The sequence below is a fragment of the Crossiella sp. CA198 genome (assembly GCF_052078295.1).
Taxonomy (GTDB): Bacteria; Actinomycetota; Actinomycetes; order Mycobacteriales; family Pseudonocardiaceae; genus Crossiella.
This window is the reverse complement of record NZ_JBQJIM010000008.1, coordinates 1-114,695: the sequence shown is the minus strand read 5'-3', so window position 1 is coordinate 114,695 and position 114,695 is coordinate 1. Positions and strand designations below refer to the sequence as shown.

General features: G+C 70.7%; 102 protein-coding genes and 2 tRNA genes (1 of these 104 running past the window's edge). 78 read left to right on the top strand and 26 right to left on the bottom strand.

Features of this window, described 5'->3' with window-relative positions; translation table 11 throughout:
* The 5 genes from yczR to ACTOWY_RS15180 all read left to right on the top strand — a co-directional run.
* Window positions 1–1,270: the 3' portion of a MocR-like transcription factor YczR gene (gene yczR, locus ACTOWY_RS15200; RefSeq protein ID WP_441310263.1), read on the top strand. Its footprint begins 215 nt before the window's first position; the window shows 1,270 of its 1,485 coding nt (coding positions 216–1,485); its start codon lies beyond the left edge, outside the window; its stop codon occupies window positions 1,268–1,270.
* Window positions 1,271–1,512: 242 nt separating this feature from the next.
* Window positions 1,513–3,150, top strand: a complete 1,638-nt coding sequence (cimA, locus tag ACTOWY_RS15195; protein WP_441310262.1) for a citramalate synthase — start codon at window positions 1,513–1,515, stop codon at window positions 3,148–3,150.
* 121 nt (window positions 3,151–3,271) lie between these two features.
* Complete coding sequence (locus tag ACTOWY_RS15190) at window positions 3,272–4,057, top strand: trypsin-like serine peptidase (protein WP_441310261.1); 786 nt, start codon at window positions 3,272–3,274, stop codon at window positions 4,055–4,057.
* A 79-nt stretch (window positions 4,058–4,136) separates the two neighbouring features.
* Window positions 4,137–4,841: a response regulator transcription factor gene (locus ACTOWY_RS15185; protein ID WP_441310260.1), complete on the top strand. Its 705-nt coding sequence runs from the start codon at window positions 4,137–4,139 to the stop codon at window positions 4,839–4,841.
* Between the two features lie 9 nt (window positions 4,842–4,850).
* Entirely contained in the window at window positions 4,851–5,633 is a 783-nt protein-coding gene (locus tag ACTOWY_RS15180; RefSeq protein WP_441310259.1) for a fumarylacetoacetate hydrolase family protein, read from the top strand.
* Window positions 5,634–5,786: 153 nt separating this feature from the next.
* Here ACTOWY_RS15180 and ACTOWY_RS15175 read toward each other — a convergent pair whose 3' ends face one another.
* Window positions 5,787–7,043, bottom strand: coding sequence for an FAD-dependent oxidoreductase (locus ACTOWY_RS15175; protein ID WP_441310258.1), 1,257 nt, complete (start codon window positions 7,041–7,043; stop codon window positions 5,787–5,789).
* A 69-nt stretch (window positions 7,044–7,112) separates the two neighbouring features.
* Here ACTOWY_RS15175 and gltX point away from each other — a divergent pair, with 69 nt between their 5' ends.
* From gltX to ACTOWY_RS15155, 4 genes are all read left to right on the top strand, one after another.
* Window positions 7,113–8,615: a glutamate--tRNA ligase gene (gltX, locus tag ACTOWY_RS15170; protein ID WP_441310257.1), complete on the top strand. Its 1,503-nt coding sequence runs from the start codon at window positions 7,113–7,115 to the stop codon at window positions 8,613–8,615.
* A 92-nt stretch (window positions 8,616–8,707) separates the two neighbouring features.
* Entirely contained in the window at window positions 8,708–9,457 is a 750-nt protein-coding gene (locus ACTOWY_RS15165) for an HAD family hydrolase (protein ID WP_312989307.1), read from the top strand.
* A 128-nt stretch (window positions 9,458–9,585) separates the two neighbouring features.
* A tRNA-Gln gene (locus ACTOWY_RS15160) sits at window positions 9,586–9,657 on the top strand.
* A 36-nt stretch (window positions 9,658–9,693) separates the two neighbouring features.
* Window positions 9,694–9,766, top strand: a tRNA-Glu gene (locus ACTOWY_RS15155).
* A gap of 406 nt (window positions 9,767–10,172) precedes the next feature.
* Here the strand turns inward: ACTOWY_RS15155 and ACTOWY_RS15150 are convergent.
* Window positions 10,173–10,874, bottom strand: a complete 702-nt coding sequence (locus ACTOWY_RS15150) for an IclR family transcriptional regulator (protein ID WP_185009215.1) — start codon at window positions 10,872–10,874, stop codon at window positions 10,173–10,175.
* Window positions 10,875–10,941: 67 nt separating this feature from the next.
* Here ACTOWY_RS15150 and leuC point away from each other — a divergent pair, with 67 nt between their 5' ends.
* From leuC to ACTOWY_RS15135, 3 genes are all read left to right on the top strand, one after another.
* The gene (gene leuC / locus ACTOWY_RS15145; RefSeq protein WP_441310256.1) at window positions 10,942–12,357 is read left to right on the top strand and encodes a 3-isopropylmalate dehydratase large subunit; all 1,416 of its coding nucleotides are present in this window, start codon (window positions 10,942–10,944) and stop codon (window positions 12,355–12,357) included.
* Between the two features lie 10 nt (window positions 12,358–12,367).
* On the top strand, window positions 12,368–12,970 hold the full coding sequence (leuD, locus tag ACTOWY_RS15140) for a 3-isopropylmalate dehydratase small subunit (protein ID WP_247760916.1): 603 nt from the start codon (window positions 12,368–12,370) through the stop codon (window positions 12,968–12,970).
* 234 nt (window positions 12,971–13,204) lie between these two features.
* The gene (locus ACTOWY_RS15135) at window positions 13,205–13,852 is read left to right on the top strand and encodes an HU family DNA-binding protein (protein ID WP_441310255.1); all 648 of its coding nucleotides are present in this window, start codon (window positions 13,205–13,207) and stop codon (window positions 13,850–13,852) included.
* 97 nt (window positions 13,853–13,949) lie between these two features.
* On the opposite strand, the gene ACTOWY_RS15130 is transcribed toward ACTOWY_RS15135, so the two are convergent.
* The 3 genes from ACTOWY_RS15130 to ACTOWY_RS15120 form a co-directional block, all read right to left on the bottom strand.
* Window positions 13,950–14,855: an NUDIX hydrolase gene (locus tag ACTOWY_RS15130; protein WP_441310472.1), complete on the bottom strand. Its 906-nt coding sequence runs from the start codon at window positions 14,853–14,855 to the stop codon at window positions 13,950–13,952.
* A gap of 5 nt (window positions 14,856–14,860) precedes the next feature.
* Entirely contained in the window at window positions 14,861–16,984 is a 2,124-nt protein-coding gene (locus ACTOWY_RS15125; RefSeq protein WP_441310471.1) for an RNA degradosome polyphosphate kinase, read from the bottom strand.
* A 584-nt stretch (window positions 16,985–17,568) separates the two neighbouring features.
* Window positions 17,569–17,781: a hypothetical protein gene (locus tag ACTOWY_RS15120; RefSeq protein WP_247760635.1), complete on the bottom strand. Its 213-nt coding sequence runs from the start codon at window positions 17,779–17,781 to the stop codon at window positions 17,569–17,571.
* A gap of 114 nt (window positions 17,782–17,895) precedes the next feature.
* Between ACTOWY_RS15120 and ACTOWY_RS15115 the strand changes: the two genes are divergently transcribed.
* The gene (locus ACTOWY_RS15115) at window positions 17,896–19,494 is read left to right on the top strand and encodes a hypothetical protein (protein ID WP_441310254.1); all 1,599 of its coding nucleotides are present in this window, start codon (window positions 17,896–17,898) and stop codon (window positions 19,492–19,494) included.
* A 172-nt stretch (window positions 19,495–19,666) separates the two neighbouring features.
* On the opposite strand, the gene cofC is transcribed toward ACTOWY_RS15115, so the two are convergent.
* Complete coding sequence (gene cofC / locus ACTOWY_RS15110; protein ID WP_441310253.1) at window positions 19,667–20,299, bottom strand: 2-phospho-L-lactate guanylyltransferase; 633 nt, start codon at window positions 20,297–20,299, stop codon at window positions 19,667–19,669.
* Between the two features lie 89 nt (window positions 20,300–20,388).
* Between cofC and ACTOWY_RS15105 the strand changes: the two genes are divergently transcribed.
* From ACTOWY_RS15105 to ACTOWY_RS15095, 3 genes are read left to right on the top strand one after another with little or no spacing between them, the layout of a single operon-like run.
* Entirely contained in the window at window positions 20,389–21,168 is a 780-nt protein-coding gene (locus tag ACTOWY_RS15105; RefSeq protein WP_441310252.1) for a lysophospholipid acyltransferase family protein, read from the top strand.
* Window positions 21,168–22,175 carry an NAD(P)H-dependent glycerol-3-phosphate dehydrogenase gene (locus ACTOWY_RS15100; RefSeq protein ID WP_441310251.1) on the top strand — a complete coding sequence of 336 codons (1,008 nt, stop codon included), beginning with the start codon at window positions 21,168–21,170 and terminating at the stop codon, window positions 22,173–22,175. Before ACTOWY_RS15105 ends, ACTOWY_RS15100 begins: the two co-directional genes overlap by 1 nt.
* A gap of 31 nt (window positions 22,176–22,206) precedes the next feature.
* Entirely contained in the window at window positions 22,207–23,334 is a 1,128-nt protein-coding gene (locus tag ACTOWY_RS15095; protein WP_441310250.1) for a cystathionine gamma-lyase, read from the top strand.
* Between the two features lie 18 nt (window positions 23,335–23,352).
* On the opposite strand, the gene ACTOWY_RS15090 is transcribed toward ACTOWY_RS15095, so the two are convergent.
* Complete coding sequence (locus ACTOWY_RS15090; protein WP_441310249.1) at window positions 23,353–24,012, bottom strand: type 1 glutamine amidotransferase domain-containing protein; 660 nt, start codon at window positions 24,010–24,012, stop codon at window positions 23,353–23,355.
* A 104-nt stretch (window positions 24,013–24,116) separates the two neighbouring features.
* Here ACTOWY_RS15090 and ACTOWY_RS15085 point away from each other — a divergent pair, with 104 nt between their 5' ends.
* Both ACTOWY_RS15085 and ACTOWY_RS15080 read left to right on the top strand, forming a co-directional pair.
* Window positions 24,117–25,025 carry a LysR family transcriptional regulator gene (locus ACTOWY_RS15085; RefSeq protein ID WP_441310248.1) on the top strand — a complete coding sequence of 303 codons (909 nt, stop codon included), beginning with the start codon at window positions 24,117–24,119 and terminating at the stop codon, window positions 25,023–25,025.
* Between the two features lie 219 nt (window positions 25,026–25,244).
* Window positions 25,245–25,724, top strand: a complete 480-nt coding sequence (locus ACTOWY_RS15080; protein WP_247760628.1) for a cysteine dioxygenase — start codon at window positions 25,245–25,247, stop codon at window positions 25,722–25,724.
* On the opposite strand, the gene ACTOWY_RS15075 is transcribed toward ACTOWY_RS15080, so the two are convergent.
* On the bottom strand, window positions 25,697–26,392 hold the full coding sequence (locus ACTOWY_RS15075) for a pyridoxamine 5'-phosphate oxidase family protein (protein ID WP_441310247.1): 696 nt from the start codon (window positions 26,390–26,392) through the stop codon (window positions 25,697–25,699). The two genes, ACTOWY_RS15080 and ACTOWY_RS15075, sit on opposite strands and share 28 nt — an antisense overlap.
* On the opposite strand from ACTOWY_RS15075, the gene ACTOWY_RS15070 reads away from it, so the two are divergent.
* Complete coding sequence (locus ACTOWY_RS15070; RefSeq protein WP_441310246.1) at window positions 26,391–27,830, top strand: aminotransferase-like domain-containing protein; 1,440 nt, start codon at window positions 26,391–26,393, stop codon at window positions 27,828–27,830. The genes ACTOWY_RS15075 and ACTOWY_RS15070 overlap by 2 nt on opposite strands.
* 142 nt (window positions 27,831–27,972) lie before the next feature.
* Complete coding sequence (locus ACTOWY_RS15065) at window positions 27,973–29,073, top strand: D-alanine--D-alanine ligase family protein (protein ID WP_247760625.1); 1,101 nt, start codon at window positions 27,973–27,975, stop codon at window positions 29,071–29,073.
* A 21-nt stretch (window positions 29,074–29,094) separates the two neighbouring features.
* On the opposite strand, the gene ACTOWY_RS15060 is transcribed toward ACTOWY_RS15065, so the two are convergent.
* Both ACTOWY_RS15060 and ACTOWY_RS15055 read right to left on the bottom strand, forming a co-directional pair.
* Entirely contained in the window at window positions 29,095–29,682 is a 588-nt protein-coding gene (locus ACTOWY_RS15060; RefSeq protein WP_441310245.1) for a DUF3515 domain-containing protein, read from the bottom strand.
* A gap of 76 nt (window positions 29,683–29,758) precedes the next feature.
* The gene (locus ACTOWY_RS15055) at window positions 29,759–29,995 is read right to left on the bottom strand and encodes an Lrp/AsnC family transcriptional regulator (RefSeq protein WP_185009185.1); all 237 of its coding nucleotides are present in this window, start codon (window positions 29,993–29,995) and stop codon (window positions 29,759–29,761) included.
* 96 nt (window positions 29,996–30,091) lie between these two features.
* Here ACTOWY_RS15055 and ACTOWY_RS15050 point away from each other — a divergent pair, with 96 nt between their 5' ends.
* From ACTOWY_RS15050 to ACTOWY_RS15030, 5 genes are all read left to right on the top strand, one after another.
* On the top strand, window positions 30,092–31,063 hold the full coding sequence (locus ACTOWY_RS15050) for a thiamine-phosphate kinase (protein ID WP_441310244.1): 972 nt from the start codon (window positions 30,092–30,094) through the stop codon (window positions 31,061–31,063).
* Between the two features lie 67 nt (window positions 31,064–31,130).
* Window positions 31,131–31,622 carry a GNAT family N-acetyltransferase gene (locus ACTOWY_RS15045; RefSeq protein WP_441310243.1) on the top strand — a complete coding sequence of 164 codons (492 nt, stop codon included), beginning with the start codon at window positions 31,131–31,133 and terminating at the stop codon, window positions 31,620–31,622.
* Window positions 31,623–31,637: 15 nt separating this feature from the next.
* Complete coding sequence (locus ACTOWY_RS15040) at window positions 31,638–32,159, top strand: gamma carbonic anhydrase family protein (protein ID WP_441310242.1); 522 nt, start codon at window positions 31,638–31,640, stop codon at window positions 32,157–32,159.
* Window positions 32,160–32,280: 121 nt separating this feature from the next.
* A complete protein-coding gene (locus ACTOWY_RS15035) occupies window positions 32,281–32,937 on the top strand; it encodes a hypothetical protein (protein ID WP_441310241.1) in 657 nt (218 codons plus the stop codon).
* 44 nt (window positions 32,938–32,981) lie between these two features.
* A complete protein-coding gene (locus ACTOWY_RS15030) occupies window positions 32,982–33,656 on the top strand; it encodes a uracil-DNA glycosylase (RefSeq protein WP_441310240.1) in 675 nt (224 codons plus the stop codon).
* A 607-nt stretch (window positions 33,657–34,263) separates the two neighbouring features.
* On the opposite strand, the gene rpmB is transcribed toward ACTOWY_RS15030, so the two are convergent.
* The gene (gene rpmB, locus ACTOWY_RS15025) at window positions 34,264–34,455 is read right to left on the bottom strand and encodes a 50S ribosomal protein L28 (RefSeq protein WP_185009173.1); all 192 of its coding nucleotides are present in this window, start codon (window positions 34,453–34,455) and stop codon (window positions 34,264–34,266) included.
* A 203-nt stretch (window positions 34,456–34,658) separates the two neighbouring features.
* Between rpmB and ACTOWY_RS15020 the strand changes: the two genes are divergently transcribed.
* A complete protein-coding gene (locus ACTOWY_RS15020) occupies window positions 34,659–36,257 on the top strand; it encodes a DAK2 domain-containing protein (RefSeq protein ID WP_441310470.1) in 1,599 nt (532 codons plus the stop codon).
* Window positions 36,258–36,285: 28 nt separating this feature from the next.
* The gene (gene recG / locus ACTOWY_RS15015) at window positions 36,286–38,496 is read left to right on the top strand and encodes an ATP-dependent DNA helicase RecG (protein ID WP_441310239.1); all 2,211 of its coding nucleotides are present in this window, start codon (window positions 36,286–36,288) and stop codon (window positions 38,494–38,496) included.
* On the opposite strand, the gene ACTOWY_RS15010 is transcribed toward recG, so the two are convergent.
* Complete coding sequence (locus ACTOWY_RS15010; protein WP_441310238.1) at window positions 38,493–38,963, bottom strand: hypothetical protein; 471 nt, start codon at window positions 38,961–38,963, stop codon at window positions 38,493–38,495. The two genes, recG and ACTOWY_RS15010, sit on opposite strands and share 4 nt — an antisense overlap.
* Window positions 38,964–39,198: 235 nt before the next feature.
* Here ACTOWY_RS15010 and ACTOWY_RS15005 point away from each other — a divergent pair, with 235 nt between their 5' ends.
* Window positions 39,199–42,576 (top strand): pyruvate carboxylase, encoded by a 3,378-nt coding sequence (locus ACTOWY_RS15005; RefSeq protein ID WP_441310237.1) that lies wholly within the window; start codon window positions 39,199–39,201, stop codon window positions 42,574–42,576.
* Between the two features lie 879 nt (window positions 42,577–43,455).
* Here ACTOWY_RS15005 and ACTOWY_RS15000 read toward each other — a convergent pair.
* Window positions 43,456–43,872, bottom strand: a complete 417-nt coding sequence (locus tag ACTOWY_RS15000) for a helix-turn-helix domain-containing transcriptional regulator (protein WP_441310236.1) — start codon at window positions 43,870–43,872, stop codon at window positions 43,456–43,458.
* Between the two features lie 81 nt (window positions 43,873–43,953).
* Between ACTOWY_RS15000 and rsmD the strand changes: the two genes are divergently transcribed.
* The 3 genes from rsmD to coaD all read left to right on the top strand — a co-directional run bounded on the left by rsmD (window position 43,954) and on the right by coaD (window position 46,731).
* Window positions 43,954–44,508: a 16S rRNA (guanine(966)-N(2))-methyltransferase RsmD gene (gene rsmD, locus ACTOWY_RS14995; RefSeq protein WP_441310235.1), complete on the top strand. Its 555-nt coding sequence runs from the start codon at window positions 43,954–43,956 to the stop codon at window positions 44,506–44,508.
* 240 nt (window positions 44,509–44,748) lie between these two features.
* Window positions 44,749–46,110: an RNA polymerase sigma factor gene (locus ACTOWY_RS14990; protein WP_441310234.1), complete on the top strand. Its 1,362-nt coding sequence runs from the start codon at window positions 44,749–44,751 to the stop codon at window positions 46,108–46,110.
* A 120-nt stretch (window positions 46,111–46,230) separates the two neighbouring features.
* On the top strand, window positions 46,231–46,731 hold the full coding sequence (gene coaD / locus ACTOWY_RS14985; protein ID WP_185009160.1) for a pantetheine-phosphate adenylyltransferase: 501 nt from the start codon (window positions 46,231–46,233) through the stop codon (window positions 46,729–46,731).
* Here the strand turns inward: coaD and ACTOWY_RS14980 are convergent.
* Entirely contained in the window at window positions 46,728–47,189 is a 462-nt protein-coding gene (locus ACTOWY_RS14980; RefSeq protein ID WP_441310233.1) for a GNAT family N-acetyltransferase, read from the bottom strand. The two genes, coaD and ACTOWY_RS14980, sit on opposite strands and share 4 nt — an antisense overlap.
* A gap of 74 nt (window positions 47,190–47,263) precedes the next feature.
* Here ACTOWY_RS14980 and ACTOWY_RS14975 point away from each other — a divergent pair, with 74 nt between their 5' ends.
* The 6 genes from ACTOWY_RS14975 to mutM all read left to right on the top strand — a co-directional run bounded on the left by ACTOWY_RS14975 (window position 47,264) and on the right by mutM (window position 51,319).
* Window positions 47,264–47,683, top strand: a complete 420-nt coding sequence (locus ACTOWY_RS14975; RefSeq protein WP_441310232.1) for a ribonuclease domain-containing protein — start codon at window positions 47,264–47,266, stop codon at window positions 47,681–47,683.
* A 108-nt stretch (window positions 47,684–47,791) separates the two neighbouring features.
* On the top strand, window positions 47,792–48,547 hold the full coding sequence (locus ACTOWY_RS14970; protein WP_247760609.1) for a DivIVA domain-containing protein: 756 nt from the start codon (window positions 47,792–47,794) through the stop codon (window positions 48,545–48,547).
* Window positions 48,548–48,629: 82 nt separating this feature from the next.
* Window positions 48,630–49,208, top strand: a complete 579-nt coding sequence (locus ACTOWY_RS14965) for a YceD family protein (RefSeq protein ID WP_441310231.1) — start codon at window positions 48,630–48,632, stop codon at window positions 49,206–49,208.
* A gap of 2 nt (window positions 49,209–49,210) precedes the next feature.
* Window positions 49,211–49,393, top strand: a complete 183-nt coding sequence (gene rpmF, locus ACTOWY_RS14960; RefSeq protein WP_185009150.1) for a 50S ribosomal protein L32 — start codon at window positions 49,211–49,213, stop codon at window positions 49,391–49,393.
* Window positions 49,394–49,407: 14 nt separating this feature from the next.
* The gene (rnc, locus tag ACTOWY_RS14955) at window positions 49,408–50,208 is read left to right on the top strand and encodes a ribonuclease III (protein ID WP_441310230.1); all 801 of its coding nucleotides are present in this window, start codon (window positions 49,408–49,410) and stop codon (window positions 50,206–50,208) included.
* Between the two features lie 241 nt (window positions 50,209–50,449).
* Window positions 50,450–51,319, top strand: a complete 870-nt coding sequence (gene mutM, locus ACTOWY_RS14950) for a bifunctional DNA-formamidopyrimidine glycosylase/DNA-(apurinic or apyrimidinic site) lyase (RefSeq protein WP_441310229.1) — start codon at window positions 50,450–50,452, stop codon at window positions 51,317–51,319.
* Window positions 51,320–51,474: 155 nt separating this feature from the next.
* Here the strand turns inward: mutM and ACTOWY_RS14945 are convergent, their stop codons facing one another.
* Window positions 51,475–51,801 (bottom strand): LysR family transcriptional regulator, encoded by a 327-nt coding sequence (locus ACTOWY_RS14945; RefSeq protein WP_086787003.1) that lies wholly within the window; start codon window positions 51,799–51,801, stop codon window positions 51,475–51,477.
* A gap of 259 nt (window positions 51,802–52,060) precedes the next feature.
* Window positions 52,061–53,899 (bottom strand): asparagine synthase (glutamine-hydrolyzing), encoded by a 1,839-nt coding sequence (gene asnB / locus ACTOWY_RS14940; protein ID WP_441310228.1) that lies wholly within the window; start codon window positions 53,897–53,899, stop codon window positions 52,061–52,063.
* 159 nt (window positions 53,900–54,058) lie between these two features.
* Between asnB and ACTOWY_RS14935 the strand changes: the two genes are divergently transcribed.
* From ACTOWY_RS14935 to ACTOWY_RS14905, 7 genes are read left to right on the top strand one after another with little or no spacing between them, the layout of a single operon-like run.
* Complete coding sequence (locus ACTOWY_RS14935; protein WP_441310227.1) at window positions 54,059–54,301, top strand: hypothetical protein; 243 nt, start codon at window positions 54,059–54,061, stop codon at window positions 54,299–54,301.
* Window positions 54,298–54,396 (top strand): K(+)-transporting ATPase subunit F, encoded by a 99-nt coding sequence (gene kdpF, locus ACTOWY_RS14930; RefSeq protein WP_185009142.1) that lies wholly within the window; start codon window positions 54,298–54,300, stop codon window positions 54,394–54,396. The genes ACTOWY_RS14935 and kdpF overlap by 4 nt, the downstream gene beginning before the upstream one ends.
* Window positions 54,396–56,054 carry a potassium-transporting ATPase subunit KdpA gene (gene kdpA / locus ACTOWY_RS14925; protein WP_441310226.1) on the top strand — a complete coding sequence of 553 codons (1,659 nt, stop codon included), beginning with the start codon at window positions 54,396–54,398 and terminating at the stop codon, window positions 56,052–56,054. Before kdpF ends, kdpA begins: the two co-directional genes overlap by 1 nt.
* Window positions 56,051–58,192, top strand: coding sequence for a potassium-transporting ATPase subunit KdpB (gene kdpB, locus ACTOWY_RS14920; RefSeq protein WP_441310225.1), 2,142 nt, complete (start codon window positions 56,051–56,053; stop codon window positions 58,190–58,192). The genes kdpA and kdpB overlap by 4 nt, the downstream gene beginning before the upstream one ends.
* An 11-nt stretch (window positions 58,193–58,203) precedes the next feature.
* Entirely contained in the window at window positions 58,204–58,815 is a 612-nt protein-coding gene (locus tag ACTOWY_RS14915) for a potassium-transporting ATPase subunit C (protein WP_441310469.1), read from the top strand.
* Window positions 58,816–58,853: 38 nt separating this feature from the next.
* Window positions 58,854–61,403: a DUF4118 domain-containing protein gene (locus tag ACTOWY_RS14910; RefSeq protein WP_441310224.1), complete on the top strand. Its 2,550-nt coding sequence runs from the start codon at window positions 58,854–58,856 to the stop codon at window positions 61,401–61,403.
* Window positions 61,400–62,080: a response regulator gene (locus tag ACTOWY_RS14905; protein WP_185009134.1), complete on the top strand. Its 681-nt coding sequence runs from the start codon at window positions 61,400–61,402 to the stop codon at window positions 62,078–62,080. Before ACTOWY_RS14910 ends, ACTOWY_RS14905 begins: the two co-directional genes overlap by 4 nt.
* 57 nt (window positions 62,081–62,137) lie before the next feature.
* Here the strand turns inward: ACTOWY_RS14905 and ACTOWY_RS14900 are convergent, their stop codons facing one another.
* A complete protein-coding gene (locus tag ACTOWY_RS14900) occupies window positions 62,138–62,692 on the bottom strand; it encodes a PIN domain-containing protein (RefSeq protein ID WP_441310223.1) in 555 nt (184 codons plus the stop codon).
* A gap of 1 nt (window position 62,693) precedes the next feature.
* Complete coding sequence (locus tag ACTOWY_RS14895; RefSeq protein WP_441310222.1) at window positions 62,694–63,152, bottom strand: helix-turn-helix domain-containing protein; 459 nt, start codon at window positions 63,150–63,152, stop codon at window positions 62,694–62,696.
* Between the two features lie 515 nt (window positions 63,153–63,667).
* On the opposite strand from ACTOWY_RS14895, the gene ACTOWY_RS14890 reads away from it, so the two are divergent.
* From ACTOWY_RS14890 to ACTOWY_RS14790, 21 genes are read left to right on the top strand one after another with little or no spacing between them, the layout of a single operon-like run.
* Window positions 63,668–65,560, top strand: coding sequence for a phage tail sheath family protein (locus ACTOWY_RS14890; protein ID WP_441310221.1), 1,893 nt, complete (start codon window positions 63,668–63,670; stop codon window positions 65,558–65,560).
* An 8-nt stretch (window positions 65,561–65,568) separates the two neighbouring features.
* A complete protein-coding gene (locus tag ACTOWY_RS14885; RefSeq protein WP_185009126.1) occupies window positions 65,569–66,093 on the top strand; it encodes a phage tail protein in 525 nt (174 codons plus the stop codon).
* Between the two features lie 4 nt (window positions 66,094–66,097).
* Window positions 66,098–66,817 carry a hypothetical protein gene (locus ACTOWY_RS14880; protein ID WP_441310220.1) on the top strand — a complete coding sequence of 240 codons (720 nt, stop codon included), beginning with the start codon at window positions 66,098–66,100 and terminating at the stop codon, window positions 66,815–66,817.
* Window positions 66,810–67,490 (top strand): hypothetical protein, encoded by a 681-nt coding sequence (locus tag ACTOWY_RS14875; protein WP_441310219.1) that lies wholly within the window; start codon window positions 66,810–66,812, stop codon window positions 67,488–67,490. The genes ACTOWY_RS14880 and ACTOWY_RS14875 overlap by 8 nt, the downstream gene beginning before the upstream one ends.
* On the top strand, window positions 67,487–68,707 hold the full coding sequence (locus ACTOWY_RS14870; RefSeq protein ID WP_441310218.1) for a DUF4255 domain-containing protein: 1,221 nt from the start codon (window positions 67,487–67,489) through the stop codon (window positions 68,705–68,707). The genes ACTOWY_RS14875 and ACTOWY_RS14870 overlap by 4 nt, the downstream gene beginning before the upstream one ends.
* A gap of 17 nt (window positions 68,708–68,724) precedes the next feature.
* The gene (locus tag ACTOWY_RS14865; protein WP_441310217.1) at window positions 68,725–70,617 is read left to right on the top strand and encodes an ATP-binding protein; all 1,893 of its coding nucleotides are present in this window, start codon (window positions 68,725–68,727) and stop codon (window positions 70,615–70,617) included.
* A complete protein-coding gene (locus ACTOWY_RS14860) occupies window positions 70,608–70,856 on the top strand; it encodes a hypothetical protein (protein WP_441310216.1) in 249 nt (82 codons plus the stop codon). Before ACTOWY_RS14865 ends, ACTOWY_RS14860 begins: the two co-directional genes overlap by 10 nt.
* Window positions 70,853–76,534 (top strand): eCIS core domain-containing protein, encoded by a 5,682-nt coding sequence (locus ACTOWY_RS14855; RefSeq protein WP_441310215.1) that lies wholly within the window; start codon window positions 70,853–70,855, stop codon window positions 76,532–76,534. Before ACTOWY_RS14860 ends, ACTOWY_RS14855 begins: the two co-directional genes overlap by 4 nt.
* 30 nt (window positions 76,535–76,564) lie before the next feature.
* Entirely contained in the window at window positions 76,565–77,335 is a 771-nt protein-coding gene (locus ACTOWY_RS14850; RefSeq protein ID WP_441310214.1) for a hypothetical protein, read from the top strand.
* Window positions 77,332–77,970 carry a hypothetical protein gene (locus tag ACTOWY_RS14845; protein ID WP_441310213.1) on the top strand — a complete coding sequence of 213 codons (639 nt, stop codon included), beginning with the start codon at window positions 77,332–77,334 and terminating at the stop codon, window positions 77,968–77,970. Before ACTOWY_RS14850 ends, ACTOWY_RS14845 begins: the two co-directional genes overlap by 4 nt.
* A gap of 14 nt (window positions 77,971–77,984) precedes the next feature.
* Window positions 77,985–78,329, top strand: a complete 345-nt coding sequence (locus ACTOWY_RS14840) for a LysM domain-containing protein (RefSeq protein ID WP_441310212.1) — start codon at window positions 77,985–77,987, stop codon at window positions 78,327–78,329.
* A gap of 2 nt (window positions 78,330–78,331) precedes the next feature.
* Entirely contained in the window at window positions 78,332–79,465 is a 1,134-nt protein-coding gene (locus tag ACTOWY_RS14835; RefSeq protein ID WP_441310211.1) for a hypothetical protein, read from the top strand.
* Window positions 79,466–79,484: 19 nt separating this feature from the next.
* Window positions 79,485–80,003, top strand: coding sequence for a phage baseplate assembly protein V (locus tag ACTOWY_RS14830; protein ID WP_441310210.1), 519 nt, complete (start codon window positions 79,485–79,487; stop codon window positions 80,001–80,003).
* Between the two features lie 14 nt (window positions 80,004–80,017).
* Complete coding sequence (locus ACTOWY_RS14825) at window positions 80,018–80,350, top strand: hypothetical protein (RefSeq protein ID WP_441310209.1); 333 nt, start codon at window positions 80,018–80,020, stop codon at window positions 80,348–80,350.
* A 1-nt stretch (window position 80,351) separates the two neighbouring features.
* On the top strand, window positions 80,352–80,777 hold the full coding sequence (locus tag ACTOWY_RS14820) for a GPW/gp25 family protein (protein WP_441310208.1): 426 nt from the start codon (window positions 80,352–80,354) through the stop codon (window positions 80,775–80,777).
* The gene (locus tag ACTOWY_RS14815; protein WP_441310207.1) at window positions 80,774–83,944 is read left to right on the top strand and encodes a putative baseplate assembly protein; all 3,171 of its coding nucleotides are present in this window, start codon (window positions 80,774–80,776) and stop codon (window positions 83,942–83,944) included. The genes ACTOWY_RS14820 and ACTOWY_RS14815 overlap by 4 nt, the downstream gene beginning before the upstream one ends.
* Window positions 83,941–87,675, top strand: coding sequence for a putative baseplate assembly protein (locus ACTOWY_RS14810; RefSeq protein WP_441310206.1), 3,735 nt, complete (start codon window positions 83,941–83,943; stop codon window positions 87,673–87,675). Before ACTOWY_RS14815 ends, ACTOWY_RS14810 begins: the two co-directional genes overlap by 4 nt.
* Window positions 87,675–89,804, top strand: coding sequence for a hypothetical protein (locus ACTOWY_RS14805; protein WP_441310205.1), 2,130 nt, complete (start codon window positions 87,675–87,677; stop codon window positions 89,802–89,804). The genes ACTOWY_RS14810 and ACTOWY_RS14805 overlap by 1 nt, the downstream gene beginning before the upstream one ends.
* Window positions 89,805–89,818: 14 nt before the next feature.
* Entirely contained in the window at window positions 89,819–91,195 is a 1,377-nt protein-coding gene (locus ACTOWY_RS14800; protein ID WP_441310204.1) for a DUF6519 domain-containing protein, read from the top strand.
* Window positions 91,196–91,212: 17 nt separating this feature from the next.
* A complete protein-coding gene (locus ACTOWY_RS14795; protein WP_441310203.1) occupies window positions 91,213–92,439 on the top strand; it encodes a hypothetical protein in 1,227 nt (408 codons plus the stop codon).
* A gap of 51 nt (window positions 92,440–92,490) precedes the next feature.
* Complete coding sequence (locus ACTOWY_RS14790) at window positions 92,491–92,769, top strand: type II toxin-antitoxin system Phd/YefM family antitoxin (RefSeq protein WP_441310202.1); 279 nt, start codon at window positions 92,491–92,493, stop codon at window positions 92,767–92,769.
* 57 nt (window positions 92,770–92,826) lie between these two features.
* Here ACTOWY_RS14790 and ACTOWY_RS14785 read toward each other — a convergent pair whose 3' ends face one another.
* On the bottom strand, window positions 92,827–93,021 hold the full coding sequence (locus tag ACTOWY_RS14785) for a hypothetical protein (protein ID WP_441310201.1): 195 nt from the start codon (window positions 93,019–93,021) through the stop codon (window positions 92,827–92,829).
* Window positions 93,022–93,189: 168 nt separating this feature from the next.
* Between ACTOWY_RS14785 and ACTOWY_RS14780 the strand changes: the two genes are divergently transcribed.
* Window positions 93,190–93,465 (top strand): hypothetical protein, encoded by a 276-nt coding sequence (locus ACTOWY_RS14780; RefSeq protein WP_441310200.1) that lies wholly within the window; start codon window positions 93,190–93,192, stop codon window positions 93,463–93,465.
* Between the two features lie 28 nt (window positions 93,466–93,493).
* On the opposite strand, the gene ACTOWY_RS14775 is transcribed toward ACTOWY_RS14780, so the two are convergent.
* Window positions 93,494–94,315: a CAP domain-containing protein gene (locus tag ACTOWY_RS14775; protein ID WP_441310199.1), complete on the bottom strand. Its 822-nt coding sequence runs from the start codon at window positions 94,313–94,315 to the stop codon at window positions 93,494–93,496.
* 57 nt (window positions 94,316–94,372) lie between these two features.
* Between ACTOWY_RS14775 and ACTOWY_RS14770 the strand changes: the two genes are divergently transcribed.
* From ACTOWY_RS14770 to ACTOWY_RS14740, 7 genes are all read left to right on the top strand, one after another.
* Window positions 94,373–94,660: an acylphosphatase gene (locus ACTOWY_RS14770; protein WP_441310198.1), complete on the top strand. Its 288-nt coding sequence runs from the start codon at window positions 94,373–94,375 to the stop codon at window positions 94,658–94,660.
* Between the two features lie 40 nt (window positions 94,661–94,700).
* The gene (locus ACTOWY_RS14765) at window positions 94,701–95,135 is read left to right on the top strand and encodes a winged helix-turn-helix transcriptional regulator (protein WP_441310197.1); all 435 of its coding nucleotides are present in this window, start codon (window positions 94,701–94,703) and stop codon (window positions 95,133–95,135) included.
* 99 nt (window positions 95,136–95,234) lie between these two features.
* Complete coding sequence (gene smc, locus ACTOWY_RS14760; protein ID WP_441310196.1) at window positions 95,235–98,903, top strand: chromosome segregation protein SMC; 3,669 nt, start codon at window positions 95,235–95,237, stop codon at window positions 98,901–98,903.
* 54 nt (window positions 98,904–98,957) lie between these two features.
* A complete protein-coding gene (locus ACTOWY_RS14755) occupies window positions 98,958–99,614 on the top strand; it encodes a hypothetical protein (RefSeq protein WP_441310195.1) in 657 nt (218 codons plus the stop codon).
* A 48-nt stretch (window positions 99,615–99,662) separates the two neighbouring features.
* Window positions 99,663–101,219, top strand: a complete 1,557-nt coding sequence (locus ACTOWY_RS14750; protein ID WP_441310194.1) for a phytoene desaturase family protein — start codon at window positions 99,663–99,665, stop codon at window positions 101,217–101,219.
* Between the two features lie 96 nt (window positions 101,220–101,315).
* Window positions 101,316–101,675, top strand: a complete 360-nt coding sequence (locus ACTOWY_RS14745) for an LppU/SCO3897 family protein (RefSeq protein WP_441310193.1) — start codon at window positions 101,316–101,318, stop codon at window positions 101,673–101,675.
* 82 nt (window positions 101,676–101,757) lie between these two features.
* Window positions 101,758–102,174 (top strand): LppU/SCO3897 family protein, encoded by a 417-nt coding sequence (locus tag ACTOWY_RS14740; RefSeq protein ID WP_441310192.1) that lies wholly within the window; start codon window positions 101,758–101,760, stop codon window positions 102,172–102,174.
* A 70-nt stretch (window positions 102,175–102,244) separates the two neighbouring features.
* Here the strand turns inward: ACTOWY_RS14740 and ACTOWY_RS14735 are convergent, their stop codons facing one another.
* The 3 genes from ACTOWY_RS14735 to ACTOWY_RS14725 all read right to left on the bottom strand — a co-directional run bounded on the left by ACTOWY_RS14735 (window position 102,245) and on the right by ACTOWY_RS14725 (window position 105,819).
* A complete protein-coding gene (locus tag ACTOWY_RS14735; protein WP_441310191.1) occupies window positions 102,245–103,765 on the bottom strand; it encodes a sodium:solute symporter in 1,521 nt (506 codons plus the stop codon).
* Between the two features lie 15 nt (window positions 103,766–103,780).
* Window positions 103,781–104,971 (bottom strand): anhydro-N-acetylmuramic acid kinase, encoded by a 1,191-nt coding sequence (locus ACTOWY_RS14730; protein WP_441310468.1) that lies wholly within the window; start codon window positions 104,969–104,971, stop codon window positions 103,781–103,783.
* 119 nt (window positions 104,972–105,090) lie between these two features.
* Window positions 105,091–105,819 carry a hypothetical protein gene (locus ACTOWY_RS14725; protein ID WP_441310190.1) on the bottom strand — a complete coding sequence of 243 codons (729 nt, stop codon included), beginning with the start codon at window positions 105,817–105,819 and terminating at the stop codon, window positions 105,091–105,093.
* Window positions 105,820–105,877: 58 nt separating this feature from the next.
* Between ACTOWY_RS14725 and ftsY the strand changes: the two genes are divergently transcribed.
* Window positions 105,878–107,194 (top strand): signal recognition particle-docking protein FtsY, encoded by a 1,317-nt coding sequence (gene ftsY, locus ACTOWY_RS14720; RefSeq protein ID WP_441310189.1) that lies wholly within the window; start codon window positions 105,878–105,880, stop codon window positions 107,192–107,194.
* Here the strand turns inward: ftsY and ACTOWY_RS14715 are convergent.
* Complete coding sequence (locus tag ACTOWY_RS14715; protein WP_441310188.1) at window positions 107,187–108,227, bottom strand: Gfo/Idh/MocA family protein; 1,041 nt, start codon at window positions 108,225–108,227, stop codon at window positions 107,187–107,189. The genes ftsY and ACTOWY_RS14715 overlap by 8 nt on opposite strands.
* A 59-nt stretch (window positions 108,228–108,286) precedes the next feature.
* On the opposite strand from ACTOWY_RS14715, the gene ACTOWY_RS14710 reads away from it, so the two are divergent.
* The 4 genes from ACTOWY_RS14710 (at window position 108,287) to ACTOWY_RS14695 (ending at window position 113,130) form a co-directional block, all read left to right on the top strand.
* On the top strand, window positions 108,287–108,916 hold the full coding sequence (locus tag ACTOWY_RS14710; RefSeq protein ID WP_441310187.1) for a TetR/AcrR family transcriptional regulator: 630 nt from the start codon (window positions 108,287–108,289) through the stop codon (window positions 108,914–108,916).
* 63 nt (window positions 108,917–108,979) lie between these two features.
* On the top strand, window positions 108,980–110,317 hold the full coding sequence (locus tag ACTOWY_RS14705; RefSeq protein ID WP_441310186.1) for an ammonium transporter: 1,338 nt from the start codon (window positions 108,980–108,982) through the stop codon (window positions 110,315–110,317).
* The gene (locus tag ACTOWY_RS14700; RefSeq protein ID WP_185009070.1) at window positions 110,314–110,652 is read left to right on the top strand and encodes a P-II family nitrogen regulator; all 339 of its coding nucleotides are present in this window, start codon (window positions 110,314–110,316) and stop codon (window positions 110,650–110,652) included. Before ACTOWY_RS14705 ends, ACTOWY_RS14700 begins: the two co-directional genes overlap by 4 nt.
* Before the next feature lie 96 nt (window positions 110,653–110,748).
* Window positions 110,749–113,130: a [protein-PII] uridylyltransferase gene (locus ACTOWY_RS14695; protein WP_441310185.1), complete on the top strand. Its 2,382-nt coding sequence runs from the start codon at window positions 110,749–110,751 to the stop codon at window positions 113,128–113,130.
* A gap of 13 nt (window positions 113,131–113,143) precedes the next feature.
* On the opposite strand, the gene ACTOWY_RS14690 is transcribed toward ACTOWY_RS14695, so the two are convergent.
* On the bottom strand, window positions 113,144–113,485 hold the full coding sequence (locus ACTOWY_RS14690) for a hypothetical protein (protein ID WP_441310184.1): 342 nt from the start codon (window positions 113,483–113,485) through the stop codon (window positions 113,144–113,146).
* A 74-nt stretch (window positions 113,486–113,559) separates the two neighbouring features.
* A complete protein-coding gene (locus ACTOWY_RS14685) occupies window positions 113,560–114,618 on the bottom strand; it encodes a tyrosine-type recombinase/integrase (RefSeq protein WP_441310183.1) in 1,059 nt (352 codons plus the stop codon).
* Window positions 114,619–114,695: the final 77 nt, after the last annotated feature.

Genomic DNA, 114,695 nt, shown 5'->3' with positions numbered 1-114,695 from the left:
CTATGACGATCTGCGCAGCGAGGGCTGGCTGGCCAGCCGCCGGGGCAGTGGTACCTGGGCAAGGCGGCCCGGTATCGACTACCCGGCGCCGGAGTCCAGGGCGGGCGCGCTCGGCCTCGGCCGCAGCGGCGCGGTGCCTGCCCCGCTCACCGGCGCGCACCTGCCCAACCCGCCGGACACCGTGGACCTGTCCACCGGCGCGCTGCCCGGCCTGCCGATGGTGGCCGAGATCGCCGCCACCCTGGGCGCGGCCGACTACGCCGGCCTGCTGGACCACCACGGCTACTTCGTCGGCGGCCTGCCCGAGCTGCGGGTGGCACTGGCCGGTCAGCTGGCCGGGCGCGGGGTGCCCGCGGTGGCCGAGGACGTCATCGTCACCAGCGGCTCGCAACAAGCGGTGGACATGCTGGCCCAGGGGCTGCTGCAACCGGGCGATGAGATCGTGCTGGAGGAGCCCACCTACCGCGGCGCGCTGGAGGCGTTCCGGGCCAGGGGCGCCAAGGTGCTCTCGGTGCCGGTGCGCACCGGGCGGCGCGGTCCCGGCGGGGTGGACATCGAGGTGCTGGAGCGGCTGCTGCAGTCCCGCCGCCCGAAACTGCTCTACCTGCTGCCCACCGCGCACAACCCGACCGGCGCCACCCTCGGTCTGGCCGACCGGCTGCGGGTGGTGCGCGCGGCCGCGGCCACCGGGGTGGCGGTGGTGGACGACGGGTCCACTGTGGACACCTCGCTGAGCTGGCCGCCGCCCGCGCCACTGGCCGCGGTGGCCGCCGAGCACGGCGTGCCCGCCACCGTGTTCTCCGTCGGCTCACTGTCCAAACTGTTCTGGGGCGGGCTGCGGGTCGGCTGGGTGCACGGGCCCTCGGAGCTGATCACGCGGCTGAGCCGGGTGAAGAACGCCGCCGATCTGGGCAGTTCGGTGCCTAGTCAGCTGCTCGGGCTGAAGTTGTTGCCGCACAGCGATCACGCCCGGCGGCTGCGGATGGGGCAGCTCTCCGCCGGGCTGGCCGCGGCCGAGGAGGCCGCGCGGGAGTACCTGCCCGGCTGGGAGTTCGCCCGGCCGCTGGGCGGGGCCGCGCTGTGGCTGCGCGCGCCCGGCCGGGACTCGGTGGCGCTGGCCGCGCGGGCGCGCAAGCACGGGGTGCTGGTGGTGCCGGGGCCCGCCTACTCCGCGGCCGAGGGCCTGCGGGAGTGGCTGCGGGTCGGTTACTCGGTGTCGCCGGAGCGGGTCAGGGAGGGAATCCGCAGGCTGGCTGTCGCCAACGACTGACCAGGGCTTGCGGCCGTGCTGTCCCGGGATCTGGGAGCACCCGTCCGTGTGCTGGATATTTGCCGCGGGTCTGTGGCAGCATCTTCGGCGTGACCTCACGTTTCGTGATCATTATTGACGAGCGCGCCGGGTAGTGCCTCTCCAGCACCCGGCGCGCAGACCTCTCGCATTCGCGGGGGGTCTTTTTGTTTGGCCTTCCGACTGTCGAAACCCGTAGTGCCTCCCGCCACATGGAGCCTTCCGTGACCCGCACCAGCCCGGCCGACACCCCGCTCGGCGACAGCTTCCACGTCTATGACACGACGCTGCGGGACGGCGCGCAGCGCGAGGGCATCACCTACTCGGCCACCGACAAGCTCGCGGTGGCCCGGTTGCTGGACTCGGTCGGGGTGGGCTTCATCGAGGGTGGCTGGCCGGGCGCGCTGCCCAAGGACACCGAGTTCTTCGCCAGGGCGGCGGCCGGTGAGCTGCGACTGCGGCACGCCGCGCTGGTCGCCTTCGGCGCCACCCGGCGGCCGGGCGCCAGGGCGGAGACCGATCCGCAGGTGCGCGCGCTGCTGGACTCGCAGGCGCCGGTGATCACGCTGGTGGCCAAGTCCGATCGCAGGCACATCGAACGCGCGCTGCGCACCAACGTGGCCGAGGCGGCCGCGATGGTCGCCGACACGGTGTCCTTCCTCACCGGGCAGGGCCGCCGGGTGTTCCTGGACGCCGAGCACTTCTTCGACGGCTACACCCACGACCCGGACTGCGCGCTGCGCGTGCTCGGCGCCGGGTTCGAGGCCGGCGCGGACGTCGTGGTGTTGTGCGACACCAACGGCGGCCAGCTCCCGCTGGGCATCGCCAAGACCGTCACCGAGGTGGTGGAGCGGACCGGGTTCCGGGTCGGCATCCACTGCCAGGACGACACCGCCTGCGCCGTGGGCAACAGCGTGGCCGCCGTGCAGGCGGGCGCCACCCACGTGCAGTGCACCGCGAACGGCTACGGCGAACGGGCGGGCAACGCCGACCTGTTCGCCGTGGTGGCAAACCTGGTGACCAAGCTGGACATGCCGGTGCTACCCACCGCTGCGCTGTCCGAGCTGACTCGCGTTTCCCATGCCCTGGCCGAGATCGCCAACATCGCACCCGACGCCCACCAGGCGTATGTCGGGACAGCGGCATTCGCTCACAAGGCGGGTCTGCACGCGAGCGCGATCAAGGTGGACCCGGATCTGTACAACCACATCGATCCGGCCACCGTCGGCAATGGCATGCGAGTCCTGGTCACCGAGATGGCCGGCCGGGCCAGTATCGAGCTCAAGGGAAAAGAGCTTGGACTGGACCTGGCCGGCCAGGGGGAAGCGGTCACCCGCACCGTGCGCAAGGTCAAGGAACTGGAGGCCCGCGGCTGGTCCTTCGAGGCCGCCGACGCCTCGCTGGAACTGCTGCTGCGCGGCGAGATGTCCACTCCGGACGGTCCACAGGAGACGGTCTCGCCGCCGTTCGTCCTTGACTCCTACCGGGTTGTGCTCGACCACCGCCCGGACGGCGTGGTGGTCTCCGAGGCCACGGTCAAGGTGCACGTCGGCGGTGAACGGGTGATCGCCACCGCCGAGGGCAACGGCCCGGTGCACGCCCTGGACGCCGCGCTGCGCAAGGCCCTGCTGCCGCACCTGCCCTGGCTGGCCTCGGTGCAACTCATCGACTACAAGGTGCGCATCCTCACCGAACAGCACGGCACGGACGCGGTGACCAGGGTGCTGGTGGCCTCCTCCGACGGTGCGGCCGAGTGGACCACGGTCGGCGTGCACGGCAACATCGTCGAGGCGAGCTGGCTGGCGCTCTGCGATGCGCTGGCACACAAGGCGATGCGCGTGGAGACGCTCACCACACACTGATGGCCTAGCGTTCTGCCTCAAAGGGAGAAGTCGAATCCCGTTGCGGGACAACGACTTCTCCCGTTGCTTAGCATTCGGCGGCGGCCCAGCGGGGCTGTCGCCGAGCTAGGGGAGAGCAAGAATGCGGATCGCACGGATCGTGCCGGTGCTGGCATTGCTGGCGGGGGTGGTGCTCACCGGTGGCACCGCGCAGGCGGCGCCCGCCGGGGTGGAGCGGCTGGCGAATTCGGCCGCGCCCACCGTCGCCGAGGGCCCGGCCGTCAAGGACGCCTGGTACTCCAAGACCAACGGCAAGCTGACCTACATCAATGGCAAGGGCGAGGAAGCCGGGTGTTCGGCTTCCTCGGTCAACAGCCCGAGCGGCCGGCTCGTGGTGACCGCGGGGCACTGCGTGTACCGGGCCTCCACCGGGGGCGCGTCCACCAACTTCGTCTACCACCCCGGGTTCCACCAGGGGGTGCGACTGCCCTCCTTCACCGTGGCCCTGGCCAAGGCCGCGCCGCAGTGGCGGGATGGCGGTGACTACCGGCACGACTACGCGTTCCTGGTGACGAACAACCAGCCGGACGGCAAGCGGCTGGTCGATGTGGCCGGTGCGCACGGGCTGATCATCAACAGCGGTCATCGCCTGCCCGTGCACGTGGCCGGCTACCCGTGGCGGTGGGACAACGGCGAGTCCCAGTGGTACTGCTGGGGCACCTCGGGCCGGGAGGTGGACACCAACCGGCACACGATGGGCTGTGACGGCAATGACGGCGCCAGCGGCGGTCCCTGGCTGCTCAACTACAAGCCCAACGGGCTCGGCGACGTGATCAGCGTGACCAGCACCAACCCGAACAAGATCAACCACGCGCCGTACTTCGGACCGGAGGCCAAGGCCCTGTACCTGTCCGTCGCGAATCTCTGAGCGCGGGGGCGCCGCACAGTCCACACAGGATTGTGCGGCGCGCTCGCTTTCCTGCCCCCGGTTGGTCGACACTGTCCGGATGACGGAGGGCGCGCGCATCCTGGTCGTCGACGACGAGCACTACCTGGCCGACCTGGCCGTCAACGCGTTGCGCCGGGCCGGGTTCCAGGCCGAGGTGGCCGGGACCGGCGGGGCGGCGCTGGCCATGGGGCTGAGCCGACGGCCCGATCTGCTCGTGCTCGACCTGCGGCTGGCCAAGGGGCCGGGTGGTTCGCTGGCCGATCAACTGTGCCGGTTCGGCTGCTCGATCCCGGTGCTGTTCCTGCTCGGCCGGGACGCCACCCAGCAGGACAAGATCACCGGGCTGTCCGTGCCCGGCGCGGACTACCTGGGCAAACCGTTCAGCCTGGGTGAGCTGGTGGCCCGTTGCCGGGCGGCGCTGCGGCGCAGCACCGGGGCCGGGTCGCCGCTGCTGAGCTGTGCGGGGCTGCACCTGGACGAGGACGCGCACCTGGTGCACCGGGACGAGACCAGGGTGGACCTGAGCCCGACCGAGTTCCGGCTGCTGCGGCACCTGCTGACGCACCAGAACCGGGTGCTGACCAAGCAGCACATCCTGGACCACGTGTGGGAGTACGACTACGCGGGCGAGGATTCGGTGGTGCCGACCTACATCAGCTACCTCCGCCGCAAGGTCGACGCCCGGCGCGAGCCGATGATCCACACCATCCCGCGCACCGGCTACGTGCTACGTCCCCCGACGCCTCCGGTGCCGCCGTCGTAGGGTGATCCGGTGCGTATCGCTCGTGTAGCCCACCCCGAGGGCATGGCCTTCGCCGCGATCGAGGGCGACCTCGACGGCCCGGCCGATCAGCTGACCGTGGCCGAGATCGCCGAACACCCCTTCGGCCAGGTCCAGTTCACCGGCAGGCGCTGGCCGCTGGCCGATGTCCGCCTGCTGGCGCCGATGCTGCCCAGCAAGGTCGTCTGCGTCGGCCGCAACTACGCCGACCACGCCAAGGAGATGGGCGGCGAGGCCCCGGCCAGCCCGATCATCTTCCTCAAGCCCTCCACCACGGTGATCGGCCCGAACGTGGCGATCAAGCTCCCGGCCAGCTCCGAGCGGGTCGACTTCGAGGGCGAGCTGGCCGTGGTCATCGGCCGCCCGTGCAAGGACGTCCCCGCGGCCAAGGCCAGGGAGGTCATCCTGGGCTACACCATCGCCAACGACGTCACCGCCCGCGACCAGCAAAAGGCCGACGGCGGCTTCGGCCGGGCCAAGAGCTACGACACCTTCTGCCCGCTGGGGCCGTGGGTGGAGACCGTGCTGGACGCGGCGGACGTGGAGATCAAGACCGAACTCGACGGCGAGGTCAAGCAGGACGGCCACACCGCGCAGATGGTGCACGACGTCCCGGCGCTGATCGAGTTCATCTCGCACATCATGACGCTGCTGCCCGGCGACGTGATCCTCACCGGCACCCCGGCCGGCGTGGGCCCGATGCGCCCCGGCCAGACCGTCGCGGTCTCCATCGAGGGCCTCGGCACCCTGGCCAACCCGGTCGCCGCCAGGTAACCGCCCACAACGGCCAACCCGGCGTACGACAACGGCCAACACTCGGTGCGCGGTGTCCGCTCGCGGAGTGTTGGCCGGTTTCGTACGGTGTGTTGGCCGTTATGGGCGGTGTGTTGGCCGTTCTTGTACGCCTGGTTGGCCGTTGTGGGCGGGTCAGCCGTGGGTGGTGGGGCGGCGGGCGAAGGTGGGGGCGTGTTCGGGGAGCGGGCCGATGCCGACCACGTAGGCCGGGATGCGCTGGAGGACCGGGAACCGTTGCAGCAGCGCGATCGGCTTGGGCACGCCGGTGCCAGGCTTGGCCTGGCCGCCGAGCACGCGGCCGAGCAGGCGCTTGTGCACGAAGCGCTGCAGGCCCTGGATCATGGCCGTGGGCAGCCAGCGGCGGCGCTGGACCCTGGCCAGGTCGGCGGGGCGGACCCGGCCGCGGCGCAGCGGGGTGGCGAGCAGGCGGGCGGCGGCCACCGCGTCCTGCACGGCCAGGTTGATGCCCACCCCGAACACCGGTGACATGGCGTGCGCGGCGTCGCCGATGCACAGCAGGCCGTCGGTGTGCCAGCGGCGCAACCGGTTCAGCCGGACGTCGAGCAGCTTCACCTCCTCCAGTGACTCCACCGTGTGCACCCGGTCGGCCAGCCAGGGGATCAGCGCGCTGATCCGCTCCCGGAATGCCTGCACGCCCTCGGCACGGACCTGGGCGTCCGAGCCCTTGCGGATCAGGTAGGCGGTCTGGAAGTACTCGCCCCGGTCGATCAGCACCGCCGCGTGGCCGGCGGTGAACCGGCCGATGCCGCCTGCCGGGTCCCCGTCCCGCCGGGGCAGCCGGAACCACCACACGTCCATCGGCACGCCGAACTCCCTGGTGCGCAGGCCGGCCGCGGCGCGGGCGATCGAGTTGCGGCCGTCGCAGGCCACGGTCAGCCCGGCCCGCAGCTCACCGCCGGTCCCGGTCTCCCGGTCGCGGTAGCGCACGCCGACGACCTTGCCGTTCTCCCTGATCAGGCCGGTGACCTCGGTGTTCATCCGCAGCTCGAACCCGGGTTCACGCTTGCCGGCGGCCGCGAGCAGGTCCAGGAAATCCCACTGCGGCACCAGCGCGATGTGCTGGTGGCCACCGGGCAGGTGGCGCAGGTCGCCGATGGGCACGATGCCGTCGGCCAGCTGCACCCGCAGCCGGTCCACCCGCCGTTGCGGCACCTTGGCGAACTCCTCGCCAAGGCCCAGCTCGTCCAGCAGCGTCAGCGTGGACGGGTGCACGGTGTCGCCGCGGAAGTCCCGCAGGAAGTCCCCGTGCTTCTCCAGCACCGTCACCGGCACCCCGGCGCGGGCCAGCAGCAGTCCCAGCACCATCCCGGCCGGTCCGCCGCCGATCACGACGCACCCCGTGGCGCCCAGGTCAGTCATGGTGATCATCCCCTTTTCAACGCTTGTTGAATAAGGCCAGCATCCTCCGGGGCAACCGGTTCGTCAACCACCGATCGGATGAGTAACCTCTCCGCCGTGAATGAGGTCCGCGTGCGCTTCTGTCCTTCCCCCACCGGCACCCCGCACGTGGGGTTGATCCGCACCGCGCTGTTCAACTGGGCCTACGCCCGCAACCAGGGCGGCAAGCTGGTCTTCCGCATCGAGGACACCGACGCCGCGCGGGACTCCGAGGAGTCCTACGAGGCCCTGCTGGACGCGCTGCGCTGGCTCGGGCTCGACTGGGACGAGGGCCCCGAGGTGGGCGGCCCGCACGCGCCGTACCGGCAGAGCCAGCGCCGGGAGATCTACCGCGAGGTGATCGCCAAGCTGGTGGCCGCAGGCGAGCTGTACGAGTCCTTCTCCAGCACGGAGGAGGTGGAGGCGCGGCACCGCGCGGCCGGGCGCGATCCCAAGCTGGGCTACGACAACTTCGACCGCGACCTCACCGAGGAGCAGAAGGCGGCCTACCGCGCGCAGGGCCGCGAGCCCGTGCTGCGGCTGCCGATGCCGGACGCGGACATCACCTTCACCGACCTGGTGCGCGGCGAGATCACCTTCCCGGCCGGGTCGATCCCGGACCAGGTGCTGGTGCGGGCCAACGGCGAGCCGCTGTACACGCTGGTGAACCCGGTCGACGACGCGCTGATGCGGATCACGCACGTGCTGCGTGGCGAGGACCTGCTGCCCTCGACCCCCCGGCAGATCGCGTTGTACGCGGCGCTGGAGCGGATCGGGGTGGCGCAGGGCACGCCGCGGTTCGGGCACCTGCCCTTCGTCATGGGCGAGGGCAACAAGAAGCTGTCCAAGCGGGACCCGTCCTCGAATTTGTTCCACCACAGGGACCGGGGTTTCCTGCCGGAGGGCCTGCTGAACTACCTCGCGCTGCTCGGCTGGTCCATCGCCGAGGACCGGGACGTCTTCACCATGGCCGAGATGATCGAGGCCTTCGACCTCGGCAAGGTCTCGGCCAACCCGGCCCGGTTCGACCTGAAGAAGGCCGAGGCGATCAACGGCAGCCACATGCGGCTGCTCGCGCCGGCGGATTTCCGGCAGCGGCTGGTGCCGTACCTGGTGCAGGCGGGCGTGCTGCCCGCGGAGCCGACCGCCGGGCAGCTTGAGCTGCTGGCAGGCGCGGCGCCGCTGGTGCAGGAGCGGGTCGGGTTGCTGGCCGAGGCGGCCGGGATGCTCGCGTTCCTGTTCGCGGGTGAGGACGAGTTCGCGGTTGAGCCGGAGTCGGCGGCCAAGGCGCTGGGCGCGGACGCCGAGCCGGTGCTGCGGGCCTCGATCGAGGCGCTGACGGGTGTGGCGGAGTGGCGGACCGAGGCGATCGAGGCGGCGTTGAAGGGCGCGCTGATCGACGGACTGGGCCTGAAACCGCGCAAGGCGTTCGCGCCGGTGCGGGTCGCGGTGAGCGGTCGCACTGTGTCACCGCCGCTGTACGAGTCCCTCGAACTGCTGGGCCGGGACCGCTCGCTCGGGCGGTTGGAGCGGGCGCTGGAGGCGGTCCCCACCGCGTCTTGATTACTCAGGATTACCACTTGACCGTGCCAGCCGGGCAAATGTCACCTCTTTAGCAGTCTCGAACACGGCTGGTACGCGTCTAACCTCACCGGGTGACATCCGCGTTAGCGTTCTCCGCTGCCCCGCAGAAGGTCGGCCAAATCCGAGCAGTGTGCTTCGACATCGACGACACACTGGTCGACTATGCGACTTCGGCCCGGCTCGGTTTGGCCGCGTTACTCGGTCACGACAACGGGTGGTCAGCCTGGGAACGCGCAACGGAATGTCAGTTGGCCCGCCTCATTGCCGGCGAGATCGACTACGACACCATGCGCAAGGAGCGATCGCGCACCTTCTTCGCCGATCTCGGTGAGTTCATCTCCGACTCAGAGGCAATTGCCCGCGAGGAACGCCGGGTGGCCGCGATGCGCCGCGCCTGGCGGCTCTTCGACGACGCCGGGCCGTGTCTGGAGTGGTTGCGCGGGGCCGGACTGCGGATGGCCGCGATCACGAATGCCAGCGGGGCCCTCCAACGGGTGAAGCTGGCGGACTGCGGGCTCGCCGAGTACTTCGAAGAGGTCGTCATCGCGGGCGAACTGGGCGTTGCCAAGCCCGATGAAGTGATCTTCCACACGACCTGCGCCGCACTTGGAATCGCTCCAGAGCAGGCGGTGCATGTGGGAGATCGGTTGGACCTGGACGCGGTCGGGGCCCGGGATGCCGGGATGTACGGGGTGTGGCTCGATCGGAGTGGGGATGGGGTTGTCGATCTTCCCGCGCGGGTGTCCGTGATCGGGTCCTTGGAACAGCTGCCGGAGCTGTTGGTGTGCGAGCTGGCGGAGGCCCCGCTGCGAGTGCGTTGAGCTGGGCAGAAGGGGTTCGCGGGGGGTCGATTAGGTATTCGCTGGGATCGTGGTCTAGTATTCATCTCAGCACGGCGGACAGCGACAGAGACTCCGGAACGGAGCCCCTGGGGTTGGCCATCGCGCGATGGGGTATGGTGTAATTGGCAGCACAACGGATTCTGATTCCGTTAGTCTAGGTTCGAGTCCTGGTACCCCAGCAGGAGGAAGCCTAGAAATAGGAATCCTCTGAGCTAGGCCCCGTCGTCTAGCGGCCTAGGACGCCGCCCTCTCAAGGCGGTAGCGCGGGTTCAAATCCCGTCGGGGCTACATCGGTGGAAGCGGTCTGATCCGGAAGAACTGGATCGGGCCGCTTTCGCATTTTAACCCGGGGGGCCGAGCCCCCCGGACCCCCACGTTGCGGTGGGTTTCGGAACCAGCGGGGTTCTATTGATTTCCATCATTGTTTGGGCCTAGCCCTTTGGGCTGGCCTCGCTAATTGTGATGGGTGCTCTTGTCGATCGTCTTGTCGATCGTCGCTCGTGGGCTCTCGGCCTGGGGGCCGAGTCGTTGTCTTGATGCTTGGTTGCAACCTGGGCGTGATGTGGGTCACGGACAAGGGGAGCCTCGCCTGCTACTGCGTAGCGGCTGGCTCCCCTTGGTGGCGTGTGTTGGGCGTTGTTGGGCGTCTGGTTGGCCGTTGAGGGCTTGTTGGGGCGCTCGGAGGGGTCTTGGGCTAGAGGCGGGACTGTAGGGCTTCTGCGGCGGCTAGGAGGTCTGCGGCCCAGCGGGCTCCGGGGCGGCGGCCGATTCTGTCTACTGGGCCGCTGACTGAGACCGCGGCTACTACCTGGCCGGTGCTGTCTCTTACGGGGGCGCTGACGCTGGCTACGCCTGGTTCGCGTTCTGCGACGCTTTGGGCCCAGCCTCGGCGTCTTACGTCCAGGAGGGTTCGTTCGCCGTAGACGGCGTCGGCCAGGACTGCGCGTTGGGTTGTTGGGTCGCTCCAGGCGGCTAGGACTTTGGCTCCGCTGCCGGCTGTCATGGGGAGGCGGGAGCCGATGGGGACGGTGTCTCGTAGGCCTGCGGGGGGCTCCGCGGAAGCTACGCAGACTCGTTGGGTTCCGTCTCGGCGGTAGAGCTGGACGCTTTCGCCGGTGATGTCTCGGAGTCTGGGCAGGACGGCTGAGGCCGCGTCCAGGAGGGGATCTGTTACGCCGCCTGCTAGTTCGGCCAGTGCGGTGCCTGGGCGCCAGCGGCCGTCGGGGCCGCGTTGCAGGAGGCGGTGGACTTCCAGGCCTACCGCGAGGCGGTGTGCCGTTGCCCTTGGCAGGCCTGTTCTTTGGCACAGCTCGGCCAGGCCGCAGGGGTCGGTTGCCACCGCGTGCAGCACTGCCACTGCCTTGTCGAGTACTCCGATGCCGCTATGCTGTCCCACGAGCCGATACTAACTTCCCGGTATTTGGGAAGTCCAGCGTTGTTTTCTTACCTCGAGCGGAGGAGCGATGGGACGCACGCTCGCGGAGAAGGTGTGGGACGCGCATGTTGTGCGTCGGGGCAGTGGGGCTGAGCCCGATCTGCTGTACATCGATCTCCACCTGGTGCATGAAGTGACCAGTCCGCAGGCCTTTGACGGCCTGCGGTTGGCGGGGAGACCGGTTCGGCGGCCGGATCTCACCATTGCCACTGAGGACCACAACGTGCCGACTGTGGACATCGACAAGCCGATCGCGGACCTGGTGTCGCGGACGCAGGTGGACACGCTTCGGAAGAACTGTCAGGAGTTCGGGGTCCGGCTCCACCCCATGGGGGACCTGGAGCAGGGCATCGTGCACGTGGTCGGGCCGCAGCTTGGGCTGACCCAGCCTGGGATGACGGTTGTCTGTGGGGACAGCCACACCTCTACGCATGGGGCTTTTGGGGCCTTGGCGTTCGGGATCGGGACTTCTGAGGTCGAGCATGTGCTCGCCACGCAGACGTTGCCGTTGCGGCCGTTCAAGACGATGGCGATCACGGTGGAGGGCGAACTCGCCGAGGGGGTCACGGCCAAGGACCTGATCCTGGCGGTGATCGCGCGGATCGGTACCGGTGGGGGGCAGGGGTATGTCCTGGAGTACCGGGGCAGCGCCATCACCACACTGTCCATGGAAGCCCGGATGACGGTGTGCAACATGTCGATCGAGGCCGGCGCGCGGGCCGGGATGATCGCCCCGGACGAGACCACGTTCGAGTACCTCAAGGGGCGGCCGCACGCCACCGAGGGCGCGGACTGGGACGCGGCGGTGGAGTACTGGAAGTCGTTGCGGACCGATGATGATGCGGTTTTTGACGAGGAGATCGTGCTCGACGCGGCTGAGTTGGCGCCGTTCGTGACGTGGGGGACCAACCCGGGGCAGGGGCTGCCGCTGTCGGCTTCTGTGCCGGATCCCGAGCTGATCGTGGATGAGGTCGAACGGACTACGGCGGAGAAGGCGTTGGCCTACATGGGGCTGACCGCAGGGCAGCCGTTGAAGGAGATCGGGGTGGACACCGTCTTCCTCGGCTCCTGTACGAACGGACGTATCGAGGACCTGCGTGCCGCCGCCGCCGTGCTCAAGGGGCGCAAGGTGGCCGAGGGCGTGCGGATGCTGGTGGTGCCGGGGTCGATGCGGGTGCGCGCGCAGGCCGAGGCCGAGGGGCTGCACACGGTCTTCAGCGCGGCGGGCGCGGAATGGCGGCAGGCCGGGTGCTCGATGTGCCTTGGCATGAACCCGGATCAGCTCAAGCCGGGGGAGCGGTCGGCCTCGACCTCCAACCGGAACTTCGAGGGACGGCAGGGCAAGGGCGGCCGGACGCACCTGGTGTCCCCGTTGGTGGCCGCGGCAACGGCCGTTACCGGTCACCTGTCCTCGCCGGCGGATCTGGCCGGAGAGGGGTTCTGACATGGGTGCGATGAAGCCGTTCACCACACACACGGGTGTCGGGGTGCCGCTGCGACGGTCCAACGTGGACACCGACCAGATCATCCCGGCGGTGTACCTGAAGCGGGTCACCCGGACCGGATTCGAGGACGGGCTCTTCGCCGCCTGGCGCAACGACCCCGAGTTCGTGCTCAACGCCGAGCCCTTCCGGAACGGCTCGGTCCTGGTGGCCGGACCCGACTTCGGCACCGGCTCCTCGCGGGAGCACGCGGTGTGGGCGCTGGGGGATTACGGGTTCCGGGCGGTGATCTCCTCCCGGTTCGCCGACATCTTCCGCGGCAACTCCGGCAAGCAGGGTTTGCTCGCCGCCCAGTGTGAGCAAAGCGACGTCGAGCAGCTCTGGAAGCTGCTGGAGGCCGAGCCGGGCACCGAGGTCACTGTGGACCTCGTGTCGAAGACGGTGCGAGCCAAGGAGTTCCAAGCCCCCTTCCAGGTCGACGACTACACCCGCTGGCGGCTGCTGGAGGGGCTCGACGACATCGGACTCACCCTGCGACACGCCGAAAGTGTTGATGCGTTCGAAAAATCGCGGCCGAGTTGGCTGCCGAGGACCCTTCCGGCCCGCAGCGGCTGAGAAATCCGCCTTCGCCGGACCTGAATCCCCTGGTGGGGAAGGGGATTCAGGTCCGGAAACGGTGGGCCCCGAACCCGCCCATTCCACCGCCCGGAGTACCTCGGACGGGCGGAACTCCGCGCGTCGCAATGGATTTTTGGGCGTGGCGCGTGGAAAGTATTGGCGCTTGGCCTTACCGTTGCCTTCTAGTCGGCCTGAGTTGTAGGGCCGTAAGCGTCCTGGGAGGGACTGAAGGTGAACAAGGCCCAGCTCATCGATGCGCTCGCCGAGCGTCTTGGCGACAAGAAGACCGCCGGCACCGCAGTCGACGGCATCGTCGACGTCATCGTCCGCGCTGTCCACAAGGGTGACAAGGTCACCATCACCGGCTTCGGTGTTTTCGAGAAGCGTGCCCGCGCGGCCCGCACCGCTCGTAACCCGCGTACCGGTGAGACCGTGAAGGTCAAGAAGACCAACGTCCCCGCATTCCGCGCCGGCACCACGTTCAAGAACGTGATCAGCGGCACCACCAAGCTGCCGAAGGCCGCCGCTGCCCCCAAGGCCGCCGCTGCCAAGGCCGCTGCCCCGAAGGCCGCTGCCGCGGCCAAGACCACCGCCACGCGTACCGCGCGGGCGACCGCCACCGCCACCAAGGCGCCGGCCACCAAGGCCGCCGCCAAGCCGGCGACCACCCGCAAGGCCGCGGCTGCCAAGCCCGCTGCCAAGGCTGCCGCCCCCAAGGCCGCCGCGGCTGCGAAGAAGCCGGCCGCCGCCAAGGCGACCACCGCCAAGGCTGCCGCCCCCAAGGCCGCCGCGGCGGCCAAGAAGCCGGCCGCTGCTGCGAAGAAGCCCGCAGCCGCCAAGGCGCCGGCCGCCAAGAAGCCGGCGGCTCGCAAGAAGTGAAGTCACGCCTGAGGCGGTCCTGACACCCAAGCCGCTTCGGGAAGACTGAGATAAGGCCCCGCCGGGACGCCGGCGGGGCCTTTCTTTGTGCCTGGACTCAGTCGCGGACCGGCGGCAGCGGGGTTTCGCAGTAGTCCGCGGCGAGCAGGGTCGGACTGGTCGAATCAGGGTCGAAGGTGAGGATCCAGGCACTGCCCTTGCGACTGGGGAACTCGGTCAGCGGCAGGCCCGCCTTGACCGCCAGCCGCTCGACCAATTCCGGGATCACCCCGCCCTGACTGGAGACCACCGCGGCCCCCTCGGCGGCGATGGCCAGGAACCGGCGCACCCCCGCGTCCGGGTCCGGCCAGAAGCCCTCCTCGGCCAGCAGCCATTCCTCGGTGACCGGCAGCCCGAGTCGCTCGGCCAATGGCTGCACGGTTTGCGCGCAACGCACCCTGGGAGCCGCGTAGAGGCGCTGCGGGGCGAAGGCTGGCAGCATCCGGCCCAGGCAACGCGCCTGGTGCGTGCCGGACGGTGTGAGCGGGCGCAGCTCGTCCGGCCCGTCCCACTTCCCCCGCTTGCCCGCCTTGGCGTGCCGGACCAGCAACACGGTGCGGGCGCGGGCGGGCAGCGCGCTGAAGGCGTCCAGCACCACCCGGTCGTGCTGGTAACTCAGTAGCGCGCGCGCCGTGTCCGCGCCCAGCCAGCGCAGTTCGTCGACTTCTTCGTTCGGCACGAAGTCGCCGCCGATGGCCTCGGCGGAGTAATAGGTGACTCTTTTCGGCCGCGTATTTCCGTCCTTAGTGGACACCTCGTAGTGCGCGGCAGGCAGCATCCGGCCGAGTACCGCGCGGTAGCCGGTTTCCTCGGCGATCTCCCGGACCGCGGTCTCGGTCAGCGTCTCGCCGGGGTCGCACTTGCCCTTGGGCAGCGACCAGTCGTCGTAGCGCGGGCGGTGCGCCACGGCCACTTCCACGCCTGCCGGACCTTGCCGCCACAGCGCGGCGCCCGCCGCGTGCAGAGTGCTCACGCCTTGGCCCCGTGCCTGCGCAGCATCTCCTCCTGGTGGTCCAGCACCCGGTTGCCCGCCTGCGGCGAAGGACTCCAGTGCCCGTTGGGTTCCAGCTCCCAGCAGCGGGTGGCCGGGTCCATGCAGGAGTCGAACATCACGTCCAGATCGTGGGTCAGCTTGGGATCGGCCACCCGGACCATCACCTCGATCCGGCGGTCCAGGTTGCGGTGCATCATGTCCGCGCTGCCGAACCAGTGCTCGTTGCCGCCGCGGAAGTGCACCACCCTGGAGTGCTCCAGGAAGCGGCCCAGGATCGAGCGCACGGTGATGTTCTCGCTCAGTCCTGGGACGCCTGGTTTGAGGGAGCAGATGCCGCGCACCACCACCTCGATCGGCACCCCGGCCTGGGAGGCGCGGTAGAAGGCGTCGATGACCTGTTCGTCCACCAGCGAGTTGACCTTCAGCCGGATCCCGGTCCGCTTGCCCTGCCGGGCCAGCGCGATCTCGGCCTCGACCCGCTCGATGATGCCGCGGCGCACGCCGTAGGGCGCGACCAGCAGGCTGCGATAGGTGTGCTGGCGGGAGTAGCCGGTGAGCACGTTGAACAGGTCGGTGAGGTCCTGGCCGATAGCGGGTTCGGCGGTGAGCAGGCCGATGTCCTCGTACAGCCGGGCGGTCTTGGGGTTGTAGTTGCCGGTGCCGATGTGGCAGTAGCGCCGGATGGTGGAGCCCTCCTGGCGCACCACCAGCGCGGTCTTGCAGTGCGTCTTGAGGCCCACCAGGCCGTAGACCACGTGCACGCCCGCGCGTTCCAGCTGCCGGGCCCACTTGATGTTGGCCTGCTCGTCGAAGCGGGCCTTCAGCTCCACCAGCGCCACGACCTGTTTGCCTGCCTCGGCCGCGTCGATGAGCGCGTCCACGATCGGCGAGTCACCGGAGGTGCGGTAGAGGGTCTGTTTGATGGCCAGCACGTGCGGGTCGGCCGCGGCCTGTTCGATGAAACGCTGCACGCTGGTGGAGAAGGAGTCATACGGGTGGTGCACCAGCACATCGCCCTCGCGCAGGGTGGCGAACACGCTCTTGGGCGTCTCCCCCTCGCTGAAGGCATGGTGCGTGGCTGGCACGAACGGCTTGTCCTTGAGTTCCGGGCGGGCCAGGCCGTAGAGCTGCCACAGGCAGGACAGGTCGAGCAGGCCGGGCACCTCGACCACGTCGTGCGGGTCCACCTCCAGCTCGCGCAGCAGGAGTTCGAGCATGTGCTCGCTCATCGTGTCGGCGACTTCCAGGCGCACCGGCGGGCCGAACCGGCGGCGGGCCAGTTCCCGTTCCAGGGCCTGCAGGAGGTCCTCGTCCCGGTCCTCCTCGACCTCGAGGTCGGCGTTGCGGGTCACCCGGAACACGTGGTGCTCCAGCACGTCCATGCCCGCGAACAGATCGGTGAGGTGGGCCGAGATGAGTTCTTCCAGCGGCAGATAGGTCGCGGTGTCGGCGTCCCGGTCGAGTTCGACCCTGACCAGCCTCGGCACGTTGTCCGGCACCTTGACCCTGGCGAAGCGTTCCTGGCCGCCCTCGGGATCCCGCACGGTGACGGCGAGGTTGAGGGAGAGCCCGGAGATGTAGGGGAAGGGGTGCGCCGGGTCGACCGCGAGCGGGGTCAGCACCGGGAAGATGTGGTCGCTGAAGTAGTTGGTCAGCCGCAGCCGGTCCGGGTCGTCCAGGTCGTCCCAGGCCACGATGCGCACCTGGTACTTCTCCAGTTCGGGCTGGATCTGGTCCAGGAAGGTGCGCGAGTGCAGCTCGACCAGGTCCTGCGCGCGGGTGGAGATGCGGGCGAGTTGTTCCCGAGGGGACAGGCCGTCGGCGCTGCGCACGGACAGCCCGGTCTCCTCGCGGCGCTTCAGCCCGGCCACCCGGACCATGTAGAACTCGTCCAGGTTCGAGGCGAAGATGGCCAGGAACTTGGCCCGCTCCAGCAACGGTTCGGAGACGTCCTCGGCCAGTGCGAGCACTCTGGCGTTGAAGTCCAGCCAGGAGAGTTCCCGGTTGAAGTACCGGTCGTCGGGCAGGTCCTTGATGGTGGGCGGTTCGGTCACCGCGGGCGGCGCGGCCGGGGAAGCCTTGGGCGGCGCGGACTCCACCGGCGGCGGGGGCTCGACGGGGTTGCCCTGGTGCGCGGTGGGCACGGTGACGCCGTTGCTCGCCGGTGCGGCCGTCGCGGTGGCGCTGGCGGTGCGGCGCTGGGCGGCGGCGGTGCGGCGGGCGGTCGCGGGTTTGGCGACGGGTGTGGCCGGGCTACGCCGGGCGGTGGCCGGTTTGGCCGCGGCGGGCGGCTCCGGTGCGGCGGCGGGTTTGCGGTCCGTGGGCAGGGCCACCGCCGCGGGCTGACTGGGCGTGCGGCGGGTCCGGCTGCGCGGGGCAGGCGTGGCCGCGGGCTCGGGCGGGGCTTCGGCGGGTTTGCGGGTACGCCGGGCCGCGGGTTTCACGGTCCCGGTCTCGGCGGAGTCGGGTGGCGCGGCGGGGGTGGTCTTGCGCCCGCGCTGGGCAGAGGTGGCGGCCTTCGCGGTGGTGTTCCGAGTGGACGACCGGGCGCGACCCGGCTTCGTCGTCGGTTCGGTCGGCTTTTCCTCGCTGCGGTCCGTGCTCACCCGGCCATTGTTGCTGACGGGGACGGTTATCGCGCCCTGCGCGTGGTGGGAACCCTCGGCGTGGCGTGAACTTCGGATTACGCGGGCGGAACCGGTGGGCGTACCGCTGTGACCTGGCCCTCCGTCCGGTCCAGGGTCACCCGCTGGCCGGGACGGGGCGCCAGCCAGCCCCCGGCGGCCACCGCGGCGGCGGGCGCGTCCACCAGCAGGCCGTCATCACGCAGCGCGGTGAGCGATCCATCGGCGTGCACGGTGTGCACGGTCGCCTGTTCCGGCGCGGTCTCTGCCATGTCCGGGGAGACTACTGACAACGGCGAATGACCTACGACTAACGGCTGTTGCCGCAGGCCGGGGCCGCTGCGAGGGTGCCAGGGAGAGCCGTTGAGGAAGAGGGGTTTCCCACGATGAAGACGCTGGTGGTGCTGACCGCCGCGCTGGCCACCGCGCTGACCGGGGGCGGGTTCGCCGTCGCCGGTCCGGCGCCACAGGCCGCGCCGCCCTCCGCCGCGCAGTCCGCCGCCGCCGAACTGCCCGAACTGCAGGCCGCTTCCGCCAACGTCGAGGTGGTCGACCGGCTGCCCGACACCAAGGGCGCGATCTCGATCAACTACACCACCTACCGCGCCGGCTGGCGGAAGCGGGAGGTGATGTTCGTCAGTGGTGAGTTCGGCCTCAAGTCCTATGACGTGTCCAATCCGGACAAACCGGTGTTCCTGGATCATCTGGAGAACGCGGCGCTGGCGCTGCCCGGCGACGATGTGACCAAGCGGTTCTGGGAGAACGAGGACATCGACGTCGACCACAAGCGCAAGCTGGTCTTCATGGCCCGCGAGCGCAGCGCGTTCGGGCGCCAGGTCGGCGGTGAGCGGCCGACCGGCGTGTACATCCTCTCCGCGGCCGACCCGGCGGACCTGAAGCTGATCAGCTTCGCCGAGATGGGCACCGGGCACACCACGACCTGTGTCAACGACTGCCAGTACCTGTGGACCGCGGGCTACGACGGCACCCCGACGACCGATCCCGACCTGTACAAGCGGTCCGGGAAGATCTTCGTCACCGACATCCGGGATCCGCGCCACCCCAAGACCTCGGCCACCTACGTGGACCTCAACCGCAACCAGGGCAAGACGCACATGACCCACGACGTCCAGGTGGACGCCACCGGCATCGCCTGGGTCGCTGGCACCGGCGGCACCCGTGGCTACCGCACCTCGGGCTGGCACTTCGACCCGCTGACCAAGAAGTTCCGCGAGGCCACCGCGAACAACCCGATCCCGTACGCGGGCGGCGGCGTGCCTGCCAAGGACATGCCCAGGGCCTTCAGCCACAACTCGATCCGCCCGGTCGGCGACCGGCTCGCCGACGGTCCCAGGCCCTCGGCCAAGCACCCGGCTGGCAGTCTGCTGCTGCACACCGAGGAAGCCTTCGGCTCGCCGACCTGCGCCGACCAGGGCCGGTTCGTGATCTCCTCGCTCAAGGGCTCCGGCAAGGGCGAGTCCTGGCAGGCCACCGAGCAGAAGCCGTTCCACCTGGAGACGGTCAGCGTGTGGAGCCCGCACGACCAGGAGGGCACCATCACCGACGCGGGCTGCTCGGCGCACTACTTCGACATCCACGACCGCGTGGTGGCCTACTCCTTCTACGGCCAGGGCACCCGGTTCATCGACATCAGCGATCCGGCCAAGCCGTTCCAGATCGCCTACTACCGGCCGGAGGCGGCGGTCTCCTTCTCGCCGTACTGGTACAAGGGGCGGGCTTACATCGCCGACATCTCCCGCGGGGTGGAGATCGTCAAGCTGACCAGGGGCGCGGACGAGGCCAGGGAGTCCGGCCAGGAGGTCGTGCTCAAGACCAGCAAGCCGGTCGACGGCGCGGTGCTCACCACCACCAACCGCTCCGGCCGCCTGCCACTGGCCCCGGACCCCGACTACGGCTGGGCCTGCCCGATGGTGCTGCGCCGAGGCGGCCAGGGCTGCACCGAGGGCGCCGCCAGCTGCTGCTGACCACCCCACAACAGCCAACCTGACGTCCCACAACGGCCAACACTCCGTACGACAACGGCCAACACACCGTCCATTCCGGCCAACACGCCGAAGGCACTTCCAGCCCTCCGGCGTGTTGGCCGTTCTGGGACGGTGTGTTGGCCGTTGTGGACGGGGTGTTGGCTGTTGTGGGTCAGGCGGCGGGGGTGAGTAGGCGGGCGGTGTGTTCGCCCAGGCCGATCTCGGCGGCGGCGAGGAGGTCTTCGGCGGTGTCTACGTCGCAGCGGAGTGAGGGCCAGGGGCCGAGTAGCTCGGCCGCGCCGGAGGCGGCGTGCGCGGCGGCCGAGCCGGGGCCGAAGCGTGGGTTCAGCGGGCCCCGGCCGGCCAGCAGCAGGGTGGTGCCGATGCCCTGGCGGTCCGGGCAGAAGGCCCGTTCCGGCGCGGCGGCCAGGGCCGCGTCCAGCTCCTCGGGCCGCAGCGCGGGCAGGTCGGCCTGCAACGCGCCGATCCGGCAGCCCGGGTGGTCCTGGCGCAGCAGCTCCGCGCCGTAGGCCAGGGCCGCGTTCAGGCCGCCCGCCACATCCGGCACCGTCTCCACGCCCAGGCCGGTGAGCACCTCGGCCACATTCGGGTCCGAGGTGATGGCCAGCAGCCTGCGCACACCACGCGCCGCCCTTGCGGCGGTCATGGTGTCGGTCACCAGGGCCAGGGCCAGGCGTTCATGCGCGGTCCGGTCGCCAGCGCCACCGTCAGCGGCGCCGAGCAGCCTGGACTTGGCCCGGAGCAGAACCTTCACCGGGACCACGAGATCGACACGGTTGGACACCCTGACATCCTCCCAACTGGACCTTCACCACCCTCGCGGGGAAGACTCACGGCGGCAACACGCACCGGTGAGACGAAGGAGACAACAGGGTGGCCAAGAAGGAGAAGGGCGGCTTCTGGGTCGGGCTGGCCGCGGCGATCTTCTTCCCGATGACCAGGATCCTGGCCAGGCGGAAGTTCGTCGGACTCGAGCACATCCCGTTCGACCGGCCGGTACTGGTGGTCGCCAACCACATCTCCTACCTGGACCCGGTCTACAGCGCGGTGTTCGTGCGCAGCGCCCGCCGGGTGCCCCGGTTCCTGGCCAAGGCCAGCCTGTGGAAGGTCCCGGTGCTCGGCCAGATCCTCAAGGGCTCCGGCCAGATCCCGGTGCACCGCGGCTCGGTGGACGCCCGCCGCAGCCTGCAGTCCGGGCTGGAGGCACTCGGTGCGGGCAAGGTCGTGGTGATCTACCCCGAGGGCACCATCACCAGGGACCCCGAGGTCTGGCCGATGCACTCGCACGTCGGCGTCGGGCGGCTGGCGGTGGACCACTGCGTCAACGGCGAGGCGATCTGCGTGCCGATGGTGCACTGGAACACCCACCTGGTCTTCGACAAGTACAAGAAGAAGCTGAGCCTGTTCCCGCGCAAGAACGTCACCATCCAGGCCGGGCCGCCGCTGGACCTGTCCCGGTTCCAGGGCCGTGAGGTGGACGCCGAACTGCTGCGCGAGGTCACCGACCATCTGATGGGCGAGGTGCGCACGCTGCTGGCGGAGGTGCGCCAGGAGACCGCGCCGACCGGGTTCTACACCGTGCGCAAGAAGAAGGACGCCGATTCGGGCGAGGCCGCAGGGAAGAACGCGGCCCCGAAGGACGGCGAGCAGTGATGCCGCAGCGGATCGCGGTGCTGGGCGCCGGGTCCTGGGGCACCACCTTCGCCAAGGTGCTCGCCGACGCGGGTCGCGACGTGGTGCTGTGGGCCCGCCGCCCCGAGGTGGCCGCGGCCATCACCGACCGCGGCGAGAATCCCGACTACCTGCCGGGCATCCCGCTGCCGGCCACCCTGCGCTCCACAGTGGACCCGCTGGCGGCACTGGACGGCGCGCAGGCGGTGGTGCTGGCCGTGCCCAGCCAGACCCTGCGGGAGAACCTGGCGGGCTGGCGGCCCGCGCTGCCCGCCGGCGCGACCCTGGTGAGCCTGGCCAAGGGCGTGGAACTGGGCACGCTCAAGCGGATGAGCGAGGTGGTGGCCGAGGTCGCGGGCGTCCCGGCCGGACAGGTCGCGGTGGTCTCCGGACCGAACCTGGCCCGCGAGATCGCCGCCGAGCAGCCCACCGCCAGTGTGGTGGCCTGCCAGGACGCCGAGCGCGCGGTGGCCTTCCAGCGTGCCTGCTTCACCAACTACTTCCGCTCCTACACCAACACCGACGTGGTGGGCTGCGAGCTGGGCGGCGCCTGCAAGAACGTGATCGCGCTGGCCTGCGGCATGGCAGGCGGACTCGGCTACGGCGACAACACGATGGCCGCGCTGATCACCCGTGGCCTGGCCGAAACCGCCCGGCTGGGCGTGGCCCTCGGCGCGGACCCGCTCACCTTCTCCGGCCTGGCCGGACTCGGCGACCTGGTCGCCACCTGCGCCTCGCCGTTGTCCCGCAACCGCTCCTTCGGCGACCGCCTGGGCCGCGGGGAAACCCTGGTGCAGGCCCAGGAGGCCACCAACGGCCAGGTCGCCGAGGGCGTGAAGTCCTGCTCGTCCATCCGCGAACTGGCCGCCCGGCACGGCGTGGACATGCCGATCACCGACGGCGTGTACCGGGTGTGCCACCAGGGACTGGAACCGTTGAAGATGGCGGCCGAGTTGCTCGGGCGGGCGCAGAAGGACGAGCGGCAGTGAACACCGAAGACCTGCTTGGTCAGGGTCGAGCATGAACGAGGAGTGGGGCGACGGCACGCGGTGCGTGCACGCCGGGAGCGGGAAACCCGTGCTGGGGCAGCCGTTGGTGTCCGGGCCGGTGTTCGCCTCGGTCTACCACCTGCAGGACGGCCCGGCCGCGCCCGCCACGCTCGGCAACACCTACGGCCGCGCGGAGAACCCGACCTGGGAAGTCCTCGAAGAGGCCATCGGCGCGCTCGACGGCGGCCGGACCCTGGTCTACCCCTCCGGCATGGCCGCCATCGCCGGACTGCTGCGGGCCACCCTGCGCTCCGGCGACACGGTGATCGTGCCCGCGGACGGCTACTACGCCACCCGGCAGCTCGTGCGCGAGGAACTCGGTCAGTTCGGCGTGCGGATGCGGGAGATCGCCACCCCCGGACCGTGGACCCCCGAGGTGTTCGACGGGGTGCGGCTGGTGCTGGTGGAAACCCCGTCCAACCCGCTGCTGGACGTCTGCGACCTGATCGCGCTCAGCGACGCCGCACACGAGCGGGGCGCGATCGTGGCCGTGGACAACACCACCGCCACCCCGCTCGGCCAGCGCCCGCTGGAGCTGGGCGCGGATGTGGTGGTGGCCAGTGACACCAAGGCGCTGTCCGGGCACAGCGATCTGTTGCTGGGCCACATCTCCACCAACGACCCCGAGCTGTACGCCCGGCTCGCCCAGGGCCGCAAGCTCAGCGGCGCCATCCCAGGCCCGTTCGAGACCTGGCTGGCCCATCGCGGATTGGGCACGCTGGACCTCCGGCTGGCCCGGCAGGCCCAGAACGCCGAAGCCATCGCCACCGCGTTGCGCGCCCATCCGGCCATCACCGACCTGCGCTGGCCGGGCCTGCCGGGCGATCCCGCGCACGAGATCGCCAAGCGGCAGATGACCCGGTTCGGCGGGGTGCTGCGATTCACCCTGCCGGACAAGGAGACCGTGGCCCGGTTCATCGACGCCAGCGAACTGGTCTCGGCCACCACCAGTTTCGGCGGCCTGCACACCACCGCGGACCGGCGGGCCCAGTGGGGCGACGCCGTGCCCGAGGGGTTCGTGCGGCTGTCCGCGGGGTGTGAGGACACCGCCGATCTGGTCACCGACATCGTGCTGGCACTGGAGACCGCGGTCCGCTGACCCGTCCACTGTGGACGATCAGGCCAGCTTGGCCAGCACGGCCTTCGCGGTGTCCACAGTGGACTGCGGGTTTTGTCCGGTGACCAGTTTCCCGTCCACCACAACGGTGTTGCTCCACGGCTCGCCGATCTCGATCACCGCGCCGCGTTCGCGCAGCTCGGTCTCCAGCCACCACGGGGTGTTCTCGCCGAGGGCCTGGCGTTCCTCGGCGTCGGTGAACACGGTCAGCCGCCGCCCGGCGAAGGCGTTGCCCGCGCTGAGCAGTCCGGCCAGGCCGTGGCAGAGCGCGCCGATCACCTTGTCCTGGGCCAGGGCCGCGGTCAGCAGCGCGGCCAGGTGCTTGTCGGTGGCCAGGTCGGTCATCGGGCCGTGGCCGCCGGGCAGGTAGATCGCGTCGTAGCCGTCCAGGGACACCGCGGCCAGATCCAGCGGCTTGGTCAGCGCCGCGCCGAGACCGTCCAGGTAGGCGACCAGGTCGTCCTGGCCCGCCCGGCTGCCCGGGTCCGCGGTCGGGGTGACGCCGCCGGGGGTGGCGATGTCCACCTCGACGCCGGCCGCGCGGAAGGTGCGGTGCGAGGCCGCGGCCTCCTCCACCCAGTAGCCGGTGGGGTGGGCCGAGCCGTCGGCCAGGGTGAGCGAGTCGGCGCCGGTGAGCACCAGCAGGATCTTCTTCGTCATGGCCGCCAAGCTAGGCCCGTCCGGGCCTGCCCCGCACCTCGTCGCCATCAGCAAACTTATGGCTGGCATGGAATAGTTCGCATGACCGCTGATGAGGAGGAGTCGTGCCCGAGCTGGACCTGCTGGCCACCTTCCTGGAGATCCACCGCACCGGCTCGCTCACCGCGGCCGCGGCCCGGCGTGGCCTGTCCCAGCCCGCGGTCAGCGGTCAGCTGGCCCGGCTGGAACGTCAGCTCGGCGTGGAGCTGTTCACCCGCACCAACCAGGGCGTGCGGCCCACCCCGCGGGCGGACACCCTGGCTGCCCAGGTCGCCTCGCACGTGGACAAGCTGCGCAGTGCCTTCGACCCCGAGGACGACCAGTGCCTGGTCCGCGCCGGCCAGCTCCGGCTGGGTGGACCGGCCGAGCTGACCACGCTCCGGGTGCTGCCCGCGCTGACCCCGCTCACCGCCTGCGGCCTGCGGCTGCGGGTGCAGTTCGGACTGGCCGAGGACCTGCTCACCGCGTTGCTGGAGGAGCGCCTCGATCTGGTGGTCTCGGCGATCCGGCCGACCCAGCGCGGGGTGGCCGCCACTCCGTTCCTGGACGAGGAGTTCCTGCTGCTCGGCGCGCCCGCCTTCGCCCGCACCGTGCGGGCCGAGCTGCTGGCCACCGACCCGGTGCGCGCGCTGGCGCACCTGCCGCTGGTCGCCTACGCCGAGGACCTGCCGATCATCCGCCGCTACTGGCGCACCGCCTTCGGGCGCAGGCCGCCGAACGCGCTGGCCGTGGTGGTGCCGGACCTGCGCGCGGTGCTGACCGCGGTGATCGCCGGCATGGGCGTGTCCGTGCTGCCCCGCTACGTGGCCGAGTCCGCGCTGAGCGCCGGGTCGGTGGAGCTGCTGCACGAGCTGGCGGTGCCGCCGCTGAACACCGGGTTCCTGGCCACCAGGGTGGGCGGGCTGGCCGATCCGGTGGTGGCCAGGGCGCACGCGCACTTGCTCGAACGGGCGAAGACCTGGCCCACGCTGTGAGATTCCGCCGGTCGGCTTGACCGGGCTCCGGCCCGGCTGCTTCCATTCTCCCGTGACCAGTCGCGCATCCTCGTGCCAGCGAGGCCCTATCGGCCTCCGGCGAGTTGCCAGCGCGCTCTGTTGTCCTTCCTGCTGAAACACCCCGCCGCAGTGCGTTTCCCGGCGCGGTCCCGGCCTTGCGCCGCGCGCCGACCACCCTCAGCCTGAAGGACCTCAGTCATGTTCGCCGTTCCGCCCAACACCGTCGCCGTTGATGGCACCCGGGCCGCCGCCCATCCCGCCCGCATCGCCATGAATGTGGCCGCGGACCGCTCCCGCTGGGGGCACCTGCTGCGCTATGACCCGGCCGAGCGCTACACCGCGCTGCTGGAGCGCACCGCCGAGCACGAGATCTGGCTGATGAGCTGGCTGCCCGGCCAGCGCACCGAACTGCACGACCACGGCGGCGCGACCGGCGCCTTCGCCGTGGTCTCCGGCGTGCTCGCCGAACGGGTCGCCCGGCTCGGCGAGAACGGCCGCCCGGTCGAACTCGTGCACGCCCTCACCGCCGGTCAGACCAGGGTGTTCGGCCCGCACTACGTGCACCAGGTGATCAACGAAGGCCCGGATCCAGCGGTGAGCATCCACGTCTTCGACGGCGAGCGCCGGGACATGCCGCGCTACCGGATGGACTACGCGATCGGCCCGGTCCGGGACTGAACGTGCGCGGGCGGTTCGGCGTCGGCGGGCAGCAGCGGGCAGGGCTCCGGCTCGCCCCAGGCCCGACGCAGCGGCAGCACCCCGGCCCACACACCGGGTGTGCCGAGGTCGGCCTCCTCGTCGCCGGGCGGACCGGAGCGCACCTTCACCGCCGCCTCGGTCAGATCCAGCGCGAGCACCAGGGTGGCGGCCAGTTCCCGCTTGTCGGGTTGCCGGGCGTGCGTCCAGGAGCCGGGGGCGAGGTGCTCGGTCAGCGTGCGCAGGCCGTGCAGCCTGGCCTCGTCCCCGACCACCGGGACGGCCCGGCCGTGGATCACCGCGCTGCGGTAGTTGACCGAGAAGTGGAACACCGAGCGGGCGTAGACGATGCCGTCCAGCTCGGTCACGGTCACGCACACCTCGGTGCCGCCCGCCGCCCGCAGACTGACCGCGCCGGAGGATCCGTGCAGGTAAAGCGTGTTCCCGTCCCGGCCGTAGCCGGTGGGCAGCACCAGCGGCACGCCGTCGAGCACCACGCCGAGGTGGCACAGCATCGCGCTGTCGAGCAGCGCGTGCAGTTCGGCGCGGTCGGTGCGGGCTCGGTCCTTGCCGCGGCGGATCGTGCTGCGGTCGGTCGGGGACAGCGCGTCAGTGGTCACGGCACCTAGTATTCGAGCCGGAACTGGCATGCCCCCAGTGCCAATACCGGGCGAACCCGAGAGGCCACTCACCGTGCTCGACGCCGCGCTGCCCGCCGAACTGCCCATCGTGCTCGACCGCGGCAACGGAACCCCCCTGGCCGTGCAGCTCGCCGACGCGCTGCGCCGGGCCGCGGCCACCGGCCAGCTCCGGCACGGCGACCGGCTGCCCTCCACCCGCGCGCTGGCCGGGCGGCTCCAAGTCAGCCGCACCGTCACCGCGGCCGCCTACGAGCAGCTGCACGCTGAGGGCTGGATCGGCGGCAGGCGCGGCTCCGGCACCTACGTCACCACCACCCCGCCCGCGGTCACCCCCAGCGCCGGACCGGCCAGGCGTGCCGAATCCGAGGACACCGGCCTGATCGACCTGGTCCCCGGCGCCTCCCTGGCCGGCGGCGTGGACCGGGCTGCCTGGCGCCGGGCCTGGCGGGCCGCGGGCGACGTCCCGGCCATGCCGCGCCCGGAACGCGCAGGCCTGACCGCCTACCGGGAGATCATCGCCGAGCACCTGCTCCGGCACCGCGGCCTGGTGGTCGGCGCGGGCGCCACCCCGGCCGAGGCGGTGCTGGCCACCCTGGGCACCTCGGCCGCGGTCACCGAACTGGCAGGCGCGCTGTTCCAGCCCGGCGACACGGTGGCCATCGAGGAACCCGGCTACCAGCGCGCGGTCGGCGCGCTGCGCGCCGCGGGCATGCGGGTCATCCCGGCCGAGATCGACGCGGACGGCCTGGTGGTGGACGCGCTGCCCAGCGGAGTCCGCGCGGTCTACTGCTCCCCGGCACACCAGTACCCGCTCGGCGGCAGGCTGCCGGCCGCCCGCCGGGTCGAACTGGTCCGGCGGGCCAGGGCAGAGGGCTGGCTGGTCATCGAGGACGACTACGACGGCGAACTGCGCTACGACGTGGCCCCGCTGCCGCTGCTGGCCGCGCTCGCCCCGGACGTGGTGGTGCACCTGGGCACCACCAGCAAGATCCTCTCCGCCAGCCTCGGCGTGGGCTGGATGGTGGCCCCGCCCGAGGTCGCCCGCGCCGTGCTCGACCACCGGCACCGCTGCGGGGTCAGCCCGGCCGCGGCAGGCCAGCAGGTCATGATCCAGCTCGCCCGCAACGGCGACCTCGGCAGGCACCTGCGCAGGCTGCGCCGGGAACTGGCCGAACGGCGCGAACTCGTGGTCTCCGCACTCTCCGTGGCCGGGGCCCCGGTCTTCGGCGACTCCGCGGGCGGGCACGTGGTGGTGCTGCTGGACTCCCTGGACACCGAACGCGAGGTGATCGCCGCCGCCCGCGCCCGCGGCCTGTCCGTGGACGGCCTGGCCCGCCACCACCAGGCCACCCCACGCTGGCACGGCCTCGCCGTCGGCTACACCAACTGCACCCGCACCCAGCTCACCACCGCCCTCCCCACCCTGGTCAGCCTGCTCACCCCCTGACCGCGTGTTGGCCGTTCCGGTACGCCGAGTTGGCCAAACTCGTACGCCAACTTGGGCCAACTGGACGTACGACTTGGGCCAACTCGGCGTACGAGATCGGGGCGGAATGGTCGCCGTGCGTGCGCGGGTAGGGTCGGGGCCCATGACGCAGCGCAAGACCAGGGTGGCGGTCGTCTTCGGCGGTCGCAGCACTGAGCACACCATCTCCTGTGTGTCCGCAGGCAGCATCCTGACCCACCTGGACCGGGACCGGTTCGAGGTCATCCCGGTGGGCATCTCCCGGGAGGGCGCCTGGGTGCTCGGCGCCAGCGACCCCAAGGCGCTGGAGATCCGCGACCGCAAGCTGCCCGAGGTGGACGGCTCCACCGGCGCGCTCGCCCTGCCAGCCGACCCGACCCGGCCGGACCTGGTGCACCTGGGCGCGGACCGCGCAGGCGAGGTGCTCAGCGCGGTCGACGTGGTTTTCCCGGTGCTGCACGGCGCTTACGGCGAGGACGGCACCATCCAGGGCCTGCTGGAGATGGCCGGGCTGCCCTACGTCGGCGCGGGCGTGCTGGCCAGCGCGGCGGGCATGGACAAGGAGTTCGCCAAGAAGCTGCTCGCCGCCGAAGGCCTGCGCAACGGCGACTTCGTGGTGCTGCGCCGCGGCGACAAGACCCTCACCGACGCCCAGCGCGAGCGGCTCGGGCTGCCGGTGTTCGTCAAGCCCGCCCGTGCGGGCTCCTCCATCGGCGTCTCCAAGGTCAGCGACTGGGACCAGCTGGACGCGGCCATCGCACTGGCCCGGCAGACCGATCCCAAGGTGCTGGTGGAGGCCGCGATCCTCGGCCGCGAGATCGAATGCGGCGTGCTGGAGTTCCCGGACGGCCGGGTCGAGGCTTCCCTGCCCTCGGAGATCCGGGTGGTCGGCGACATCGAGTTCTACGACTTCGAGTCCAAGTACCTCGACGCCGAGGAGGTCTGCGAGTTCGACTTCCCGGCCAAGGTCGACGACGAGGTCTCCGAGGAGATCCGCCGCCAGGCGGTGGCCGCCTTCCACGCGCTGGATTGCCAGGGCCTGGCCAGGGTGGACTTCTTCCTCACCGAGGACAACCAGCTGATCGTCAACGAGGTCAACACGATGCCGGGCTTCACCCCGGTCTCGCAGTACCCGCGGATGTGGGCGGTCACCGGCGTGGACTACCCGACCCTGCTGAGCACCCTGATCGAGACCGCGATCGCCCGCGGCACCGGCTTGCGCTGACGGCTTTTCCGGGACTGGCGGCTACTTCGGGGCGGTGCCGGTGTCGACCTTCTGCTGCGGCAACGTGGCGTGGATCGACTCCGACACCCCCTGCAGCGGCCCGGTGCCCGAGAGGGACGGCACGGTGAGCACCACGTAGACCTCCCGGTCCACCGCGACCCAGCTGCTCGCGCCCTGGCCCGGCAGCTCCAGCCACTGCACGCCGGAGATCTCGGCCAGCCTGCTGTCCGGCTTCAGCTCGTCCGGGCGGCCGAGGCCGCAGCGCAGGATGACCGGATCGCGTTTCTCGTTGCCCCACACCATGGTCCCGTCCGGCGCGGGCGCGACGATCTCCCGGCGGCCGATCTGCTCGCCGCTGGAGGTCAGCTCCTTGGGCAGCGCCTGGATCAGCCTGCCGCAGGCGGGCGAGGCGGCCTGCTCGGCCGGGATCGGCGGCAGCGCAACGGGTCCGGTGCGGATCGGCGCGGGCGCGCTCGAGGTCGGCGCGGCCCCGGAGCTGCCGGAGCCGTAGAGCAGACCGAGGGTGCCGACCCCTGCCACCAGCAGCAACGGCAGCGCGATCAGCGCGATCAACAGCGGACGCGGGATGGATCGGTCGTTCGGTGCCACGGAACCAGCCAACCACGACATGCCACCGCGCCCGTCCCCGGGTCGGGCGGGCGCGGTGGCAGGCTGTGTATAGCGCTTACTTGATGTGCACCACAGGACAGGTCAGCGTGCGGGTGATGCCGTCAACCGCCTGCACCTGGGCGACCACGAGCTGGCCGAGGTCGTCAACGGTGTCCGCCTCCGCGCGCACGATCACGTCGTAGGGCCCGGTCACGTCCTCGGAAGTGATCACCCCGGGTATCCCGCCGATGCGCTCGGCCACGGCGGCGGCTTTGCCGACCTCGGTCTGGATGAGGATGTAAGCCTGGACCACGGCGTGCCCCTTCGTCTCGACCGCTGTGCTCGGGGTAGGAATCGTGGGCAGAACTTACCCCAGAGGTGGAAGCAAAGCTCGGAACTGGAGGTCCCTTTGTGCCTGGAGCCGCCGCAGAGTGCGGACACCGTCGCCGATCTGGGTGAGTTCGGGCTTATCCGCCGGGTGACCGATGGCCGTGCGCAACCACCCAGCACGTTGCTCGGTCCGGGCGACGACGCGGCGGTGGTGGCGGCGCCGGACGGACGGGTGGTCGCCTCCACGGATGTGTTGGTCGAGGGCGTGCACTTCCGATTGGACTGGTCCACTCCTGAGCAGGTCGGACGCAAGTCGGTGGCGGTGAACCTGGCCGATGTGGTGGCCATGGGCGCGGTGCCCACCGCGGTGCTGGTCGGCCTGGCCTGCCCGCCCGGCACACCGGTCGCGGTGGCCGAGGGACTGATGGCCGGGATGTGGGAGGAAGCCCGGCTCGCCGGGGCCGGGGTGGTGGGTGGCGACATGGTCACCGCGAAGGAGTTGGTGATCTCCGTCACCGCGCTCGGACACCTGGACGGCCTGGACCCGGTGACCCGTTCCGGCGCCCGCCAGGGCGACCTGCTCGCGTACTGCGGGCGGCTGGGCTGGGCCGCCGCCGGACTGGCCGTGCTGGGCAGGGGATTCCGCTCGCCGGTGGCCGTGGTCGGCGCGCAGCGGGTGCCGGAACCGCCGTACGCGGCCGGTGCGCAGGCCGCGCGGGCCGGGGCCACCTCGATGATCGACATCTCCGACGGCCTGCTCGCCGACCTGGGGCACGTGGCCGAGGCATCCGGGGTCGGCCTGGACGTGCGCAGCAAATCCCTTGAGGTGCACCAGCGGTTGCTGGACGTGGCCTCCGCGCTGGGCGCCGATCCACTGCACTGGATGCTCACCGGCGGCGAGGACCACGCGCTGGCCGCCACCTTCCCCGGCGCCGAGGCGGTGCCCGAGGGCTGGACGGTGATCGGTTCGGTGGTCGGCGGACCCGGGGTGACCGTGGACGGCAGACCGTACGAGGGCGCGGCGGGCTGGGAGCACTGGCGCCGGGACTGACCTGGGGTGATTGGCCATACAGAAATATGTATTTCCATTCACCGGTTCGGGACGTAAATTGCTTCCCGTGGAACTGCGCACCCTCGCCTACGACCATCCCGACGCCACCGCGCTGATCGCCGAGGTGCAGCAGGAGTACGTCCGCCGCTACGGCGATGAGGACATCACCCCGGTCGACCCGGCCGAGTTCGCCCCGCCGAAGGGCCTGTTCCTGGTCGGCTACCTCGACGGCGTGCCGATGGTCTGCGGCGGCTGGCGCGCGCACGACGCGGACGAGCCCGGCTTCGCCGACGGCGACGCCGAGCTGAAGCGGATGTTCGTGGTCCAGGCCGCCCGCGGCCGGGGCCTGGCCAGGGTGCTGCTGGCCGAGCTGGAACGCACCGCGCTGGCCGCCGGGCGGCGCCGGATGGTGCTGGAGACCGGCACCGAGCAACCCGAGGCGATCGCGCTCTACACCTCCAGCGGCTACGCCCCGATCGTCAAGTTCGGGGTGTACGCGGGGTATGACAACAGTCGCTGTTTCGGCAAGCAGATCGCCGTTCCGGCGGCGGCCGAGTGAACGTTAGAGTTCCGTATGGCCGTCTACGCCCTTGGTGACCTGGAACCGGTAATCCACGAGACCGCCTACGTGCATCCCGATGCCGTGGTGATCGGCAACGTGACCCTCGGCGCGCACGTCTCGGTGTGGCCCACCGCCGTGCTGCGCGGTGACTACGGGCGGATCGAGGTGGCGGAGCGGACGAGCGTGCAGGACGGCACGATCATCCACTGCACGCACATCCACCCGACCCTGATCGGCGCCGGATGCGTGGTCGGGCACAACGTGCACATCGAGGGCGCGGTGATCGGCGACGGCTGCCTGATCGGCTCCGGTTCGGTGGTGCTCAACGGCGCGGTGGTCGAGGAAGGCGCGATCGTCGGCGCGGGCGCGGTGGTCTCGCACAACGGCCACGTGCCGGCCCGCAGGCTCGCTGTCGGCGTGCCCGCGAAGATCAAGGAGAACTTCGAGGTGCCTGCGGACGCGGTGCAGCCCGGAGTGGAGCTGTACGTGGCCAACATCAAGGTCTACAAGGACGGTCTGCGCCGGCTGGACTGACAGCCGTACGGGTGACCGCGCCTCCGGTCACCCCCAGAGTGTCGGCCCTCGGCGTAGGCTTGATCGTGGGTGGGCAGTGGCCTGCCCGGACCACAGGTTCGATGTTTCTGGGGGCAGGAACATGTTGTCGAGGTTCTACGCGCGCTGCGGCGCGCCTCTGGGGAGTACCGAGTCCAGACCCGCGCTCGCGCTGCAGCGGTTCACCGCCCGAGGTGAGCAGGTGCTGGCCGAGGTGGTGCTGGCCGATCCGAACACCGCCGCGCCACTGGCGTCACTGCCGATCGGCGCGGTCAGCGAGGCATTGCCGGTGCATCGGGCAGTGCCGGTGACCATGCACGGAGTCCCGGAGGCCGGCGCGCGGATCAGCGTGCGGCTGGCCGACGGCGAGACGTTGCCGGTCTGCACCGCGGTCCGGCCCAAGCGGATCCAGCCCAGGCTGGTCGAGTTCAATCCCGGCTACCCGCCCCGGCCCCCGGCCGACGGCAGGCGCTGGGAGGCCGCCTACGCGGTGCCGGTGATCGGCAGCCACGGCCGCTCGCTGGTGCTGGGCGACCCGGTGACCGGCAGCCCGCTGGTCGCGGCGGTGCTCTGTGATGTGGCGGCCCGGCAGCTGGTCGCGGCCGAGGCGGTGCTGGTCGGCTACGACCCGGCCGAGCACACCGACGTTGTCAGCGCGGTCACCGAGGACGCCGCCGCGCTGTTCCTGCGTGCCTGGCCACGGCCGTTGCCGTTGCGCCATCGGCAACTCCGGCTGCGGCGACGCACGGTGAGCGCCTGACCCACTGGTCCGTGCCTGGCGGTACGCCGCTAGGGTCACGTTCCGTGGTTGGACGTCCGCTACACGAGATCATGGAAGCCGGTTGGGCCAAGGCGCTCGACCCGGTTGCCGACCGGATCGGCTCGATGGGGGAGTTCCTCCGGGAGGAGATCGCCGCTGACCGGCGATACCTACCCGCGGGGGAGAACGTGCTGCGCGCGTTCAAACAACCCTTCGACGAGGTGCGCGTGCTCATCGTCGGGCAGGACCCCTACCCGACCCCCGGCCACGCCATCGGCCTGTCCTTCTCGGTGGCCGCCGACGTGCGCCCACTGCCGAAGAGCCTGATCAACATCTACCGCGAGTACGGCGAGGACCTGGGCTTTCCCCCGCCCCCCAACGGCGACCTGTCCCCATGGACAGAGCGCGGCGTCCTGCTGCTCAACCGTTCCCTGACCGTGGCCCCCGGCCGCCCCGCCTCCCACCGAGGCAAGGGCTGGGAGCAGGTGACCGAACAGGCCATCGTCGCCCTCGCCGGCCGAGGCACTCCTCTGGTGGCCATCCTCTGGGGCCGGGACGCCCGCGAGCTGAAGCCCCTTCTGGACGGCGTGCCGTGCATCGAGTCGGCCCACCCGTCACCGATGTCAGCTGACCGAGGCTTCTTCGGTTCCCGGCCCTTCACCCGCGCCAACGCCCTGCTCGAAGAACAGGGCGCATCCCCCGTGGACTGGAAGCTCTAGCCAGCAGACGCGCGCGTGTTGGCCGTTGTGGACGGCGAGTTGGCTGTTGTGGGCGGTGTGTTGGCCGTTGTTGTACCGCCCACGGGCACTGGCTCTTGATCTTTGCTCTTGATTTTTAAGCCGAAGATCAAAAAGGGATGGCCTCGCCGGCCGGGCAGACCACCGGAGGGGTGGGGCAGATCAACACCCGGGATGAGCGGGTTGCGGGGCGGGGTTTGGGCTGCCGGGGCCGGTTCCAGCGTGGCTCCGAGGGCTCGCGTGTTCTCCGTACGGCCTTCCGCCAGCCAACCACACCCCGATGAGCGGCCCCCGTCACGTTGGGTGGGTTCGGCGGCGGTTTGTGTTGCAGGGGCCGCTCATCGGGGTGTGGTCTGCATGCTCCAGGCCGTACGGAGAACACGCGAGGGCCCTCGTCGTGGGGTTTCACCCCCAACCCCACCCTCTGCCCTGTCCCACAACGGCCAACGTGGCGTACGAGTTGGGCCAACTCGCCGTCCATAACGGCCAACTCGGTGTACGACAACGGCCAACACGCGGTTGGGTGGAGACAGCGAGAGGCCCGGATCACTGGTGTGATCCGGGCCTCTCGCCGAAGCTGCGGCCGAACTCAGCCGCGGGCGACCTTGCCCGCCTTGAGGCAGGAGGTGCACACGTTCAGGCGCTTGCGCTGCGACAGGCCGATCTTCGCGCGCACGGTCTGAATGTTCGGGTTCCACCGGCGGTTGGTCCTCCGGTGGGAGTGCGAGACCGACTTGCCGAAGCCCGGCCCCTTGCTACAGACGTCGCAAACGGCAGCCACGTCAGACACTCCTTACACGTTGTTCTACAGAGTCCGCGATGCCAGCTGGCAAAAACGGGCGCACGTATCCGGGTGCGGATGCGTGCATGAGCCCAGGCCGAGCCGGGCAACCCCGACAGCGTATCTGGTGCACGCACGCCCAACCAAACCGGCCCTACCGACTAGTCTCGCTGGCAACATCTAGAGGGAGGCGGCCGCAGGTGTTGCAGGTGCTCGACGCGGTCGCGGTGCGCGGATGGGCCGCGGCCTGTGTGCAGGCGCTGACCGCCGACCGCGAGGCGATCGACCGCATCAACGTCTTCCCGGTGCCCGACGGGGACACCGGCAGCAATCTGCTGCACACCATGCGGGCCGCGCTGGAGGCCCTGGACCAGGTCATCGCCGTGGACGGCGGGTCGGCGCTGGCCGCGCTGGCCAAGGGCGCGCTGGCCGGGGCGCGCGGCAACTCCGGGGTGATCCTGTCCCAGGTGTTGCGTGGGCTGGCCGAGGCGTTGCGCCTGGACGGCACGCTGACCGGGCCCGCGCTCAAGGACGGGCTGCACCTGGCCGACCGGCTGGCCACCGCCGCGGTCAGCGAACCGGCCCCTGGCACCGTGCTCAGCGTCATGCACGCCGCCGCCGAGGCCGCCGCCGAGGCCGGCGAGAGCCTGGACCAGGTGGCCTTCGCCGCCAGCACCGCCGCCGCCGAGGCACTGGCCCGCACCCCCAGCCAGCTGCCCGCACTGGCCCGCGCCGGCGTGGTCGACGCCGGTGGCCGCGGTCTGCTGGTGCTGCTGGAAACCCTCACCGCCGTGGTCACCGGCCTGCCACTGCCTTCCTCGGCCCGGTTCGACGCGCTGGTCCGGCGCGGCAAGGCCGAGTTGCAGGCCACCCGTGAGGCGGGTTCGGCCGAGTACGACTACGAGGTCATGTACCTGCTGGATGGCACCGACGACACCCGCTGCGGCGCCCTGCGTGCCCGGCTGGCCGAACTGGGTGACTGCGTCTCGGTGGTCTCCGACGGCGCCGGACTGTGGACCGTGCACGTGCACTGCCAGGACGTCGGTGCGGCCGTCGAGGCTGGGGTGGAGGCGGGCCGGCCGCACCGGATCACCGTGATCCGCTTCGCCGACCAGCTGCCCACCGAACCCACCGGCCTGCTGCGGGACCGCGCCGTGGTGGTGCTCGCCGACGGGGACGGGCTGGCCGAGCTGTTCCGCGGCGAGGGCGCGGTGGTCTGCCAGTGGACCGGGCAGCGGCCGGCCGCGGCCGAACTGCTGGCCACCCTCACCGGCGCGGGCGCCAAGCACATCGTGGTGCTGCCCAACGACCCCGAGCTGACCATGATCGCCGAGGACGCCGCCGAGCACGCCATGCGCTCCGGCTACGACGTGGTCGTGGTGCCCACCGCCTCCCCGGTGCAGGGCCTGGCCGCGCTGGCCGTGCACGATCCGCAGCGGCGGCACGGCGACGATGTGGTGGCCATGGCCGAGGCCGCCGCGGCCACCCGGCGCGGCGAACTGGCCGTGGCCCAGGCCGAGGCGATCACCTGGGCAGGCCGCTGCCGGCCAGGCGACCTGCTCGGCATGATCGACCGCGAGGTCGTCCTGATCAGCGCCGATCCGGCCCCTGCCGTGTGCGAGTTGCTGGACCGGATGCTCTCCGCGGGCGGCGAACTGGTCACCCTGCTGCTCGGCGCGGCCGCGCCGCCGGAGCTGGTCGGCGAGGTCGAGGAACACCTGCGCCGCGCCCATCCCGAGGTCGACCTGGCCGCGTACTCGGGTGGTCCGCGCGGCGCGATGGTGTTGCTGGGCGTCGAATAGTCAGTGCCACGCGGTTGAATGGACGGCGATGACCACCTTCGACGACCGGCTGGACCACGTGCTCGGGGCCAAGACCGCCGAGGCCCTGGACAAAGGCCTGAACCTGCGCACCGTCGGCGACCTGCTCCGGCACTATCCGCGCCGCTACGCCGAGCGCGGCGAGCTGACCAGCATCGCCGGACTGGAGATCGGCGAGCATGCCACCGTGCTGGCCGAGGTCCGCGCCACCACGGTGCGCCGGATGAAGACCAAGTACGGCTCGATCGTGGAGTCCACGATCACCGACGGCCAGCGGGCGATGACCATCGCCTTCTTCAACCAGCCGCACCGGGCCAAGGACCTGGTGGTCGGCAAGCGCGGGCTGTTCGCGGGCAAGGTCACCTCGTTCAACGGCGCGCTCCAGCTCGCCCACCCCGACTACAAGCTGCTCGGCGCGGACGAGGACGACTCGGTCGCCGACGAGTTCGCCCGCGGTCTGATCCCGGTCTACCCGGCCAGCAAGGGCATCGAGACCTGGGTGGTGGAGAAGTGCGTGCGCCAGGTCCTGGACCAGTGGGACGGCGCGGAGGACCCGCTGCCGGAGGTGGTGCGCGCCCGGCACGGCCTGGCCGACCTGTCCGGCTCGCTGCGCAAGGTGCACCGGCCGGCCGACTGGGCCGAGGTGACCAGCGCGCGCAACCGGCTCAAGTGGGATGAGGCGCTGGCCGTGCAGCTCGTGCTGGCCCAGCGCCGGATCGTCTCCGGCGCCCGCCCCGCCCCGCGCTGCGCACCCAAGCCGGAGGGCGTGCTCGCCGACTTCGACCAACAGCTGCCGTTCCAGCTCACCGCCGGTCAGCAGGAGGTCGGCGCGGCGGTCGCGACCGATCTCTCCGGTGAGCACCCGATGAACCGGCTGCTGCAGGGCGAGGTCGGCTCCGGCAAGACCATCGTCGCGCTGCGGGCGATGCTGCAGGTGGTGGACGCGGGCAGGCAGGCGGCCATGCTCGCTCCGACCGAGGTGCTGGCCGCCCAGCACGCCCGCTCACTGGCCGAGATGCTCGGCGACCTGGCCCGCGCGGGCGAACTCGGCGCCCCTGGGCACGCCACCCGGCTCACCCTGCTCACCGGCTCGATGAGCACCAAGGAACGCAAGCAGGCGATGCTGGACATCGCCTCCGGCGCGGCCGGGATCGTGGTCGGCACGCACGCGCTGATCCAGGACAAGGTCATCTTCGCCGACCTCGGCCTGGTCGTGGTGGACGAACAGCACCGCTTCGGCGTGGAACAGCGCGACGCGCTGCGCACCAGGGCGAGCGAGGGCACCAGCCCGCATGTGCTGGTCATGACCGCCACCCCGATCCCGCGCACGGTGGCCATGACCGTTTACGGCGACCTGGAGGTCTCCGCGCTGCGCGAACTGCCCCGCGGCCGCTCCCCGATCAGCACCAACGTGGTGCCGACCGCGGAGAAACCGGCCTGGCTGGACCGGGTCTGGCAGCGCATCACCGAAGAAGTCCGCGCAGGTCACCAGGCATATGTCGTCTGCCCGCGGATCGGTGAGGCCGAGGCCGAGGACGATATCGACGGCGCCGACGACCCGAGCCTGGAGCCGCCCAAGGAGGACAAGGGCGGCAAGAGCGACCGCCGCCCGCCGCTGGCCGTGCTGGACGTGGCCCCCGCACTGGCCGCCGGACCCCTCGCCGGGCTCAACGTGGGCATCCTGCACGGCCGCCTCGCGCCGGAGGACAAGGACACCGTGATGCGCGGCTTCGCCGACGGCAAGGTCCAGGTCCTGGTCGCCACCACCGTGGTCGAGGTCGGCGTGAACGTGCCCAACGCCACCGTGATGGCGATCATGGACGCGGACCGCTTCGGCGTCAGCCAGCTGCACCAGCTGCGTGGCCGGGTCGGCCGGGGCAGCGCCGCCGGTCTGTGCCTGCTGGTCTCCGAGGCGCCCGGCGGCACCGCCACCAGGGAACGCCTGGACGCGGTAGCCGCCACCACCGACGGCTTCGAGCTGGCCCAGATGGACCTGGAACTCCGCCGCGAGGGCGACATCCTGGGCACCACCCAGTCCGGCGCCAAATCCACCCTCAAGATGCTGTCCCTGCTCCGCGACGAGGACGTCATCGCCACCGCCCGCACCGAGGCGGTGGCGCTGCTCACCGAGGACCCGGAGCTGCGCGCCTACCCCGGCCTGGCCTCGCTGTTGCAGTCCCTGGTCGACGCGGAGAAGGCCGAGTACCTGGAAAAGGCCTAGCCCATCGCCTGGACCTGGCCCACCGGCCAGATCCGGATCACCCAGTTCTCCACCCCGTGCGCGTAGGACCCCGGTCCGAGCGCCTGGATCTCGGCCCGCCCGCGGGCGGCCGCGTCGATCCGGTACCGCCCCGGCACCGGCAACGACAGCCGCGCGGTCTCGCTGACCGTGACCACCGGCCCGAGCACCAGCTGCGCGCTGCCCGCCAGCACCTCCACCGCGCCCTTGGCATCCCAGCCCTCGGCGGTGGAGCGCAGCGGCTCGCCGTCCCACAGCTCCACCCGCACCGCCGCGTAGTGCGTGCTCGCGGCGCTGCGGAAGACCGCGTGCCCCAGATCGGCGTGCACCAGGTCGCGGTCCACCGGGTCGGGTGGCAGGCTGGGCGCCGGGCCGCGTTCGTCGTGCAGCGTGAAGTGGTCGTTCTCCACCAGAACCGACTGGGCGATGCTGGACACGACTCTTGCCATCACGACCTCTGCTCGTCCGGCCCCCCTGCGTACGGGGGGTCACTGTGCGCGACGGACCTGGGCGGGTCAACGTCGTACCCGTCCACCGGAGGTTTTGCGCGGCCGAACGACCCAGTTGAGGGCCGGTTGCGCACATCGGGGGAGACGCCCGTCACCTGGGATGGTTCTCCCGACTGGCGGGAGTAGCGCGATACGGTGCTTCGGCTGGCCTGTCCGCCACCAGGAGGAGCTGGTTATGTTCCGGAAGGTCCTTGTCGCCAACCGCGGCGAGATCGCTATCCGCGCGTTCCGTGCGGCATACGAACTCGGCGCTGGCACTGTGGCCGTGTTCCCGCATGAGGACCGCAACTCGCTGCACCGGTTGAAGGCCGATGAGGCCTACGAGATCGGTGATCCGGGACACCCGGTGCGGGCCTACCTGTCCGTGGAAGAGGTGATCAAGGCCGCGCGCAAGGCAGGCGCGGACGCGATCTACCCCGGCTACGGCTTCCTCTCGGAGAACCCCGACCTGTCGCACGCCTGCCGGGAAGCCGGCATCACCTTCGTGGGCCCGACCCCCGAGGTGCTCCAGCTCACCGGCAACAAGGCCCGCGCGATCGCGGCGGCCAAGGCGGCCGGACTGCCGGTGCTCGGCTCGTCCGCGCCCTCGGCCGACGTCGAGGAGCTGCTGGCCGCGGCCGACGGCGTCGGGTTCCCGGTCTTCGTCAAGGCCGTCGCCGGTGGTGGCGGACGCGGTATGCGCCGGGTCGAGCAGCCTGCGGCGCTGCGCGAGGCCCTGGAGGCGGCGATGCGGGAGGCCGAATCGGCCTTCGGCGACGCCACCGTGTTCCTGGAGCAGGCCGTGGTCGAACCGCGGCACATCGAGGTGCAGATCCTCGCCGACGCCGCCGGCAACGTGATCCACCTCTACGAGCGCGACTGCTCGGTGCAGCGACGGCACCAGAAGGTCATCGAGATCGCGCCCGCGCCCAACCTGGACCCCGAGTTGCGGGCCCGGATCTGCGCGGACGCGGTCGCCTTCGCCCGCCAGATCGGCTACGTCAACGCGGGCACCGTCGAGTTCCTGCTGGACCGGCAGGGCAGGCACGTCTTCATCGAGATGAACCCGCGGATCCAGGTCGAGCACACGGTGACCGAGGAGGTCACCGACGTCGACCTGGTGCAGGCCCAGATCCGGATCGCCGCCGGGGAGACCCTGGCCGACCTCGGTCTGACCCAGGAGTCGATCGTCCTGCACGGAGCGGCGCTGCAGTGCCGCATCACCACCGAGGACCCGGCCAACGGCTTCCGCCCGGACACCGGCCGGATCACCGCCTACCGCTCGCCCGGCGGCTCCGGGGTGCGCCTGGACGGCGGCACCACCTTCGCCGGCACCGCGATCTCGGCGCACTTCGACTCGATGCTGGTCAAGCTGACCTGCCGGGGCCGCAACTTCGCCATCGCGGTGGCCAAGTCCCGGCGCGCGGTGGCCGAGTTCCGCATCCGCGGCGTGTCCACCAACATCCCGTTCCTGCAGGCGGTACTCGACGACATCGACTTCCAGGAGGGCCGGGTCACCACCTCCTTCATCGAGCAGCGCCCGCACCTGCTGACCGCCCGGCACTCCGCCGACCGCGGCACCCGGCTGCTCACCTACCTCGCCGACGTCACCGTCAACAAGCCCAACGGCGTCCGGCCGAGCACGGTGGACCCGGCGCAGAAGCTGCCCTTCGCCGACCTCAACGCCACCCCGGCCGCGGGCACCCGGCAGAAGTTGATCGAACTGGGACCACGCGGCTTCGCCGACTGGCTGCGCGGCAACGCCGCGGTCGGCGTCACCGACACCACCTTCCGGGACGCGCACCAGTCGCTGCTGGCCACCCGGGTCCGGTCCAAGGACCTGCTGGCGGTGGCCCCGCACGTGGCCCGGCTGACCCCGGAGCTGTTCTCGCTGGAGTGCTGGGGCGGCGCGACCTATGACGTGGCGCTGCGCTTCCTGGCCGAGGACCCGTGGGAGCGGCTGGCCGCGCTGCGCGAGGCGGTGCCCAACATCTGCCTGCAGATGCTGCTGCGCGGCCGCAACACGGTCGGCTACACGCCGTACCCGGAGGCGGTGACGCAGGCCTTCGTGGAGGAGGCCACCGCCACCGGCATCGACATCTTCCGCATCTTCGACGCGCTCAACGACGTCGAGCAGATGATCCCGGCGATCCGCGCGGTGCAGGACACCGGAACCGCGATCGCCGAGGTCGCGCTCTGCTACACCGCGGACCTGTCCGACCCGAACGAGAAGCTGTACACGCTGGACTACTACCTGCGGCTGGCCGAGCAGATGGTCACCGCCGGCGCGCACATCCTCTGCGTCAAGGACATGGCAGGCCTGCTCCGCCCGCCCGCCGCGGCCACCCTGGTCTCGGCGCTGCGCAAGGAGTTCGACCTGCCGGTGCACCTGCACACCCACGACACCCCTGGTGGCCAGCTGGCCACCTACACCGCCGCGATCGCGGCCGGGGTGGACGCGGTGGACGGCGCGGCCGCCTCCATGGCGGGCACGACCTCCCAGCCCGCGCTGTCCGCGATCGTCGCGGCCACCGACCACACCGAGCGCGAGACCGGTCTGGACCTGCGCGCGGTATGCGACCTGGAGCCGTACTGGGAGGCGGTGCGGCGGATCTACACCCCGTTCGAGTCCGGCCTGCCCTCGCCGACCGGCCGGGTGTACAGCCACGAGATCCCCGGCGGCCAGCTCTCCAACCTGCGCCAGCAGGCCATCGCACTGGGCCTTGGCGAGAAGTTCGAGCAGATCGAGGCCACCTACGCCGCCGCCGACCGGATGCTGGGCCGCCTGGTCAAGGTGACCCCGTCCTCCAAGGTCGTCGGCGACCTGGCCCTGCACCTGGTCGGCGCCGGGGTCGCGCCGGAGGAGTTCGAGGAGGAGCCGGGCCGCTTCGACATCCCGGACTCGGTGATCGGCTTCCTCTCCGGCGAACTGGGCGACCCGCCCGGCGGCTGGCCGGAACCCTTCCGCACCAAGGCCCTGGCCGGCCGCAAGGAACCCCGCCGGGTGGCCGAGCTGACCGAGGACGACCGCCGCGGCCTGGAAACCGACCGCAGGCAAACCCTCAACCGGCTGCTTTTCCCCGCCCCCGCCAAGGAGTTCACCACCCACCGCGAGGCCTACGGCAACACCAGCGTGCTGCGCAGCAAGGACTTCTTCTACGGCCTGCGCCCAGGCGAGGAATACTCGGTCGACCTGGAACCCGGCGTCCGCCTGCTCATCGGCCTGGAGGCCATCGGCGAGGCCGACGACCGCGGCATGCGCACGGTGATGGCCACCCTCAACGGCCAGCTCCGCCCAATCGCGGTCCGCGACCGCTCGGTCGCCGCGGACGTGCCCCAGGCCGAGAAGGCCGACCGCGGCAACGCCGACCACGTGCCGGCGCCCTTCGCCGGGGTGGTCACGCTGACCGTCGGCGAGGGCGATGAGGTGGAGTCGGGCCAGACCGTGGCCACCATCGAGGCGATGAAGATGGAGGCCGCCATCACCTCGCCGAAGGCGGGCACCGTCAAGCGCCTGGCCATCGGCAAGGTCCAGCAGGTCGAGGGCGGAGATCTGCTGATCGAACTCGGCTGACCCGGACTCTCCTGATCGAAAACTCTCCCCTGGCCAGGCTCCCGGCCAGGGGAGAGTTTTGCGTCCGGCCCGCGCGCGCGTGTTGGCCGTTGTGGGCGGCGTGTTGGCCGTTGTTGTACGGGGTGTTGGCCGTTGTGGGCGGGCGAAGCCCGAAAACCGGTGGCGGGGGTGGCTTTTCAAACATCCCCCGAGCGGTTCCCCATCCCCGTCAGCCTGGAGAGGACACACCGCATCCTGGGCAAGCGGCCTGCAACCTGCTTCCGCGTGCCCGCCCAACCGCAACGGGCTGCTTGCCCAGGATGTGGTTTGGTATCGGAGGGCTGACGGGGATGGGGAACCGCACACGAGCACTGCTCTTTGCCTTTGATCTTCTCCCCCCATCCTTTGATTTCTGCCCGTCCGGCGAGGACGCACTTGATCTTCGCTCTTGCCTTTCAACCCGAAGATCAAAAAAGGATGGCCTCGCCGGCCGGGCAGACCACCGGAGGGGTGGGGCAGATCAAACCCCGGGGCAAGCGGGTTGCGGGGCGGGGTTTGGGCTGCCGACTCGAGACCCAGCGTGGCTCCGAGGGCTCGCGTGTTCTCCGTACGGCCTTCCGCCAGCCAACCACACCCCGATGAGCGGCCCCCGTCACGTTGGGTGGGTTTGGCGGCGGATTGTGTTGCAGGGGCCACTCATCGGGGTGTGGTCTGCATGCTCCAGGCCGTACGGAGAACACGCGAGGGCCCTCGTCGTGGGGGTTTCACCCCCTGCCCCGTCCCGTAACGGCCAACGTGGCGTACGACAACGGCCAACGCACCGTCCATAACGGCCAACTCACCGTCCACAATGGCCAACATGCCGGGCTGGGATGGCTGGTGCTCGGGGGGCTTGGCTCGTCAGTGGGGAGGGGTGTCTTTCTGGGGGTGGTGGGTGCGCATCTTGGTCAGGTGTTGTGCCGTTCGTTGGGGGTCTGTGGCCTTGCCGGTGCGCAGCTGGTCGGTGATGATCTCTCGGTCTGGCTCCGGGATGGGTTCCAGTGTCAGGCGCAGGCCGAGTACGGCTGCCAGCTCGGCGATCGTGCCCAGCGTTGGGTTGACGTTGCGGGCCGACAGCAGTCTGCGCACCGAGGCGGGTTGAGCGCCGATCGCGCGGGCGAGGTCCGCTTTGGACAGACGTTCCCGGTGCAGGGCCTCGTCGACCGCGTGGACGATCGCGTCGACGGTCGCGATTCGCACGGACTCGGTGATGTACTCGCGCAGGAACTCCGGATCCTTCAGGTCCTCGGCCAGATCAGCCCAGAACTGATCACTCATCGGGATCCCCTCCCTCGCTGCCGGGCGTGTCATATATGTTACGCCTCCGGCCTGATCGGGCTGGCCAGCGATGATGGGCACGTGACGCGGATTGTGGCTGGGGTGGCGGGTGGGCGGCGGCTGGCCGTGCCGCCCAAGGGGACGCGGCCGACTTCGGAGCGGGTGCGGGAGGCGTTGTTCAGTGCGCTGGAGGCGGCGCTGGACCTGGACGGGGCGCGGGTGCTCGATCTCTACGCGGGGTCGGGGGCGCTCGGGCTGGAGGCGCTTTCCCGGGGGGCGGGGCACGCGTTGTTTGTGGAGTCCGACCGGCGGGCCGCGGACGTGCTCCGGGCCAACATCGCCACGGTCGGGCTGCGGGGCGCCGAGGTCAGGGCGGCCGCCGTCGGCGCCGCGCTCGCGTTGCCCGCGGCCGCGCCTTACGACGTGGTCTTCGCCGACCCGCCCTACGCCGTGGACGGGGCCGCGCTGACCGCGGCGCTGGCGGCGCTGGTGGCTAACGGATGGGTCACGAACGGGGCGCTGGTGCTGGTCGAGCGGGCCGCTCGGGACGGGGCGGTGGACTGGCCGGAGCCGCTGGTGGAGCTGCGTACGCGCAAGTACGGGGACACCGCCGTGCACTGGGCTGAGTGGGCCTGACGCAGGGTGGCGTTCGAAGAATCATCCGCCATCTAGCAGGGATAACGCCGACGAACCGGTGCTTGCTCGTGACGGCGCGCAACAAGGGGGCCCGACCGTCGCTACAATGGAACGCGTGCCAAGGGTCGAGGCCCGGGATTGAACCCCCGAGTTCCGCCGGCATCAGGCTCTCCCCCGAATCCTGACGGCTGTGGCTTCATTGCCCCCGCCGACTGTGATGACCGTTGCGAAAGGGCGTACGTGGCAGCCGCAGAAACCGCAACTCAACGCTCCAGCGTCGCCAAGGCGAGCAAGTCCGCTTCAGCCCAGGCTGCTGACGCCGAGGAGACTACCACGCCGGGCACGGCGCGGAAGAGCGCTGCGAAGCCGGCCGCGGCCAAGAAGCCAGCGGCCAAGACCACCAAGGCGGCCGGGGCCAAGGCCCCGGCGAAGAAGACCGCGGCCAAGGGCGGTCCGGCTGCCAAGGGCGCGGCCAAGGGCGCCGACGGCGAGGAGCAGCCGGGCGAGATCGAGGAGATGCCCGGCGACGAGGAGCTGGTGGACGAGGCCGATCTGGTCGTCGTCGACGAGCCGGTCGAGGAAGAGCCCGCCGAGGAGGAGCCGCAGAAGTCCGGCGACTTCGTCTGGGACGAGGAGGAGTCCGAGGCGCTGCGGCAGGCCCGCAAGGACGCCGAACTCACCGCCTCGGCCGACTCGGTCCGCGCCTACCTCAAGCAGATCGGCAAGGTCGCCCTCCTCAACGCGGAGGAGGAGGTCGAACTCGCCAAGCGGATCGAGGCCGGCCTCTACGCGGTGGAGCGGCTGCGCAAGGCCGAGGAGGAAGAGGAGAAGCTCGTCGCCCAGATGCGGCGCGATCTCCGCTGGATCGTCCGGGACGGCGAGAAGGCCAAGAACCACCTGCTCGGCGCGAACCTCCGCCTGGTCGTCTCGCTGGCCAAGCGCTACACCGGCCGTGGCATGGCCTTCCTGGACCTGATCCAGGAGGGCAACCTGGGTCTGATCCGCGCGGTGGAGAAGTTCGACTACACCAAGGGCTTCAAGTTCTCCACCTACGCCACGTGGTGGATCCGGCAGGCGATCACCAGGGCCATGGCCGACCAGGCCCGCACCATCCGCATCCCGGTGCACATGGTGGAAGTGATCAACAAGCTCGGCCGCATACAGCGTGAGCTGCTCCAGGACCTGGGTCGCGAGCCCACCCCCGAAGAGCTCGCGAAGGAAATGGACATCACGCCCGAGAAGGTCCTGGAGATCCAGCAATACGCGCGGGAGCCGATCTCGCTGGATCAGACCATCGGCGACGAGGGCGATTCGCAGCTCGGTGACTTCATCGAGGACTCCGAGGCCGTGGTGGCCGTGGACGCGGTCTCCTTCACGCTGCTGCAGGACCAGCTCCAGTCCGTGCTGGCCACGCTGTCCGAGCGCGAGGCCGGCGTGGTCCGGCTGCGGTTCGGGCTTACCGACGGCCAGCCGCGCACCCTGGACGAGATCGGCCAGGTCTACGGCGTGACCAGGGAACGGATCCGCCAGATCGAGTCCAAGACGATGTCCAAGCTGCGGCACCCGTCCCGCTCGCAGGTGCTGCGCGACTACCTCGACTAGAGCACATCACAGCGCCCGCACAGGGCCCACCGCCGATCGCCGGGGTGGGCCCTGTGGCATTTCCCACCAACGCCGTGAGACCGGTGGCGCACGGCGAGTGGGCTGCTACGGTCCGGCCTTATGAGGCGTGCCGTGTGCCCCGGCTCCTATGACCCGGCCACCAACGGACATCTGGACATCATCGAGCGGGCCGCAGGCCAGTTCGACGAGGTCACCGTCGCGGTCATGATCAATAAGAGCAAGCGCGGGCTGTTCACCGTCGAAGAGCGGATGGACATGCTCACCGAGGCGACCGCGCACCTGACCAACGTGCGGATCGACATCTTCCACGGCCTGCTCGTGGACTACTGCCGCACCCATGACATCCGGGCGATCGTCAAGGGCCTGCGCGCGGTCAGCGACTTCGACTACGAGCTGCAGATGGCCCAGATGAACCATCAGCTCTCCGGGGTGGACACGCTGTTCGTCTCCACCAACCCGCTCTACAGCTTCCTGTCCAGCTCGCTGGTGAAGGAGGTCGCCACCTACGGCGGCGATGTCTCCCACCTGCTCCCGCCACTGGTCAACGAGGCGCTCACCAAGCGCCTGGCCGAGCGGCGGGCCGAGAAGGACCTGGACTAGTCCACAACCAGCTTCATCCCGACGTGGCTCGCGACGAACCCGAGCCGCTCGTAGAACCGGTGCGCGTGCTCGCGACTGGCGTCGGTGGTCAACTGGACCAGACCGCAGCCGCGCCGCCGGGCCTCGGCGATGGCGAACTCCACCATCCGCCGGCCGAGGCCGCCGCCGCGCTGGTGGGTGGACACCCGGACCGCCTCGATCAGCGCCCTGGACATGCCCAGCCGGGACAGCCCTGGGATGAAGGTGAGCTGCAGCGTGCCCGCCACCTCGCCGTCGGCCTCGGCGACCAGCAGCAGCTGGTTCGGGTCGGCGTCGATCGCCTGGAACGCGGTCAGGTAGGCCGGATCGCCCGGCCGCTCCCGGCCGGCGCCCAGCTTGTCATCGGCCAGCATCGCTACGATGGCGGGCACATCCGCCGCCACCGCCCGCCGGAACTCCGGCTGTACCCCAGAAGTCATGGCCCCAAGCCTGCCATCGAAGGTTCAACTCGATGTCTGTTGACGATCATTCGCAATCGTTAGCTTCGAGGCTCATGAGCCAGATCACATCTCGTGCAGTGAAAACCCTGCTCGCCGCCCTGATCACGCTGGCCTCCCTGCTCGTGCCCGTCGCGGGTTCCGCCGTCGCCGACACGCTGTCGGTGAGCGCGGCCTGCGGGGACACCTCCGGGTTCCGGCGATCCAACCTGTCCAGCCTGCCCGCGCAGGCCAGGGACACGGTGAACCTGATCAAGAAGGGTGGGCCCTACCCCTACCCGCAGGACAACACCGTGTTCCAGAACCGGGAGCGGCTGCTGCCGCTGTGCTCGGCGGGCTACTACCGCGAGTACACCGTGAAGACCCCCGGCGTCAGCCACCGCGGCGCCCGCCGGATCGTCAAGGGCAACGCGAACGAGTTCTTCTACACCGCCGATCACTACCGCTCGTTCGTGCTGGTCAACATCAACGCCTAGGCAACCTCCCGGACAAACCTCGGTGGACACGCCCCCGGCTGCGTCACCCGCAAGGCCGGACACGGCACACTGAAGGGGTAACCGTGGCCCAGGGGCGAGGAGTGCGACGTGTACCGGGTGTTCGAGGCGCTCGACGAGCTGGTCACCATCGTCGAAGAGGCACGGGGTGTCCCGATGACCTCCGGTTGCGTGGTGCCGCGTGGCGACGTCCTTGAGCTGTTGGACGACGTGCGTGACGCGATTCCGGCGGAGCTGGACGACGCGCAGGACGTGCTGGACCACCGGGACGAGGTGCTGACCAAGGCCCGCACCGAGTCCGAGCAGTCCGTCGGCTCCGCGCGGGCCGAGGCGGAACAGACCGTGTCGCAGGCCCGGGCCGAGGCCGAGCACATGCTCGCCGAGGCCCGGGCCCGCGCGGAGCGGATGGTCTCGGAGGCCCAGGCCGAGGCCGAGCGCACCGTGACCGCTGGCCGCCGCGAGTACGAGGACCTGGTGGGCCGCTCCCAGGACGAGGCCGACCGGATGATCCAGGCGGGGCGCACCAGCTACGAGCGGGCCGTGGAAGAGGGCCGCGCCGAGCAGGCCCGCCAGATCGAGCAGACCGAGGTGGTGCGGGCCGCGCACGCCGAGGCCTCCCGCCTGGTCGACGCCGCCAACGGCGAGTCCGACCGGCTGCGCAGCGAGTGCGACGCCTACGTGGACAGCAAGCTGGCCGACTTCGAGGAGCTGCTCGGGCGCACCCTGCGCACCGTGACCAAGGGCCGCCAGCAGCTGCGCGGGCCGATCGGCGGGCCCTCCCCGGTGCCCTTCGACTACCAGGACGGCTACCGTGAGGAGGAGGTCGGCGGCCGCACGCGCCGCTGATTTCCATCTGCGCGGGCTTGTCCCGTACGCTGTTCAGGCTGCACGAGTCACGTGTGGCGAGACTCGTATGAAGACTGTGAGCATGTCCAAGCACCACTCAGCCGAACTTCGGCGCACCCCGTCCGGGCCCTGGGTCATCGACACCAGGGATCTTGGCCGTCGCGCCGGCCTCAGCCGCAGGTACCACCGCACGGTGACCACCGAGGGCGATTTCGGCCTGGACCTGATCCGGTTGGCCCCTGGCGAGGAAGTCGAGGTCGACATCCTGGCCGAAGCGGTCGTGGAGGGTGTGCTGATCACCGGGAGCGTGGCCGGTCCGACCACGGCCGAATGCTCCCGCTGCCTCGACGGGTTCACCGGCGAGGTGGAGATCAGGGTCACCGAGCTGTTCGCCTATCCGAACAGCGCCACGGACGAGAGCACGGACGAAGACGAGGTCAGCCGGGTCGTCGACGACCTGATCGACCTCGAACCGGCGGTGCGCGACAGCCTGTTGACCGCGCTGCCGTCCTCGCCGCTGTGCGCGCCGGACTGCAAGGGATTGTGTCCGGAGTGCGGCGGCAAGTGGGCCGATCTCGGCCCGAACCACACGCATGAGACGATGGATCCTCGCTGGGCCGCGCTACAGAAGCGGTTCGGCGGGACCGAGGAGGAGAACTAGTCGTGGCCGCTCCGAAGCGCCGTATGTCGCGGTCCAACACGCGTTCGCGGCGGGCCCAGTGGAAGGCCACCGCGCCGACGCTGGTCGCCTGCGAGAACCGTGCGTGCCGTAAGCCCAAGCTCCCGCACACCGCTTGCCCCACCTGTGGCCAGTACGACGGCCGCCAGGTCGCCCGGCCGGCCTGACCGGGCGGGCAGGCATGGGAAGCAAGGGATCCCGAGGCCAGCCAAGTGACCGCAGCCTGCTGCTGAAGGCGCTCGGCGTCGATCTCGACGCCGAGCTGTTCACCCTCTCGCTGACCCACCGCTCGTACGCGTACGAGAATGGCGGGTTGCCCCCCAACGAACGGCTTGAGTTCCTGGGGGACGCGGTGCTCGGACTGGTGATCACTGATCATCTCTACCGCACCCACCCGGATCTGCCGGAGGGCCAGCTCGCGAAGCTCCGGGCCAGCGTGGTGAACATGCACGCGCTGGCCGGGGTGGCTCGTGAGCTGGGCCCCGGCGGACTGGGTGCGCACCTGTTGCTGGGCAAGGGCGAGGAACTCACCGGCGGCCGGGACAAGGCGAGCATCTTGGCCGATGGGCTGGAAGCCGTGATCGGCGCGGTCTACCTGCAACACGGGGTGGAACCCGCGCGCGACCTGGTACACCGGTTGTTCGACCGTCCGCTGGCCGAGGCCCCGTTGCGGGGTGCGGGCCTGGACTGGAAGACCAGCCTCCAGGAGCTGACCGCGGCGGCCGCGCTCGGTGTGCCCGAGTACCGGGTGGACGAGTCCGGGCCGGACCACCGCAAGGAGTTCGTGGCCACCGTGCTGGTCGGCGGGCGCGGACTGGGCAACGGCGACGGCCGGACCAAGAAGGAAGCCGAGCAGAAGGCCGCCGAGGCGGCTTGGCGCACGCTCTCCGAACAGGTCCGGGTGGCCGCCGAGGAGAAGGCGGCCGCCGCCGAGTCCGCGGCCGCGGGCAAGGCGGACGGCAACGGCAAGGCCGCGGGCTAGCTCCCGGCCGCCTCGTCCGCTCGGCTGCCGCCAAGTTCACATCGGCTTCACTCAAAGACGCGTCAAGGGCACTTGACGCGTCTTTGACGTTTTCCCGAGCTGCCTGACACCAGCCACTGAGGTTCGCCCGTCTACGGGCCGCTCAGGGGCCGTTACGGGCTTTCTGGTGGCGTTCGGGTGGGTTACTCAACAGCGTTGTCAACGACTCGGCCGGTGAGCGGAGTACGGGGAGGGAGTCGGAGTGCCTGAGCTGCCCGAGGTGGAGGTTGTCCGGCTGGGCCTGGACCGGCATGTGGTCGGCCGCACCATGGCCGCGGTCGAGGTGCTGCACCCCAGAGCGATCCGGCGGCATGAGCCGGGGCCGCTGGACTTCGCCGGCCGGCTGGCCGGGCGCGGGCTGGTCGCGGCGGTGCGCCGGGGCAAGTACCTGTGGCTGGAACTCGACGGGCGGACCGAGGCGCTGCTGACCCACCTCGGCATGAGCGGGCAGATGCTGGTGCAGCCGGTGGGGGCGCCGGATGAGAAGCATCTGCGGGTGCGGATCAGCTTCGCCGACGGCGGGCCGGAGCTGAGGTTCGTCGACCAGCGCACCTTCGGCGGGCTCGCGGTGACCGAACTGGCCGAGGTGGATGGCACGTTGCTGCCGGATCCGGTGGCGCACATCGGCCGGGACCCGATGGATCCGGCCTTCGACCCGGAGCGGGCGGTGGCCGCGCTGCGGGCCAAGCGGACCGAGCTGAAGCGGGCGCTGCTGGACCAGACGCTGGTGTCCGGCATCGGCAACATCTACGCGGACGAGGCTCTCTGGAGATCTCGGCTGCACTGGGCCCGGCCGACCGCGGGCCTGACCCGCCCGGCCGCCCGGCGGGTCCTGGACGCCGCCACCGAAGTCATGGCGGAGGCATTGGGGGCAGGCGGGACGTCCTTCGATTCACTCTACGTAAACGTGAACGGACAGTCGGGATACTTCGACCGTTCGCTCGCAGTTTACGGAAAGACTGGGCAGCCGTGCCCGCGCTGTGGGACGCTGATCGCGCGTGAGCCGTTTATGAACAGGTCTTCGTATTTCTGCGGGGTTTGTCAGCGGCCCCCGGTTACCGGTCAACGTTAAATCTATCCCAAGTTTCTCTGGGAGAAATGTCAACTTACGCCTAAGTAGTTTACGCCACGCTGTTTCATTTTGTGAACTGCTTAGTTCCGTGAACAAAAAAAGTGGGCGAGTCCGAGAGCCGGACCGCCCACCCCTTGGTGCAGTTGATCTTGTTGTCAGCCTGACTTCAACTGGCTGCGAAGCTGGCTGGTCGCCCACTCGAAGCTGGTCGCAGGGCTGGGCTCACCTGGGCGAACCGACAGCTCCTTGATGCTGTCGATCAGCATCAGGACCGCCCGGACCGACGGGAGGATCATCTGACCCTCCCTGGTCAGCCGTGCGCCCGCCGGATCGCGGGTGAACAGCTTGGTCCCGAGGGACTGCTCTAGAGACTTGATCTGGTAACTGATTGCGGGCTGTGAATACCCGAGGGACTTCGCCGCCAGGTCCATACGGCCGAGGTCCGCAATCGAGACGAAAGCCCGGAACTCCCGCTCGTGCATTGTTTCTCCCCAGTGTCGCGCTGCGCTAAGGGCCCCACGTGTCCGGGAGAAGTGCCCCGGATCACGCCATAATGAGGACATTACCAACGGCTCATGTGGAAGTCCACCGTTTGGGTACCCGTACCTCCGAGCGGAGTACAAAGTTACTCCCGGTTCACTACTGTGTGCCGCGAGACGCCGCTAAGTAGTGAGCAGATCGGGCAAAGCGCCGGACAACCGGCGCTGGGGAACGCCGAACACTCGTTCGCCTAGTACGTCATCACAGTCGCATCTCGGGGCGGTATATGTCCAGCCACACCGTTATGTCGAGCAGCCGCTCCAGGAACGCTCTGGTAGCCCGGTCGATCAGCGCGGGGTCGGTGGTGGCCACCGCGCGCACCCAGTCCCGCTCGATGATCTCGAACACGGTGGCGTCCCGGCGGCTCAGCAGCTCGTGCAGCTGGTCCTGCACCGCGAGCAGGTACTTCACGTCCTGGGTGGACGGGTAGGGGCTCTTGCGGCGCTCCAGCACGGTGCTGGGCAGCAGGCCCCGCGCGGCCCCGCGCAGCAGGCTCTTCTCCTTGCCGTCAAAGGTTTTCAGCGCCCACGGCGCGTTGTAGACGTACTCCACCAGGCGGTGGTCGCAGAAGGGCACCCTGACCTCCAGCCCGGCGGCCATGCTCATCCGGTCCTTGCGGTCGAGCATGTTGGTCAGGAACTGGCTCAGGTGCACGTGGCAGATCCGGCGCAGCCGCTGCTCGTGCGGGTCATCGGTGTCCAGCACCGGGGCCTGGGCCAGCGCGTCGGCGTAGCCGCCCACCAGGTGGCCGGGGATGTCCATCCGGGCGGCCAGGCCGGCGTTGATCAGCGGGCGGGTCTGGCTCTGCGCGCCGCCGATGCCGGCGATCCACGGGTAGATCGGCGCCTGCTGGGCGGCCTGGTCGTGCTGCCACCAGTACCCGGCGAAGACCTCGTCCGCGGACTCGCCGGAGAGCGCGACCGTGGAGCGGGCCCTGGCGGCCTGGAAGAGCAGCAGCAGCGAGACGTCCATCTCGCCCATGCCGGTGGGCAGGTCGCGCGCGGTGACCGCGGCCGCGCGGTTCTCCGGGGCGGCCAGCGCGGTGTGGTCCAGCACGAGGTCGGTGTGCTCGGTGCCGACGTGCCGGGCGACCTGCCGGACGAACGGCGCGTCCAGGCTGTCCTGCAACACGTGCGGCACAAAGCCGTCCTGCTCGCCCGCGAAGGAGACCGCGAAGGTGCGCGGGATCTCGCCGCGCTCGTGCAGCACCTCGGCGGCCAGCGCGGTGAGCACGCTGGAGTCCAGGCCGCCGGAGAGCAGCACGCACTGCGGCACGTCGGCGATGAGCTGGCGGCGCATGATGTCGTGCAGCAGCTCGCGCACGTGCTCGACGGACTCGGCGGTGTCGTCCAGGTGCGGCATCGCCTCGACCCGCCAGTACACCCGCTCGCGCAGCCCGTTGTGGTCCAGCACGGCCAGGGTGCCGGGTTTCAGCTCGCGCATGCCGTGCCAGACCGCGGAGCCGGGCACCTTGACGAAGCCGAAGATCTCCCGCAGCCCGTCCTCGCCCAGCGCCTTGCGCGCGAGCGGGTTGGCCAGGATGGCCTTGGGTTCGGAGCCGAAGAGCAGGCCGTCGGCGGTGGGGTAGATGAACAGCGGTTTGACCCCGAGCCGGTCCCTGACCAGCAGTAACCGTTCGGTCCGGTCGTCCCAGACGGCGAAGGCGTACATGCCGTTGAGGTGCTCGACCAGGTCCTCGCCCCACTCCAGGTAGGCGGTGAGCACGACCTCGGTGTCGCTGGCGGTGCGGAAGCGGTGGCCGCGGCGCTGGAGTTCGGCACGCAGTTCGCGGTGGTTGTAGACCTCGCCGCTGTAGGAGAGCGCGATCGCGCCAGCGGGGGTCTCGGCGATCATCGGTTGCGCCCCGCCGGGCAGGTCGATGATGGCCAGGCGGCGGTGGCCCAGCCCGGCGTGCCGGGTGGTCCAGATGCCCTCGCCGTCGGGGCCGCGAGGGGCCAGGGTCGCGGTCATGGCACGGAGGGTGACCGTTTCGGCGGTCAGCTCCCGGTCGTAGGAGACCCAGCCGGTGACTCCGCACATGACGCGCCTCCTCGCGCTTGGCCCCCAGCCTTGGCTGGGAAGTTACCTACTTCTGAGTCGGGTTGGTTCCGCCGAGCAGCCCCCTTCTCAGACGAGTGAGTCGGCCAGCCGCATGCATGCGGAACGTAACCGCATCCGACCATCGGACCCCCTCGATGGGTGGAAAACGGGCGAGAGGTGGGTCACCGGGCGCGTAAAGATCACGTCAATGCCACCGTCAGGGGCGTCAAGGAGTCATCAGGCCCGGTCAGCGGCCTGAACCCGGCATGCACGCTGGCGCCCGTTGTCGAACTACCTAGTCGAGAGGGGAGCGCGCAGATGGCCGACCTGGCCTACGCGGTGCTGCTGATCGGTGGCTTTCTTGTGCTGGCGCTGACGTTGCGCGGTCTGGAGCGACTGTGACTACCGCCGCTGTGTTCAACCTGGTGGGCGGGGTGGTCGCGCTGTTCCTGCTCGTCTACCTGTTCGTCGCCCTGATCCGACCGGAGAAGTTCTGATGACCTCCCTGTGGACCGGCCTGATCCAGGTCGGCCTCCTGCTCGTCGCGCTGGCGGCGGCCTACCGCCCACTGGGCGACTACCTGGCCCGGGTCTATGAGGACAAGAAGCACTGGCGCGTTGAGCGTGGCCTCTACGCGATCGTTCGGGTGAACCCGGACGCGGAGCAGCGCTGGACCACCTACGCCGCCGGTGTGCTCGGCTTCTCCTTCGTCTCGGTGGTGCTGCTCTACCTGTTGCAGCGTTTCCAGGGCTGGCTGCCCTTCGGCTTCGACCGGGAGATCAACCCGGCCACCGCGTTCAACACCGCGGTCAGCTTCGTGACCAACACGAACTGGCAGTCCTACGTGCCCGAGCAGGTCATGGGGCACTCGGTGCAGCTGGCCGGGCTGACCGTGCAGAACTTCGTCTCCGCCGCGGTGGGCATCGCGGTCGCGGTGGCGGTGGTGCGCGGGTTCACCAGGGCAAAGACCGACCGGCTCGGCAACTTCTGGGTGGACCTGGTGCGCGGCTGCGTGCGGGTGCTGCTGCCGCTCTCGATCGTGGCCGCGATCGTGCTGCTCGCCTTCGGCGCGGTGATGAGCCTGTCCTCCGGCGTCACAGTGACCACCCCGGACGGCCAGCAGCACGTGCTGGCGCTGGCCCCGGTGGCCAGCCAGGAGGCGATCAAGGAACTGGGCACCAACGGCGGCGGCATCCTCAACGCCAACTCCGCGCACCCGTTCGAGAACCCGAACTCCTGGACCAACCTGTTCCAGATCTTCCTGATCCTGCTCATCCCGGTCGCGCTGACCCGCACCTTCGGCAAGCTGGTCAAGGACGTCAAGCAGGGCTACGTGCTGCTCAGCGTGATGGGCCTGCTGTTCGCGATCATGACGACGGTGGCCTGGTGGGCGGAGAGCAACCCGAACGGGATCGCCTCGCTCGCCGCGGGTGGCGCCATGGAGGGCAAGGAGGTCCGCTTCGGCATCCCGGGCTCCTCGCTGTTCGCGGTGGCCACCACCGGCACCTCCACCGGCGCGGTGAACTCGCTGCACGACAGCTACACCGGTCTCGGCGGCGGGGTGGCCCTGCTGAACATGCTGCTCGGCGAGGTCGCGCCCGGCGGGGTCGGCGCGGGCCTGTACGGCATCCTGGTGCTCGCCGTGATCGCGGTGTTCCTGGCCGGGCTGATGGTCGGCCGCACCCCGGAGTACCTGGGCAAGAAGCTGGGGCGCAAGGAGATCACCGCCGCGGCCATCGCCATGCTGGCCATGCCGACCGTGGTGCTGATCGGCGCCGGGCTCGCGCTCGCGCTGCCGGAGACCGCCGGTGCGCTGAACAATCCGGGCGCGCACGGGCTCTCCGAGGTGCTCTACGCCTACGCCTCGGCAGGCAACAACAACGGCAGCGCGTTCGGCGGGCTGACCGTCACCAGTGACTTCTTCCAGGTGAGCCTGGGACTGGCGATGCTCTTCGGCCGGTTCATCCCGATCCTGGCCGTGCTCACCCTGGCCGGATCCCTTGCCCAGCAACGGAAGGTGCCGCCCTCGGCGGGCACCCTGCCCACCTCGGGCCCGCTGTTCGCCGGCATGTTGGCCGGCACCGTCGTCCTCGTCGCCGCGCTGACCTTCCTGCCCGCGCTGGCCCTCGGTCCCATTGCGGAGGCCCTGTCATGACCGCTCCCACCAGGGAACACCCGCAGCGCACACCCGCCGAGTCGGCGCACGTGCACGCCGAGCGCACCGGCCGGGTCTCCGCCGGGGTGTTCAACCCGCGGCAGCTGCTGATCTCGCTGCCGGACGCGCTGCGCAAGCTCGACCCCCGGCACCAGCTGCGCAACCCGGTGATGTTCGTGGTGTGGGCCGGTTCGGTGCTCAGCACGGTCTTCGCCGTGGTGCAGCCCGGTGTGTTCAGCATCGCCACCGCGGCCTGGCTGTGGTTCACCGTGCTCTTCGCCAACCTGGCCGAGGCGGTGGCCGAGGGCCGGGGCAAGGCGCAGGCCGAATCGCTGCGCAAGATGAAGACCGACACGGTCGCCTTCAAGCTGTTGCCGGGACTGAACGTGACCGGCGCGGCCAAGGCCACCAGCCTGACCGTGGAAGAGGTCGCGGCCAACCGGCTCGCCCCCGGCGATCTGGTGCTGGTCGAGGCCGGACAGGTGATCCCGGGCGACGGCGACATCGTGGACGGCATCGCGACCGTGGACGAGTCGGCCATCACCGGTGAGTCCGCGCCGGTGATCCGCGAGTCCGGCGGCGACCGGTCCGCGGTGACCGGTGGCACCACCGTGCTCTCCGACCGGATCATCGTCAAGATCACCTCCAAGCCGGGGGAGACCTTCGTCGACCGGATGATCGCGCTGGTGGAGGGCGCGGAGCGGCAGAAGACGCCGAACGAGGTCGCGCTGACCATCCTGCTCTCGGTGCTCACCATCATCTTCCTGCTGGTGGTCGTGGCGTTGCAGCCGATGGCGGGCTACTCCGGCTCGCAGCAGTCGGTGATCGTGCTGGTGGCGCTGCTGGTCTGCCTGATCCCGACCACGATCGGCGCACTGCTCTCCGCGATCGGCATCGCGGGCATGGACCGGCTGGTGCAGCGCAACGTGCTGGCCAAGTCCGGGCGTGCGGTGGAGGCCGCGGGCGATATCGACGTGCTGCTGCTGGACAAGACCGGCACCATCACCTTCGGCAACCGGCGGGCCACCGAGCTGCTGCCGGTGGCCGGGTCCACTGTGGACGAACTGGCCGCGGCCGCGCGGCTGGCCAGCCTGGCCGACCAGACGCCCGAGGGTCGCAGCATCGTCGAGTTGTGCGTGCGGGACTTCGGGCTGGCCCCCGAAGCCACCGCGGTGGAGGCGGCGGCCGAGTCGGTGCCGTTCACCGCGCAGACCCGGATGAGCGGGATCGACATCTCCGGCCGGTTGGTGCGCAAGGGCGCGGGCAGCGCGGTGCGGGCCTGGGTCGCCGAGAACGGCGGTGCGATCCCGGCGGACGTCCAGGTGATCGTGGACCGGATCTCCGCCGAGGGCGGCACGCCGCTGGTGGTGGCCGAGGTCGCGGGCGGGAAGGCGTTGGTGCGCGGGGTGATCCGGCTCTCCGACGTGGTGAAGCCGGGCATGAGCGAGCGGTTCGCCGAACTGCGTGCGATGGGCATCCGCACCGTCATGGTCACCGGGGACAACCCGTTGACCGCCAAGGCGATCGCGGCCGAGGCCGGCGTGGACGACTACCTCGCCGAGGCCAAGCCCGAGGACAAGATGGCGCTGATCCGCAAGGAGCAGGAGGGCGGGCGGCTGGTCGCGATGACCGGCGACGGCACCAACGACGCGCCGGCGCTGGCCCAGGCCGACGTCGGGGTGGCGATGAACACCGGGACGGCCGCGGCCAAGGAGGCCGGCAACATGGTCGACCTGGACTCCGACCCGACCAAGCTGATCGAGATCGTGGAGATCGGCAAGCAGATGCTGATCACCAGGGGCGCGCTGACCACGTTCAGCATCGCCAACGACCTGGCCAAGTACTTCGCGATCCTGCCAGCCATGTTCATGGCCATCTACCCGCAGCTGGACTCGATCAACATCATGCGGCTGGCCACTCCGCAGTCGGCCATCATGTCCGCGGTGATCTTCAACGCGTTGATCATCATCGCGCTGATCCCGCTGGCGCTCAAGGGCGTCCAGTACACCCCGTCCAGCGCCTCCCAGCTGCTGCGGCGGAACCTGCTGATCTATGGCGTCGGCGGCATCATCACGCCGTTCCTCGGCATCAAGCTGATCGACCTGCTGGTCGCTCTCATCCCTGGATTCGGGGGCTGAACGTGCACACCATCTCCACCCTCTGGAAGCAGTCCATGGCCGGACTGCGCGTCCTGCTCGTGCTGACCGTCCTGCTGGGCGTGGTCTACCCACTGCTCATCTGGGGCGTTGGCAGGCTGCCGGGGCTCTCCGCCAACGCGGAGGGGTCGCTGATCTACCAGAACGGCCAGCCGGTCGGGTCCGAGCTGATCGGCATCGACCTGGTGGACGAGCGGGCCAAGGACAACCCGGCCCTGGACCGCTGGTTCCACCACCGGCCCTCCGCGCTGACCAAGGACGTGCCGAGCCCCGGCGACACCGCCAGTTCCGGCGGTTCCAACAAGGCCGGGGACAACGAGGACCTGCGCAAGGCGATCGAGGACCGCAAGGCCGCCATCGTGGCCCGTGAGCAGGTCGAGGCGAGCAAGATCCCGGCCGACGCGGTCACCGCCTCCGCCTCCGGGCTGGACCCGCACATCAGCCCGGCCTACGCCGAACTCCAGGCGTCCAGGGTGGCCAGGGAGAACGGCGTCGACCTGGCCGTGGTCCGGCGGCTGATCGAGGAGAACACCGCCAAGGGGATCGGCGAGCCCGGTGTCAACGTGCTCAAACTCAACCTCGCTGTGCAGGCCGCGCGGCGTTGATGACCAGGGTCCGGCTGGTCCAGGTGCAGACTGAGCCCGTGAGCGAGTACGGCAAGCGGCGGCGCCGAGGTGAGTTGCGCATCTACCTCGGCGCCGCCCCGGGCGTCGGCAAGACCTACGACATGCTGTGCGAGGCGCACCGGCGACTCGAACGCGGCACCGACGTGGTCGTCGGCTACCTCGAGACGCACGGCCGGGAGAAGACCGCGGAACTCGTGCGCGGGCTGGAAGTGTTGCCGCGCAAGGCGATGACCCACCGCGAGGTCGAGCTGACCGAGCTGGACATCGACGGGCTGCTGGCCCGCGCGCCCGAGGTGGCGGTGGTCGACGAGCTGGCGCACACCAACGCGCCCGGCTCGCGCAACAGCAAGCGCTGGGAGGACATCGAGGAACTCCTGGAGGCCGGGATCGATGTGCTCTCCACGGTGAACGTGCAGCATCTGGAGTCGCTCAACGACGTGGTGCAGCGGATCACCGGGGTGCCGCAGCGGGAGACCGTGCCGGATGAGGTGGTGCGCCGGGCCGAGCAGGTCGAGCTGGTCGATGTCACCCCGGAGGCGCTGCGGCGGCGGATGGCGCACGGCAACATCTACCCCGCGCACAAGATCGACGCGGCGCTGGGCAACTACTTCCGGCCGGGCAACCTGACCGCGTTGCGCGAGCTGGCGCTGCTGTGGGTGGCCGACCAGGTCGACGTGGCGTTGCAGCGGTACCGGGCCGAGCACGAGATCACCGACACCTGGGAGACCAGGGAACGCGTGGTGGTGGCCGTCACCGGTGGCGCGGAGAGCGAAACGCTGATCCGCCGGGCCAGCCGGATCGCCAACCGGGCGGGCGCGGAGCTGCTGGCGCTGCACATCCTGCGCAGTGACGGGCTGGCCGGGACCTCAGCGCAGGCGGTGGCGCGCTGCCGCAAGCTGGCCGACGACGTGGGCGCGACCTTCCACACCGTGGTCGGCGACGATGTGCCGACCGCGCTGCTGGACTTCGCCCGCGGGGTCAACGCGACCCAGCTGGTACTGGGCACCTCCCGGCGCAGCAGGCTGGCCCGCGCCTTCGACGAGGGCGTCGGCTCACGGACCGTGCAGCACTCCGGGCCGATCGACGTGCACATGGTCACCCACGATCACGCGGGCGGCGTGCTGCGGCGGCGCCGAGGGCCTGCCCGTGGCGTGCTGAGCCCGTGGCGCAAGACCTTCGGCTGGTTCGCCGCGCTGCTGCTGCCGACCACGGTCACCGCGATCGGGGTGGTGGCCGAGGAGACGCTGAGCATCTCCACCGACGTGGTCGGCTACTTCCTCGCGGTGGTGGTGGTCGCGCTGATCGGCGGACTGGGCCCGGCGGTGCTGACCGCGGTGCTCAGCGGGTTGCTGCTGAACTTCTTCTTCAGCCCGCCGCTGTACACCCTGGACATCGCCAACGAGGAGAACGTGATCACCATCATCGCGATGGTGCTGGTCGCGGTGCTGGTGGCGCTGGTGGTGGACCGGGCGGGACGGCGAGCCGAGCAGGCGGCCAAGGCGCGCACCGAGGCGGCGCTGCTGGCCTCCTACGCGCGCACCGTGCTGACCCATCCCGAACCACTGCAACGGTTGCTGGAGAAGATCACCGAGAACTTCGGGCTCAGCTCCGCGGCCATGCTGGAGGAGCGGGAGGACGACGAGTGGTACGTGGTCGCCGCGGTCGGCCCTGATCCGGCTACCGATCCGGACCAGGCCGATGTGGACGTGCTGATCAGCAGTGAGGTGCACCTGGCGCTCAAGGGCCGGGCGCTGCCCGCGGCGGACCGGGGACTGCTGGAGGCGGTGGCTGGTCAGGCGTTGCTGGCGTTGCGGCAGCAGCGGCTGACCGTGAAGACCGCGGCCGCCGAACGCAAGGCGGCCACCACCGAGTTGCGCACCGCGTTGCTGTCCGCGGTCGGCCACGACCTGCGCACCCCGCTGACCTCGATCAAGGCCGCGGTGAGCAGCCTGCGCGACCCCGAGCTGCGACTCTCCGATGTGGACACGGCGGATCTGCTGGCCACGGTGGAGGAGTCGGCGGACCGGCTGGTCGGGCTGGTGGGCAACCTGCTCGACTCCTCCCGGCTGGCCACCGGCGCGGTGCAGCCGCAGTTGCGCGCGGTGGGCTACTACGAGGTGGTGGCCAGGGCGCTGCGCAGTGTGGACGACCCGTCGAAGGTCGAGGTCGACGTGGACGAGAGCCTGGTCCCGGTGTGCGCCGACGTCGGCCTGCTGGAGCGGGTGATCGCGAACGTGGTGGACAACGCGCTGCGGCACGGTCGCAAGCCGGGCAGCGCCGGGTTCGTGGTGGCGGTGCGGGCCAGCGCGCACGCCGAACGGGTCGAGCTGCGCATCGTGGATCAGGGCGCGGGCCTGCCCAAGGGCGCCGCCGCCACCGTGTTCCAGCCCTTCCAGCGTTTGAACGACCGCGACACCCGGGGCGTGGGCCTGGGGTTGAGCGTGGCGAAGGGATTCACCGAGGCGATGGGTGGCAGCATCCATGCCGAGGACACCCCCGGGGGTGGGCTCACCGTGGTGATCTCGCTGCCCGCGTACCGGATGGCCGAAGAGGAGACAGCCGGATGACCAAGGTCCTGGTCGTCGACGACGAACCGCAGATCGTGCGGGCGTTGCGGATCAACCTGACCGCCCGTGGCTACCAGGTGCTGACCGCACACGACGGCGCCTCCGCGTTGAAGGCGGCAGCCGAGGGCAAACCCGACGTCGTGGTCCTGGACCTCGGCCTGCCCGACATCGACGGCACCGAGGTCATCTCCGGCCTCCGCGGCTGGACCCGGGTCCCCATCCTGGTCCTCTCCGCCCGCACCGACTCCACCGACAAGGTCGAGGCCCTGGACGCCGGGGCGGACGACTACGTGACCAAGCCGTTCGGCATGGACGAACTGCTGGCCCGGCTGCGCGCGGCGGTCCGGCGGGCGAGCAACTCCGGCGAGGAGGAGCAGCCCGTCGTGCAGACGGCCTCGTTCTCGGTGGATCTGGCGGCGAAGAAGGTGCTCAAGGACGGGGCCGAGGTGCACCTGACGCCGACCGAGTGGGGGGTGCTGGAGGTTCTGGTGCGCGGGCGGGGGCGGCTGGTGGCGCAGCGGCAGTTGCTGCAGGAGGTGTGGGGGCCCAACTATGCGACGGAAACGCATTATCTGCGGGTGTACCTGGCGCAGTTGCGACGCAAGCTGGAACCGGAACCGGCGCACCCGCGGCATCTGTTGACGGAGCCGGGGATGGGGTACCGGTTCGAACCCTGACCCCGTCCACAACAGCCAACGTGGAGTACAAGAACGGCCAACACTCGCGGGTGGGGGTCAGGCGCGTTGCAGGGCGGCTACTGAGCGGATCAGGCCGTTGCGTTCCAGGGCGAGCAGGGTGTCCCCGGGGCGTTCCGGCGGGCGGCGGCGGGCGTCGGCGATCTGCTGGACGCAGCCCCACACGACCTTGGCGTCGAGGTCGATCTGGTCCAGCACGAAGTCGTCGGCGGACTTCGCCTCGATGTCCCACTGCCCGACCTGACCCGGTGGGAAGTCCTTGAGGTTGTTGGTCACGATCACCTGCGCACGGGCCTTGATCGCGGCGGCCAGCACGTGCCGGTCGTCAGGATCGGGGAGTTCGAGCCCGGCTTCCAGCGGTTCGTAGTTGGTCACCAGGCAGTCCCGGACCGCGCACACCATGAGCTTGCGGGTGCGGGCGAGCGCGTCCGGGGCCAGGTCGGGCCGGTGCGCGCGCAGGCTGTCGAAGACCTCGTCCAGGATCCGGTTGGTCCACCTCGCCTGCACCAGACCGGCGCGGGCGATGCGGATCAGCAGGTCGCGCAGTGTGCTGGGGTAGAGCACACACGCGTCGTAGACCACGACGAAGGACAACTCAGGTCAAACCCATCTCCTGGGTCAACGCGGTCAGCTCGTCGGCCGCCTCGCGTCGACGTTGGTCGTCACGCCGCAGGTATCCCAACAGCGAGGTGACCCGGATCCGGCGGTGTTTGCCCACCTTGCGGTAGTCGATCTCGCCGGCGTCGAGCAGGCCGATCAGGTACGGGCGGGAGACGTTGAGCAGGTCGGCGGCCTGCTGGGTGGTCAGTTCGGCGTTGGTGGGCACCACCGAGACGCCTTGGCCCGCAGCCATGTGCGCCAGGATCCGGGCGAACAGTTCGACCGCGGCGCGCGGCACGATCAGTTCTTCGCCGTCCTCGGCCACTCGCAGGCGGATCTCGTTGGGGCCGTCGGGGTGCCGGGTCAGGTAGTCGGTGACCCTGGCCAGGGCGGCGTCGGCGGTCCGGACGTCGCCCTCGTCCGGTTGCACCTGGTCGTTCGTCAGGGTGGTCATGGCTGTCTCCTCCGCTAAACGCAGTATCCGCAATAAGTGCAGTGAACGCAACTGGGGTGGGGGCTCGGGGTGCGGTGGGTCGGGTCGGCTGGGCGTCTGGTGCAGGAGCTGTTCGGCCGGACGGGCCCGCGGGCTGGGCTGATCCCGGCGGCGTTGGCGCGTACTGCCGGGAATTGGCAGCGGAACGGCAAGATCGGTTGTCCTGGACTTACTTGATTAAGTAACCGGGAATGGGCCGAATGGCCGTGGTTGGGCCGTTCGAGTCATCCTCCGCTCTTCCGGGCAGCATAAGCGTAGAACCGGTTGACACCTGTCCGCGGGCGGCACAAAACTGGGCGACGGTCCTTGTGTGGCCGTTGTGTGAGGGGAAAAGGGGTGGGGATCCCGGCACGTACCGCGTTCTGACGTGATCAATTGCTTGTAGCGGTTGGTCTGGCGTTGGCGTGGTTTCTGGGGGTCTTATTCTGCATGTGCTCTTTTCCTTGAACGCCGCTGTTTCGAGGAATGGAGGTGGCATGCCCGTCACGCCGACCTATCCAGGCGTCTACATCGAGGAGCTGCCCAGCCGGGTCCGCACGGTCGCCGCGGTCTCGACCTCGGTGACCGCCTTCGTCGGCTACACCAGCCGCGGCCCGGTCAACGAGGCCGTCACGATCACCAGCTTCGCCGACTTCGAGCGTCGCTTCGGCGGCCTGGCCGGCGCCAGCGCGGTCAGCTACGCCGTGCAGCAGTTCTTCCTCAACGGTGGCACCGTCGCCGTGATCGTCCGGGTCGCCAAGGGCGCCGAACACGCCACCGCCGGTATCTACAGCCGGGCCGACGCCGGGAAGAAACGGGTACTCACCCTGCGCGCTAGTGAGCCCGGGACCTGGGGAAACGGGTTGCGGGTGAGTGTTGATCACGGCACTTCGACGCCGGATGCCACCTTCAACCTCCAGCTCAGCCACCCCAGCGGGCAGCGGGAGAGCTACGCCGGGGTGTCCATGGACCCCGGCCACGAACGGCACGTCGCCGCCGTGGTCAACGGCAGTTCCCGGCTGGTCACCCTCACCGTGGACAACGATCCCGAGCCCACTCAGCGGCCGGACCCGGTCGGCACCAGCTCCGGCAAGTTCCCCGGCGCCGCGCCCGAGGTCTCCGGTGAGCTGGAGGTCTCCGTGCTCGGCGGGTCGACCGTGCACAAGCTGACCCTGCTCAAAACCGGCGATCCCAAGCCCGCCAACCTGATCGAGCTGGCGTTGCTGCTGGAGAACAAGCTGCGCACGCTGCCGGACACTCCTGGCGATCGCACCTACGGCGCGGCCACCGTCACCGTGCGCGGGCACCGGCTGCAGGTCGTGGCCGGCACCGCCGACGCCGGGGTGGTGCTCAAACTCGAAGGCGTGGTCGGCAACAACCTCGGCTTCGGCGGCGGTCGCAACGTCACCGCCTACGCCTTCGGCGGCGGCGAGAACGAGGGCCAGGCCCCCGGCAAGGCGGGCGAGGACGGCGATCTGCCGGGGCACACCGAGTTGATCGGCAACGAGGGCGCCAAGACCGGGCTCTACGCGCTGCGCGATGTCGACGACGTCGGCCTGCTCGCCCTGCCCGAGGCCGCCGCGCTGCCCGGCGACACCGACCTCACCCGGATGGTCGACGTGCTCGGGCATGCCAGCAGGCTGTGCCGGACCAAACGGATGTTCCTGCTGGTGGACGCCCCACCCGCGTGGTCGAGCGTGGACGCGGTGCGGGCCAACCTGCACCGGCTCGGCTCGGTCCGCAGTGATCACGCCGCGCTCTACTTCCCCCGGCTGCAGCTGCTCGACCCGCTCAGCGGGCGGCTGCGCGCCTTCCCGCCGTCGGGGGCGGTAGCCGGCGTGATGGCCCGCACCGACGCCGAACGCGGCGTGTGGAAAGCCCCCGCCGGCACCGAGACCAGGCTCAACTCGGTGCAGGGCCTGACCGTGCCGATGACCGATCCGGAGAACGGCCTGCTCAACCCACTGGCGGTGAACTGCGTCCGGTCCTTCCCGGTGATCGGCCCGGTGGTCTGGGGCGCGCGCACCCTCGACGGCGCGGACGCGACACCCTCACAGTGGAAGTACGTGCCGGTCCGGCGTACCGCGCTGATGATCGAGGAAAGCCTGTATCGCGGCACCAAGTGGGTGGTTTTCGAGCCCAACGACGAACGGCTCTGGGCACAAATTCGACTGAATATCGGCGCATTCATGCACTCGTTGTTCGAGCGCGGCGCATTCCAGGGCACCTCGGCCAGGGACGCCTACTTCGTGAAATGCGACAAGGACACCACGACGCAGAACGACATCAACAGCGGCGTGGTGAATGTCCTGGTCGGCTTCGCCCCGTTGAAACCGGCGGAGTTCGTGATCATCAAGATCGAGCAGCTCGCCGGACAGATCGAGGTCTAGGGGTACTCATGGCCGAGTTCACCGTCAACCCGCAGCGGTTCGACCCGTACAAGAACTTCAAGTTCCTGGTGGTCTGCGACGGCCGCGTGGTGGCAGGCGTGTCCAAGATCAGCCCGCTCAAGCGCACCACCGAGGTGGTCAAGCACCGCAGCGGCGGCGACGCCAGCTCACCGCGCAAGTCCGCGGGGCGCACCGAGTTCGAGGCGATCACCCTGGAACGCGGGGTCACCCACGACCCGGACTTCGACCGCTGGGCCAACAAGGTCTGGCTGGTCGGCCAGGGCCGCGGCGCGGAGATGTCGCTGCGGGACTTCCGCAAGGACATCGTCATCCAGGTGCTCAACGAGTCCGGTCAGGTCGCCTTGGCCTACAAGGTCTACCGGGCCTGGCCGAGTGAGTATCAGGTGCTGGGCGAGCTGGACGCGAACGCCAACGCGGTCGCCATCCAGAGCCTGAAGCTGGAATGCGAGGGCTGGGAACGGGACTACGAGGTCGCCGAACCAGAGGAACCGTCGCTGAGCAACCCGGCCTGAGCCGATGGCGGCGCCGAGCGAGCTGCTGGATGCCTGGGAGCGCGGGCTGGCGGCCGGACACACCCAGCGCGCGCTCCTGCTGCACCGGCTGGCCCGCCCGGCGGCCGGTGCCAACGAGCTGCTCGCGGCCCCGGTAGGGCAGCGGGACCGCGAGTTGTTCGGGTTGCGCCGGGAACTCTTCGGCGACCGGCTCAACGGGCGGCTGTCCTGCCCGGACTGCGCCGAGGAACTGGAGTTCGACTTCACCGCGGGCGCGGTGCTGGCCATCGGTCCGACCGCCGAGGCGGTGCAGGTCGAACACGGCGGTTACCGGGTGCGGGTGCGCCCGCCGACCCCGGCCGACGTGCTCGCCGCCGGGGCGGCAGGCCGGGACGCGCGCGCCGAGCTGCTGCGGCGGATCGTGCTGACCGCCACCCGCGACGGCCACCCGGTCGGCGCCGACGACCTCCCGCCGTCGGCGCGGACCGCGGTGGCCGAGGCCGTCGCCCGGCTCGACCCGGCCGCCGAGGTGCTGCTCGACGTGCCCTGCGTGGCCTGTGGCAGCCGGGCCAGGGCGCTGCTGGACATCGCCGCCTACCTGTGGGCCGAACTCGACTCCTGGGCCCGCGGCCTGCTGCTCGACGTGCACGCACTGGCCGGGGCCTACGGCTGGACCGAGCCGGAGGTGCTCGCGCTGAGCCCCACCCGCCGCCGCTACTACCTGGAGCTGGTGGGACATGACTGAGCCCGACTTCCTCGACCGCCTGCTCGCCCGCTGCCTGCCCGGCGCGGGCCTGCCCACCGACGCCACCCCGGTGCGGCCCAGGCTGAACCAGCTCTTCGAGCCTTCCGTACCCGCGGCGGCGGAACCCGACTCCGCCGAGCCACCGCGGGCCACCACCCCGGCCGTCGCAGGTCCGGGGAGCCCGGCGGCAGCGCCGCGCGCCGTCCCACCACCGGCCACCGCACCAGCGGCGGAATCGGTTCCGGCGCACTCACCGACGGCAGGCCCGCCGGTGACCGCGTCCGCCGGGGCCGAGCCGGTGTCGACGCCGGCGCTGCTGCCGGTGCGCACCGTGGTTGAACCCGGGCGCCAGGAGAACCGTTCTGTCAACGAGACCATCACGGAGCGGCGGATCCCGGTTACCGCCGCTCCACCCCACGGGCCGGCCGATGTGGAATCCCCAGTCGCATCGGTCGGCCCCGCAGCCCCACCGCGGCCTGGGCCTCGACCCCAGGCCGCGGTGACGCCACGGCGGCGGCGCGCGGTAGAACCCGCGCCGCCGTCGGTGACGGTCAGCATCGGCAGGCTGGAGGTCACCGCCACCGCGCCGGATCCCCTTGCCCGGCAACGGGACCGGCCGAGTCGGACGGAACCGGCGCTGGGCCTGGCCGAGTACCTCGGCGGTGACCGATGAGCAACACCCTCGCCATCGCCACCGTCACGCACGCCCTGTGCGGTTACCTGGCCCGGTCCCTGGACGTCGGGATCGCGGTCAACGTCAACCCGCGGAAACCACCGGCCGATCCGCCATCGGACCCGACGATCACGGTGTTCCTGTACCAGGTCACCCCGAACGGCTCGCTGCGCAACGCCGACGCGCCCACCCGTGGCCCGGACGGCGCGGTGCTGCGCAAACCACAGGCCGCGCTGGACCTGCACTACCTGATCAGCTTCTACGGCGAGGAGACCAGCGCGCTGCCGCAGCGGCTGCTGGGCAGTGTGGTGCGCGCGCTGCACGAGGACCCGATCCTGTCCCGCAAGGACATCGAGGACGCGGTGCTGTTCCACCCGCACCTGGCAGGCAGCGATCTGGCGGCCAGTCCGCACAAGGTCCGGTTCACCCCGGCCCAGCTCGACCTGGACGACCAGTCGAAACTGTGGTCGATGCTGTTCCAGACGCCGTACGCGGTGTCGCTGCACTACCTCGCCTCGCTGGTGCTGGTGGACGGCCGCAGCACCCCGCAGGCCGGGAAACCGGTGCTGCGCAGGCACATCCACGTCGAACCGTTCGTCCGGCCGGTGGTGGAGCAGGTGCTCTCGCTGCCGCAGGGCGCGGATCCGGCCACCCCACCGGACACCGGGCCGATCACCGCGGACCGGGACCTGGTGCTGACCGGGCTCAACCTCGGCCGCCCCGACCCGGTCGCGCTGGTCGGCGGGCTGGTCGCGCCGGTGCGCCGGATCTCCGACGCCCAGGTGGTGCTCGGCCAGCCGGCCAACCTGCCGCCAGGGGTGCACACCGTGCAACTGCGCTACCCGGTCCAGCTCGACCCGGCCAGCGAGCCACGGCCACTGCTGGAATCCACTGCCGCGCCCTATGTCCGGCGGCCCAGGGTGCTGCGCGCGGAACGACGCGGGCAGGGCGTGTGGCTGCGGCTGGACATCCCGGTCGAGGCAGGCCAGCGGGCCCAGTTGCTGCTCGACGGCACCGGCGCGCGGGGCCGCAGTTACCAGTTCACCGCGCCGTTCCCGCTGGTCGGCGTGCCCGAACCGGTGCGGGAGCTGGCCGTGCCGATCAAGAACGTGGTCGCCGGACGCTACCTGGTGCGGGTGCAGGTGGACGGCGCGCAGAGCCCGCTGGAGTTCGCGGGCGGCGCGTTCACCGGACCCAGCGTGGAGATCACCGGCTGAGGAGAGGGGGTCGGCGGGTGCATCAGGACGCGGTGGTCAGCGCGGTGCGCCGGGTGCTCGCGCGCCTGGACGCGCATGCCGCCGGCCTCGGTCAGGCCGTGGAAGGCGTTGCGGCGCCAGGGGAACTGACCGCGCTGGACGCGCTGTGCGTGTGCTTCGGGCTCTCCGGCTTCGAGCGCGATGTGCTGCTGCTGTGCGCGGCGATGGAACTCGACCCCAGCACCGCGGCCCGCTGTGCCGCCGCGGCCGGTGACCCCGAACGCGGCTACCCGACCTTCTCGCTGGCCCTGGCCGCCCTGGCCGAACCGCACTGGAGCGCGCTGCCGCCGATCGCGCCGCTACGCCGCTGGCTGCTGCTCGAACCCGAACCCGGCGCGCTGACCACCGCGCGACTGCGGATCAGCGAGCGGGTGCTGCACTTCCTGGTCGGACTGCCCTATGTGGACACCCGCCTGCACGGACTTCTCCGCCGGGTGCGCGCCGAGGCCGAACTGCCCGACTCGCAGTGGCGGTCGGCGCAGGCGCTGCTCGCGCACTGGCACGAGCCGGGCGGTCTGCCCCAGGCCGAACTGGCCGGTGCCGATGAACGCACCCGCTGGGAGGTGGCCGCGGCCGCCGCCGATCAGGGCGGGCTGTCGCTGTACGTGCTGCGCGCCGAGGACCTGCCCGGTGCGCCGGCGGAACGGGAGCTGCTCGGGCGACTGTGGGAGCGGGAGGCGTTGCTACTGCCCGCCGCGCTGCTGATCGAGGTCACCGAGGCCACCCCGGCCCAGCGCGCGCTGGTGGAGCAGTTCACCCACGAGCTGGGCGCGCCGGTGGTGGTCTCCAGCACCGATCCGCTCGCCGGCAACCCCAGGGGCCGGGCCCGGATCACCGTGCCCGCGCCGACCGAGGACGAGCAGCGCGGACTGTGGGCCGGGGCGCTCAACGGGTCCGGCGCGGCCATGTCCGAGACCGACCTAGCCCGGCTGACCGCCCAGTTCTCCTTGCCCGGCCACGTGATCCGGGCCGCGGGTGAATCGGTGCGGCGGGGCGCGGGCGAGGGCGGGGACCCGGCGGCATTGGCCTGGCAGGCCGGTCTGGACCACGCCAGGGTGGCCCTGGAAGAACTGGGCCGACGAGTCGAACCCCGGGCGGAGTGGGCGGATCTGGTGCTGCCCCAGCCACAGCAGACCATCCTGCGGGAGATCATCGCGCACGTCCGGCAACGCGCGGTGGTGCACCAGGACTGGGGCTTCGAGAAGGTGCTGCGCCGAGGGCTCGGCGTCACCGCGCTCTTCGCCGGGGGCAGCGGCACCGGCAAGACCCTGGCCGCCGAGGTGCTGGCCGGGCGACTCGGGCTGGACCTGTTCGTGGTGGACCTGTCCCAGGTGGTCAGCAAGTACATCGGGGAGACCGAGAAGAATCTGCGCCGGGTCTTCGACGCGGCCGAACGCGGTGGCGCGCTGCTGCTCTTCGACGAGGCCGATGCCCTCTTCGGCAAGCGCAGCGAGATCAAGGACAGCCACGACCGCTACGCCAACATCGAGGTCAGCTACCTGCTGATGCGGATGGAGTCCTACCGCGGCCTGGCCATCCTGACCACCAACATGAAGAAGGCCCTGGATACGGCGTTCCTGCGGCGGATCCGGTTCGTGGTCGACTTCCCGTTCCCCGGCCCGGCCGAACGCGCCGAGATCTGGCGCCGGGTCATCCCGGACAGCACCCCGACCGACGGCCTGGACGTGCGGAAGCTGGCCCAGCTGACCGTGGCGGGCGGCAGCATCCGCAACGTCGCGCTGTCCGCGGCCTTCCTGGCGGCGGAGGCGGGTCAGGCGCTGTCCATGCGGCACCTGCTGGCCGCCGCGCGTACTGAATACCTGAAGCTGGAACGCGCGCTCACCCCGCCGGAGGTGGCCGGATGGGTGTGAACATCGAGATCGGCGAGCTGGTGCTGACCGGCTTCGGGCGGATCAACGCCGACCGGGTGGCCGAGTCCTTCCAACGGGAACTGACCCGGCTGCTCACCCAGCACCCCGTTGCGTTCACCGGACGGGACATCGACCTGGTGGGCGGGGCGCCGCCGCTACCGCCCACCAGGTCGGCCCGCGGACTCGGTCAGGCGCTGGCCAGGGCTGTCCACAGTGGACTGTTGGCGGCCGGCCCATGACCAGATCCGTCGAGCGCCGCCCGGCCACATCGCCGGAGCGGAAGAAGCCGGACGCCACCGCGGCCAGGGCCCCGCGCGAACTCCGCGAGGTGCTGGCCGCCCCCGGCCACCCGGTCGACCCCGGCCTGCGCCGCGAGCTGGAAACCAGGCTGGGCCACGACTTCAGCCGGGTCCGGGTGCACACCGACCAGGACGCGGCCACCGTCGCCGAACTGGTCGGCGCGGAGGCGGTCACGGTCGGCCAGGACATCTTCTTCGCCAAGGGCCGCTACCGCCCGGAAACCGTCGAAGGCCGCCACCTGCTCACCCACGAGCTGCTGCACACCATCCAGACCCCGCACCCCATGGGCGAACTGGCCGCAGGCCGCGATCCGGGCGCGGTCAGCACCCCCGGCCAGCCGGCCGAACGCGAGGCCGAGACGCTGGCCGAACAACCGGGCGAGGTCAGGGAGAAGGCCAGGGCGGCCGGGTGGATGCGCTACGCCACCACGACCGCCGACCACCTGCGCACCGAACGACTGGACCCGGCGACGCTGGTGGATCGCCTGGTGGCGGCGGTGTTGCGGAGCCTGCGCGGGGATCCGACGGACGCCTCCGGGCGGGTGCGGTTGCAGCTGGGGCGGTTCACCCCGGAGCTGCGGGAGACGGTGCTGGCGCGGTTGGAGCGGCGGCTGCCGTCGGCGGAGTACGCGCGGGTGCTGGCGCTGATGGCGGAGGTCGACGAGACCGCGGCCGCGCCGGAGGTCGAGAACGCCGCCGTGCCCGAGCCGGTGGTGGAACAGCCCACGCCGGAACTCGAACCCGAGCCTGAGCCGGAACCCCAGCCACGGCCGGAGCCCGAGCCGCAGGAACCGGAAACCGAGCCGGACCCGGAACCCCAGCCCGAGCCGGAGCCGGAGCCGGAGCAGCCCGCGGAACCGGAACCGGAGAAGAAGGAAGAGGAGAAGGAAAAGGAAGAAGAGAAGGAGGAGCGGCCCCAGGAGGAGCCGGGGCAACCCGCTCCGGAGCAGGCCGCGCAGGAAGCCGCCGCCCAGCCCGCGGCCCAGCTGCCCGGCGCCCTCGGCGCGCCCACCATGGCTGGCCCACCGGCCGGTGCGACCCCGGAACCGCTCGCCGCCCGAGCCGATCCACGCGAAGCCGCGGTGCAGCCGGAACGCGTTGAGGCCGCCGTCACCGGCCCGGAAAGCCCGCTGGCCCGGCACGGCTTGCTGGAACGCGAGGAACCCGCCGAAGAACCACCGGAACAGGAGCAGCCGCTTGGTCTGGAGCCGGGCGCGGAGTCCGAAGTGGACACTCCGGACCCAGAACCGCCGGAGCAACCGGCCCAACCGGAACTGACGGCCGAGGACCACCTCCCGGCCGGGGATCTGGATGTCTCGCGGGTGCCGACCGCGGATCAGTTGACGTTGCCCGCGGGTGGCACACCACCGGCTCCGGCGCAGGCGCCGAGTTTCCCCGCGCCACCGCCGACGAAGGCCGAGCAGACCCCGGAACCACCGGAAGTGGACGACCCGGAACCCGAGGCGCCAGTCGCCGCCGAACCGGCCCCCGCCATCGAACCGAGCACCGCCGCCGAGCCGGAGGCCGCGCCGCCACAAGCCGCTCCGGCGGAACCGGCCGCACTCACCACGCAGGAGCGCCCCGCCGAACCCGCACCGGCCCTCGAATCGGCCGAGATGCCCGGCGCCGCAACGGAATCCGGTCCCGGGCAGGCTGCGGTCCCCGGTCCAGGCGGTGGCGTCCAGGATGGCCTCGGCACTCAGTCCGATCTTGGTGCGCCCGGCCCCGGCACCGCTGGTCCCGACATTCCTGGCGCCGTAGCCGGTCCCAGCCCTGCTGGCCCAGGCACTCCCGGCCCCAACACCCCCGGCCCCGCTGGTCCCGAGGCGTCGCTCGAACCCGGCGGTGGCGCCTGCGCCGGTGCCCCCGAAGCCACCACCACAGCCGCCGCCCCCGAATCCGCCCCCGCGGGCGGAGGAGGCGCCCCGGCCCCGGCCGCCGCCCCGGCCGAACAGCAACCCACCACCCCCGACGTCTCCGGCCAGCCCCCGGAAGCCGCGCTCGCCGCGGTCGGCACCCTGCCCATCGACCGCATGCAGACCTCGCTGTCCCAGGTCGACGCCTCGGTCACCCGCACCATCGGCGAGCAGCAGTCCGCGCTGCAGGCCGCGCCGCCCAGCATGGAACGGCCGGTCGGTGCGCCGCAGACGCTCGACGGGCCGCCGCGGGTCGCGCCGCCAGGGGATCCGGAGCGGGCCAGGCTGGAGCGGGCCCAGGCCGAGGAGGCGGATCGGCAGAAACAGGCCAAGGCGGAACAGGTCCACAGCGAGCAGCAGCCGGTGCCGCGGCCGCACCTGGCCGGGGACACCCAGGGCAAGGTCACCCCTGGCGATGTGCAGAACGTGCAGCAGGCGGTGCGGAATGTGCCGACCACCGATCCGGCGATGAACACCACGGTCGCGCCGCCACCGAAGGTCGAACTGACCGGGCAGGCCGACCCGGCACGCACCGACGAGCAGCAGCGCAAACTCGCCGAGCAATCCCAGCAGCTGCACAACACCGGGCGCGGGGAGTCGGCCAAACCCCTTGGCGAAGACCAGATCTTCCCGAACGTGCCAGCCGAAACCCTGGCCGCCGAGGTCCCCGCGCCCACCGGTGGCCAGGCCGCGCCCGGTCCCGGCGGGCCCGCCCCTGACCAGGGCATCGCCGTTGTCGCGCAACAGGAACGCGGTCCGCAGGTGCAGGCCGCGGTGTCCCAGGGCCAGGGGCAGCTGGGCACGGGACGGCAGGGTCACGAGCAGTCGGCGGCGCAGGAGAACGCCCGGCACGAGTCCGAGGTGACCCGCACCGTCGCGGAGAACTCGCAGGCCCAGGCCGCCGAACGGGGCAAGGTCGGCACGGACGCCGCGGCCAAGCGGGAGGAGTGGCGGGCCGAGCAGGACCAGAAGATCGAGGAGAACAACGAGCAGGCGGTCAAGGAGCACGGCAAGGCCAACGGCGAGGTGGTCAAGCAGAAGACCGAGACCGACGAGGCCAACGCGCGCCGGGAGACCGAGGAGAACGACAAGATCCAGCGCGAGCGCCAGGACGCCGAGCGCAAGGCGGCGGAGGAGAAGCGGCGCAAGGAGAAGGAGGCCGAGGGCGGCGGCTTCTTCAGCTGGCTGGCCTCGAAGGTCACCTCCTTCTTCAACGACCTGCTGGACGCGGTCACCGGCTTCTTCAACGCCGCCATCCAGGCGATCAACAACATCGTCCGGACCTTCACCGACCTGGTGACCAAGGCGATCGACTTCGTCCGCGACGCGATCGTCACCCTGATCAACACCCTGGCCGACGTGCTGATCGCGCTCTGCGACGTGCTCGCGGTGTTCTTCCCGGAACTGGCCGCCCGCATCCGCAAGGGCATCGAGGACCTCCGCGACGCCGCCATCGCCACCGTCAACGCACTGGCCGACACCCTCAAGGCAGGCGTCAAAGTCCTGCTTGACCTGCTGGCCAAGGCCCTCACCGGCCTGCTCCGCCTGCTGGAAACCGCGCTCAAGGCGGCGATCGAGGCGGTCCGCACCGCGGTCAACGCCGCTATCGAGTTCGCCAAGGCCGCCATCCAGTTGCTCGGCGAGTTCGCCGCGATCATCGCCGACATCGCCGCCGACGGCGTCGGAACCTGGCTCGGCAAACTCGGCGGCGGCGCCCGCGACGGCGTGCAGAACCACCTGTGGGGTGCCATCCAGACCGGCGTCAAGGAATGGTTCAACGGCAAGGTCGAAGAAGTCCTCGGCCTGGGCAAAGCCATCATGGACATCCTGGTCCGCGGCTGCCTGTCCATCGGCAAGATCGCCAAAATGGCCTGGGACGGCATCATCGCCGCCCTGCCCATGATCATCATCCAGGTCGTCGTCGAACGCCTGGTCTCCCTGATCATCCCCGCCGCCGGCGCCGTCCTGGCCATCGTCCAGGGTCTGATGGCCGCCTGGGGCACGGTCAGCCGGATCCTGGCCGCCATCGGCGCCTTCATCGCCTTCCTCAAAGCCGTCCGCGCCGGCCCGGCCGCTGCCCTGTTCGCCAAGGCGGTCGCCGCGGGCGTGGTGGCGTTGCTGGAGTTCATCACCAACTTCTTAATGACGAAGTTGAAGGGGGCGGCGAAGGGGGTCGGCAGCAAGCTCAAGGGGATCGCGGCTCGGATCGGTCGAGGGCTGGGGCGGGCTGCCAGGGGGACCCGGCGGGTGGCGGGGAACGCGGTGAACTCGGCTCGGCGGGGGCTCCGGTCGGCGAGTCAGGCGTTGCGGGCGCCTCGGCGGGGGGCGGCTCCGGCTGGTAGGCGTCGGCCGGGTGGGGCGGTGGCTGGAACCCGGGGCAGGCCGGGACTCGGGCTGCGACCGGGACGTCCGGGGGCCGGTCGGCAAGCGGCCAGGCGACCGGCGGGTCCGGCCCGGCGACCGTCCATGATGGACAGAGCGAAGGGCGCTGTGCGTACCGGCTTGACCAGAGTGCGCACCGCGGCCAAGGCGCTGGGGACGCGGCTGCGGAACAGCCGGGTCGGCCGGGCCCTGGCCACGGGTGCACGCCGGATCCGCGATCGCTACAACCGGCTCCGGAACCGGTGGCGGGAACGGCAACGTCGACGGCTGGACGAACGCAGACGACGTGCGGAACGGCAGAACTCAACGCAGGCCAAGGACCAGCGGCTGGCCATGATTGTGGCTCGAATCAGGCCCAGGATCCGAGGGTTGCTGCGACGGGGGTTGCGAGATCGGGTATTGCGGGCAGTCCTGGCCGCGCTGCGTGCGTGGTACCGGCTCACCAGCCTCCGGGCAGAAGGCTTCCCGCAGTTCCAGATCGACGCGGTACTCAACCCGAAGAAGCCGGTCACGCCGGGAGTGCACCATGAGTCGCTCGCCCTGCTGGAAGTCGATGCGCGCTTCGATGAGTTCGACATTCAAGACGAAGAAGTCGCGCTGCGCCGGGCCATTGTTGAGGCGATGAAGGGGTTGGACAAAGATGCGGACATTGGTGATGTGAAAAGACGGTGCAGTCTGGCGGCAAGAGCTGTCATCAAGCCGGGTCACACGTTGATCTGGCGGCAGTATGGAGTGGCGCGATGGGTTCTGTTCCTGCATCGAAACGAACGGCGTGAACGCCCCTCTGGGGTGGGTGAGTTTCGCAAGAAGAGTTCCTATCAGGAACAGTCGCGCGAGAGAGGGCAGGCCAAGGATCAGCGAGTGTTCAAGGCGCACGGAGAGGAGTTTGTTCAGGATCACGCAGGTCAGCTGATCCCGCGTACGTTGATTCGCAACATATCGGAAGATGATCGGAAAAACCTGAACAAGAAGCGCGATATCGAGCCCTCGGGTCCCCGGTCGGCGTGGACGATCAAGCAACATGTAGAAGGAAACAAGCCATCTCAGTATATTTCTACTACCAAAGCTGCTGAAGGTGACATCGCGAATCCTCATGGGGAGAAGCTGGGTGGTGAGTTTGGTACGGTTCGGATCGACTGTGCCAAGATTTCGCCAAAGAAGTTGTATGACCTGTCGGCCAAGAAAGGGCAGTCCGACTGGGAGCTGACCAACGCCAAGACTGGCACGGTGCTGCTGTCGGCTGTCGAGGATGTTGTACGTACGCAGGAGGTTCTGATTCGCGGCGCCATCCCCAAGGAAGCAATCGAGAAGATTAAGTGACGAGTAGAGAACGAAAGGGATCCTGGTAACGTGACCATCGAGTCTCACCACTGGCGAGGCTGCTCGCTGTCGGATGGTGCGCTGGAGCGCATGCGTCAGGATCTGCTGCGGTCTGTCCGGGCGCCGGGTTCGCGGGATGCGTTTCTTTCCTTGCTGCGCAGTGGTGACACGGTGGCGGTTGGCGTCGCGCTGGACTTCTACCACCACCTGGACTCGCTGACCCGATTTGGAACTGACAACCCTTTCTATGGCGACCGCGCAGAGGTTCTGTGGCAGGCCCGTTCTGTGCTTGCTCAGCCACCATCGCCAGCCGAGTTGAGCCCGTCCGGAGGAGCGGGCGCCAACCATGCCAGTGCGTTGGCCGCGATGCTCAACCTGGCCGAATCGGAAGACGCTGGGCTGGTCGCCGACGCGCTTGGGGGATCGATCAATCCGGAGGTGCGATCAATGGCCGCGATGACCGCCGGTCGAGTTCTTCGGCAATCGGAAACTCCGGACAGCAGGCTTTTGGACAACCTAGCCTCGGGGATCCGTGACTCGCACGTGCCATTGCCTGAACGCCTGGACCTCCTGGCTTCCCTCGCTGGAGTGAACGCTCCCGAGGCTATTTCCGTGCTGGTATCCACGTTGCAGGCAGATGAGCTGAAGTTGCAGGTGAACGCTGCGTATTTCCTGGCGGCTGACGATCTTCTCGCTGCGCACAGGTCCTTGCTGGAGCAGGTGGTTGAAACCTGGCCGGAGAACGCACCGTATCCCGCTGACGAGGTCCGCGACGCACTTGCCGATGAGGACGATCGATGACCAGATATCTCGACATCCCCAAACCCATCCGCTCCGGCATAGTCGTCGTCGACCCCGAACGCGGCACCCCGCAACGCGTCATCGTCATGCAGTTCAACCCAGACACCCTCGAACGCACCCTCGCCCCCCAAGCCTCCGGCGCCGAACAGGGCGACCGCACCGAAGCCTTACGCCTCAAGGGTCCCGCGATCGAGACCTGGAAGTTCACCGCCGAGATCGACGCCACCGACCAGCTCGACGTGCCAGCGCCCTTCGGTATCCACCCGCAGCTCGCGGTGCTGGAAATGCTCGTGCACCCCACCAGCGGTCAGCTCCGGGCGAACCAGCGACTTGCGGCCGCGGGCACGTTGGAGATCACTCCCATGGAGACCCCGCTCACCCTCTTCGTCTGGGGGACGAGGCGGGTCATGCCGGTGCGGATCACCGAGCTGGCGATCACCGAGGAAGCCTTTGATCCCGAGCTGAATCCGATTCGGGCGGCGGTGAGTCTGGGGTTGCGGGTGTTGTCGGTCAACGACTTGCCCGCCGGGCATCGGGGTGCGGAGCTGTATCTGGCGCATTTGGCGCAGAAGGAGCGTTTGGGGGCGGCAGGTGGGGCCGGTCGGTTGGCGCAGCTCGGGTTGCCGAGCATCTAGGGGAGGGGCTGAACATGACTGAGCCGCTTGAGTTCTTGCCTGATCCGACGGCTTATCCGCGGACCAGCCGGTACTACGGGATCCCGACCGCGGAGCGGGTTGCCGGGGATGGGCGGCGGGTGCCCTACCTGACCCGGCGGTTGCTGCCGGATCCGGCTGGGTTCGCCGAGATCGGGGAGCACGTGGTGCGGGAGGGGGAACGGGTGGAGCTGATCGCGGACCGGCAGTTCGGCGACGCGGGGCAGTGGTGGCGGATCGCGGACGCGAATCCGGTGCTGGATCCGCGGGAGCTGGCCGAGCCGGGGCGGCGGTTGCGGATCACTTTGCCCGCCGGGGTTCCCGGGCCGGTGCTGGACTAGCCATGGCCGCTGATCGCACACCCATTCACCTGACCCTGTTGCTGGGCAGGCGGATTCCGGTGCCCGCGCCGAGGGAGGTGACCGAGGCCCTGCTCTCCGCGCAGGTCACCGTCACCGCCGGACAGCGCAGCGGGTTCCAGCTTTCCTTCGACCTGTCCAAGAAGGGGCTCATCCACAACGTGCTGCTGCCAGCCGGGTTCTTCGACCCGCAGGTGCGGGTGGTGCTGATGGCCACGGTGCGCGGGACGCCGTCGGTGCTGATGGACGGGGTGTGCATCCGGCAGGAGGTGGGGATCAGCAACCAGCCGGGGCAGTCGACGCTGACCGTCACCGGCGAGGACCTGACCGTGCTGATGGACCTGGAGGAACGAGAGGGCGTGCCGTTCCCGGCGATGCCGCCCTCGGCGCGGGTGGCCGCGATCATCGCGCAGTACGCGGGTTACGGCATCGTGCCGGTGGTCATCCCGGAGTTGTTCCCGCAGGCGGCCATGCCCACCCAGCGGATCGACTTCCAGAAGGGCACCGATCTCGGCTACCTCAACGAGCTGGCCAAGGCCAACGGGTACGTCTTCTACCTCGATCCCGGACCCGCGCCGGGCGTCAGCAAGGGTTACTGGGGACCCGAGGTGCGGCTGGGGGTGCCGCAGCACGCGCTCACCGTCAACTCGGACGGATCGTCCACAGTGGACCAACTGACCTTCAGCTTCGACGGGGCCGCCCGCGAACAACCCGTCGCCATGGTGCAGATCCCGTTCACCAGGGTGTCCGCGCCGGTGCCGGTGCCGCAGGTGAGCGTGCTGCGACCGCCGCTGGCGGCCCGGCCGGCGCCCGCGCTGAAGAAGAAGGTCATCGCGGACACCGCCAAGAAGGACACCCCGATGGCACTGGCCGAAACGCTGGCCAAGGCGGCCGAGTCCGCGGACGTGGTCACCGGGTCCGGGCAGCTGGACGTGCTGCGGTACGGGCACGTGCTCCGGCCGCGCGAACTGGTCGGCGTGCGGGGCGCGGGCATCACCTACGACGGCCTCTACTACGTCAAGAGCGTCACGCACAACCTCCAGCGCGGCAGCTACACGCAGAACTTCACCCTCGCCCGCGAAGGCCTGATCGCCCTGCAGCCCAGGGTGATCCCGTGAACCCGCCAGGAGAACGCCGATGAGTCCTGAGCCCAACCGGTACCTCGGCAAGTTCCGGGGCACGGTGGTGGTCAACGTGGATCCGCTGCGCCAGGGCCGGATCCAGGTCCAGGTGCCGGACGTGCTTGGCAGCGTGCCCTCCTCCTGGGCGATGCCCTGCCTGCCGGTGGCCGGACCGCAGATGGGGCAGTACGTGGTGCCACCGGTCGGCGCTGGCGTGTGGGTGGAGTTCGAGCAGGGCGATCCGAGCTTCCCGATCTGGACCGGCTGCTGGTACGGCTCCCAGGCCGAGGTGCCCGCGGTGGCGCTGCTGGGGCCGCCGATCACACCCAACATGGTGCTGCAGACCGTTGCCGGGCACCACATCCTGCTCTCCGACCAGCCCGGCAACGCCGGCATCACTTTGCGCACCAGCACCGGAGCCAGCCTGTCCGTCACCGACCGGGGAATCGTGCTCGACAACGGGCAGGGCGCGGTGATCACGATGGTCGGCGCGACCGTCACGGTCAACCGGGGAGCGCTCACCGTCAGCACCTGAATGGGGGTCAAGGCATGTCGATGAACCTGTTGCACGTCAACGCGACCGTCACCTGTCCGCACGGCGGCCAGGCCACCGTGACGCCCGGCCAGCACCGGGTGGCGGTGAGCAGTCAGCTGGTCGCGGTCCAGTCCGACAGCTACACGATCAGCGGCTGCCCGTTCACCGTCGGCCAGAAACCCCAGCCCTGCTTGACGATCCGCTGGGTCCGGCCGTCGGTCTCGATCAAGGTCAACGGGGTGCCCGCGCTGCTGGAGGACTCGGTCGGGCTGTGCCTGAGCGCCGAGCAGATCCCGCAGGGGCCACCGCGGATCGTCACCGTGCAACGCCGGGCGGGGGGACGCTGAGATGGGCGCCAGAGCAGACAAGCGGATCGTGGAGTTGCCGGCCGCGCGGACTCGGGTGGGCCGACTGGATTGGGCGTTCCCGTTCCGGATCGACAGCAGGGGCCGCACCGCCGATCGCGGTTACGACGAGCACGTGCGGGACATGATCGAGGAGCTGCTGTTCACCAGCCCCGGCGAACGCGTGATGCGACCGGACTTCGGCTGCGGGCTGCTGGACCTGGTGTTCGCGCCGAACAGCCCCGAATTCGCCTCCGCGCTCCAGCTCTCCGTGCAGGCCGGGTTGCAGCGCTGGCTCGGCGACGTGATCGACATCTACTCGCTGGAGGTGCTCAGCGAGGAGAACGTGTTGCGCGTGCACCTGGTTTACCTGGTCCGGCCCACCGGCACCCAGCGCACCGACGTGTTCGAGCGGAGGGGGACCCAGTGACGGCCGAACAACAGTGCCGGGTCGACGGGCGGCGGCGCCGGATCAGGGCCGAGCGGTGGAACGGGATCGACGGGGTGGAGGTCGCCGACGACGGCCGCACGCTCACCGTCACCTTCCTCGGCAAGGCGCCCAAAGACCTGGCCCGGAACAACTTCCGCATCGACGGCGGGCGGCGGATCACCGGGTTGCGGGTGGTCGAGGTCCGCCTGGAAAGCCAGCCGGACCCGGAGCTGGACGACCGGGTGCACCTGAGCCTGGACCGGCCGGGCGACGCCTCCACCTACACGCTGCACCTGGTGCGCCCCAACGCCTACGGTCGCCCTGGGGTGGAGCCCTACCCCGGCTTCGACCCACGCTACGCCAACGCCGCCTTCGACTTCCGGCGCACCTGTCCGTCCGATGTGGACTGTCGCCCGCAACCCTGTCTGCCCGCGGCGGGCGCCCCGGCACCGGAGATCAACTATCTGGCCCGGGACTACGACACGCTGCGCCGCCTGCTGCTGGACCGGATGACGCTGACCGTGCCGACCTGGCTGGAACGGCACCTGCCCGACCTCGGCGTCACCCTGGTCGAACTGCTCGCCTACGCCGGTGACCAGCTCGGCTACCGCCAGGACGCGGTCGCCACTGAGGCCTACCTGGACACCGCCCGCCGTCGCACCTCGGTCCGCCGCCACGCCCGGCTGGTCGACTACGCCATGCACGACGGCTGCAACGCGCGCGCCTGGGTGGCCCTGGACACCGCGCACACGCACACCCTGGAGGCCGGGGACTACCGGTTCGTCAGCATCGACCTCAGCCACCTGCCGCCCGGCGAACGTCCCGAGATCAACACGGTGCTCTCCGACGAAGAACTGGAAACCCTGCCGCCCGGCGCGGTGGTCGAGGTCTTCGAGCCGGTCCGGCCCTGCCCGCTCACCGTCCGCCCCGAGCACAACCTGATCCGCTTCTGGACCTGGGGCGACCAGGAATGCTGCCTGCCCGCAGGCGCCACCGCGGCCACCCTGCGCGATGCCTGGCAGGGCGGGGAGACCGCGCGCACCCGGCAGCGCGCCCTGCACCTCAAACCCGGTGACGTGATCATCATCGAGGAGGTCCGCGGCCCGGTCACCGGCGCGGCGGCCGACGCCGATCCCACTCACCGCCAGGCCGTCCGGCTCACCTCGGTGAGCCCCGGCTGCGACGACCTCTACGACCAGCCGGTCCTCGAAATCACCTGGTCCACCGAGGACGCGCTCACCTTCAGCGTCTGCCTGTCCGCGGTCGGCGGCCCGGACTGCTGCCTGCTCACCGACCTGAGTGTGGTGCGCGGCAACGTGGTGCTGGTCGACCACGGCCGCTCGCTCACCTTCTGCGGCGCCGGCCCCGAGGAGGTCCTGGTGCCACCGGGACCGGTCGATCCGCCGAGCTGCGCGCCACCGGAGTCCGGCTGTCCGGACCGCGCCGCCGCCGACCCCTCGGTCGGCCACCTCCAGTCCCTGATCAGCCAGACCGCCGAGCACGAACCCCTGGACCCCGACGACGTCCGCGGCCTCAACACGGTCTTCGGCGCGGCCGCGGTGGCCAGGGCGGGGCTCGGCATCACCCTGTCCCGCGGCAGCACCGAGCACGAGGTGGTGCGGCCGGAGGTCATCGCCGACCAGCACACCGCGCTGCGCACCCTGCTCGCCCAGGTCACCTACCCGCCGCTGCCACGCCCGTTCCGGCCGATCCTGCGCAACACGCCGGTCACCCAGCGAGTGGTGTTCCCGTTGCCGCGCATAGTGGCCGCGGCCCAGGCCGAACGGCTGCGCGAGATCCCCGGCCGGGTGCATGACTGGCTCACCGGACTCTGGCGGGACGCCCGGGACGGCACCCCGCCGGATCGCCGCGCACTCGCCGCGCTGGCCGTGCTGTTCACCGAGAAACTCCTGGCCCGGCTCAACATCGGCGAACGCCCCGAACCCGCGCTGCGCGAACTCCTGGCCCGCCAGGAAGAACTGCTCAAGCCCAAACTCGACCGGCTGCGCGTGCTGGCCGGCCGGGCCGCCGCCGGAGTGGTCCTGGACAACGGGATCGCCTGGGAGATCAGGCAGAGCTGGGGCCGCGAGCACGCCGAGGGCCTGCATCCCGGGTCGCAGGCACTGGCCGGATCCGCCCGCTCCGCACTGCGCACCGACCCCCGCGCCGCGCTGCCCGCGGTGCTGGTCACCGAAGCGGCCGAGGACGAGGGCGATCCGCCCGGTCCACAGTGGACACCCCGGCGCGAGCTGCTGGCCAGCGGGCCGCGGGACCGGCACTTCGTCGGCGAGCTGACCGAGGACAACCCGGCCCGGCTGCAACTCCGCTTCGGCGACGGCAAACGCGGCCTGGCGCCCCGGCCGGGCAGCACCGTGGAGATCGCCTACCGGGTCGGCACCGGGGTCGCGGGCAACGTCGGCGCGGAGGCCATCACCCACCTCGCACTCTGTTGTGGGGCCATGACCGACGGCGTGACGAGAGTCCGCAACCCGTTGGCCGCGGTCGGCGGTGTGGAGCCCGAGCCCATTGACGAAGTCCGGCAACTGGCCCCGCTGGCACCCCGGCGCAGCCTGGTCCGCGCGGTCACCGCCGCCGACTACGCCCGCCTGGCCGGTGAAGTCCCTGGGGTGCAACGGGCCGCGGCCCAACTCCGCTGGAACGGCAGCGGCAAGGAGGCGCACGTGGCCGTCGACCCGCTCGGCGCCGGCGTGCCCAGCCCGGCGCTGCTCGCCGCGGTCGCCGCCGCCCTGGAACCCGCCCGCCGTATCGGCCACCGCCTTTTTGTCACCCCGGCGGCGCTGGTGCCACTGGACATCGAGCTGTTCGTCTGCGTCGACCATGGCTACCAGCGCGGGCACCTGCTCGCCGCCCTGCGCACGGTCTTCGGCACCCGCCGACTGCCCGACGGCGCACTCGGCTTCTTCCACCCCGACGCGCTCAGCTTCGGCGAACCCATCCGGGTCTCCCGCCTGGTCGCCCGCGCCGCCGCGCTGCCCGGTGTGGTCACCGCCCAGGTCCGCCGGCTGCGCCGCCGTTTCGGCCAGGACAACGGCGAACTCGCCGCCGGGCTGCTGCCACTGGGGCCCTTGGAGATCGGCCAGCTCGACAACGACCCCGACCGGCCGGAGAACGGCCGCCTGACCTTCGTGCTCGGAGGTGCCCGGTGACCAACGACTGCTGTTCCGACTGCTGCGCCGGGACCGCGGTGCAGACCCCCGTCGAGGTGGTCAACCCGCCGTCCCGCAACGAGATCACCCACCGGGTCGGCACGCACGCGGAGTTCCTGGCCAGCATGCGGGCCCGGCTGTCCAGCCCCGCCTACCCGGCGCTGGCCTCGCTCACCGTGCGCGGCACCGAGGATCCGGCGATCGGCCTGCTGGACGCGGGCGCGGTGCTCGGCGACCTGCTCACCTTCTACACCGAGCGGATCGCCAACGAGGGCTACCTGCGCACCGCGACCGAGGAGCGCTCACTCACCCTGCTCGGCCGCCTCGTCGGCCACACCCCGCGACCCGGCGTGGCCGCGGGCGCGTTCCTGGCCTACACCCTGGACGCCGATCCACGGCAGGGCCGGGACTTCCAGGTCCGCATCCCGCGCGGCGCGCGCACCCAGAGCGTGCCGGGACCGGGGGAGGAACCGCAGTCCTTCGAGACCATCGAGGACCTGCTCGCCCGCTGGTCCTGGAACGACCTGCGGGTCCGGCAGACCCGGCCCTACCAGTTCACCATGGACGATCTGGGCAAGCGCACGGCCGTGCACGTCGCCGGGGTCTCCGCCAACCTCAAACCCGGCGACCAGTTGCTGTTCGTCTTCGGCGCCGAACCCGGCCGCCAGCAACACACCGTGGTGCCAGGGGTCACCCTGGACCGGGACCGCGATGTCACCACCATCGGCCTGCCCCAGCCCGCGCTGCCCACCCTGGCCGAGCTGAACAAGGACCTCCTCGCCGAGCTGAAGAAGCTCGTCGACCCGGACCCGGCCGACCCGGAACAGCCGCCGGAAGTGGTGCGGCGCAGCGCGATCCTGCGCCGCCTGGTCGAAGGCCCGGTGACCGAGCTGTGGCGGATCAGGCATACCCTCACCACCCCGACCCGCTTCGCCAAGGAAGTCGCCGCACTGCGCGAACGCGTGGCCGAGACCACCGCCCTCGCCGAGCACTACGTGCACATCGCCACCTGGCTGAAATCCTTCGACCAGACCCTGGGCGCCCTGGAGACGACCGCCCGCAAGCTGGAACCCAAGCAGGACTGGGAACCCGAGCCCGAACGGCTCTACCACGCCCTTGCCCTGGACGCCGAGGTCCCCGGCCGCAGCGAGGCCGTGCTGGGCCTGGGCGCCCTGCTCGGCGCACTGCGCACCAGCACCAGCCGCCCACCCGCCGGATCCCGCTACCTGGCAAGGGAACTGGCCCGGATCTACGCGCCAGGCTCGGACCTCGGCGCCCAGCTCCTGTCCGCTTTGGACGATCGACTCCGGGACAGCCTCTACCCGGCCTGGCGGCAGACCGACCTCAGCACACCCCTCGCCCTGCAGGAACTGCACGCCATGCGAGTGGTCGCCACCCCCTTCGGCGCCACCGCCCCGCCCGAACTCCGGGTCTCCGGCGGCGTGGCCACCCCACAGGAATGGTCGCTGCGCTCCCTGCAAACCCTGCGGCTGCGGGTGGACTACGACGCCGAGGTGCACACCACCAGGGTGGTGCTGCACTTCATCGCGGGCAACGGGGCCTGGGAACACATCCTCACCGACCTCACCGAGGAGGTCACCGTCGACCTCGGCCCCGGCCAGTTCACCTTCACCCCGGCCACCGGCAAAATCACCTTCGCCTTCACCAGAGAACTGCCCGAACGCAAGGTCGAGGTGTTCGAGCAGAACACGGAGAAGAAGATCAAGGTCCGGCTCACCGGCGAGGCGCTGCCGGTACTGGAACACACCCTGGCCGTCGGCGACGAACCCTGGTGGCAGGAACACGGCGAGGGTTTCCTGGCCCGGTTCCAGCGGATCGCGGCCACCGCCGGACCACCGAAAACCGTGGAGCACGTGGACTTCACCATCCAGACCTACGCGCTCACCCCGAGCCGGATCCTGGCCCTGGACGGCGTGTACGAGGGCATCGGGCCAGGCAGCTGGGTGGTGATCACCAGACCGCGCAAGGGCCGCGAGATCGGCGGCGACGAGAAACTGTCCACGGTCACCGCCAGGGTCACCAACGCCCGCACCATCGCCAAGCAGGCATTCGGGATCAGCGCCAAGGTCACCGAACTCACCCTGGACCGGCCCTGGCTGGACAAGCAGGACACCCTGCTCTCACACCTGCGCGACGCTACCGTCTACGCCCGCGGCGACCGGCTGGAACTGGCCGAGGAGCCGGTGCCGGAACCGGTGGCGGGCAACGTGATCGAGCTGGCCGAGCTGTACGACGGCCTCACCCCGGGCCGCTGGGTGATCGTCACCGGCGAACGCGCCGACCTGCCCGGCGGCACCACCGGCGTGCGCGGCACCGAACTCGCCATGATCGCCGGGGTGACCCAGAAGGTCGATCCCCAGCGGCCGGGTGAGAAGGTGCACACCGAGATCACCCTGGCCGCCGCGCTCGCCCACCGCTACCTGCGCACCAGCGTGCGGGTGCACGGCAACGTGGTGCGCGCCACCCACGGTGCCACCCGCGACGAGCCGATCGGCAGCGGCGACGCGAGCAAACCCGGCCAGTCCTTCCTGCTCCGCCAGGGCCCGCTCACCTGGCTGGCCGCGGACAATCCCGTTGGCGCGCACAGCACCCTGGAGATCCGGGTGGACGGGGTGCGCTGGCAGGAGGTGGACAGCCTGGCCGGCCGCGGCCCCACCGAACGCGTGTACGTGACCGCGCTGACCGACACCGGCGCACTCCGGATCACCTTCGGCGACGGCAGGCACGGCGCCCGGCTGCCCACCGGCGTGGAGAACGTACGCGCCAGTTACCGGGTCGGCCTCGGCAAATCCGGCAATGTGACCGCGGGCCAGCTCACCCAGCTCACCACCCGCCCGCTCGGCGTCTCCGCGGTCACCAACCCACTGCCTGCCGACGGCGGCGCCAACCGCGATGACGCAGGCCAGCTCCGCCGCAACATCCCGCTGCGAGTCACCGCCCTGGACCGGCTGGTCTCGGTGCCCGACTACGCCGACTTCGCCCGCGCCCGCGCCGGAATCGGCCGCGCGGAGGCCCGGCAGCTCTACAACGGCTCCCGCCAGGTCGTGCACGTCACCGTGGCCGGCACCGACGACATCCCATTGCACCCCGACTCCGACCTCGTCACCACCCTGCGCGCCGCCTTCACCGCACACGGCGACGCCGGACTGCCCGCCGAGGTCGCGGTGCGGGAACCGGTGCTGCTGGTCATCGCGGCCAACATCCGGGTGCACCCCGACCACTCCTGGGACCTGGTGGAACCGGCGGTGCGGGCCGCGCTGCTGCGCCGGCTGGGCTTCGCCGGGCGGGAACTCGGCCAGCCCGCCTACCTGTCCGAGGTGCTGGCCACCGCACAGGCCGTGCCCGGCGTGGACCACGTGGACGTGGACTCCTTCGCCGGAGTGCCCGGCAGCATCACACCCCTTGGCCTGCAACAGCTCGCCACCGACCTGGCCAGGCCCAACCCGGTCGTGCCCGCCCGGCTCGCCCAGTACACAGTGGACAGATACACCGTCGCCCCGGCGAGCGGCCCGACCGAAACCCTCACCGCCGTCGCGGCCAAACACGGCATCAGCGTCGCCGAACTGGTGCGGCTCAACCCCGACATCACTGACGCCCAGCCGCTGGCGCGGGGCCGGGTGGTCGTGGTCTTCCGCGGGGTGCGGCCCGCCCAGTTCGTGCTGCTGTCACCGACCCTGCCGGACACGTTGATCCTGAAGGAGGTGCGGTGATGCCCGCACCCGATCCCGACCGCCTCTACGACCTGCTGCCGCAGTTCCACCGGTTGCGCGACGCCGAGACCGGCGGCCCGCTGCGCGCGCTGCTGGCGGTGCTCGCCGAACAGGTCGAACTGGTCGACGCCGACGTCCAGGCCCTCTACGAGGACTGGTTCATCGAAACCGCCGCCGACTGGGCCGTGCCCTACCTCGGCGATCTCGTCGGCTACAAGATGCTCCGCGGCTACGAAGAGGCCGTGAGCCGCGGAGACCAAGCCGCCCAACGATTAGCCGCCCGCCTCGCCCCCCGCGCCGACGTCGCGGACACCGTCGCCAACCGCCGCCGCAAAGGCACCTTGCCGCTACTGGAGGAACTCGCCCGCACCGTCGCCGACTGGCCCGCCCGCGCGGTCGAGATCCTGCCGCTGCTCGCCGCACACCAGCCGATCCGCCTCTACCCCAACCGCCCGGCCGCGGCCAGCGCGCGCACCGCGTATGGCGGCGGCTACGTCGACCTGCGCCGCGGCGCCGACCTCGACCTGCTCGGCTCGCCCTTCGACACCACCGCCCGCGGCTCCTCGGGTGCACACGGACCGCCCGCGGTCGGCGTGTTCCTCTGGCGGCTCAAGCCCTACTCGATCACCCGCGCCCCGGCCTACTGCATCGACCGCGCGCGCAACCTGTTCACCTTCTCCATCCTCGGCAACAACCAGCCCCTGGTCGCCAACCCCGAACCCGAACCAGGACCCGCGCACCTGGCCGGAGCGGCCAACGTGCCAGCCTTCATCCGCCGCCGCGCCCTCGCCGACGCCCTGCCCGACTACTACGGACCGGGCAAGAGCCTCCAGATCTGGCGGGACGGCGAGGAGGAACCGGTGCCACTGGCCGATCTGGTGGTGGCCGACCTGACCCGGTGGGCCTACCGCCCGCGCGGCAGGCAGGTCGCGGTGGACCCGGTGCTCGGCCGGATCGCGTTCAGCCCGCGCACCGCACCACGCAACGGCGTCTGGGTCAGCTACCACCACGCCTTCAGCGACGACACCGGCGGCGGCGAGTACCCGCGCCCGCATCAGTCCACAGTGGACAAATACCTGGTCGGCCCCGGCGAGCACGGCGGGATCATGGCCGCCTTCCGGCACTGGCGGGCCGACCAGCAGCAGGGCCAGGCCGGGCCAGAGGCGATCATCGAGATCACCGACAGCGGCGCCTACCAGGAACAGATCGAACTCGCCCTGGAACCCGGCGAACGCCTCGAAGTCCGCGCCGCCGAAGGCACCCGGCCGGTGATCCGGCTGCTCGACTGGTACAGCAACCGCCCGGACGCACTGCTCGTCCGCGGCCCCGCCGCCGACCGCGAACCCGAAGACGGCTGCTGCCCGCCACCGGCCAGGCTGGTGCTCGACGGCCTGCTCATCGCCGGGCGCGGCGTGCACGTCACCGGCCCGCTCGGCGCGGTGGTGCTGCGGCACTGCACGCTCGTGCCCGGCTGGTCCCTGGAACCGCACTGCGAACCCTCGCACCCCGAGGAACCCAGCCTGGTGCTGGAGGACACCACCGCCTGCGTGCAGATCGAACGCAGCATCCTGGGCACCATCCTGGTCATCGCCAACGAGGTCGACACCGACCCGCTGCCCATCCACATCACCGACAGCATCCTGGACGCCACCGCCACCGACCGCGAGGCCCTGTCCGCGCCGGAATGCAGGCACGCGCACGCGATCCTGTCCGTGCGGCGCAGCACGATCATCGGCGAGGTGCACACACACGCCATCCGGCTCGGTGAGAACTCGATCTTCCACGGCCGGGTGCAGGTGGCCCGGCGCGGCCTCGGCTGTCTCCGGTTCTGTTACAGCACACCGGGTTCACGCACCCCGCGGCGATACCGCTGCCAGCCCGACGGCGTGCGCGGCGAGGTCGAGCAGCTGCGCGTGCGGCCCCGGTTCACCAGCACCCGGTACGGCACCCCTGGCTACGCCCAGCTCGCCGCCGACTGCGCCGTGGAGATCAGCCGCGGCGCCGAGGACGGCAGTGAAATGGGCGCCTTCCACGACCTGTTCCAGCCGCAGCGCCTGGACAACCTGCGCGCCCGGCTCACCGAGTTCCTGCCGGCAGGCATGACCGCCGCGACCATCTTCGTCTCGTAGAGGGGGACCAGAACATGCACGGCGACTTCTCCCGGCTGACCTTCCGGCCGGACAAGCGGTTCTCCGCGGTGCTCGCCCAGCAGGGCCGGGTGCAGCTGGACGCCGAGGCCAACGAACAGGTGCTGATCAACCAGCACCGGCAGCGCACCGCGATCGGCGACCTCATCGGCCGCTTCGGCGGTCCGCGCGGCGCCAACGGCTTCAAGCTCACCTATCTGCCCAAGGACAAGGCCCCGGCCAGCCTGGTCATCGGCGGCGGCCGGTACTACGTGGACGGCATCCTGGTCGAGGCCACCCGCCCACCGCGCGGCGTCCCGGTCCTCGACGACCCGGAAACCGACCCCACTCCCGCGCCGCCCGCGGAGTGGACCTACTGGGACCAGCCCGACGCCCACCGCGACCAGGAACGCCTCGACGAGGCCCACCACCTGCCAGCCGAATTCCCCTTCCTGGCCTACCTTTTGGTGACCGAGCACCTGGTCACCGCCATCCAGGACCCGGAGATCCGGGAGACCGCGCTCGGCCCGGCCCTGCCGGACACCACCGCGCGCACCAAGGTCAGTTGGCAGGTGCTGCCGCTGACCGCCAAGGACGGCCTACAGATCCCGGACCGCCCCACCCCGGAGAACCTGATGGCCGCCTTCGACGGCTGGGTCGAGCGCGGCCGCGCCACCGGCAGGCTGGCCGCCCGCGCCGAACGCCCGGCCCGCACCGAGGACGACCCTTGCCTGTCCGCCCCCGACGCCCGGTTCCGTGGTCTGGAGAACCAGCTCTACCGGGTGGAGATCCACGCGGGCGGCAAGGCGCCCACCTTCAAGTGGTCCCGGGAGAACGGTTCGGTCGCCCTTCCAGTGTCCACAGTGGACAAAACCTGGGTGACCCTGGCCGAGGGTGCAAGGGACCTCAAACTCGGCCTGTCCATCGGCGACTGGGTGGAGCTGGCCGACGACGCCTCGGTGGCCCGCGGCGAGATCGGCCCGCTGGCCCAGATCCGCGACCTCGACACCGAGGCCCTGCGGATCGAACTGTCCGCCGAGTCCGCCACCGGGGTCGGCCGCCCAGGACGGCACGCGTTCCTGCGTCGCTGGGACCAGCGTGGTGACGCCCGGCCGGTGGAGGAGGGCAAGTGGCTGGACCTGGAGGACGGCGTGCAGGTGTGGTTCGCCGCCGGCGGGAAGTACCGCGGCGGCGACTACTGGCTGATCCCGGCCCGCACGCTCAGCGGCGAGGTGGAGTGGCCGCGCAACGAGCGCGGTGAACCGCTGCTGCGCCCGCAGCTCGGCATCCTCCGGCACTACGCCCCACTGGCCTGGATCCCGGCCGCCGGCCAGCTCACCGACCTGCGCCTGACCTTCGGCCCGATCGCCCAGCACGTGGTCAGCGAGCTGTAGGAACTAGTGTCGGCCGCATGACCGCCGACCTCACGGTGCCCGCCACGGTCGCGCTGCTCCGGCAGCTCGGCCACACCGACGACTACGCCATCTGGTCGGAGACGCACGGTCTGCCACTGCGGCAGCTCGACACCGGCTGGCAGGTCACCGAGACCGGCTCGGGGTGGCTGCTCTACCGCTCCGAACGCGGCGAGCGGGTCACCCCGTACCGGTGCTTCAACCTGGAGTCGCAGCTGTGCGCCGAGCTGCTGGCCGGCGTGCTCGGCCGCACCACCGCACCGCCGCGGCCCGCCACCGAGGCCGCCTTCGACACCCTGCTGGCCCGCTGGCGGCACGCTCCGTGGCGGCTGCGCCCGGCCACCCGCGGCCAGCTCGCTGAGGCCCTGGCCCAGCTCGGCGTGCCCGCGAGCGCGTACTCGTTGTACGGCGGCGCGTTCGAGGGCCGCCTGTGCCTGGAACAGCGCCTGGAGGGCTGGCGGGTCCACCGGGTCCGCTCCGGCCGCACCGAACCGATCACCGGCTGGACCACCGAACCCACCGCCTGCGCCGAGTTCTGGCGCCGCCTGGTCGACGAGGACCTGCCCACCCTGCTCGGCGCCGACCCGCTGCCACTCCCGGCCGCCGCCGAACCCGAGTCACCCCCGGACGACCTGAGCCTGCCCGAAGCCCTGGCCATCGAAGCCCGCAACGGCTGGACCAAGCCCATCGGCATCGAGTCCCCGACCCACGGCGTGCACCGTCCAGGCCCCGGCTTCGACGACGTGGCCCACCTGCACGAACTACCCAAGGGCCACTGGGAACTCCGCTACACCGAACGCGGCCAGACCAGCGTCCAGGCCAGTTACCAGCGCGAAGGCGACGCCGCCGCCGACCTGATCGCCCCGTACCTCTCGACCCCCGGCATCGCCTCCCCCGACCGCCACGCCTCCCGCTTCGCCCCCACCCGCTACGAACAACTCCTGCACCACTGGCGCCAACTCCCCTGGCACACCAACCCGACCACACCCCAGGACCTGGCGATCGCGTTGCGGGACCACGGTTTCCCGTACGACAGCTACACGCTGGGCGGCGGCCGGGGCTCGGATACGTTGCGGATCGCGGAGCGGCTGGATTCGTGGCGGGTGTACCAGGTGCGGGCAGGGCGGGTGCGCGGCGAGACCCGGCATGCGACTTCGGCGGAGGCGCACGCGGAGTTCTGGCGGCGCGCGGTGGACCGGCTGCTCCCGGAGCTAATCGCCCGATAGTGCGGGCCGCGGCGGTGGTGTGCCACGCAGGCAAACATTACGAATAGAGCTATGCGCCAAGCAGAGCAGATCCCGCTGTCCGAGTTGGTCCAACACACCGCCAGCGTGCTGGAGCGGGTCGAACACGGCGAAACGGTGGAGATCACCAACCAGGACAAGCCCATCGCCCGGATCGTGCCGATCGAGGACTCGTGGTTCGACCGGATGGTGGCCGAAGGAAAAGCCATTCTGCCAACCCAGCCGGGACCGTTCCCGATGCCCACCATTCCGGTCGAGGGCCGTTCGGCATCCGAGGTATTGATCGCCATGCGCGACGAGGAGCGCTGGTGATCCTCGCGGTCCGCGGGTTGTGGCCCGCGCCGGGCGTAGACCTCGGCTGACCCCGGCTCACGACCGCTTGACCAGCTCCGCCCGCACACAATCCGGGATCCGCCCCGTGTGATCGATCGGCGTCCACCCCTCCGACCGGATCCACTGCGACCCGCACCCCCGGCAGGCCAGCACCGGCAACCCGTCGATCTCCGCCCGCGTCTCCTGCCACGCGCACAGCGACCGGCACGGGTGGATGGCGAGCTTGCTCACCCGCCGGTGGGTGGCCGGGAGCCGCTGGTGGTGGTCGCGGTGGTGCTCGGCACCGTCGACTGGCTGGTGGTGGTGGTTGTCGTCGTGGTCGTGGTGGTGGTCGTCGTGGGGTGCGGCGGCGGCTCGCCATTGCTCGTCGGCGGCTGACCGGGGTCGGAGCTGCCGGGCGTGGTCGACTTGCCGGTGCCCGAGGTGCTGGTGCTGGTCTTCGAGGTGCTACTGCTGCTGGAGGACGGGGTGGTCGACACCGTCTCGGTGACCGTGACGGTGGTCCCGTTGGAGACCGTCGTGCGCAGCACCACGTTGTCCAGCCGCGCGTTGTTCGGCGTCAGCGGGCCCGGTTTGGTGGTGGCGCTCAGGGCCGCGATACCGGCGAAAGCGGTGGCGGTGGCCAGGGCGACGGCGGCCAGGGCCGCGCCGCGGGGCACGTCGGAGCGGCGGTGACCCGGCTCCGGCGGTGGGGTGGACATGATCATCTGCCGAACACCTGCACCCAGTGCGGGCCCCTGGTCTCATGACCGACGCCGATTGCGACGAACGAACAGTTCAGGATGTTCGCCCGGTGACCTGCTGAACCCATCCACGACTCCATGACCTTCTCGGCAGAACGTTGCCCCTTGGCGATGTTCTCACCGCCTGGCGCTGGGTAACCAGCCGATCGCGCTCTGTCAACGAAGGACGTGCCCTCTGGTGCGGTGTGCGAGAAGTAGCCGCGGCTGGCCATATCGCTCGCGTGCCGCTGGGCCGCCGTAACCAACCGCTCGTCCACTCGGAGGCTACGGCAGCCCGCCCTGGTCCGCTCCTGGTTCACCAGCTGCACCACCCGCATCGCGGGCGAGGCTGCCGGGTTCTCCGCGGGCGGCGGGGTGGTGGTCGTGGGCGGCGGCTTGGCCACCGTCTGGCTGGTGGGCGGCGGCGCGCCGGTGGTGCTCGACGGCGGGGGCTGCTCGCTCGAACTCGGCGGCGCCTCACCACTGCTGCTCGGGGCCTGGCTGCTGGAGGTGGCCGTGCTGGTGGCACTGCTCGGGTTCAGCGCGCTGGTCGGGGCGGCCAGGATGCCGTCGCCGTTCCACTGCGGGAGCGCGCCGTCCCTGTTCTGCTGGCCGGTCACCTCATCCCGCGCCGCCTCGGCGCTGGCGATGAGGTCCATCCCGGTCAGCGCCTGGAAGGCCGTGGGCGCAATCAAGGTCAGGCCGCAGGCGCCGGCGGCGCCCACCATCATCGCGACGAGACCGAGCACACCAGGGTTGCGTTCCTTGCGCCGGGTGGTCACGGCGAGGAAACGTACCACCATCGAGTTAACCCGGTTGGTCCTGCATGGCCGATTTCTGTTGTCCGGCACGATGAACCCGTGGCGAACACGGCAGAAGTGGTGCGACTCACGGCCTGGGTGCACGGCCGGGTGCAGGGGGTGGGTTTCCGCTGGTCCACCAGGGCAAAGGCATTGCAGCTCGGTCTGGTCGGCTGGGCCCGCAACGCGGCGGACGGCCGGGTCGAGGTGGTGGTGGAAGGAAACCGCCAGCTCTGCGAAGAACTACTGACCTTCCTCCACTCGGGCGATACCCCTGGTCAGGTGACCACCGTGGTGGAGCAATGGGCGGCCGCGAAGGGTGGTCTGTCCGGGTTCCGCGAGCGTTGAGCCAACGCCTGACACACGAAAGATCAAGTAAGGTCAAGCCATGGCGGGTAGGCCCAGTTTCACCGGTGTGGTCGGTTCGGTAGCGCGTGCACTCGACGAACTCGGCGACCTCCGCGTTCTGCTCATCCTCGAACAACTCTTCGCCGGCACCAGCGAGCCGGTCGAGCTACGCCGCGGCCTGGGCATGAAGGCAGAGGACTTCGATCCGCTGCTGGCCTACACCGTTGAACACGGCTTCGTCCGCCGCCGCCCGCGCCCCGAGGCCGGCGCCATCGTCTGGGAGTACGTGGCCACCGAGAAGGCCGAACCCCTGCGCGAGGTGCTCTCCGCGCTGGACCGCTGCGGCCTGGCCTGGCCCGCTTTGGGTGACATCCGGCTGCCCCGGAACTCCCGCCGCGGCGGCTCCCGGGCCAAGCCGGACGGCCCGGAAGACGAGGTCAGCCGGGTTGTCCCGTTCCCAAGGCCGAAGCGGTAGGCCCCGGCACACCCGGCCCGGCTCCGACGCCCGAACGGTGGACGTGGGTACCCTCTCCCGGATACCCCGACCGGTGAGCGCGGGAAGGAGCGGGCGCACGTGCACCTCAAGAGCCTGACGCTGAAGGGCTTCAAGTCCTTCGCCTCGGCCACCACGCTGCGCTTCGAGCCGGGCATCACCTGCGTTGTCGGCCCGAACGGCTCCGGCAAGTCCAACGTGCTGGACGCGCTGGCCTGGGTGATGGGGGAGCAGGGGGCGAAAGCCCTGCGTGGCGGCAAGATGGAGGACGTCATCTTCGCCGGCACCTCCGGGCGGCCGCCGCTGGGCCGGGCCGAGGTGACCCTGACCATCGACAACTCCGACGGCGCGCTGCCGATCGAGTACACCGAGGTCAGCATCACCCGCCGGATGTTCCGCGAGGGCTCCAGCGAGTACGAAATCAACGGCAGCCAGTGCCGCCTGCTCGACATCCAGGAACTGCTGTCGGACTCCGGCATCGGCCGGGAGATGCACGTCATCGTCGGGCAGGGCATGCTCGGCCAGATCCTGCAGTCCCGCCCCGAGGAGCGCCGCGCGTTCATCGAGGAAGCGGCCGGGGTGCTCAAGCACCGCAAGCGCAAAGAGAAGGCCATTCGCAAGCTCGACGCGATGCAGGCCAACCTCACCCGGCTCACCGACCTCACCGCCGAACTGCGCCGCCAGCTCAAACCGCTGGGCAAACAGGCCGAGATCGCGCGCAAGGCGCAGACCGTGCAGGCCGACCTGCGCGATGCCCGGCTACGGCTCTACGCCGACGAACTCGTCACCCAACGCACCGACCTGGCCAGGGAAGAGGCCGACGAGGCCACCGCGCGCAGGCGGCGGGCCGAGGTCGAGCAGATGCTCCAGGTCGCCCAGGCCGAACAGGGTGAACTGGAGGAGCGCCTGGCGATCGAGGCGCCGATGCTGGCCAACGCCCAGGAGACCTGGTACCGGCTGTCCGCGCTGGAGGAACGGCTGCGCGGCACGGTCCGGCTGGCCGCCGAACGCGCCCGGCACCTCTCCGCCCCGGTGGAGGCCAACCGCGGTGGCCGCGACCCGGACGACCTGGAACGCGAGGCCGAGGAGGTCGCGCTGCAGGAGGCCGAACTCCAGGAAGCCGCCGAGATGGCCACCGAGGCGCTCACCGTCGCCCAGGCCACCCGCGCCGAGTTCGAGCAGGCGCTGAAGAACGCCGAACGCGCGCACCTGGCCGCGATCCGGGCCATCGCCGACCGCCGCGAGGGCCTGGCCCGGCTGGCCGGTCAGGTCGAGGCGCTGCGCAGCAAGACCGGGGCCACCGCCGAGGAGATCGAACGGCTCTCCGTGGCACTGGCCGAATCCCGCGAACGCGCCGAACTGGCCCAGATCGAGGTCGAGGAGGCCAAGGCCGCCAGCGGGATCGAGGAGGACGACGACACCGGCATCGGCGAACGCCAGCAATCCACCCAGGCCGCGCACAAACAGGCCCGCGCCCGGGTGGACGAACTGGTCGCGGCCGAACGCAAGGCCGAACGCGAGATCGCCTCCTGGAAGGCCCGCGTTGACGCCCTCTCCCTTGGCCTGACCCGCAAGGACGGCGCGGGCGCGCTGCTCGCCGCCGGCTCCCGGCTGCCCGGACTGCTCGGCTCGGTGGCCGCGCTGATGACCGTGGAACCCGGCGCCGAGGTGGCCATGGCCGCCGCGCTCGGACCGGTCGCCGACGCGGTCGCGCTCACCGGCACCAGCGACGCCCTCACCGCACTCGAACTGCTCAAGACCTCCGACTCCGGCCGGGCCGGTCTGCTCGTCGGCGCCAACCAGGTCATGCCGGACCGCGCGGGCTGGCCGCAGCTGCCGCCCGGCGCGCGCTGGGCCGCCGACCTGGTGCACGTGCCGCAACAGCTGCGCCCCGCGCTTTTCCGCGCGCTGGACCGGATGGCCGTGGTCGAGGACCTGGCCGCGGCCGGCGCGCTGGTCGCCGCGCACCCCGAGGTCCGGGTGGCCACCACCGGCGGCGATGTGCTCGGCGCGGACTGGGCCGTCGGCGGCTCCGGCCGCAGCCAGAGCGTGATCGAGGTCCAGGCCGCCGTGGACGAGGCCCGCGACCAGCTCGCCGAGGCCGAACACCGCCTGGAAGCCGCCGGGGCCGCGCTGGAAGGCGCCCGCGCCGAGGAACGCGCCCGCCGGGACGAGGTCGGCCTGGCCCAGGAAGCCGTCAACGACGCCAGAGTCGCCCGCGCCCGCAGCTCCGAACGGCTGGCCCGGCTCGGTCAGGCCGCCCGCTCCGCGCTCGCCGAGGCCGAACGCCTCGAAGGCCAGCGCAGCAAGGTGGAGAACTCCCGCGAGGAGAACCTCACCCGGCTCACCGAGCTGGAAGAACGGCTCCTCGAAGTCGAAGGCGAGCAGGAAACCGACGACGAACCGGACACCAGCGCCCGGGACGACATCGCCGCCAGCCTGGCCAGTGCCCGGCAGGAGGAGATGGAAGCGCGGCTGGTCCAGCGCACCACCGAGGAACGCGCCCGCGCGCTGGTCGGCCGGGCCGACTCGCTGCGTCGCGCCGCCCGCGCCGAACGCGAGGCCAGGGAACGCGCCGAACGCGCCCGCGCCGCCCGCACCCGGGGCGCTACCGTGGCCAACGCGGTCGTCTCCGCGGGCGAGACCGCGCTGACCCGCATCGCGTTGTCGCTGGCCCGCGCCGCCGCCGAACGCGACGCCGCCCAGGTGCGCAAGGCCGAGCACGAGGGCCTGCTCGGCAAGGTGCGCAACCGGGTCCGCGAACTCGGCACCGAACTGGAGAAGCTCACCGACGCGGTGCACCGGGACGAGGTGCTGCGCGCCGAGCAGCGGCTGCGCATCGAACAGCTGGAAACCAAGATCGCCGACGACTTCGGCATCGGCCTGGACGACCTGGTCAGCGAGTACGGCCCGATGGCCTTCATCCCGCCCACCGCGCTGGAGATCAGCGAGTACGAGGCGGCCAAGGAACGCGGCGAGGAGGTCAGCGCGCCGCAGCCGATGCCCTATGACCGGCCCACCCAGGAACGCCGGGCCAAGCGCGCCGAACGCGACCTCGCCCTGCTCGGCAAGGTCAACCCGCTCGCGCTGGAGGAGTTCGCCGCGCTGGAGGAGCGCTACAAGTTCCTCTCCACCCAGCTGGAAGACCTCAAGGCGGCCCGGCGCGACCTGTTCAACACGATCAAGGAAGTCGACGAGCGGATCCTGGCCCTGTTCGCCGACGCCTACGAGGACGTGGCCAGGGAGTTCGTCCAGGTCTTCCAGACGCTCTTCCCCGGCGGCGAGGGCAAACTGCTGCTCACCGACCCGGAGGACCTGCTCACCACCGGCGTCGAGGTCGAGGCCCGCCCGCCCGGCAAGAAGGTCAAGCGACTGTCCCTGCTCTCCGGCGGCGAGAAGTCGCTGACCGCGGTGGCCATGCTGGTGGCGATCTTCCGCGCCCGGCCCTCGCCGTTCTACATCATGGACGAGGTCGAGGCCGCCCTGGACGACACCAACCTGCGTCGGCTGATCACGCTGTTCGCCCAGCTGCGGGAGAAGTCGCAGCTCATCGTGATCACCCACCAGAAGCCGACCATGGAGATCGCGGACGCGCTCTACGGGGTCAGCATGCGCGGCGACGGCATCAGCCAGGTCATCTCGCAGCGGATGCGCGGGGTGGACACCGCCGCGCCCGCGCCCGAGCACCAGCACGTGCCCAAAAACGATCCGGAAAACGCGCCTGAGCCGGAACCGGTTCCGGCCTCCTGACCCTCTAAGGTCACGCGCATCCGGAACCGCACCCACTCGGGGGAGAGCACTCTCGTGAACCAGCCCTACGGCCAGCAGCCCTATCAGCCTGGGCAGCAGCCCTTCCCCGGGCAGCAGCCTGGCCAGCAGTTTCCCGGCCAGCAGCCTTACCCCGGTCAGCAGCAGCCGGGCTACCCGGGCCAGCAGCAGCCGTACCCCGGCCCGCAGCCGACCCAGCCGTACCAGGCTCCGCACAGCGGCGGCTTTCCGGCGCAGCAGCCCCCGCCCGGCGCGTACCCCGGTGGCCCCGGCGGTTACCCGGGTCAGCAGCCGCAGCAGCAGTTCCCGCCGACCCAGCCCGGCCACGGCAGGCTGGTGCTGGACACCTCGTTCCTGCCGCTGGCCTTCATCCTCAACTGGTTCAAGCCCACGCTGACCATCAACGGCAGGCCAGGCCCGATCGAGTGGGGCCAGACCCCGATCGACCTGCCGCCCGGCCAGTACCACGTGAAGGTGCACTTCCACTACATCTTCATGGACGCCGGCCCGGCCGAGGCGATGATCCCGATCGCCGAGGGCCAGAACGTGCCGGTGTTCTACCGCGCACCCGCGTTCATGTTCGCCGGCGGCGCGATCGGCCCGGTGCCGCAGCCCACCCCCGCCATCGTGCCGATGATCGCCATCATGGCCGCGGTCTTCCTGCTCGCGCTGCTCCCGCTGCTGCTGATCTGATCCATCGCCGCTATCGCTGAGCCCGCCCGCTCGGCCACGATCGCTGTCATGAACGGACACAGCGAGGTGATCGTGGTCGGCGGCGGGCACAACGGACTCATCGCGGCGGTGCTGCTGGCCAGAGCCGGGCGCTCGGTACGCCTGCTGGAACGGGCCGGGCACCTCGGCGGCGCGTCCATCGGCAAACAGGTCTTCCCAGGTCAGCCCGCGCGGCTGTCCCAGTACTCCTACCTGGTCAGCCTGCTGCCGGACGCGCTGGCCGCAGAACTGCGGCTGCCGCTGGAACTGCGCTCCCGCGCGGTGTCCTCCTACACCCCCCTCCGCCGCGGTGGCCGCGATCTCGGGCTGCTGGTCGAACGCGAACCCGGCCCCGCCACCGAAGCCTCCTTCGCCGAGGTCACCGGCTCCGGCGCGGCCTGGACCGCCTGGCAGCGCTTCTACCGCCGCGTCGACGCCTTCGCCAAGGCCGTCGGCCCGGCCCTGGACGGCCCGCTGTCCCGGCGTGCGCGGGTACGGGACCGGGTCACCGCGCTGGCCGGCGCGGACACCTGGGACGACCTGGTCGAACGGCCACTCTCCGAGGTCCTCGAACGTGAGTTCGCCGACGACCTGATCCGCGGCGTGGTGGCCACCGACGGCCTGATCGGCATCGACACCTCGCTGTCCGACCCCGGCCTGGCGCAGAACCGCTGCTTCCTCTACCACGTGGCGGGCAACAGCTCGGGGGAGTGGCGGGTCCCGGTCGGCGGCATGGGCGCGCTCGCCGACGCCCTCACCGCCGCCGCCCAGTCCGCAGGCGTCGAGATCCACACCGGCACCCCGGTGCAGGCGGTGCGGGAGAACGGAAAACGGGTCGAGGTGTCCACAGTGGACGGACGTGAGTTCAGTGCCGACCACGTGCTCGCCGCGGTCGCCCCCGCCGTGCTCGATCGCCTGCTTGACCGCCCGGCCACCGACCCCGAGGGCAGCCAGCTCAAGGTGAACCTGTTGCTACGCAGGCTGCCCCGGCTGCGCAGCGGCGCCGACCCACGCCAGGCCTTCGCCGGGACGCTGCACCTCGGCGAGTCCTACACCGAACTGGAAGCCGCCCATGCCCTTGCCACGCAAGGGAAACTGTCCAACCCGCTGCCCTGCGAGGTCTACTGCCACTCGCTGACCGACCCGTCCATCCTCGGCCCACTCGCCGCCGAGGGCTACCACACACTCACCCTGTTCGGCCTGCACGCGCCCGCCCGCCTGTTCCGCGAACACGACCACCGCGCGGAAGCCACCGCCGCCGCCCTCGCCGCCCTCCAGCAGCACCTGGCCGAACCCCTGTCCGACGTGCTCGCCACCGACGCCGAAGGCAACCCCTGCGTGCAGGCATCCACCCCCGTTGACCTGGAACGGGACCTCGGCATGCCTGGCGGGCACATCTTCCACGGCGACCTGAGCTGGCCCTGGCTGGCCGATGACGAACCCGCCGAGACCCCGGCCCAGCGCTGGGGCGTGGCCGTGCCCGGCCTGCGCCGGGTGCTGCTGGCCGGGGCGGGCAGCAGACGCGGCGGCGGGGTCAGCGGTCTGGGCGGGCAGGCCGCGGCCCGCGCCGTTACCGAATCCGGCTGAGTTTCAGAACACAGCAGGTCAGGCCGGGTCCTGTGGCACACTGTCGCCGGTTCATGTAGCCCGATTGGGCTAATGGATGTATCGGAGACACTGGGGATGACCGCACCACGGACCGGCCTGCCCGGCTGGGCGAAAAAGCTCATCGGCTACGGGATCTTCGTCGCGATCGCGGCCGGATTCGGTATCTACAGCAGCTACACCAACGCCAAGGACGCCGCCGTCGGCGAATGCCTGCAGGGCAAGTCCGGCAACGCCGACTCCTACAAGCGCGCCGACTGCACGAAGCCGGAGGCGAGTTTCAAGGTCGCCGGCATCGTCGAGGACCAGAGCGAGTTCACCGTCCAACTCGGCCTGACCAACGTCTGCGAACCCTTCCCGACCGCGAAGTCGGTCTACTGGGAGGGCAAAAAGGGCGGCACCGGCCGAGTTCTGTGTCTCGAGCCGGTAACACATTAACGTTCGATTTGTGCGGTAGGTGACACCATGTCACCATTGCACGTCGCCCATGTGGGCGAACTTCAACAAGGAGACACTGGGGATGACGAACCCACAGGCCAACGCCCCGCAGGACCAGCCGATTCAGCCGGCCGGCGAGCAGCCCGCCGCGCCGAAAAAGAAGAAGAGCGTGCTGCCGAAGGTCCTCGGCATCCTGCTCGTGGTCCTGGTCGCTGGTGGCTTCGCGGTCTACCGCTACATGAACTCCGCGCAGAGCGCCAAGGTCGGCGAGTGCATCGCGGCCAAGGTCGAGGGCGAGAAGGTCAGCTCGGCCAACAAGGTCGACTGTGCCGGCGCGGACGCGCAGTACAAGGTCCTCGGCAAGTACGAGGACAAGAAGGAAGCCGACTTCAAGATCGAGCTGTGCGACCCGCACGCGGACACCACGGACGCGATCTGGGTTCCGGAGGGTCGCAGCGGCAGCGGCACCGTGCTCTGCCTCGCCGCGAACAAGAAGTGATCGTGAACGTGCGGTAACACCTGCCTGAAAAAGCCCCGGTTTCCGTCCTGGAAACCGGGGCTTTTTCGTCTCAGGCGGCCTTCGCCTCGCTGGCCGGCTGTTCCACCGGCGGCGGGCTACCGCGATGCCGCAGCGACAACAACCCGCCCACGATCAAAGTGATCGCCACGCCCAGCGGCGGATACCAGGGAAACGCCAGCCCCTTCGTCCCGCTGAGCACCGGCGGCAGGATGATCGCGGTCATCGTCGCCACCGTCACCAGGAAAGCGATGATCGCGTCGGACTGCCGGGCCCGTTTCACGATCAACCCGAGCAGGAACGCGCCGAGCAATGCGCCATAGGTGTAACCGGTGATCGACAAACCCTGTTCCACCAGGGTGTTGCCGCGCGAGGTGAACTGCGCGAACAACCCGGCGAACACGATCAGCAGCCCGGCCCAGATCACCGTCCAGATCCGGCCCTGCTTGAGCAGTTCGGTATCCGACAGCGGCCGCCGGACCACCCGCTGGTAGATGTCGGTGACCGTGGAGGAGGCCAGCGCGCCCAGCGAGGAACTCAGCGCGGCGGCCAGGATGCCCGCGATCACGAAGCCGGACAGGCCGCTGGGCAACTGGGTCACGATGAAGTTGGCGAACAGCTCGTCGTTGTTGTTCAGGCCCAGGTCCTGCACTGGTTTGGCCGCGTTGTAGAAGGCCCACAGCATCACGCCGATGAACAGGAACAGCGCGAACTGCACGAAGACGACCACACCGCTGGCGATCAGCGCCTTCTGACTCGCCTTCACGTCCCTGGTGGCCATCAGCCGCTGCACGATGAGCTGGTCCGCGCCGTGCGAGGCCATGGACAGCACCGCGCCACCCACCACCGCGGTCAGCAACGCGTACGGGCTGTACCGCGGATCCGAGGTGAGGTCGAAGACCTGGAACTTGTTGGCGTCCAAGGCCTTGCCCAGCCAGTCGCCGGGCAGCCGGTCGGCCAGCACCCAGATCACCACGGCCGCGCCGAGCAGGTACCAGACCATCTGGATCGCATCGACCCAGACCACCGCCCGCACCCCGCCGAAGAAGCTGTAGACCACCATCGCGATGCCCAGGACGAACACGATCGTCCAGTAGCTCGCCTGCACGCCGTAGGCGGCCAGCACCACCTTGACCGGGATCGCGGTGGCGAACAACCGCAGCCCGTCGGCCAGCAGCCGGGTGAACAGGAAGGTCACCGAGGCGGTGGTGCGCAACCCGTCGCCGAACCGCTTGCCCAGGAAGGCGTAGGCGGTGACCAGGTCACCGGCCACGTACTTGGGCAGCAGCACGAAGGAGACCACGATCCGGCCCAGCAGGTAGCCGATGGCCAGCGATAGGAAGGTCATCCCGCCCGCGCCGGGAGTGGCCAGGTAGGCCACCGTCGGCACGCTGAGCACGGTCAGCGTCGAGGTCTCCGCGGAGACCACGGACAGACAGACCACCCACCACGAGATCTTGCCCTCGCCAACGAAGTAGTCGCTGGCCGATTTCTGCCTGCCGCCGATCCAGATGCCCAGCAGCGGCATGCCCACCAGGAACACCGCGATGATGGCCAGGTCGAGACTGCGCACGTCCCACCTCCTGCTCTAACCGCCGGTTCGCACCGGCTCCCCAGTTGTGTGCCCCCGGTCAGCCCCCGTGGCCACGCAGCGCAGCGCGACCGGTGGTCGCGGCCATGGTGCGGGCAGTCGCAACGCGGTGCGGCCCGGGGTGATGCTGCCCAGCGGGCGCGGTCCGACCGCCCCTGTGGTCGCCGGCAGGTTTCCGGGCTGACCGCAGAAGGTGAGCAGGCCGAGCAACGCCGCAAGGTAGCCCTCCTTGCCGTCGGCAGGCAGTCCCTCGGCCGCGCTGGTGACCAGCTCGGCCGGGGCGAGATGCCTGCTCAGGGCGGCCATCAGCGTGGCGTTGTGCACCCCGCCTCCGGAAGCCACCACCCGGGTGGCCTCTTGCCGATCACACTCCTGGGCGACCGTGCGGGCGGTCAGCTCCACCAAAGTGGCCAGCAGATCCGGGCCCGAGGGCGGTGTGGACAGGCGGTTCAGGGCGGCGTTCAGGTACTCGGCGGTGAAATATTCCTTGCCGGTGGACTTCGGCGGCGCCAGCTCGTAGTACGGGTCGGCCAGCAGGGCGGACAACAGGTCCGGGTGAGGGGAGCCGATGGCGGCGAGCCGGCCCCCCTCATCGCGCTCCCGACGTTCCGGTAGCAGCCGGGCGGCCGAATCAAGCAGCGCGTTACCCGGACCTGTGTCGTAGGCCAGCGGCGGCAGACCGCCACCGACCACGCTGATGTTGGCGATGCCACCGAGGTTGAGCGCGGCCGTGCGCGCCCGCCCGTGGCCCAGCCAGAGCTGGTCGAACAGCCCGACCAGTGGCGCCCCGTGCCCGCCCGCGGCCACATCCCTGGCCCGCAGGTCGGCGACCACCGGCAGTCCGGTGGCCTCGGCGATCCAGGCGGGCTGGCCCAGCTGCAGGGTGCCCTCGCAGCGGCCGTCCTCCACCCAGTGGTAGATCGTCTGCCCGAGCGAGCCGATCAGATCGGCCTTGCCTGCGCAGAGTTCGGTGAGCCCGCGCAGCGCGGCCACCCCGAAGGCCCGCCCGACCAGCGTGTCCAGCCGGCACAGCTGCCGGGCCGAACAGTCCGCCGGGGGCAGCGCGGCCAGCAGTTCGGCGCGCAGCTCGTCGGGGTAGGGCACGTCCAGGCAGCCCAGCGGCCGCAGTTCGAGCCAGCCGTCCTGGGCAAGGCGGAACTCGGCCGCGGCCACGTCGATGCCGTCCATCGACGTGCCGGACAGCAGCCCGAGCACCCGCCAAGATTTCACAAGATGGGTCTATTGCATGGCGGAAGTTTACGCAAGTGTCCGCCGAAGTTGACGGCGAAGTTGATAGCGAGTCGAGATCAGCCCTTCAGCGCGGCCACCAGCTCCTTGCCCTTGGGGCTCAGGTTGTCCCGGCACTGGTCCATGTCCGGGCCGTGGCTGGCCCCGCCGGGCAGGCCCGGACCGAACTGGTTCATCGTCACCAGCACGTTGCCGTCGCTGAATCGCCCGTAGCAGCCGTCGCCGCCGGTGGACTTGGGGAACAACACGTTCTCGCCCTCCACCCGGTCCTCCGCCGAGCGGTCGATGCTCAGCCAGTACTGGGCGCCGTCCTTGGTCCCGTTGTGCTGGGGCTGGCCGTCGCTGACGAACAGCACGATGTCCGCGCTCACCGTCGCCTCCGGTTCCCTGGTGCGCCAGGAGCACTTGACCCGCACGGTCTGCAGATCGCCGTCGCCGCGGGCGGCCTGGGTGTCCTTCTTCTTCTCCGCGGCCTTGGGCATCAGGTCCGGGAACAGGGTCAACTTGGCGTTGAGCGCGGCGCACTCCGGCAGGTCGGTGTACTTGTCCGCGGGGCCAGGCTCGGCCGCGGCGCTGGTGCCGGGGGAGTCGGCCGGGTCGCCGGAGTTCAGGTAGACGACCACGCCGATCCCGGCCACCAGCAGCACCGCGAGCCCGGCCACGAGCGCGATCACCGGTCCGTTGTTCTTCTTCGGCGGCCGCGGATAGCCGTGGCCATAGCCGGGCGGCGGGTACTGCGGCTGCTGAGGGGGCTGGTGCTGGTGCGGGCCGGGCTGCATGGTCGACATCCTCGCCCAGACCCGACTCCGGCGAGGGCCGAACCGCCCATGATGCGAGGATGGGGGCGTGTCCACCGAAGTAATGATCTGGATCGCCGTAGCCGTCGCCGCGGTGCTGCTCATCGCGCTCGTCACCGGGATCGTGCTGGCCCGTCGCCGCCGGGTGAGCATTGCCGAGCAGGCCAGGCCCGAGGCCCCGGCCCGGTCCACCTACCAGGCGGACAGCAAGATCAGTTTCGCCTCCGGCACGGACACCGCGACCGCGCCGGCCGTCGAACCCGGACACCCGGTCGTCGAGCGCACCGAGGTCGACGGGCAGCCCGGCGTGGGCGATGACGCCGCGGTGCCCAGGGACACCCCGCGCCGGGACATCGTGGACGTGCCGCTGCCGCCCGCGGCCGAGGCGCCTGCCCCGATCGAGCCGGTGGTGGTCGCCGAGACCCACCCGGTGCCCGATGACATCGCGCCCACCGCCGGTCGCCTGGAGCGGCTGCGCGGCCGGCTGGTCAAGTCCCGCTCCGCGTTCGGCCAGGGCCTGCTCGGCCTGCTCGGCGCCGGCGATCTGGATGAGGACTCCTGGACCGAGGTCGAGGACACCCTGCTGCTGGCCGACCTGGGCGCGGCCACCACCGCGGAGATCATCGACCGGCTGCGCAAGGAGATCGTCACCCGCGGCGTGCGCACCCCGGAGGCCGCCCGCGCGGTGCTGCGCGAGGTGCTGGTGGACGCGCTCAAGCCGGAGCTGGACCGCTCGGTGCGCGCGCTGCCGCACGATGGCCGCCCGGCGGTGCTGCTGATCACCGGCGTCAACGGCACCGGCAAGACCACCACCACCGGCAAGCTGGCCAGGGTGCTGGTCGGCGATGGCCGCACGGTGATCCTGGGCGCGGCCGACACCTTCCGCGCCGCCGCCGCCGAACAGCTGGCCACCTGGGCCGAGCGCGCGGGGGCGGAGATCGTGCGCGGCAAGGAAGGCGCCGACCCGGCCAGCGTGGCCTTCGACGCGGTCAAGCGCGGCGTGGAGGCGGGCGTGGACGCGGTCCTGGTGGACACCGCGGGCCGCCTGCACACCAAGGCCGGCTTGATGGACGAGCTGGGCAAGGTCAAGCGGGTGGTGGAGAAGCAGGCCAAGGTGGACGAGGTGCTGCTCGTGCTGGATGCCACCACCGGCCAGAACGGCCTCACCCAGGCCAGGGTGTTCTCCGATGTGGTCGAGGTGACCGGCATCGTGCTGACCAAGCTGGACGGCACCGCCAAGGGCGGCATCGTCTTCCAGGTCCAGCGTGAACTGGGTGTCCCGGTCAAGCTGGTCGGCCTGGGTGAGGGTCCGGACGACCTGGCCCCGTTCGTCCCGGGCGCGTTCGTGGACGCTCTGCTTACGTAACCAGGAGTTCGTGCAGGTCCAGGGCGTCCCGGAAGTCCGGGACCACCCTGGACCCGGTGTTCAGGTCCACCGCTAGCTGCCGGTAGAGCGCGGCCACGTTGACCGCGGGCACCGGCAACTCCGAACCCGGCAGCGGCACCGGCTCGCCCTGGGTGTCCAGCAGTTCCAGCCGCCCGATCTGCGGCTGGATGGCCAATAGTTGGCGCTCTGGCGCGGAGACCAGCGTCAGCGTGCCCTCGGTCCCGGCGATCTCCAGGTGCACCCGGGGCCGGAACTGCTCGTTGTCGTGCACCAGCACCGTGGCCAGCGCCCCGCCGTCCAGTTCGGCCACCGCGGCCAGGTGATCCGGGGTGTTCACCTCGATCCGCTCCCCGGTCTCGGCGATCACCTGCTCGGTCACCTGGAGGGTGCTGCGGCCGCTGATCGCGCGGATCGGCCCGGCCAGGTGCCGCAGCAGGTCCACCGCGTGCCCGCCGAGCACCTCCACCAGCCCGGCGCCGTTGGCCCGGTCGAAGGTGTAGGCCATCCAGGCCGGGACCCCGCCCACGCCGCCCCTGGCCCGCGCGCTGAGCAGGGTGGCCGTCCGGATCCGTCCGATCTTGCCCTCGTCGATCAGCTTCCTGGCCGCGACCGCCGCCGGGCTGAACCGGCCCTGCAGGCCGATCACCGCGCGCACCCCGGCGGCCTCGGCGGCCTTGGCGAGTTCCTCCGCCTCCGCGGCGTCGCGGCCCAGCGGCCACTCGCAGTAGACGTGCTTGCCAGCGGCCAGCGCGGCCAGCACCAGCTCCCGGTGCGCGGGCACCTTCACGGTGACCACCACCAGGTCCACCTCGGGATGACCGGCCAGCTCCTCGGCGTTGGTGAAGGCATGCGCCGCGCCGAACCGCCGCTGCGCCTCCCTGGCGCTCTCCGCCCGGCTGGTGCCCACCGCGACCAGCCGGTACTGCTCCGGCAACGCGGCCAGCGCGGGCAGGTGCGCCATGGCCGCCCAGCCCCGGTCCGGGCTCGCGCCCAGGATGCCCACTCCGATCATTGGGTCCTCCTCATAAACGGGTCACGCTGACCCGTTTAGCTCGACCCTAGACTGCCGGCATGTCCGCCGTCGAGCAGCTGCTCTCCACCGGCGCCGCGCGCGCCGACGCCCGGCGCAACGTGGCCCGGCTGGTGGCCGCCGCCCGCGCCGCCCTGGACGAGCAGGGCCTTGGCGTGACCACCAGGGAGATCGCGCACCGGGCCGGGGTCGGCCTGGGCACCGTGCACCGCCGGGTGCCCTCGGTGGAGAAACTGATCGGCGCGATCCTGATCGACACCATCGACTCGATGGCCGGACTGGTCGCCGAGGCCGCGCGGGAACCCGATCCGTGGCTGGCCTTCGCCGGCTTCGCCGAGTCCTACGTGCAACTGCGCGCGGCCAGCTGCGGCCTGCACGCCGCGCTCTCCGGCGACGGCGACCTCAACCTCAGCGGCCCCCTGGACCGGCTGCGCGAGGAGGTGACCGCTTTGATCCAGCGGACCCAGGACGCGGGCGCGATCCGCGCCGACCTGGACCCGCACGACGTGTTCTTCGTGCTGGCCACCGCCATCCCGGCCGAACGCACCATGGGCCTGCTCGCCCGTCCGGACCAGTGGCGGCGCAATCTGGGTGTCCTGTTGGACGGTCTGCGCAACGCAGCCGTAACAACACCGTCGGCACAGTTCACGCCGGTGAAACCTCCGGCGTAACCGGACGAAACACCGGATCTCGATCCTTCCGTGCAACGTGGCAGGCACGGGAGGACTACGAGAATGAATCAAGGCGACACCGCCTGGGTGCTGATCAGCGCCGCTCTGGTGCTGCTCATGACGCCGGGACTTGCGTTCTTCTACGGCGGCATGGTGCGCGCGAAGAGCGTGCTCAACATGCTCATGATGAGCATCGGCAGCATGGCCGTGGTCGGCGTGCTGTGGGTGCTCTTCGGCTACTCCTTCACCTTCGGCAAGGACGTGGCGGGCGGCTGGCTGGCCGATCCGACCGAGTTCTTCGGCCTCGATGGCCTGCTGAGTCCGGAGTCGCTGTCCGGCACCATTCCCACTACGGCGTTCGTCGCCTTCCAGGCCATGTTCGCGATCATCACCGTGGCGCTGATCTCCGGCGCCGTGGCCGACCGTGCCCGGTTCGGGCCGTGGCTGCTGTTCACCGCGCTCTGGGTGACGGTGGTCTACTTCCCGGTCGCGCACTGGGTCTTCGACTTCGACGGCAAGGACGCGGACGGCAACGTCATCGACCCCGGTGGCTGGATCGCCAACCAGCTGGCCGCGATCGACTTCGCCGGCGGCACCGCGGTGCACATCAACGCCGGCGCCGCGGCACTGGCCCTGGTGCTGGTGCTGGGCAAGCGGCGCGGCTGGCCCAAGGAGCCGATGAAGCCGCACAACCTGCCGCTGGTGGTGCTCGGCGCGGGTCTGCTGTGGTTCGGCTGGTTCGGCTTCAACGCGGGTTCCGCGCTGGCGGCCAACACCACCGCCGCGGTCACCTTCGTCAACACCCTGGTCGCCACCGCGGCCGCCACCCTGGGCTGGCTGCTGGTCGAGCGCATCCGCGACGGCAAGCCGACCACCCTGGGCGCGGCCTCGGGCATCGTGGCCGGTCTGGTCGCCATCACCCCGGCCTGTTCCGCGGTCACCCCGCTGGGCGCGATCGCGGTCGGCGCCATCGCCGGTGTGCTCTGCGCCCTGGCAGTCAGCCTGAAGTACAAGCTGGGCTACGACGACTCGCTCGACGTGGTCGGCGTGCACCTGGTCGGCGGTCTGGCCGGCACCCTGCTGATCGGCCTGTTCGCCTCCGAATCGGCCCCGGCCAAGGTCAACGGCCTGTTCTACGGCGGCGGCTTCGACCAGCTGGGCAAGCAGGCGATCGGCGCGTTCGCGGTGCTGGCCTACTCCTTCGTGCTCTCCTTGCTCATCGCCTTCCTGGTCAAGGTCACCGTCGGCTTCCGGGTCGATCCGGAAGCCGAGGTCGAGGGCATCGACGAGGCCGAACACGCGGAGAGCGCCTACGAGTTCGCCACCTTCGGCGGCCGCGGCGGCGCCTTCAAGTCGGCGGGGACCTCCACCACCGCGAGTCTTGAGGAGAGCAAGGCATGAAGCTGGTAACCGCGATCGTCAAGCCGTTCACCATCGACGACGTGAAGGCCGCGCTCGAACAGCTCGGAGTGCTCGGCATGACCGTCAGCGAGGTCCAGGGCTACGGCAGGCAGAAGGGGCACACCGAGGTCTACCGCGGCGCCGAGTACGCGGTGGACTTCGTGCCCAAGGTCCGCATCGAGGTGCTCATCGACGACACCGGGGTGGACAAGGTGGTCGACGCGATCGTCGAATCCGCCCGCACCGGCAAGATCGGCGACGGCAAGGTCTGGGTCACCCCGGTGGACACTGTGGTCCGGGTGCGCACCGGGGAACGCGGCACCGACGCGATCTGAGCAGTTCCACAGGTAGATAGGGCCGGATGTGGCGGTTCCGTTGGCGCCCAACGGAACCGCCACATCCGGCGTCTTGCGAGCAAGGCGGGGCACAGCATGAGCGCAGGGGTCAGCGAATCGGTCGGGCCAACCGCGGCGGACCTGGTGCGAGCGCGGCAGTTGCTGCTCGCGCCCGCCCCCGGCCACCGGAAACTGGCCGCGGAGCCACTACGCGCCGCGCTGGTCGACCTGCACGATTTCTGGCTGGCCGCGCATGCCGGGATGGCCGGCATCGGCGGCGCGGGCAGCGGCACCGCACTCATCGCCGTCGGCGCGCTCGGCCGCCGGGAACTGGCCCCACACTCGGATCTGGATCTGGTTCTAGTCCACAATGGACGGGCCGAGGTCGGCGCGCTGGCCGACCGGCTCTGGTACCCGCTGTGGAACTCCGGCGTCGGCCTGGACCACTCGGTGCGCACGCTCGCCGAGGCGGAGAAGGTGGCCGCCACCGACCTGCGCGCCGCGCTGGGCCTGCTGGAGGTGCGGCACCTGGTCGGCGACCAGGCGCTGTCCGAACGACTTGCCGCAGGCGCGCGGCAGAGCTGGCGGGCCGGCATCCGGACCCGGTTCGAGGACCTGGTCGAGGCCGCCGAACACCGCTGGCAGCGCTCTGGCGAGGTCGCGCACCGGGTCGAACCCGACCTGAAGAACGGCAAGGGCGGCCTGCGCGACCTCAACCTGCTCGACGCGCTGGCCGCCACCCAGCTGGTGGACCGGCCCGGCCCCGAGGTCCGCGCCGCCCGCACGCTGCTGCTGGACGTGCGCACCGAACTGCACCGCGGCGTCGGCAAGGCCCGCGACGTCATCCGGGCCGAGGACGGCGACGAGATCGCCATGGCGCTGGGCGTCGGCGACCGTTTCGAGCTGGCCCGGCTGCTCTCCGCCACCGGCCGCACCGTGGCCTACGCGGTCGACGTGGCCCTGCGCACCACACGCAACGCGTTGCCGCGCAAGGGTTTCGCCGCACTCAGCAGTCGCGCCCCGTGGAACCGCGGCCCGGCCAGGCGGCCACTGGACGACGGCGTGGTGCTGCACGGCGGCGAGGTAGCGCTGGCCCGCGACGCGGTGCCGGCCCGCGATCCCGGCCTGCTGCTGCGGGTGGCCGCCTCGGCCGCGCGCACCGGCAGCCCGATCGCCGCTGGCACCCTGGCCCGGCTGGCCGACTCCGCGCCCGAACTGCGCAGGCCATGGCCCAGCGCGGCCCGCCAGGAACTGCTCGCCCTGCTCGGCTGCGGCCGCGGGCTGATCGACGTGGTCGAGGCGCTGGACCGGACCGACCTGTGGGGACGGCTGTTCCCGGAGTGGGGCGCCGTCCGCGACCTGCCGCCCCGCGATGCCGCGCACACCTGGACGGTGGACCGGCACCTGGTGCACGCGGTGGCCAACGCCGCCCGGCTGGCCACCACCGTCTCCCGCCCCGACCTGCTGCTGCTGGCCACCCTGCTGCACGACATCGGCAAGGGCCGCGACGGCGACCACTCCGAGGTCGGCGCCGCACTGGCCACCCAGGTCTGCGAACGCCTCGGCCTGTGGCCATCGGATGTGGCCATCGTGGCCAGGGTGGTCCGGCACCACCTGCTGCTGCCGCACACCGCCACCCGCCGCGACGTGGAGGACCCGGCCACCGTGCACCGCGTGGTGGACACCCTCGACGGCGACCCGGTGGCCCTGGAACTGCTGCACGCGCTGGCCGAGGCCGACTCACTGGCCACCGGACCCGGCGTGTGGACGGAGTGGAAGGCCGCCCTGATCACCGACCTGGTCCGCCGCTGCCGCGCCGCCATGGCCGGGGAGCACCTGGAAGGCCCCGGCCCGCTCGACCCGGACCAGCAGGCCCTCGCCGAGGCCGCGGTCGCCTCCGGCAAGCCACACGTGGTGATCACCCCGAACGGCCAGACCGCCACCGTCACCGTGCTCGCCCCGGACCGGATCGGCCTGCTCTCCCTGGCCAGCGGCGTGCTCGCGCTCAACTCCCTGGAAGTGCACGCGGCCGAGGTCAGCGCGCACGCAGGCGCCGGCGTGGAGACCTTCACCGTGTCCCCGCGCTTCGGCACCCTGCCCGATGCCGCACTGCTGCGCGAACAACTGGTCAAGGTGGTCGAGGGCACCCTCTCGCTGACCGACCGGCTGGCCGCCAAGGAACGCGACTACGGCGGCCCGCCTGAGCAGATCGCCCCGCCCAAGGTGCTCTGGTTCGACGACGAGGCCAGCGGCGCGGTGGTGCTGGAACTACGCGCCACCGACCGGATCGGCCTGCTGCACCGGATCGCCGCCGCCCTGGAGAGCTGCAAGGTCGACGTGCGCTGGGCCAGGGTGGCCACCCTGGGCGGCACCGTCGTGGACTCCTTCAGCCTCACCACCGCCGACAACGGCCTGTGCGAGCCCGGCAGCCCGGCCCGCCGCAAGATCGAGAAAGCGGTGCTGGCCGCCGCCCGCTGACCCGGGAACCGCCTTAGCTGAGCGGAACCGATGGCAGGACCTGCGGCACGTTCAGCAGGTGCGCGTTGGCGTGCACCCGCTCAATCACGTCGTCGAACGTGGGCCCCGGCCCAGCGCCGTAGTAGAGGTTCCGCATCGCGTCGTCGTGGTGTTGACGCAGTTGCGGGCCGAGCGGCCCAGTGGGGTCGAAGGCTGAGCAGCGGCTGAACCCGCCGACCGGCGGGGGTCGGTCGCCCTGAAACTGCTCCGAGATCGCGTAGCAGTCAGCGAGGACCGCGCCGGCGGTCGACTGGTCGGCGAGGAAGGCGAGGGTCTGTTCGTCGCCGAGCAAGGCCCAGATGTCGTAGATCCGCAACCCGAACCGGCTCTGACCTGGGCATATGGTCCTGTTTTCCAGGGGTGAACCAAGATCATGCCGTCGCCAGGCCGTCAGGCCGTCACCACGGCGGCCTGGGCCGAATGACGCGGGGCGAACATCTCGTTCACAGCCTGGCGAGCGCGGGAGTAACTAGACGGCATCAGGTGGGTGTAAGTCTTGAGCGTGAACCCCTCCGAGGAGTGGCCCAGGTAAGCCGCCAGCTCCTTGACCGTCACCCCGCGTTCCAGCAAGGCCGAGGCGAACAGGTGCCGCAACGCGTGCATCCCATCCACACGGTCCGCATAGGACAAACCGGCCTTGGTGAACGTCGGCCGCCACACCACACTGTTGAACGTCTGCCGGGTGTAGAGATCCCCCGCATCGTTGACCATCAGCACCCGGACGGTCTCCGTGGCACGGCCGTCCCGCTCGGCCCACGGCAGGGTGATCTCTACCGGGGGATACCTTTTGGCATAGGCGTCCAGATCATCCAGCACCCCATGCCCCAACGGGATCACACGGGTCTTGTGCCCCTTGGGCAACTTGAACTTCCGCGCCCCGTTCACGGTGACCATTTGCCGGGTGCAGTGATACACCATCTCCTTGCGGTCGACGTTGTCCAGGCTGAAGGCGAACACCTCGCCCTGACGCAGCCCCAGCCCCGCCCCCAGCGGAATGCAGGGCTTGAACCGGGTCGGGAGCGCCAGCTCCACTCTGCGCAGCCGGGTATCCGGCCACGGGGTGATGTTGCGTGAAATCGGCTTGGGCGGGTGCACCGAGGCATCCCGGCACGGATTGATTTTGATCTTGCCATCGGCTACCGCCGCGTCAAGGACCGAGGACACCAGACCGAACACCTGACGCTGATACCCCGCTGACACGGGTTTGTCCTGCTCATTCATCCACGCCAGCCACTTCCGGATCACATCCGGCGTGCTGAACGAGGACAACAGTTTCCGCCCCAGGAACGGGTACACCTGACTGTTCATCCGGCTGGTCAGTGTGTCCACTGTGGACTCATCTTGTGACCGGGCGGCCAGCACCGTGACCGCATACGCCTTGAACTCCACATTCCCCGCATTCGGGTCGGTGTAGGTCCCGGCATACTTGTCGTTCTCGACCTTGGTCATGAACTCCTTAGCCCGCCCCAACTGCTTGTCCGGGAAGGACTTCGACCGCTCACGCTTGTCCGGGTCTTGGTACTTCA

What these genes read in the sequence shown, in the direction of transcription:
- ACTOWY_RS15190 (WP_441310261.1), top strand. Translation starts at nt 3,272, where the DNA reads ATGCGGATCGCACGGATCGTGCCGGTGCTGGCATTGCTGGCGGGGGTG.
- ACTOWY_RS15185 (WP_441310260.1), top strand. Translation starts at nt 4,137, where the DNA reads ATGACGGAGGGCGCGCGCATCCTGGTCGTCGACGACGAGCACTACCTG.
- ACTOWY_RS15175 (WP_441310258.1), bottom strand. Translation starts at nt 7,043, where the DNA reads ATGATCACCATGACTGACCTGGGCGCCACGGGGTGCGTCGTGATCGGC.
- gltX (WP_441310257.1), top strand. Translation starts at nt 7,113, where the DNA reads ATGAGTAACCTCTCCGCCGTGAATGAGGTCCGCGTGCGCTTCTGTCCT.
- leuC (WP_441310256.1), top strand. Translation starts at nt 10,942, where the DNA reads ATGGGACGCACGCTCGCGGAGAAGGTGTGGGACGCGCATGTTGTGCGT.
- leuD (WP_247760916.1), top strand. Translation starts at nt 12,368, where the DNA reads ATGAAGCCGTTCACCACACACACGGGTGTCGGGGTGCCGCTGCGACGG.
- ACTOWY_RS15120 (WP_247760635.1), bottom strand. Translation starts at nt 17,781, where the DNA reads ATGGCAGAGACCGCGCCGGAACAGGCGACCGTGCACACCGTGCACGCC.
- ACTOWY_RS15115 (WP_441310254.1), top strand. Translation starts at nt 17,896, where the DNA reads ATGAAGACGCTGGTGGTGCTGACCGCCGCGCTGGCCACCGCGCTGACC.
- ACTOWY_RS15100 (WP_441310251.1), top strand. Translation starts at nt 21,168, where the DNA reads ATGCCGCAGCGGATCGCGGTGCTGGGCGCCGGGTCCTGGGGCACCACC.
- ACTOWY_RS15095 (WP_441310250.1), top strand. Translation starts at nt 22,207, where the DNA reads ATGAACGAGGAGTGGGGCGACGGCACGCGGTGCGTGCACGCCGGGAGC.
- ACTOWY_RS15090 (WP_441310249.1), bottom strand. Translation starts at nt 24,012, where the DNA reads ATGACGAAGAAGATCCTGCTGGTGCTCACCGGCGCCGACTCGCTCACC.
- ACTOWY_RS15080 (WP_247760628.1), top strand. Translation starts at nt 25,245, where the DNA reads ATGTTCGCCGTTCCGCCCAACACCGTCGCCGTTGATGGCACCCGGGCC.
- ACTOWY_RS15070 (WP_441310246.1), top strand. Translation starts at nt 26,391, where the DNA reads ATGCCCCCAGTGCCAATACCGGGCGAACCCGAGAGGCCACTCACCGTG.
- ACTOWY_RS15075 (WP_441310247.1), bottom strand. Translation starts at nt 26,392, where the DNA reads ATGCCAGTTCCGGCTCGAATACTAGGTGCCGTGACCACTGACGCGCTG.
- ACTOWY_RS15065 (WP_247760625.1), top strand. Translation starts at nt 27,973, where the DNA reads ATGACGCAGCGCAAGACCAGGGTGGCGGTCGTCTTCGGCGGTCGCAGC.
- ACTOWY_RS15040 (WP_441310242.1), top strand. Translation starts at nt 31,638, where the DNA reads ATGGCCGTCTACGCCCTTGGTGACCTGGAACCGGTAATCCACGAGACC.
- ACTOWY_RS15035 (WP_441310241.1), top strand. Translation starts at nt 32,281, where the DNA reads ATGTTGTCGAGGTTCTACGCGCGCTGCGGCGCGCCTCTGGGGAGTACC.
- recG (WP_441310239.1), top strand. Translation starts at nt 36,286, where the DNA reads ATGACCACCTTCGACGACCGGCTGGACCACGTGCTCGGGGCCAAGACC.
- ACTOWY_RS15010 (WP_441310238.1), bottom strand. Translation starts at nt 38,963, where the DNA reads ATGGCAAGAGTCGTGTCCAGCATCGCCCAGTCGGTTCTGGTGGAGAAC.
- ACTOWY_RS15005 (WP_441310237.1), top strand. Translation starts at nt 39,199, where the DNA reads ATGTTCCGGAAGGTCCTTGTCGCCAACCGCGGCGAGATCGCTATCCGC.
- ACTOWY_RS15000 (WP_441310236.1), bottom strand. Translation starts at nt 43,872, where the DNA reads ATGAGTGATCAGTTCTGGGCTGATCTGGCCGAGGACCTGAAGGATCCG.
- coaD (WP_185009160.1), top strand. Translation starts at nt 46,231, where the DNA reads ATGAGGCGTGCCGTGTGCCCCGGCTCCTATGACCCGGCCACCAACGGA.
- ACTOWY_RS14980 (WP_441310233.1), bottom strand. Translation starts at nt 47,189, where the DNA reads ATGACTTCTGGGGTACAGCCGGAGTTCCGGCGGGCGGTGGCGGCGGAT.
- ACTOWY_RS14975 (WP_441310232.1), top strand. Translation starts at nt 47,264, where the DNA reads ATGAGCCAGATCACATCTCGTGCAGTGAAAACCCTGCTCGCCGCCCTG.
- ACTOWY_RS14965 (WP_441310231.1), top strand. Translation starts at nt 48,630, where the DNA reads ATGTCCAAGCACCACTCAGCCGAACTTCGGCGCACCCCGTCCGGGCCC.
- rnc (WP_441310230.1), top strand. Translation starts at nt 49,408, where the DNA reads ATGGGAAGCAAGGGATCCCGAGGCCAGCCAAGTGACCGCAGCCTGCTG.
- ACTOWY_RS14945 (WP_086787003.1), bottom strand. Translation starts at nt 51,801, where the DNA reads ATGCACGAGCGGGAGTTCCGGGCTTTCGTCTCGATTGCGGACCTCGGC.
- asnB (WP_441310228.1), bottom strand. Translation starts at nt 53,899, where the DNA reads ATGTGCGGAGTCACCGGCTGGGTCTCCTACGACCGGGAGCTGACCGCC.
- kdpA (WP_441310226.1), top strand. Translation starts at nt 54,396, where the DNA reads ATGACCTCCCTGTGGACCGGCCTGATCCAGGTCGGCCTCCTGCTCGTC.
- kdpB (WP_441310225.1), top strand. Translation starts at nt 56,051, where the DNA reads ATGACCGCTCCCACCAGGGAACACCCGCAGCGCACACCCGCCGAGTCG.
- ACTOWY_RS14905 (WP_185009134.1), top strand. Translation starts at nt 61,400, where the DNA reads ATGACCAAGGTCCTGGTCGTCGACGACGAACCGCAGATCGTGCGGGCG.
- ACTOWY_RS14895 (WP_441310222.1), bottom strand. Translation starts at nt 63,152, where the DNA reads ATGACCACCCTGACGAACGACCAGGTGCAACCGGACGAGGGCGACGTC.
- ACTOWY_RS14890 (WP_441310221.1), top strand. Translation starts at nt 63,668, where the DNA reads ATGCCCGTCACGCCGACCTATCCAGGCGTCTACATCGAGGAGCTGCCC.
- ACTOWY_RS14885 (WP_185009126.1), top strand. Translation starts at nt 65,569, where the DNA reads ATGGCCGAGTTCACCGTCAACCCGCAGCGGTTCGACCCGTACAAGAAC.
- ACTOWY_RS14880 (WP_441310220.1), top strand. Translation starts at nt 66,098, where the DNA reads ATGGCGGCGCCGAGCGAGCTGCTGGATGCCTGGGAGCGCGGGCTGGCG.
- ACTOWY_RS14875 (WP_441310219.1), top strand. Translation starts at nt 66,810, where the DNA reads ATGACTGAGCCCGACTTCCTCGACCGCCTGCTCGCCCGCTGCCTGCCC.
- ACTOWY_RS14870 (WP_441310218.1), top strand. Translation starts at nt 67,487, where the DNA reads ATGAGCAACACCCTCGCCATCGCCACCGTCACGCACGCCCTGTGCGGT.
- ACTOWY_RS14860 (WP_441310216.1), top strand. Translation starts at nt 70,608, where the DNA reads ATGGGTGTGAACATCGAGATCGGCGAGCTGGTGCTGACCGGCTTCGGG.
- ACTOWY_RS14855 (WP_441310215.1), top strand. Translation starts at nt 70,853, where the DNA reads ATGACCAGATCCGTCGAGCGCCGCCCGGCCACATCGCCGGAGCGGAAG.
- ACTOWY_RS14845 (WP_441310213.1), top strand. Translation starts at nt 77,332, where the DNA reads ATGACCAGATATCTCGACATCCCCAAACCCATCCGCTCCGGCATAGTC.
- ACTOWY_RS14840 (WP_441310212.1), top strand. Translation starts at nt 77,985, where the DNA reads ATGACTGAGCCGCTTGAGTTCTTGCCTGATCCGACGGCTTATCCGCGG.
- ACTOWY_RS14835 (WP_441310211.1), top strand. Translation starts at nt 78,332, where the DNA reads ATGGCCGCTGATCGCACACCCATTCACCTGACCCTGTTGCTGGGCAGG.
- ACTOWY_RS14830 (WP_441310210.1), top strand. Translation starts at nt 79,485, where the DNA reads ATGAGTCCTGAGCCCAACCGGTACCTCGGCAAGTTCCGGGGCACGGTG.
- ACTOWY_RS14825 (WP_441310209.1), top strand. Translation starts at nt 80,018, where the DNA reads ATGTCGATGAACCTGTTGCACGTCAACGCGACCGTCACCTGTCCGCAC.
- ACTOWY_RS14820 (WP_441310208.1), top strand. Translation starts at nt 80,352, where the DNA reads ATGGGCGCCAGAGCAGACAAGCGGATCGTGGAGTTGCCGGCCGCGCGG.
- ACTOWY_RS14805 (WP_441310205.1), top strand. Translation starts at nt 87,675, where the DNA reads ATGCCCGCACCCGATCCCGACCGCCTCTACGACCTGCTGCCGCAGTTC.
- ACTOWY_RS14800 (WP_441310204.1), top strand. Translation starts at nt 89,819, where the DNA reads ATGCACGGCGACTTCTCCCGGCTGACCTTCCGGCCGGACAAGCGGTTC.
- ACTOWY_RS14795 (WP_441310203.1), top strand. Translation starts at nt 91,213, where the DNA reads ATGACCGCCGACCTCACGGTGCCCGCCACGGTCGCGCTGCTCCGGCAG.
- ACTOWY_RS14790 (WP_441310202.1), top strand. Translation starts at nt 92,491, where the DNA reads ATGCGCCAAGCAGAGCAGATCCCGCTGTCCGAGTTGGTCCAACACACC.
- ACTOWY_RS14775 (WP_441310199.1), bottom strand. Translation starts at nt 94,315, where the DNA reads ATGGTGGTACGTTTCCTCGCCGTGACCACCCGGCGCAAGGAACGCAAC.
- ACTOWY_RS14765 (WP_441310197.1), top strand. Translation starts at nt 94,701, where the DNA reads ATGGCGGGTAGGCCCAGTTTCACCGGTGTGGTCGGTTCGGTAGCGCGT.
- ACTOWY_RS14750 (WP_441310194.1), top strand. Translation starts at nt 99,663, where the DNA reads ATGAACGGACACAGCGAGGTGATCGTGGTCGGCGGCGGGCACAACGGA.
- ACTOWY_RS14745 (WP_441310193.1), top strand. Translation starts at nt 101,316, where the DNA reads ATGACCGCACCACGGACCGGCCTGCCCGGCTGGGCGAAAAAGCTCATC.
- ACTOWY_RS14740 (WP_441310192.1), top strand. Translation starts at nt 101,758, where the DNA reads ATGACGAACCCACAGGCCAACGCCCCGCAGGACCAGCCGATTCAGCCG.
- ACTOWY_RS14730 (WP_441310468.1), bottom strand. Translation starts at nt 104,971, where the DNA reads ATGGACGGCATCGACGTGGCCGCGGCCGAGTTCCGCCTTGCCCAGGAC.
- ACTOWY_RS14725 (WP_441310190.1), bottom strand. Translation starts at nt 105,819, where the DNA reads ATGTCGACCATGCAGCCCGGCCCGCACCAGCACCAGCCCCCTCAGCAG.
- ACTOWY_RS14715 (WP_441310188.1), bottom strand. Translation starts at nt 108,227, where the DNA reads ATGATCGGAGTGGGCATCCTGGGCGCGAGCCCGGACCGGGGCTGGGCG.
- ACTOWY_RS14710 (WP_441310187.1), top strand. Translation starts at nt 108,287, where the DNA reads ATGTCCGCCGTCGAGCAGCTGCTCTCCACCGGCGCCGCGCGCGCCGAC.
- ACTOWY_RS14705 (WP_441310186.1), top strand. Translation starts at nt 108,980, where the DNA reads ATGAATCAAGGCGACACCGCCTGGGTGCTGATCAGCGCCGCTCTGGTG.
- ACTOWY_RS14700 (WP_185009070.1), top strand. Translation starts at nt 110,314, where the DNA reads ATGAAGCTGGTAACCGCGATCGTCAAGCCGTTCACCATCGACGACGTG.
- ACTOWY_RS14695 (WP_441310185.1), top strand. Translation starts at nt 110,749, where the DNA reads ATGAGCGCAGGGGTCAGCGAATCGGTCGGGCCAACCGCGGCGGACCTG.
- ACTOWY_RS14685 (WP_441310183.1), bottom strand. Translation starts at nt 114,618, where the DNA reads ATGACCAAGGTCGAGAACGACAAGTATGCCGGGACCTACACCGACCCG.